The sequence below is a fragment of the Ichthyobacterium seriolicida genome (genome assembly GCF_002369955.1).
Taxonomy (GTDB): Bacteria; Bacteroidota; Bacteroidia; order Flavobacteriales; family Ichthyobacteriaceae; genus Ichthyobacterium; species Ichthyobacterium seriolicida.
In genome coordinates this window covers 576713-692055 of the sequence record NZ_AP014564.1, presented here as the reverse complement: position 1 = coordinate 692055, position 115343 = coordinate 576713, and the positions used below count along the sequence as shown (strand labels likewise).

Annotated in this window: 90 protein-coding genes, 2 tRNA genes and 5 pseudogenes (2 of these 97 running past the window's edge); 41 read left to right on the top strand and 56 right to left on the bottom strand. The window is 32.0% G+C overall.

What is annotated here, in order from left to right:
* Both dtd and JBKA6_RS02665 read right to left on the bottom strand, forming a co-directional pair.
* On the bottom strand, positions 1-162 hold the 5' end (the start) of the coding sequence (gene dtd / locus JBKA6_RS02670; protein ID WP_096685608.1) for a D-aminoacyl-tRNA deacylase. The gene continues 291 nt to the left of window position 1, outside the view; only the first 162 of its 453 coding nucleotides appear in the window; it begins with the start codon at positions 160-162; its stop codon lies off the left edge, out of view.
* A 25-nt stretch (positions 163-187) separates the two neighbouring features.
* Positions 188-3259 carry a glycosyltransferase family 117 protein gene (locus JBKA6_RS02665; RefSeq protein ID WP_172843097.1) on the bottom strand — a complete coding sequence of 1024 codons (3072 nt, stop codon included), beginning with the start codon at positions 3257-3259 and terminating at the stop codon, positions 188-190.
* A gap of 195 nt (positions 3260-3454) precedes the next feature.
* Between JBKA6_RS02665 and JBKA6_RS02660 the strand changes: the two genes are divergently transcribed.
* Positions 3455-4531 carry a 3-oxoacyl-ACP synthase III family protein gene (locus JBKA6_RS02660; RefSeq protein ID WP_096685605.1) on the top strand — a complete coding sequence of 359 codons (1077 nt, stop codon included), beginning with the start codon at positions 3455-3457 and terminating at the stop codon, positions 4529-4531.
* Positions 4532-4753: 222 nt separating this feature from the next.
* Here the strand turns inward: JBKA6_RS02660 and JBKA6_RS02655 are convergent, their stop codons facing one another.
* A complete protein-coding gene (locus JBKA6_RS02655) occupies positions 4754-5848 on the bottom strand; it encodes a hypothetical protein (RefSeq protein ID WP_096685603.1) in 1095 nt (364 codons plus the stop codon).
* A gap of 575 nt (positions 5849-6423) precedes the next feature.
* On the bottom strand, positions 6424-7500 hold the full coding sequence (locus JBKA6_RS02650) for a hypothetical protein (RefSeq protein ID WP_096685601.1): 1077 nt from the start codon (positions 7498-7500) through the stop codon (positions 6424-6426).
* Between the two features lie 225 nt (positions 7501-7725).
* Here JBKA6_RS02650 and JBKA6_RS08150 point away from each other — a divergent pair.
* Both JBKA6_RS08150 and JBKA6_RS02640 read left to right on the top strand, forming a co-directional pair.
* A pseudogene (locus JBKA6_RS08150) lies at positions 7726-7927 on the top strand (transposase); the annotation flags it as partial.
* A gap of 178 nt (positions 7928-8105) precedes the next feature.
* A complete protein-coding gene (locus JBKA6_RS02640; protein WP_096685596.1) occupies positions 8106-9068 on the top strand; it encodes an acetyl-CoA carboxylase carboxyltransferase subunit alpha in 963 nt (320 codons plus the stop codon).
* Between the two features lie 44 nt (positions 9069-9112).
* Here the strand turns inward: JBKA6_RS02640 and JBKA6_RS02635 are convergent, their stop codons facing one another.
* Both JBKA6_RS02635 and JBKA6_RS02630 read right to left on the bottom strand, forming a co-directional pair.
* Entirely contained in the window at positions 9113-10393 is a 1281-nt protein-coding gene (locus tag JBKA6_RS02635; RefSeq protein WP_096685594.1) for an adenylosuccinate synthase, read from the bottom strand.
* Between the two features lie 11 nt (positions 10394-10404).
* Entirely contained in the window at positions 10405-10845 is a 441-nt protein-coding gene (locus JBKA6_RS02630) for a Fur family transcriptional regulator (RefSeq protein ID WP_394340191.1), read from the bottom strand.
* A gap of 165 nt (positions 10846-11010) precedes the next feature.
* Here JBKA6_RS02630 and gatB point away from each other — a divergent pair, with 165 nt between their 5' ends.
* Positions 11011-12462, top strand: a complete 1452-nt coding sequence (gene gatB, locus JBKA6_RS02625) for an Asp-tRNA(Asn)/Glu-tRNA(Gln) amidotransferase subunit GatB (protein WP_096687347.1) — start codon at positions 11011-11013, stop codon at positions 12460-12462.
* 47 nt (positions 12463-12509) lie between these two features.
* Here the strand turns inward: gatB and pyk are convergent, their stop codons facing one another.
* The 7 genes from pyk to JBKA6_RS02590 all read right to left on the bottom strand — a co-directional run bounded on the left by pyk (position 12510) and on the right by JBKA6_RS02590 (position 21552).
* On the bottom strand, positions 12510-13961 hold the full coding sequence (gene pyk / locus JBKA6_RS02620; RefSeq protein WP_096685590.1) for a pyruvate kinase: 1452 nt from the start codon (positions 13959-13961) through the stop codon (positions 12510-12512).
* Positions 13962-14014: 53 nt separating this feature from the next.
* On the bottom strand, positions 14015-14902 hold the full coding sequence (gene dapA, locus JBKA6_RS02615; protein ID WP_096685588.1) for a 4-hydroxy-tetrahydrodipicolinate synthase: 888 nt from the start codon (positions 14900-14902) through the stop codon (positions 14015-14017).
* A complete protein-coding gene (locus tag JBKA6_RS02610; RefSeq protein ID WP_096685586.1) occupies positions 14899-15411 on the bottom strand; it encodes a DUF6913 domain-containing protein in 513 nt (170 codons plus the stop codon). Before JBKA6_RS02610 ends, dapA begins: the two co-directional genes overlap by 4 nt.
* Before the next feature lie 57 nt (positions 15412-15468).
* Entirely contained in the window at positions 15469-17043 is a 1575-nt protein-coding gene (gene bshC, locus JBKA6_RS02605; RefSeq protein WP_096685584.1) for a bacillithiol biosynthesis cysteine-adding enzyme BshC, read from the bottom strand.
* A 30-nt stretch (positions 17044-17073) separates the two neighbouring features.
* Positions 17074-19125: an ATP-dependent helicase gene (locus JBKA6_RS02600; protein WP_096685582.1), complete on the bottom strand. Its 2052-nt coding sequence runs from the start codon at positions 19123-19125 to the stop codon at positions 17074-17076.
* 366 nt (positions 19126-19491) lie between these two features.
* On the bottom strand, positions 19492-20859 hold the full coding sequence (locus tag JBKA6_RS02595) for a DUF5723 family protein (RefSeq protein ID WP_096685580.1): 1368 nt from the start codon (positions 20857-20859) through the stop codon (positions 19492-19494).
* A 45-nt stretch (positions 20860-20904) separates the two neighbouring features.
* Positions 20905-21552 (bottom strand): hypothetical protein, encoded by a 648-nt coding sequence (locus JBKA6_RS02590; RefSeq protein WP_096685578.1) that lies wholly within the window; start codon positions 21550-21552, stop codon positions 20905-20907.
* A gap of 227 nt (positions 21553-21779) precedes the next feature.
* Here JBKA6_RS02590 and rnhA point away from each other — a divergent pair, with 227 nt between their 5' ends.
* Genes rnhA through JBKA6_RS02570 form a run of 4 tightly spaced genes read left to right on the top strand, consistent with a single transcriptional unit; the run spans position 21780 to position 25494 of the window.
* A complete protein-coding gene (rnhA, locus tag JBKA6_RS02585) occupies positions 21780-22244 on the top strand; it encodes a ribonuclease HI (RefSeq protein WP_096685576.1) in 465 nt (154 codons plus the stop codon).
* A 24-nt stretch (positions 22245-22268) separates the two neighbouring features.
* Positions 22269-23537, top strand: a complete 1269-nt coding sequence (gene serS / locus JBKA6_RS02580) for a serine--tRNA ligase (protein ID WP_096685574.1) — start codon at positions 22269-22271, stop codon at positions 23535-23537.
* A 2-nt stretch (positions 23538-23539) separates the two neighbouring features.
* Positions 23540-24760, top strand: coding sequence for a GTPase HflX (gene hflX / locus JBKA6_RS02575; RefSeq protein WP_096685572.1), 1221 nt, complete (start codon positions 23540-23542; stop codon positions 24758-24760).
* A 59-nt stretch (positions 24761-24819) separates the two neighbouring features.
* The gene (locus JBKA6_RS02570; protein ID WP_096685570.1) at positions 24820-25494 is read left to right on the top strand and encodes a cell division ATP-binding protein FtsE; all 675 of its coding nucleotides are present in this window, start codon (positions 24820-24822) and stop codon (positions 25492-25494) included.
* 17 nt (positions 25495-25511) lie between these two features.
* On the opposite strand, the gene JBKA6_RS02565 is transcribed toward JBKA6_RS02570, so the two are convergent.
* A complete protein-coding gene (locus JBKA6_RS02565) occupies positions 25512-26594 on the bottom strand; it encodes an LptF/LptG family permease (protein WP_096685568.1) in 1083 nt (360 codons plus the stop codon).
* Positions 26595-26646: 52 nt separating this feature from the next.
* Positions 26647-27225, bottom strand: a complete 579-nt coding sequence (locus JBKA6_RS02560) for a MarC family protein (RefSeq protein WP_096685566.1) — start codon at positions 27223-27225, stop codon at positions 26647-26649.
* Between the two features lie 171 nt (positions 27226-27396).
* Here JBKA6_RS02560 and JBKA6_RS02555 point away from each other — a divergent pair, with 171 nt between their 5' ends.
* The 5 genes from JBKA6_RS02555 to JBKA6_RS07470 all read left to right on the top strand — a co-directional run bounded on the left by JBKA6_RS02555 (position 27397) and on the right by JBKA6_RS07470 (position 33680).
* Positions 27397-28422 carry a COX15/CtaA family protein gene (locus JBKA6_RS02555; protein ID WP_096685564.1) on the top strand — a complete coding sequence of 342 codons (1026 nt, stop codon included), beginning with the start codon at positions 27397-27399 and terminating at the stop codon, positions 28420-28422.
* Positions 28409-29170, top strand: a complete 762-nt coding sequence (gene dapF, locus JBKA6_RS02550) for a diaminopimelate epimerase (RefSeq protein ID WP_317044162.1) — start codon at positions 28409-28411, stop codon at positions 29168-29170. Before JBKA6_RS02555 ends, dapF begins: the two co-directional genes overlap by 14 nt.
* Before the next feature lies 1 nt (position 29171).
* On the top strand, positions 29172-29699 hold the full coding sequence (locus JBKA6_RS02545) for a GNAT family N-acetyltransferase (RefSeq protein ID WP_096685560.1): 528 nt from the start codon (positions 29172-29174) through the stop codon (positions 29697-29699).
* Positions 29696-30697, top strand: coding sequence for an endolytic transglycosylase MltG (gene mltG, locus JBKA6_RS02540; RefSeq protein ID WP_096685558.1), 1002 nt, complete (start codon positions 29696-29698; stop codon positions 30695-30697). Before JBKA6_RS02545 ends, mltG begins: the two co-directional genes overlap by 4 nt.
* A gap of 94 nt (positions 30698-30791) precedes the next feature.
* Entirely contained in the window at positions 30792-33680 is a 2889-nt protein-coding gene (locus tag JBKA6_RS07470; RefSeq protein ID WP_157776896.1) for a hypothetical protein, read from the top strand.
* 406 nt (positions 33681-34086) lie between these two features.
* Here the strand turns inward: JBKA6_RS07470 and JBKA6_RS07465 are convergent, their stop codons facing one another.
* The 5 genes and pseudogenes from JBKA6_RS07465 to JBKA6_RS02515 form a co-directional block, all read right to left on the bottom strand.
* Entirely contained in the window at positions 34087-34224 is a 138-nt protein-coding gene (locus JBKA6_RS07465; RefSeq protein ID WP_157776895.1) for a hypothetical protein, read from the bottom strand.
* Positions 34203-34973 (bottom strand): annotated as a pseudogene (locus tag JBKA6_RS02530) (IS1380 family transposase); the annotation flags it as partial. The pseudogene JBKA6_RS02530 and the gene JBKA6_RS07465, both read right to left, overlap by 22 nt.
* Before the next feature lie 71 nt (positions 34974-35044).
* Positions 35045-35392, bottom strand: coding sequence for a transposase (locus JBKA6_RS07905; RefSeq protein ID WP_096685554.1), 348 nt, complete (start codon positions 35390-35392; stop codon positions 35045-35047).
* Positions 35393-35483: 91 nt separating this feature from the next.
* Positions 35484-36011 (bottom strand): annotated as a pseudogene (locus JBKA6_RS07460) (IS1595 family transposase); the annotation flags it as partial.
* Between the two features lie 468 nt (positions 36012-36479).
* Positions 36480-37094: a hypothetical protein gene (locus tag JBKA6_RS02515; RefSeq protein WP_096685550.1), complete on the bottom strand. Its 615-nt coding sequence runs from the start codon at positions 37092-37094 to the stop codon at positions 36480-36482.
* Positions 37095-37376: 282 nt separating this feature from the next.
* On the opposite strand from JBKA6_RS02515, the gene JBKA6_RS02510 reads away from it, so the two are divergent.
* The 4 genes from JBKA6_RS02510 to ndk all read left to right on the top strand — a co-directional run bounded on the left by JBKA6_RS02510 (position 37377) and on the right by ndk (position 41595).
* Positions 37377-38666 (top strand): C10 family peptidase, encoded by a 1290-nt coding sequence (locus tag JBKA6_RS02510; protein ID WP_096685548.1) that lies wholly within the window; start codon positions 37377-37379, stop codon positions 38664-38666.
* A gap of 360 nt (positions 38667-39026) precedes the next feature.
* Positions 39027-40052 (top strand): 4-hydroxythreonine-4-phosphate dehydrogenase PdxA, encoded by a 1026-nt coding sequence (pdxA, locus tag JBKA6_RS02505; RefSeq protein WP_231952075.1) that lies wholly within the window; start codon positions 39027-39029, stop codon positions 40050-40052.
* Positions 40053-40186: 134 nt separating this feature from the next.
* A complete protein-coding gene (locus tag JBKA6_RS02500) occupies positions 40187-41122 on the top strand; it encodes a calcium/sodium antiporter (RefSeq protein ID WP_096685546.1) in 936 nt (311 codons plus the stop codon).
* Between the two features lie 44 nt (positions 41123-41166).
* Positions 41167-41595, top strand: coding sequence for a nucleoside-diphosphate kinase (gene ndk / locus JBKA6_RS02495; RefSeq protein ID WP_096685544.1), 429 nt, complete (start codon positions 41167-41169; stop codon positions 41593-41595).
* Between the two features lie 592 nt (positions 41596-42187).
* On the opposite strand, the gene JBKA6_RS02490 is transcribed toward ndk, so the two are convergent.
* From JBKA6_RS02490 to JBKA6_RS02440, 11 genes are all read right to left on the bottom strand, one after another.
* Positions 42188-43630, bottom strand: a complete 1443-nt coding sequence (locus JBKA6_RS02490; protein WP_231952072.1) for a RagB/SusD family nutrient uptake outer membrane protein — start codon at positions 43628-43630, stop codon at positions 42188-42190.
* A gap of 23 nt (positions 43631-43653) precedes the next feature.
* Positions 43654-44958 carry a SusC/RagA family TonB-linked outer membrane protein gene (locus JBKA6_RS02485; RefSeq protein WP_172843096.1) on the bottom strand — a complete coding sequence of 435 codons (1305 nt, stop codon included), beginning with the start codon at positions 44956-44958 and terminating at the stop codon, positions 43654-43656.
* Between the two features lie 14 nt (positions 44959-44972).
* On the bottom strand, positions 44973-46841 hold the full coding sequence (locus JBKA6_RS02480; protein WP_096685538.1) for a SusC/RagA family TonB-linked outer membrane protein: 1869 nt from the start codon (positions 46839-46841) through the stop codon (positions 44973-44975).
* Between the two features lie 455 nt (positions 46842-47296).
* Positions 47297-47872, bottom strand: a complete 576-nt coding sequence (purN, locus tag JBKA6_RS02475) for a phosphoribosylglycinamide formyltransferase (RefSeq protein WP_096685536.1) — start codon at positions 47870-47872, stop codon at positions 47297-47299.
* Positions 47872-48579, bottom strand: coding sequence for an outer membrane beta-barrel protein (locus tag JBKA6_RS02470; RefSeq protein WP_096685534.1), 708 nt, complete (start codon positions 48577-48579; stop codon positions 47872-47874). Before JBKA6_RS02470 ends, purN begins: the two co-directional genes overlap by 1 nt.
* 55 nt (positions 48580-48634) lie before the next feature.
* Entirely contained in the window at positions 48635-49756 is a 1122-nt protein-coding gene (gene hemW, locus JBKA6_RS02465; protein WP_096685532.1) for a radical SAM family heme chaperone HemW, read from the bottom strand.
* An 8-nt stretch (positions 49757-49764) separates the two neighbouring features.
* A complete protein-coding gene (gene ruvC / locus JBKA6_RS02460; protein ID WP_096685531.1) occupies positions 49765-50322 on the bottom strand; it encodes a crossover junction endodeoxyribonuclease RuvC in 558 nt (185 codons plus the stop codon).
* A gap of 440 nt (positions 50323-50762) precedes the next feature.
* A complete protein-coding gene (locus tag JBKA6_RS02455; protein WP_157776893.1) occupies positions 50763-50966 on the bottom strand; it encodes an AtpZ/AtpI family protein in 204 nt (67 codons plus the stop codon).
* Positions 50967-50978: 12 nt separating this feature from the next.
* Positions 50979-51998, bottom strand: coding sequence for a Holliday junction branch migration DNA helicase RuvB (ruvB, locus tag JBKA6_RS02450; RefSeq protein WP_096685524.1), 1020 nt, complete (start codon positions 51996-51998; stop codon positions 50979-50981).
* A gap of 42 nt (positions 51999-52040) precedes the next feature.
* A complete protein-coding gene (locus JBKA6_RS02445; protein ID WP_096685522.1) occupies positions 52041-52985 on the bottom strand; it encodes an MlaD family protein in 945 nt (314 codons plus the stop codon).
* Position 52986: 1 nt separating this feature from the next.
* Complete coding sequence (locus tag JBKA6_RS02440; protein ID WP_096685520.1) at positions 52987-54045, bottom strand: N-acetylmuramoyl-L-alanine amidase family protein; 1059 nt, start codon at positions 54043-54045, stop codon at positions 52987-52989.
* A gap of 641 nt (positions 54046-54686) precedes the next feature.
* Between JBKA6_RS02440 and asnA the strand changes: the two genes are divergently transcribed.
* The 4 genes from asnA to JBKA6_RS02420 all read left to right on the top strand — a co-directional run bounded on the left by asnA (position 54687) and on the right by JBKA6_RS02420 (position 58871).
* Positions 54687-55667: an aspartate--ammonia ligase gene (gene asnA / locus JBKA6_RS02435; protein ID WP_096685518.1), complete on the top strand. Its 981-nt coding sequence runs from the start codon at positions 54687-54689 to the stop codon at positions 55665-55667.
* A gap of 200 nt (positions 55668-55867) precedes the next feature.
* Positions 55868-57046: a dicarboxylate/amino acid:cation symporter gene (locus JBKA6_RS02430; protein WP_096685516.1), complete on the top strand. Its 1179-nt coding sequence runs from the start codon at positions 55868-55870 to the stop codon at positions 57044-57046.
* Positions 57047-57365: 319 nt separating this feature from the next.
* A complete protein-coding gene (locus tag JBKA6_RS02425; RefSeq protein WP_096685514.1) occupies positions 57366-57671 on the top strand; it encodes a dicarboxylate/amino acid:cation symporter in 306 nt (101 codons plus the stop codon).
* 12 nt (positions 57672-57683) lie between these two features.
* Entirely contained in the window at positions 57684-58871 is a 1188-nt protein-coding gene (locus JBKA6_RS02420) for a pyridoxal phosphate-dependent aminotransferase (RefSeq protein ID WP_096685512.1), read from the top strand.
* Positions 58872-58900: 29 nt separating this feature from the next.
* On the opposite strand, the gene JBKA6_RS02415 is transcribed toward JBKA6_RS02420, so the two are convergent.
* The 5 genes from JBKA6_RS02415 to JBKA6_RS02395 form a co-directional block, all read right to left on the bottom strand.
* Positions 58901-59824: a mevalonate kinase family protein gene (locus JBKA6_RS02415; RefSeq protein ID WP_096685510.1), complete on the bottom strand. Its 924-nt coding sequence runs from the start codon at positions 59822-59824 to the stop codon at positions 58901-58903.
* Positions 59825-59826: 2 nt separating this feature from the next.
* The gene (locus JBKA6_RS02410; RefSeq protein WP_096685508.1) at positions 59827-60921 is read right to left on the bottom strand and encodes a diphosphomevalonate/mevalonate 3,5-bisphosphate decarboxylase family protein; all 1095 of its coding nucleotides are present in this window, start codon (positions 60919-60921) and stop codon (positions 59827-59829) included.
* A gap of 539 nt (positions 60922-61460) precedes the next feature.
* Positions 61461-62336, bottom strand: coding sequence for a SagB family peptide dehydrogenase (locus tag JBKA6_RS02405; protein ID WP_096685506.1), 876 nt, complete (start codon positions 62334-62336; stop codon positions 61461-61463).
* A gap of 16 nt (positions 62337-62352) precedes the next feature.
* Positions 62353-63615, bottom strand: coding sequence for a YcaO-like family protein (locus tag JBKA6_RS02400; RefSeq protein WP_157776892.1), 1263 nt, complete (start codon positions 63613-63615; stop codon positions 62353-62355).
* 52 nt (positions 63616-63667) lie between these two features.
* The gene (locus JBKA6_RS02395) at positions 63668-64594 is read right to left on the bottom strand and encodes a hypothetical protein (protein ID WP_096685502.1); all 927 of its coding nucleotides are present in this window, start codon (positions 64592-64594) and stop codon (positions 63668-63670) included.
* A 118-nt stretch (positions 64595-64712) separates the two neighbouring features.
* Between JBKA6_RS02395 and JBKA6_RS02390 the strand changes: the two genes are divergently transcribed.
* The gene (locus JBKA6_RS02390; protein ID WP_157776891.1) at positions 64713-65234 is read left to right on the top strand and encodes a hypothetical protein; all 522 of its coding nucleotides are present in this window, start codon (positions 64713-64715) and stop codon (positions 65232-65234) included.
* A 215-nt stretch (positions 65235-65449) separates the two neighbouring features.
* The gene (locus tag JBKA6_RS02385) at positions 65450-67537 is read left to right on the top strand and encodes a TonB-dependent receptor (protein WP_157776890.1); all 2088 of its coding nucleotides are present in this window, start codon (positions 65450-65452) and stop codon (positions 67535-67537) included.
* Between the two features lie 9 nt (positions 67538-67546).
* Here JBKA6_RS02385 and JBKA6_RS02380 read toward each other — a convergent pair whose 3' ends face one another.
* The 3 genes from JBKA6_RS02380 to JBKA6_RS02370 all read right to left on the bottom strand — a co-directional run bounded on the left by JBKA6_RS02380 (position 67547) and on the right by JBKA6_RS02370 (position 69969).
* Entirely contained in the window at positions 67547-68266 is a 720-nt protein-coding gene (locus JBKA6_RS02380; RefSeq protein WP_096685496.1) for an ABC transporter permease, read from the bottom strand.
* Positions 68266-69114, bottom strand: coding sequence for an ATP-binding cassette domain-containing protein (locus tag JBKA6_RS02375; RefSeq protein WP_096685494.1), 849 nt, complete (start codon positions 69112-69114; stop codon positions 68266-68268). The genes JBKA6_RS02380 and JBKA6_RS02375 overlap by 1 nt, the downstream gene beginning before the upstream one ends.
* A gap of 294 nt (positions 69115-69408) precedes the next feature.
* Positions 69409-69969 carry a hypothetical protein gene (locus tag JBKA6_RS02370; RefSeq protein WP_096685492.1) on the bottom strand — a complete coding sequence of 187 codons (561 nt, stop codon included), beginning with the start codon at positions 69967-69969 and terminating at the stop codon, positions 69409-69411.
* Between the two features lie 635 nt (positions 69970-70604).
* Between JBKA6_RS02370 and JBKA6_RS02365 the strand changes: the two genes are divergently transcribed.
* Positions 70605-70904: a transposase gene (locus JBKA6_RS02365; RefSeq protein WP_096685490.1), complete on the top strand. Its 300-nt coding sequence runs from the start codon at positions 70605-70607 to the stop codon at positions 70902-70904.
* A 162-nt stretch (positions 70905-71066) separates the two neighbouring features.
* Positions 71067-71912: an IS1380 family transposase gene (locus tag JBKA6_RS02360; RefSeq protein ID WP_157776888.1), complete on the top strand. Its 846-nt coding sequence runs from the start codon at positions 71067-71069 to the stop codon at positions 71910-71912.
* A 1042-nt stretch (positions 71913-72954) separates the two neighbouring features.
* Here the strand turns inward: JBKA6_RS02360 and JBKA6_RS02355 are convergent.
* The gene (locus JBKA6_RS02355) at positions 72955-77235 is read right to left on the bottom strand and encodes a translocation/assembly module TamB domain-containing protein (protein WP_096685485.1); all 4281 of its coding nucleotides are present in this window, start codon (positions 77233-77235) and stop codon (positions 72955-72957) included.
* A 27-nt stretch (positions 77236-77262) separates the two neighbouring features.
* Between JBKA6_RS02355 and tsaD the strand changes: the two genes are divergently transcribed.
* Positions 77263-78282 carry a tRNA (adenosine(37)-N6)-threonylcarbamoyltransferase complex transferase subunit TsaD gene (gene tsaD, locus JBKA6_RS02350; RefSeq protein WP_096685483.1) on the top strand — a complete coding sequence of 340 codons (1020 nt, stop codon included), beginning with the start codon at positions 77263-77265 and terminating at the stop codon, positions 78280-78282.
* Between the two features lie 5 nt (positions 78283-78287).
* Here tsaD and JBKA6_RS02345 read toward each other — a convergent pair whose 3' ends face one another.
* The 4 genes from JBKA6_RS02345 to JBKA6_RS02330 form a co-directional block, all read right to left on the bottom strand.
* Positions 78288-79439 (bottom strand): 5-(carboxyamino)imidazole ribonucleotide synthase, encoded by a 1152-nt coding sequence (locus JBKA6_RS02345; RefSeq protein ID WP_096685481.1) that lies wholly within the window; start codon positions 79437-79439, stop codon positions 78288-78290.
* A 4-nt stretch (positions 79440-79443) separates the two neighbouring features.
* Positions 79444-80100 carry a ribulose-phosphate 3-epimerase gene (gene rpe, locus JBKA6_RS02340; RefSeq protein WP_096685479.1) on the bottom strand — a complete coding sequence of 219 codons (657 nt, stop codon included), beginning with the start codon at positions 80098-80100 and terminating at the stop codon, positions 79444-79446.
* 42 nt (positions 80101-80142) lie between these two features.
* Entirely contained in the window at positions 80143-81435 is a 1293-nt protein-coding gene (gene tyrS / locus JBKA6_RS02335) for a tyrosine--tRNA ligase (RefSeq protein ID WP_096685477.1), read from the bottom strand.
* Between the two features lie 160 nt (positions 81436-81595).
* Positions 81596-82177: a HupE/UreJ family protein gene (locus JBKA6_RS02330; protein WP_096685475.1), complete on the bottom strand. Its 582-nt coding sequence runs from the start codon at positions 82175-82177 to the stop codon at positions 81596-81598.
* 150 nt (positions 82178-82327) lie between these two features.
* On the opposite strand from JBKA6_RS02330, the gene JBKA6_RS02325 reads away from it, so the two are divergent.
* From JBKA6_RS02325 to JBKA6_RS02275, 11 genes are all read left to right on the top strand, one after another.
* On the top strand, positions 82328-83425 hold the full coding sequence (locus JBKA6_RS02325; RefSeq protein WP_096685473.1) for an HU domain-containing protein: 1098 nt from the start codon (positions 82328-82330) through the stop codon (positions 83423-83425).
* A 21-nt stretch (positions 83426-83446) separates the two neighbouring features.
* Entirely contained in the window at positions 83447-84457 is a 1011-nt protein-coding gene (locus JBKA6_RS02320) for a hypothetical protein (RefSeq protein WP_157776887.1), read from the top strand.
* 56 nt (positions 84458-84513) lie between these two features.
* Positions 84514-85647, top strand: a complete 1134-nt coding sequence (gene dnaN / locus JBKA6_RS02315) for a DNA polymerase III subunit beta (protein ID WP_096685469.1) — start codon at positions 84514-84516, stop codon at positions 85645-85647.
* Between the two features lie 41 nt (positions 85648-85688).
* The gene (locus tag JBKA6_RS02310; RefSeq protein WP_096685467.1) at positions 85689-87851 is read left to right on the top strand and encodes a carboxy terminal-processing peptidase; all 2163 of its coding nucleotides are present in this window, start codon (positions 85689-85691) and stop codon (positions 87849-87851) included.
* Positions 87841-88545: an SIMPL domain-containing protein gene (locus JBKA6_RS02305; protein ID WP_096685465.1), complete on the top strand. Its 705-nt coding sequence runs from the start codon at positions 87841-87843 to the stop codon at positions 88543-88545. The genes JBKA6_RS02310 and JBKA6_RS02305 overlap by 11 nt, the downstream gene beginning before the upstream one ends.
* Before the next feature lie 112 nt (positions 88546-88657).
* Positions 88658-89371, top strand: coding sequence for an SIMPL domain-containing protein (locus JBKA6_RS02300; RefSeq protein WP_096685463.1), 714 nt, complete (start codon positions 88658-88660; stop codon positions 89369-89371).
* A 43-nt stretch (positions 89372-89414) separates the two neighbouring features.
* Positions 89415-90131, top strand: a complete 717-nt coding sequence (locus JBKA6_RS02295) for an SIMPL domain-containing protein (protein ID WP_096685461.1) — start codon at positions 89415-89417, stop codon at positions 90129-90131.
* A 26-nt stretch (positions 90132-90157) separates the two neighbouring features.
* Complete coding sequence (locus tag JBKA6_RS02290; RefSeq protein WP_096685459.1) at positions 90158-91129, top strand: endonuclease/exonuclease/phosphatase family protein; 972 nt, start codon at positions 90158-90160, stop codon at positions 91127-91129.
* Positions 91130-91219: 90 nt separating this feature from the next.
* A complete protein-coding gene (locus JBKA6_RS02285) occupies positions 91220-94174 on the top strand; it encodes a M16 family metallopeptidase (RefSeq protein ID WP_096687343.1) in 2955 nt (984 codons plus the stop codon).
* Between the two features lie 248 nt (positions 94175-94422).
* A complete protein-coding gene (locus JBKA6_RS02280; protein WP_096685457.1) occupies positions 94423-95010 on the top strand; it encodes a transposase in 588 nt (195 codons plus the stop codon).
* Positions 94949-95743 carry a transposase gene (locus JBKA6_RS02275; RefSeq protein ID WP_157776886.1) on the top strand — a complete coding sequence of 265 codons (795 nt, stop codon included), beginning with the start codon at positions 94949-94951 and terminating at the stop codon, positions 95741-95743. The genes JBKA6_RS02280 and JBKA6_RS02275 overlap by 62 nt, the downstream gene beginning before the upstream one ends.
* Before the next feature lie 377 nt (positions 95744-96120).
* Here the strand turns inward: JBKA6_RS02275 and JBKA6_RS02270 are convergent.
* From JBKA6_RS02270 to JBKA6_RS02240, 7 genes and pseudogenes are all read right to left on the bottom strand, one after another.
* A pseudogene (locus JBKA6_RS02270) lies at positions 96121-97316 on the bottom strand (IS256 family transposase); the annotation flags it as partial.
* A 16-nt stretch (positions 97317-97332) separates the two neighbouring features.
* On the bottom strand, positions 97333-97593 hold the full coding sequence (locus JBKA6_RS02265; protein WP_157776885.1) for a transposase: 261 nt from the start codon (positions 97591-97593) through the stop codon (positions 97333-97335).
* Between the two features lie 219 nt (positions 97594-97812).
* A complete protein-coding gene (locus JBKA6_RS02260) occupies positions 97813-98997 on the bottom strand; it encodes a BspA family leucine-rich repeat surface protein (RefSeq protein ID WP_096685451.1) in 1185 nt (394 codons plus the stop codon).
* Positions 98998-99398: 401 nt separating this feature from the next.
* Positions 99399-101369: a ComEC/Rec2 family competence protein gene (locus tag JBKA6_RS02255; protein WP_262490696.1), complete on the bottom strand. Its 1971-nt coding sequence runs from the start codon at positions 101367-101369 to the stop codon at positions 99399-99401.
* Positions 101370-101965: 596 nt separating this feature from the next.
* On the bottom strand, positions 101966-103150 hold the full coding sequence (locus JBKA6_RS02250; protein ID WP_096685447.1) for a BspA family leucine-rich repeat surface protein: 1185 nt from the start codon (positions 103148-103150) through the stop codon (positions 101966-101968).
* A gap of 115 nt (positions 103151-103265) precedes the next feature.
* On the bottom strand, positions 103266-104111 hold the full coding sequence (locus tag JBKA6_RS02245) for a hypothetical protein (protein WP_096685445.1): 846 nt from the start codon (positions 104109-104111) through the stop codon (positions 103266-103268).
* 483 nt (positions 104112-104594) lie between these two features.
* Complete coding sequence (locus JBKA6_RS02240; RefSeq protein ID WP_157776884.1) at positions 104595-105812, bottom strand: hypothetical protein; 1218 nt, start codon at positions 105810-105812, stop codon at positions 104595-104597.
* Between the two features lie 629 nt (positions 105813-106441).
* Here JBKA6_RS02240 and JBKA6_RS08145 point away from each other — a divergent pair.
* Positions 106442-106860 (top strand): annotated as a pseudogene (locus JBKA6_RS08145) (transposase); the annotation flags it as partial.
* 148 nt (positions 106861-107008) lie between these two features.
* Here the strand turns inward: JBKA6_RS08145 and JBKA6_RS02225 are convergent.
* The 5 genes from JBKA6_RS02225 to recR form a co-directional block, all read right to left on the bottom strand.
* Positions 107009-108550, bottom strand: a complete 1542-nt coding sequence (locus tag JBKA6_RS02225; RefSeq protein ID WP_096685439.1) for a glycine--tRNA ligase — start codon at positions 108548-108550, stop codon at positions 107009-107011.
* 83 nt (positions 108551-108633) lie between these two features.
* Positions 108634-108707, bottom strand: a tRNA-Met gene (locus JBKA6_RS02220).
* Positions 108708-108763: 56 nt separating this feature from the next.
* The gene (locus JBKA6_RS02215; protein WP_096685437.1) at positions 108764-109750 is read right to left on the bottom strand and encodes an OmpA family protein; all 987 of its coding nucleotides are present in this window, start codon (positions 109748-109750) and stop codon (positions 108764-108766) included.
* Between the two features lie 278 nt (positions 109751-110028).
* The gene (locus JBKA6_RS02210; RefSeq protein ID WP_096685434.1) at positions 110029-112968 is read right to left on the bottom strand and encodes a hypothetical protein; all 2940 of its coding nucleotides are present in this window, start codon (positions 112966-112968) and stop codon (positions 110029-110031) included.
* Between the two features lie 222 nt (positions 112969-113190).
* Positions 113191-113796 (bottom strand): recombination mediator RecR, encoded by a 606-nt coding sequence (gene recR, locus JBKA6_RS02205; RefSeq protein WP_096685432.1) that lies wholly within the window; start codon positions 113794-113796, stop codon positions 113191-113193.
* Between the two features lie 476 nt (positions 113797-114272).
* Here recR and JBKA6_RS02200 point away from each other — a divergent pair.
* The 3 genes from JBKA6_RS02200 to JBKA6_RS02190 form a co-directional block, all read left to right on the top strand.
* Positions 114273-114343 (top strand) — tRNA-Cys (locus tag JBKA6_RS02200).
* A 182-nt stretch (positions 114344-114525) separates the two neighbouring features.
* Positions 114526-115167, top strand: coding sequence for a succinate dehydrogenase cytochrome b subunit (locus tag JBKA6_RS02195; RefSeq protein WP_096685430.1), 642 nt, complete (start codon positions 114526-114528; stop codon positions 115165-115167).
* A 21-nt stretch (positions 115168-115188) separates the two neighbouring features.
* Positions 115189-115343, top strand: the beginning of a protein-coding gene (locus JBKA6_RS02190) for a fumarate reductase/succinate dehydrogenase flavoprotein subunit (RefSeq protein WP_096685427.1). It continues 1852 nt past the right edge of the window; 155 of the gene's 2007 nt are visible here — the first part of the coding sequence; the start codon lies at positions 115189-115191; its stop codon lies beyond the right edge, outside the window.

Genomic DNA, 115343 nt, shown 5'->3' with positions numbered 1-115343 from the left:
TATTCTGAGGTTAGTAATCTTATTACAGAGCCAAACTATATCATCTTTGGTATCGGAGTCTTCCACACCCACTAAAACGACCAATCCTTTATTTATTTCAGATTTTGTGTTTCCGCCAATACTCACACTGGCTTTGGATACTCTCTGTATTAAAGTTCTCATTAATAATCAAAATAAAGTTTTTCAACTAGGCCTTAGATATTATCCTATCGTATATATCTTTAAAAACATTGTCGTACTCAGAATGCATCTCTGTATTGTAATCTTGTATACTCTCCAAAAAGGTTTTGAAATAGGTCAAATTCTTACGAACATCTTCAAAAATCATTCTAAACATATTACGATCAAAACTTATGTAATAATTTAGATTTTGAACTAGATTATCGGCATAGCTCCTCATTATTAAATCTCCAGTTTCTCTATCATCTATTTGATAGTACAACTCTGCCATACCCAATGTGAATATATTATTGCCATATATACTTATAGGAGCCTTATCCATACATCTGTCTAAAACTAGTTTAGCCTTTTCATTTTTGCCTTCTTCGACCAAAGCTGTAGCTAGTCTCAAGAAAACAGATCTAGTCGTCAATGATATTATCCTAGTGCTGACTTCGTCTAAATAGGTATTTGGATCCTCTCCATTTCCCCATCCAAAATTCATGAGGTTTTTATACAATATATCGGTATTAATTCTACCGAATGAACCAAAATTTATCTTCTCCCTATCTGTTTTTATGGGAACTAACTTATAGGTCAATCCCTCCAACTGAAGATAATCAGACAAATACGTAAAATCTTCATCTCTATATCCTGAAGTAATAGTGAAATATATAGGACGTGTCCATTTCAATTCATTTAAAATATCGAAAATTATCATGTCCTTTTTTTCTATGCCACTACTCTTTTTTGGAATATTTATGTCTATCTTATCTAATATGAGGTGGGCCTCCTCTTTTGATACAATTCCGTGTTTTAAAACATTTTCTTTTTCAACGGGTATTCTTATCTTTCTGACAGGGGAAAAGTACTCTTGGGTATTTCCAGATCTCAACTTAGTCTCCTTAGAATCACTCGTGATCCACTCCATAAAATTTGACAATGGCCACCTCAAAGAATCGATAATTCCGTATTTGTCGTAGAAGTATATTATGTTTCTCTTGTTTTTGACATACCTCTCCTTAGGTATTCTAGATGGAATACCCTTCCCTTCATAGGTATCTCTTTTTGCTTGATCTATATGCCAATCAGTATTTAACAAACTCAAATTAACACATTTTACATCCGTTCTATAACCCTCTACCTCTTGCATATACCAAAGGGGATAGGTGTCGTTATCTCCCAGTGAAAACAAAATGGCATTTTCTGCACAGGAATCCAAATAATTTTTAGCTACATCTCTGGTTATGTACCTATTAGACCTATCGTGATCATCCCAGTTTTCCTTAGCCAATATTCCAGGGACAGCTAATAGACAAATAACAATAGTTAGAATAGAAGTGATTTTTTTATTTAAATACTCTCTAGCCCTATCTATCAAGAAGAATACTCCAAAGCCTATCCAAATACAAAAGGTATAAAAAGAACCAACTAGAGCGTAATCTCTCTCCCGTGGTTCAAAAGCTTTATTATTGGTGTAAACCGTTATAGCTATTCCAGTGAATACAAATAATAACATAACACTGTAAGCTCTGTTTCTATCACTTTTAAAGTGATAAAATAAACCTAGTAATCCCAACATAAGAGGTAAGAAATAATAAGTATTTCTAGATTTATTGTTTTTCAAAGAATCAGGCAAATTATCTTGAGGACCTAAGCGCATCTCATCTATAAATGAAATACCACTAATCCAATCTCCATTTATAAGATCCATATTACCTTGAAGATCATTCTGTCTGCCTGCAAAATTCCACATGAAATAACGCAAGTACATATAACTAACTTGATACTTTAAGAAGTACTCTACATTCTGAAAAAAAGTAGGCTTATCCCCCTTGTTTTTCATCAAGCTAGGTACTATGGATTTGTAATTTTGTATACTGCCAGGAGAGCGATTTCCCATCCTAGGAAAGAATCCCATATGCTTTTTATCTATAACGGGTTTAGCATCTTTTCCATCTTCTACTATTACGTATTTATTTGTTTTATAATCTCGTTGATAATAGACAAAGCCATCTTGATAAGGGGTCTCCTTATCTAATTTTATACCTCCTTCATAAGCCGTATACATAGGGCCGTACAAAATATTCAATTCTCCGTACTGATCTCTGTTGTAATAAGACAAAAGCTCTACAGCGTTGTTAGGTGGAGACTCATTTATAGGAGGTTCTGCATTAGACCTTATAGGTAACATCAACCACGATGAAAATCCCAATATCATAAATGTAAGAGAGATAAAAAATGTATTTAATTTAAACTTCTCTTTTCTCTCAGAATAGACTACTCCAAAGGCTAATATTGAAATTATAACTACTGCGGCTATTATCGTTCCAGAATTGAAAGGCATCCCTAGGGAATTTGTGAAAAATATCTCTGCCCAATGAAAAAATTTTAAGATGGAAGGAAATATAACTCTAAAGACAGTAGCTAATGCAAAAACCACTAATAGATTAGCTAAAATAAACTTTTTGATACTGTCGGTTATACCTTTATCTCTCTTAGATAAGAATACGAATACCACGGCTGGTATAGAAAGCATTACAAGCATATGGACACCTACAGAAAGACCTATGATATAGGATATTAATACTATCCACTTGTCAGATCTTTGGCTGTCATCCAAATACCATTTGAGCGATAGCCAAAAAATCATAGATATGAACATCATCCCCATGGCGTACACTCCAGACTCCACAGCAGAAAACCAAAAAGTGTCGGTAAAAGTGAAAGCTAGAGAACCAACTAGTCCAGAACCTATTATTTTGATTATATCACTATCGGATAGATCTTCTTTCCCTATAGCTATTTTAGTTAAAGAGGTGATCGTCCAAAAAAGAAAAAGAATTGTAAATGCACTGGATATAGCAGATAGGGAGTTGACCATCAAGGCTATTTTTGTTGGGTCTCCAAATGAAAATATAGAAAAAAATGCAGCTATAATCTGATACAACGATGAGCCTGGAGGATGCCCTATCTCTAATTTTGAACCAGTGGCTATATATTCTCCACAATCCCAAAAACTAACGGAGGGCTCCATGGTCAACAAATAAACCGATAGTGATATAAAAAATACAACACAACCCGATATGTTATTAATCAATTTATAATGGCTCATAAACCTTTTCATTAACTTTTCTCTAAAGCAAGCAAAGGTATATTTTTAGAATTAAAAATATGACAAAAACTACCTGTAAACGATAGGTGAGGATTAGTTGTGTGAGACTTAATATTAAATCCTACTGATAAAAAATACTTTACTTTGCATCTCAATCAATTTTCTTAGACAAATTAACTAATGCCAAACATTAATGCCATTATAAGTGGAACAGGACACTATCTGCCAGAAGTAGTTATAAAAAATAATTATTTTATCAATTCTTCTTTTCATATGAGTGATGGAACTCCAATAGAGACACCTGTAGATAAAACAGTAAAAAAACTAGAAGATATTACTGGGATAAAAGAGCGCAGATATATAAAGGATGATCAAGTAAATTCAGATATAGCTGCCATAGCTGGAAATAGAGCTTTGGAAGATGCTGGCATAAACCCCGAAGATTTAGAATACATAATAGTGGCACATAATTTCGGAGATATACAAAAAGAAGTTGGCTATTCTGATCTGATGCCTTCTGTATCTAGTAGAGTTAAGAATAAAATGGGGATCAAAAATCCTCTTTGTATCCCTTATGATATGATTTTTGGATGTCCAGGTTGGGTGCAAGGTGTTATAATGGCTAACCAATTTATAAAGGCCAAACAAGCTAAAAACATCTTAGTCATAGGCTCTGATACAATGTCTAGATTATTAGATCCACATGATAGAGATTCTATGATTTTTTCCGATGGAGCTGGAGCAGTAGTAATATCTGCCCAAGAGAGTAATACAGAGAGAGGAATCATAACACATAATGTAATCTGTAACCAGAGAGAAGAGCTAAACTACCTGTATGAAGGGGCGTCTTTCAATAAGGATTTCTCAAAACAAAAATTGATGATTCATATGATGGGAAGGAAGATTTATGAATACGCTTTAACTAATATCCCAATAGCCGTAAAAAGCATGTTAGACAGTGTAGATATGCACATAGATGATATCTCTAAAATGCTTATTCATCAGGCCAACGCTAAAATGGATAGCTCTATACTAAAGATATTGATGAATCTGTACGGCAAAACGACTATCCCAGAATATTTTATGCCTATGATAATAGAAAAGACAGGGAATTCATCGGTGGCTACTGTGCCAACTATGTTGGATATGATTTTAAAAGGATCGATGCCTAATCATGAGATAAAGGAAGGAGACAATATAATATTCACTTCTGTAGGAGCGGGCATGTTTATCAATTCTATACTTTACAAGATGTAAATATCTTGAATATTTTCAGCATTTATAACAGTTTAAGTTATGTTCTTAAAAAGAAGAAGAAGCTGTCTCAAAACCGAGACAGCTCTTTTTATTTACACACTTTACGTGATAGTATCTTAAAAAGGAAACTAAAATAGCTCTCTAATATCAAAAATTAAAAAACCGCCTCATTTCATTAATGAGACGGCTTCAAACTGTTAACTTAATTAATCTTCCTAACTACTAAGAAGGTGCAGTTGCATTAATAGTTAACTTATAATGCTTTTTAGTCGTTCCATCTTGAGCTACCACTCGGAATGTATAACTCTGAGGGGTTGAGTTACTAGCACCCCCTTTAAGATCTGTAGTGTTAGCTGCAGTGGCAGCATTAGATTTCTTCTTTCCAGTAATTGGATTAACATCAGCAGCAGTATTAGCAGTAGAGCCAGGAGTGTCATCAACCTCAATATAAGCCCCATCAGGCAGTATTAACGCATCTGCTTTGAAGTACTTTGTAGAATCAACTCCAGCAGTATCAAGCTCCCCACCTGCAGGATATGCAGTACTAGCTTTCCCTTTCCTAAGCTCAAACTCTATCGCATTAGCAGCGCTATCACCGTTCTTACTACTATTACCAGCAGCATAATGCGCAAACACCTTAGTCCCAGCTGCAGGCGCAGTAGCAGTCTGATTAAATGAAGCTTTAGCATTAGCACCAGTATCAGCAACTATAAACCCAAACCCCCTTTGTTTTATCTCACATTCGTCAGATTTATCATTAGAGAATTTAACAACCACAGTATATTTTTTTACTGAGGAAGTATCTCCAGCTTTAGAGAATACGAGTTCTTTTTTGAAAAATCCAGCTTCTAATTTCTCTTTAGTAAGCTCTGCTGTAGGTATTTCAAAAGGGATTTCTGCACTAGTTCCTGTAATAGTAGTCCTCCCTAAAGTAACGCCTTCAACAGCAGATTTAAAAGTAATAGTAGCCTTAGCTGTAGCATTAGTTTTTAAAGCTTCAAAGTTCGCATTAAAAGGGAGTTCTACATTAATAACACTATCTCCTACTATATTTGCAGCTGCGATTGTAAACTCAGTCGGATATCCGTTAGTAGGTGCACCTGGAGCAACATTTTTTCCTTTAGCTCTAGCGGGAGTTGTTGTAACAAATAACTTTTCGTAAAATTCAGAAACATCATCTCCATTTAAATTCTTACTCTTCTCAAACTTCACAGAACTAATCTTTAGTTCTAGGGCTTTCTCGGATGCCTCATCCGATTTAGAACAAGAGAAAACTACCAGACCAAGGGTTAGTAGTGATAAAAGGTTTTTAAACATTTTTTTTAGATTTAAAATTTAACAATTAATAAACTTCTCATTTACTATATGAGTAGACAGCAAAATTAATGCTAATTTTTTAAAGCTTTCTTTGAAGGGAAAAAATATTTGATGGATGTGAAGAAAATATTTCATGACAGAACTCACTACGCGGCAATGGAAGAACTTAATTTGGAAAAACACTGACCAACGGCTGTCCAAAATAATTTCTTATATATCTGAGTTCGATTAATACTTTACTTACGTTAAAACAATCAAAAGCCTTGAATTAACTAGGATTAAAGAGAATCATATTTGTGATAAATAGAATGTTTTTGTGCAAAAAGTATCAAGTTTCAACTAAATCACCTCATAAGCATAAAAGGACTTCAATAACCACACCAATAATATCTTAAACTCCAATAAATTCAAAGGATTCAACCGTCTTTATTAATTGGACTCAGGTTGATAGTGTCTTAAAAAGGAAACTAAAATGTAGCGCTAAATACCAAAAATTAAAAAACCGCCTCATTTCATTAATGAGACGGCTTCTAAACTTTAAACAAAGCAATTAATCTTCCTGGTTCTCCTAACTACTAATTAGGCGCAGTTGCATTAATTGTTAGCTTGTAGTATTTTTTAGATCCATCTTGAGCTACCACTCTGAATGTATAACTCTGAGCTGTAGTTGCAGTACTAGAATTCACTTTAAGCTGCTGACCATCAGTATTTGAGCTACTATTTCCAGTAATTGGATTAACATCAGCAGCAGTATTAGAAGTAGAGCCAGGAGTGTTATCAACCTCAATATAAGCCCCATCAGGTAGTTTTAAAGCGTCTGCTTTAAAATACTGACCAGAAGTAGCCCCATTAGTCGCTGCAAGCTCCCCAGCAGCATCGCTACTTTTCCCTTTCCTAAGCTCAAACTCAAATGGTTTAGTTTGTGATCCGTCTTTATCACCATTACTAGGAGTAACATAATGAGCTGCTATTATTTTTCCAGCTGTAGGTGCAGTGCCATGTTGATTAAACGAAGCCTTAGCATTAGCACCAGTATCAGCAACTATAAACCCAAACTCACCTTGTTTTATATCACATTTGTCAGATTTATCATTAGAGAATTTAACAACTACAGTATATTTTTTTACTGAGGAAGTATCTCCAGCTTTAGAGAATACGAGTTCTTTTTTGAAAAATCCAGCTTCTAATTTCTCTTTAGTAAGCTCTGCTGTAGGTATTTCAAAAGGGATTTCTGCGCTAGTTCCCGTAATAGTAGTATTCCCTAAAGTAACGCCTTCAACAGCAGATTTAAAAGTAATAGTAGCCTTAGCTGTAGCATTAGTTTTTAAAGCTTCAAAGTTCGCATTAAAAGGGAGTTCTACATTAATAACACTATCCCCTACTATATTTGTAGCTGTGATTGTAAACTCAGTCGGATATCCGTTAGTAGCTGCACCTGGAGCAACATTTTTTCCTTTAGCTCTAGCGGGAGTTGTTGTAACAAATAACTTTTCGTAAAATTCAGAAACATTATCTGCATTTAAATTCTTACTCTTCTCAAACTTCACAGAACTAATCTTTAGTTCTAGGGCTTTCTCGGATACCTCATCCGATTTAGAACAAGAGAAAACTACCAGACCAAGGGTTAGTAGGGATAAAAGGTTTTTAAACATTTTTTTTTAGATTTAAAATTTAACAATTAATAAACTTCTCATTTACTATATGAGTAGACGGCAAAATTAATGCTAATTTTTTAAAGCTTTCTTTGAAGGAAAAAAATATTTGATGGATGTGAAGAAAATATTTCATGACAGAACTCACTACGCGGCAATGGAAGAACTTAATTTGGAAAAACACTGACCAACGGCTGTCCAAAACAATTTCCTATATACCTGAGTTTGATTAATAATTACTTCTGGCAATTAAATTTCTACATCACAAGGACTAATGAAGATGATAGAACACCATTAAAAAATGAAGGTTTTTTTAGCTAAAATATTCGGAAAACTTTTTGTAGATAAAATGATTGACAAATTATTACTCGGAAAGAGATCTATCATAAAAACTATCAATGATAAGCTTAAAAATATCTGTCAAATATAAAAACGTATGTAATCCCTATTTTAACTCAGTTTATTAATCGAATTCAGATTAAGAAGTTTATCAATCGATCTCAGGTTCTTAGACAAAGTTTAAATCACAAACTCTTTGAAAAGACAAAATCATTAAATTGAATATTTTTTACTTAAGTTTGCTGGTTCACAATTTTTTTTATTTTATGGAGTATCTAGATTTTGAAAAACCTATTAAGGATTTGGATGAACAATTGAATAAATGCAAACTCTTAGAGGAAGAAAGCAAAGTAGATATGCGCGACTCCATTATCAAACTAGAAAAAAAATTAGACAAAGCCCTAAAGGACTTATATGCTAATACCACTCCTTGGCAAAAAGTTATGATCTCTAGGCATCCTTGTAGACCCTATACTCTGGACTATATAACTGCTATAACCGACGATTCTTTTATGGAAATCCATGGAGATAGAAATTTTAAAGATGATAAATCTATAGTTGGGGGATTGGGAAAAATAGATAATATTCCATTTATGTTTATAGGTCATCAAAAAGGCGTAAATACTAAAATGAGACAGTATAGAAATTTTGGTATGCCCAACCCTGAAGGATATAGAAAGGCTCTTCGTTTAATGAAACTAGCTGAGAAATTTGATATTCCAGTCGTCTCCTTTATAGATACGCCAGGTGCATTTCCTGGTATAGAAGCTGAAGAAAGAGGTCAAGCAGAAGCCATAGCTAGGAATATAAGTCAGATGTCTGTTTTAGAAGTTCCTATAATTTGTGTTATAATAGGTGAAGGCGCTTCTGGAGGAGCATTGGGAATAGGAGTGGGAGATAGAGTTCTAATGTTAGAAAACACTTGGTATTCGGTGATATCTCCAGAGAGTTGTTCCTCTATTTTGTGGAGGAGCTGGGACTATAAAGAAACTGCTGCTGAATCTTTAAAATTGACCGCTTCGGATATGAAAAAAAATAATTTGATAGACAATGTAATAAAAGAACCTTTGGGAGGCGCTCATAGAAACCGTAAAGAGATTTTCAAAACGGTAAAAAAAGAGATACTAAAACACTTCAAAGCTATAAGTAATTTATCCTCAGAAAAACGTATAGATCTCAGGGTTAAAAAATTCTCTTCTATGGGAGTTTTTAACGAAGGAAAAAAATAAACAAGTAACTACAACTACTAGCTTATAATTAAGCTAAGTTAGATTTAAGCAAAAATAGTCTGGGTCCTATTAGGACCAACGGAAATTATTTTAATAGGAACTTCTACGGCTTGTTCTATATAGGAAATATATATTTTGAGATTTTCTGGTAAATCACCAACCTCATTAATATTGGTAATATCACTGCCCCATCCTTCAAATTCTCTATATACTGGTTGTATATCCTCCTCCATATCTGATAATGAATACGGCAAGTAATTTATTTTTTCTCTCTTGTAATTATAATGTGTACAAACTTTTATGGTTTCAAAGCAACTCAAAACATCTACTTTCATCATAAACAATTCGGTAACACCATTTAATGCTACAGCGTATTTTAAAGCTGGCAAATCTAACCAGCCACACCTCCTAGCTCTGCCAGTGGTCGCCCCCACTTCTTTGCCAATCTCAGCCATCTTTTTACCATAATGATCATCTATTAATTCAGTAGGGAAAGGCCCGCTACCCACCCTTGTGGTGTAAGCCTTAAAAACGCCTAAGATGTTTTTTATCTTATTAGGAGCAATGCCTAATCCTGTGCAGGCTCCAGCAGCCATAGTATTAGATGATGTAACAAAAGGATATGTCCCAAAATCTATATCTAATAAAAACCCCTGAGCTCCCTCTGCTAGAATTTTTTTCCCCTTTTTTAACTCTTCATGGATAAATATCTCACTATCTATTAAAGTGAGTTGTTTTAACAATTCGATGTTTTCTAACCACTCCCCTTTTAACTTATCTAAATCAAAATCTAGTTCTACATCGAAAAAATCTATCATCCTCTTATGTTTTTCCATAAGAGAATTGAGCTTTTCTTCAAAATTTTCAGATTCTATGTCTCCAACCCTCAATCCATTTCTCCCAGTCTTATCCATATAAGTAGGACCTATTCCCTTTAAAGTGGATCCTATCTTATTTCTCCCTTTAGAAATCTCAGAGGCAGTATCTATCAACTTATGTGTAGGTAGTATCAAATGTGCTTTTCTAGATACGTATAGCCTACTGTATATATCTATATCATATAGTTTTAACTTATCTAACTCTGCATTGAGAATTATAGGATCTATAACGACTCCGTTTCCTATTATATTAATAGAGTTTTTGTGAAAGATTCCAGAAGGTATAGTGTGTAAAACGTGTTTTACATTATCGAACTGTAAGGTGTGACCCGCATTAGGACCTCCTTGAAATCTAGCTATAATATCGTATTTGGAAGTTAGTATATCTACTATTTTACCCTTACCCTCATCCCCCCACTGAAGACCTAAAAGTAAATCTACACTCATTTAAATATTAATTATTTAGTTGCTTTTCTTTTGCCGTAAAAATAAAGAGAATGACTTTGGATTTCTATATCCATTAAATCCTCTATAGTGTCTTTTATGGTTTGTATCCTCGGATCACAAAATTCTATTATCTCTCCAGTATCAGTACATATTATGTGATCGTGATTTTTATTGAAAAAAGATTTTTCGTATGTAGTTTGGTGCTTTTCAAATTGATGTTTCCTAACTAGGCTACACTCCAATAAGAGCTCCATAGTATTGTAAAGAGTAGCTCTACTTACCCTGTAATTCTTGTCTTTCATTAAACTGTACAGAGCATCTATATCTAGGTGCTCTTGGGAAGAATACATCGCCTCTAAAACGGCATATCTCTCTGGTGTTTTCCTATGTCCTTTTTTCTCTAAGAATCTTGTGAACACGTTTTTTACTATTTCTAAGTTCTCTTGTGTCATCACAATAAAACAATCGGATCTTAAGCTATGGGTTTAAACCGCTAAATTATAGTTTTTAATTTTATCCAAAAATATTTTTTGCTCATAATATTTATTGAACTAGCATGATTATTAAATCAATAACTTTGAGCCCGATAAATTATTTATTTTAAGGAATCGTTAATGATGTCAACAGATAAGTATGAAGCGGTAATAGGTTTAGAGATTCACGTTCAATTAAACACCAATACTAAAGCTTATTCCTCAGATAGAAATATATTTGGATCATTGCCAAATACCAATGTAAATCCCATATCCTTAGGTCATCCAGGCACTCTCCCTATCCCTAATAAAAAGGCAATAGAGTTTGCTGTAAGTTTAGGTCTAGCTTGTGGATCTAAGATTAGTAGATATAACGAGTACGCTAGAAAAAATTATTTCTATCCAGATCTTCCTAAAGGATATCAAATCACTCAAGATAGATTTCCTATATGTACTGGGGGGACAGTGAAGATAAAAAATTCCAATGGAGAAGATAAAGAGGTTCAGCTCACTAGGATCCACATGGAAGAAGACACAGGAAAAAGCATTCACGATATAGATCCTTTCAGTTCTTTGGTCGACTTAAACAGAGCAGGTGTGCCCTTGTTGGAAATTGTGACCGAACCAGATTTTCGTTCCAGCAAAGAAGCCTATATTTTTGTAGGAGAACTGCGTAGACTAGTTAGATATTTAGACATATCTAATGGGAATATGGAAGAGGGCAGTCTGCGTTGTGACACCAATGTTTCAATCAGATTAAAAGGAGATCCCATTTTAGGAACTAGAGTAGAGGTCAAAAACATGAACTCTATCAGTAATATAGAAAGAGCCATAAATTTTGAAATTGAAAGGCAAATAGGAATAGTAGATGGTGGAGGTAAAATTTCACAAGAGACCAGAACTTGGGATGCTGTAAATGGCAAATCTGTAGTAATTAGAACCAAAGAAGATGCACACGACTACAGATATTTTTACGAGCCAGATATACAACCTATAGTTATTGAAGAGGATTTTATAATAGGCATAAAAGAAAGTCTTCCACCCTTACCAAGTGAATTGATAGAAAAATATACAAGTGAGTTAGGGTTATCTCTATACGATGCTCAATTGCTTACAGACACCAAAGAGATAGCTATGTATTTTGAAGAACTTATAAAACACACATCTAATGTTAAAGCTTCAGCTAATATCTTGATGGGAGTTATAAAATCTCACCTAAATGAAAGGGCTATAAGTATAGATGATTTCCCTATTTCTCCAAAAAGAATAGCCGATTTAATTCATTTGATAGACACTGGAAAAGTGAGTAATTCGGCAGCTACTATAAAAATATTTCCAAAAATGTTGGAGAATTTGGACAAGTCACCTATGGACTTAGCTAAAAATATGAATCTAATACAAGACAGCAATGCAGATAATATCTCTCTCCTTGTAAAGGAAGTTTTAGACAAATACCCTAAAAAAATCGAGGAATACAAAGGTGGGAAAACAGGCCTATTAGGCATGTTTATGGGAGAAATAATGAAATTATCTAAAGGGAAAGCCGATCCTAAATTAACCCAAGAAATACTAAAGTCACATCTAGATAAGATGTAACTTTAGTAGAGTTCATTATTAATTAGGTCTAGTTATTCTAATAGTATTTACTCTTTCCCTTTTGTGCAGTTGCATATAAGTCTAGTTATTCTAATAGTATTTACTCTTCCCTTTTTATGCAGTGGCATGGAAGACATATTTACTACTAAAGCATTCTTTCTTACTATTTTGTTTTTAAGACAAAACTGATTTACCTCTTCAACAGCTTGGTCGGTACTTACATCTTTATCGTAAAAAAAAGCTCTGACTCCCCATAGTAGATTTAGCCTAGTGAGTAGATTCCTATTGGAAGTGAAGGCTATTATATGAGCATTGGGTCTATACGATGAAACCTTATAAGGAGTGTAACCAGAATACGTAAAAGCTATTACAGCTTCTGCTTTAATCCCCTTGGCCATAGAAGAGGCATTATAACATATGTAGTCTGTAACATATCCCTCGCTAGACTTGTCCTTTGGTTCTTGTGTAAAATTTCTAATACTTTCATCTTCTTCCACAGATTGTAAAACTTTTTTCATCTGTTCCACAACTTCTACTGGATGCTTCCCTACTGAAGTTTCAGCACTTAACATAACAGCATCACAACCGTCTAACACAGAATTAGCAACGTCGTTTATCTCTGCCCTAGTGGGAATTAAATTGTCTATCATAGACTCTAACATCTGAGTGGCTACTATGACAGGTTTGGCTTTTTTCTTCGCCTTAAGAACTATCTTTTTCTGTATCAAAGGAACAGATTCAGCTGGAATTTCAATACCTAAATCTCCACGAGCTACCATAATGGCATCTGTGACCTCCAATATAGAATCTATTTTTTCTATAGCCTCTGGCTTTTCTATCTTAGAAATTATAGGAATAGAAGAATTGTGCTTTTTTATTAATTCACTTAATTCTAATACATCTTTTTCATCTCTCACAAAAGAAAGAGCCAACCAATCAACTCCTAACTTCACAGATAAAATGACATCTTCTATATCCTTAGGAGTTAGAGCTGGTAGAGATACCTTTGTATTGGGAAGATTTACCCCTTTATTAGATTTCAACTCTCCCCCTTGTAAAACCTCTGCCTTTACTTCGCCCAACCCATCTGTAGATACTACATTAAAAATGAGTTTTCCATCATCTAATAATATCCTTTCGCCTACTTTCACATCCTTAGCAAAATTTTTATAAGTCATAAATACTTTTTCGCTATCTCCTATGCACTCTTGGTTTGTAAACAACAGCACATCCTTTTTTTTTATAAAAGTCCCTTCTTTAACAGTACCTATTCTCAATTTAGGACCTTGTAAATCCGATAAAATAGATATGTTTAAATTATTTTCTCTATTTATCTTTCTTATCTTCTCGACAAAATTCTCCATCTGCTCGTGTGAAGAATGAGAACAATTGATTCTAAATACATTTACTCCAGCACGAATCATCTTTAACATAATTTTTTCATCGTCGGAAGCAGGCCCTAAAGTGGACACTATCTTTGTCTTTTTTTGAAACATCATCTTTATTATAGTTTTAAAATTGTATTGTAGTTTCTTTGATCAATTAATTTTTACTAAACTTTTAAGCTCTGTACAGCATGAGATAATTTACTTTTGAGGTTATCTGTAGCCCCCACCAAGGGAAGTCTCATCTTATCTGTCTTAAAAATCCCCAATAATTTTAGTAGATGTTTTATCCCTGTGGGATTTCCCTCTTCAAATATTAAGTTTGAGATATTCATGAGTTTATACCATATCTCATTGGCTTTTTCATAATTGTTATTTAAAGAATTTTCCACCATTTGAGTAGTCTCTTGAGGATATGCATTTGCTATAACAGAAATACATCCTCTGGCTCCTACCGATATCATAGGGATAGTAAGTCCATCATCTCCTGATATTATTTTCATGCCTCTTGGAAATTCATTTATCACATTCATACAGTTGTTAATATGTCCTGAAGCATCTTTTATAGCTATGATATTTTTAAACTCTTTACCAAGCCTAACTGTTGTATCTGGATGTATATTAGAACCCGTTCTACTTGGAACATCATATAATACAATATCTATAGGACAATTTTCAGCTATTGACTTATAGTGTCTGTATATACCCTCCTGTGAAGGCTTATTGTAATGAGGAGATGAAGACAAAATAGCAGAGAATTGACTTAAATCATAAGTCTTTATTTTCTTTACTAGCACCTCAGTATTATTGCCAGCCATTCCAAGGACCATAGGCAATCGATTGTCATTCACCTTTTTTATGAAAGCTATGAGATCCTCTATTTCTTTAGAAGTTAAAGAAGGATACTCAGAAGTAGTTCCGCACACAACTAAATAGTCTACATTGTTAACTGTGTGTTCTATTAATTTCTCCAGAGAATCATAATCTATTTTCAAGTCATCTGAAAAAGGAGTAGTTAAAGCTACTCCTACCCCCTCAATATTGAAATTCTTCATGATAAATTTATAATCTTTAAATATTTTTTCACTTCGTGGGCTATTCCCTCTTCACCCATATCAAACATCATATCGTAGAGGTGTTTTTTATCCATTTGTATATTGCCTATTCTCAGCCTAGCATGAGAGAATTCAACTGCCATATCTGTGTATTTATTACCCTCTGAAAGATCTATCAACAAGTCGAAATCCGTCTTTATGAAATTTGTCAATTCCACATCTGTGGGAATACCAAAAAAACAACTAAAACTCTTTTTGGAACAAAAAATATGAGATTTGGAACTTTCAATATTACTAGCATTCTCTTGCACAAAAGAAAAAAATGTAGCCTGGGAATTTTTAAAATTTAAGACACCTAAAAAAGATTGGGCTTTTTTAAAATCAGTATCTCCCTCTTCAGCTATAATAGCTACTTTTTTAACTTCATTATAGATAAAACGACTAAATATATTAGATGGCCTGATTCCAAATTTCTTTCTAAGCCAAAATCTCTTTATAGTGTTTATCATCTAAAATATGATTTGTCAAGGCAGTTTACTTCTTTCAAAAGTTTTTGATAAAAGTAATTATATATCGGATATTAATGCGAAATATTTGAAATCCATTGGATTTATATTTTTTTCTATATCAGATAAAAAGACACAACTATCTTCATACAATTCGAAAAAATTAGAACATCTCTCTTGTAAACCATTATTTGGAAATAATTCTTCTTTTAAATTTTCTATTCTCTCTACTAAAGAGTGATTCACTTTTCGTTCTGCTCTATATAATCGTCTCTCTAGTTTTTTTAACCCTTTGAGCTGTTTAGCCTCCTGAGCTAATACGGCTTGATAAAAAGTTATATTCGTTTTTTTAGATTCTTCTTTGAGTGTACAAAATATGTCTCTTAATTTTGAAACCTGATCGGATAACACTTTAGACACATGATGATTATCAATATCTAAACTGGCATTTATTATCTCTCTAGAAGTTAAAAAAATATCTCTGTCACAGATATTTAGCTTTTTCATTTTATGGTATTGTTTTTTGGTAAACACCAAAACAGAGTTTCGCACTTTCAATATTGGAAAGGGAATTTCGAAATAATTGAAATTATTTTTCAATTGTAACCAATACGATATTTCAGTAGCCCCTCCCATATAACATAAATTTGGCAATATGACTTCCTGATAAAGAGGTCTCATTAAAACATTAGGGCTGAATCTTTCAGGATTAGATTCTAATTCTTTGATTATTTCTCCTTCTGAAAATTCTATATCAGTGTTTAATACTTTATATGAATCCCCTTCATATACTATCCTCTCCCTGATGTCATCTTTGAGATAAAACAGATTTATATCCCTAGGATTTACCACAACTCTGTATTTCTTTGGCATATCATCTATGGTTTGATTGACATTTTTATATGTCACTTGACCTAATAACTCTCTCTTAAAATAAGAGATCATTTGTTTTTTGAGTTGTTTTTGATCAGGATCTAATATTAACAGTCCATATTCCCCAAACAAATTATTTATCAAATATCTAGTAGCCTGAGACAGATTCTTATGAGTGAAATAAGCCTCTTTGAAAACATCAAAAACCTTTGTCGGAAGTGCAGTATTTAAGATCTCTTCTAATTGTTCTTTTAATTCCCAAGTGTCAAATCTTCCTACAGCCCCAGTTTGAGTGGTATTCCATTTAAATGTGCTGCCCCTAAAATTAAAGTGATTTATCTCTTCGAAATCATGGTCTTCTGTAGCCATCCAATAGACTGGAACAAAATTGTATTTGGGATATATCTCTTTTAAATGTTTAGCCAATAAGACTGCATCCATAATTTTGTATATGAAAAATACAGGTCCTGTAAACAAATTTATTTGATGCCCAGTAGTAATGGTGAAGGTATTTTCATCTTTTATAGAGTTTATATTTGCTTTTGTCAAAGAAGAAATCTCAGTATTTTTATACTGATGCGTGAATACCTCAGCGAGTAAAGCCCTATTAACAGGGTGATTTTTCCTATACTCTATTTGTCTTTTAACGTTTTTTACAGAGGGGTAGTTTTCATAAAGTCCAGATATATTTTTGTCCTGATTTACATAATCTAATATCAAGGGACTAATTCCTGGTATATCACTTACTTCTACAGAAAACATATCAGATTAAGAAATTTTGCTTCACTAACTTTAATATCTTCTATAAGGCCTCTTGTATTTGGAGTTTGTGCCAAAACTTCTATAGCTACTACTACTATCACCACTAGATTCTCCTCCTATTCTATCTATATTTAACAATTCTAAATATTTTTTATCTATCTCTTTTAAAAATATACTCGGACTAGGATTTGTAACTGTTCCCCATTGAATTCTACTTTGAGTATAAGACATATATACCTTCCTCTTACTTCTGGTAATAGCTACGTAAAACAAACGTCTCTCTTCTTCTATTTCCTCAGGCAAACTAGTAGACAATCTAGATGGAAATAAATTGTTCTCCATACCTACTATAAACACAGTATCAAATTCCAATCCCTTAGACATATGGATAGTCATCAAAGAGACTTTATTTTCAGAATTATTATCATTGTCGTAATCAGTTGCTAAATAGACCTCTTCTAAAAATTGAGATATAGAAGCCTCTCTATCCATAGAAGCTCTACTCGCACAAAATATTTTTATACTTCCTATAAGCTCTTTTACATTTTCATATCTATTACGACCCTCAATAGTCAAATCACCATGCAATTCTTTAGCTAACCCTGTAGTGTTTAGGATATAGTCTGTAATTTCAAAAGCGTTTTTATCCTTGCTCTCATCTCTAAATTCACTAATCATATTGTAGAAACCTCTCAATTTGTTTCTAGTTCCTGAATTGATATTAATATCTAATTCATCTATATTTTCTATAACTTCAAATATAGGTTTACCGTATTCTAAAGACACTTTTGTCAATTTCTCAAGAGTTGTATCTCCTATTCCTCTAGCTGGATAGTTTATACTCCTCTTTAGAGCTTCATCATCTTTTAAATTTGTAATAAGTCGCAGATAGGCTACGATATCTTTTATCTCTTTCCTCTGATAAAAAGATGTGCCTCCATAAATCTTGTAAGGAATATTTTTTTTTCTAAGACCATCTTCAATAGCTCTAGATTGGGAATTCGTCCTGTATAAAACGGCAAAATTTTTAAAATTATTTCTATCTTGAATATTGTCTATTATAGATCTAGCCACGAAATCTCCTTCTTCATTACTATTGAAGGCCTTAAAAACACCTAATTTTTCTCCAGAATTATTATCGCTCCATATATTTTTATCTAGTTGTTCTGTATTGTTTTTGATAATGCTGTTAGCAGCTCCAACTATGTTTTTTGTAGATCGATAGTTCTGTTCTAAATTGAAAACAGAGACATCTTTATAATCAGTTTTGAAGTTCAAAATATTCTGAATATTAGCACCCCTAAAGGAATAAATACTCTGAGCATCATCTCCAACAACGCATATGTTTTTATATTTCTCAGATAGTGTTTTTACTATTAAATACTGACAGTGATTGGTATCTTGATACTCATCTACCATAATGTATTTAAACCTATTTTGATATTTAATTAGAGTCTCCGAATCGGTGTGAAACAATTCGTTTGCCTTTAACAGTATATCATCAAAATCCATGGCAGAAGCATTGAAACAAGTATTGATATATTTTTGATATACCTCTCCCATCTTTACTCGCTTGCTGTATATATCTTGCTTTTGCAATTCTCTGTTATGGTAATACTCTTCAACAGTTATGAGATTATTTTTGAGAAGAGATATTCTATTTTGTACGAATTTCACTTTATAGATATCTTTATCTAACTGCATTTCATTTATGATATCTGTTATAACTTTTGATGAATCTATCTGATCGTAAATAGTGAAATTACTAGAATAACCTAATTTGTCTGATTCTATTCTCAATATCTTGGCCAATACAGAGTGAAAGGTTCCCATCAATAACTTATCAGCTTTATCTCCGACTATATTCCTTATTCGATGTTTCATTTCATTGGCAGCCTTATTAGTAAAAGTAAGAGACAAGATGTTTGTTGGGTCAACACCTTTGTTTATTAGATTAGCTACTCTGCAAGTTAATACTTTAGTTTTTCCAGAACCTGCTCCCGCTATAATCATCACTGGTCCTTCTGTTTTTTCTACGGCTAAACGTTGAGCCTCGTTTAGCTCGGATAATTGATCATTCATAAAATCTATGTTATTTTTTTTAGTGCGAAATCTCTTTCACAGCAATCTGAAACTCTTCTAGAAGATAGAAGTCTCTAAAACATTTCAAAGGTATCCAATAATAGATAAGTTAGTTGAATAATTTTTCATAAGCTAATCAATTCGATTACTTTTAATTACGTTTGAGCTTGATAATCAGTTAAAACAACTTTTAGTTAAAAGAATCTTATATTGAGAAAAAGCTAACTTCTTTTCAGAAAAAGCGAAGACCCCTTGTTGGATAAACAAGGGGGAATAATTTTGAATCAAAACACATAAAAGAAAATCTCCTTACACAAAATTTACTTTTATAAGGAGACCTCTCAGGAGATTCTTAGAGATAAAGACTTATTCATTTTTGTCGCTGAACTTGTTTGGTTTTACGATTTTTTTTTCGCAGTTGCAACTTTTTTTTTTATCAGGATTGAACATAAAGTTTATTCCTAGGAATAAAGTTGCAGACCTTGCTTGATTGATTAAAATAAGGTCTACTAAATCATGAGTAGCCATATTAATCTGTACAGGCCCCCAGCCTACGACAAATCCTGCTCCAAGTTCAAAGTCATTTTTATAAAATGATGGAGCTGCTATTAAATCTAACCACTTATAAAGCCTAAAATCATAAGCACCTTGTATTCTGTAATCAAATATTCTATTTACTTCATATAGAGTAGTAGATAAAGAAAACGTATGTCTATTATTCAGTATATAAGATGCTGAAATATTATAATCTATATCCAACATCTTAGGCATGATATCCTTCTTTTCAACACTAGATAAAAAATCATTAGTTATTTTATTTGGATCTTTTTCAAGAGAGCTCAAAATCTCTGTAAGACTTTTATCGTTAAATAAATCTTTATCTAAAACGTGTACTGAAGAATATTTTGTCCAAAATATTAATCCTATATTGTTTAGGGATGTACTAATATTTAGATTTTTATCTATGTCATAGCTAAGTCCAATATCCGCAGCGAAACCTGGAGAAGTCTTAGTAGGATCATATAAATGTGGTAGATACTTATCAAAATACAAGCCCGTATCTCCTCCACTTGTATCATATCCAGAAGTAGAAAGAGTAGCTATATCATTTTCTGCATAAAATTTAACTTGATAAGTATCTTTATCAGTAAGTACACCTACCCTATTGGTGCTAAGTTCAGTGTAATTTAATGCTTCTAAATATTTTATATTGGCTCCTATACGTAGTTTTTCATTTAACTTAAGCCCTGCCCCAAATGATATCTCTATCCTACTATACTCTTGTATGTATACTTCGTCGATGGTCATATATTTACCTATGAATAACCTGTTTCCATCTATTATTTCACTAATGTTATTTAAATCTATTTTTGAGGTGTGCTTGACACTTATAGAAGCAAATACAGAAAAGTCATCCTTTGACATAAAAAATTTCAAGGGCGCCACTGAAGCTCTATTTCTAACATAGATATTCTTGTTATACAAGCTGTTATAGACGTCATATATATTTACTACTCCATCGACAGAGTTATTACTTATATCATCTAGAGATATTGGAAGCCCAACTAAATTTTCAAATACTGAAAACCCTATTCCCCATGTATGTTTAGGCTGTAAAGAAGGATTTAAAAAACCCCTATCCATTGACAAGGGCATTTGTCGCAACACTCCATCCTGAGCAATCAAACTGGCATAATTAAGCATAAGTACACCTATTAATATGCTTTTTTTCATTTTCACTAAAATCTTAAAAAAATTATTGTAACTAATCTAAATTCCCTAAATATCTCTTAAAAAGTTTATCCTAGTAGATACCTTAAAGTGTATATTAACAGTCTGGTTAACAGAAATGAAGACACTACCAGGAATAGACGGCGTTATAGTTAATTTACCGTAGGGGCTAGATCCACTTAAAACTTTTGTGAATTTTTTGGCATCCAATTTATACATAAAACTCTTTTTTGTAGATCCTGAAACCCTACCAGAGCTATCCAAGTGAGCTGATGGTATAACTAAAGGGTCATCTTGGGTTGTTATTTCTAAGATTCCTTTCCCCACGAGGGCTAAAGCCACTTTTAATTCAAGGGGAGTATTGTTTTCTACATACATGCCTAGGTATATTTCACGTATATCCAAATCTGCAACTTCGCCAACCATACCTAAGTCCATTTTTTCGACCTTGGTAATACTTGGAAAACTACTAAGTGGTTGCTCTCTCCCAGTGGTAAAATCTATACCTAATGCATTAGGGGCGCTGCCTCCATTCTTATGCATAATTCTTTTTAAAGATAATTCTATTTCATCAAATCCTAAAGCTACATCTGGAGCAAAGACATATTCTTGCTCTTCTAGAAATTCATAGTCTAAACAAGAAGATACAGTAGATAAAACGAGCGTAATACCCAAAAGGGTAACTATTCTATACATATTTTTTTCTTTTAAGTTTTATGAATAACACATAAAAAAACCATTTTCAAACATAAATTCCCGTTCAGGAATCTTATATTTATTTAAATATCCGAAAGCATCGCGCGAAGATAACTCATTTCTAAACTAAAGTATGAGAAAAATATTTATTACGTTTGCGCATCGTCACTTTTTCGTTACAAAAACATCCTAATAAAAACACTTAAGCTTAATGATATATAACCTAGATGTCTAAAGTAAATGTTTACACAGATGGCGCAGCAAAGGGCAATCCTGGAGTAGGAGGATTTGGAATTATAATGGAATTAGAAGGCAGTAATCATTCAAAAGAGTTGTATGAGGGATACAGCATGACCACCAATAATCGAATGGAACTTTTAGCTGTAATAGTAGCCCTAGAGGAATTGAAGAAAGAAGGAACAGAAGTTGTGGTTTATACCGACTCTAAATACGTAGTTGATTCTGTTGTTAAGAAATGGGTTTTCAACTGGGAAAAAATAGAATTTAAAGGGCGAAAAAACAGCGATCTATGGAAACGCTTTCTGTTGGCCTATAGAAAACAAAAAGTGCAATTTAAATGGATAAAAGGCCATAATAATCATCCAAAAAATGAGAGATGCGATGAATTAGCTTCTTTGGCCACCAAAAAAAATGAACTAAAAACAGATACTTTTTATGAAGAAAAAAAATGACATTTGTTTAATACTTTTGAAATCATGCTAAATATAAAACGAATAAGAGAAGAAAAACTATTTATAATAGAAAAATTAAATAGAAGAAATAAAGATTTCACACCTCTAGTAGAGAAAGTATTGCATTTGGATGAAAAAAAGAGATCTCTGCAAAAAGAGTTAGATCAAATATTATCCGAATCAAAAAATATTTCTGAAGAAATACACAAGTGCTTTCAATCTGGGGATTCTCAAAAAGCAGAAGCCCTAAAAACAAAAAGCAAGACCCTAAAAGAAACATTAAAAGCTTCAAATACACTTTTTGATAAAGTAGATGAAGAGCTAACTCAAGTGTTATACGAAATTCCTAACATCACAAACGATTTAGTCAAAACAGGAAAGGATGAATCGGATAATGAAATAGTCTTTGAATATAAAAGAGATTACCAAGATAAGGAATACTCAAAACCTCATTGGGAAATAGCTGAAAATAGAGGTATTATAAGTTTTAAACTTGGAGCTAAAATAACAGGAACTGGCTTCCCAGTGTATGTAGGTGATGGAGCTAAACTGCAAAGGGCGCTTATAAATTATTTTTTAGATAAAAATATAAAAGCCCAATACCAAGAAATACAAGTACCTCATTTGATTAATGAGAGTTCTGGATATGGAACAGGGCAACTTCCAGATAAAGAAAATCAGATGTATCACTTGGCTATAGACAATCTATTTTTAATACCTACATCGGAAGTTCCAGTGACTAATATCTATAGAGATGTTCTTCTCAAAGAAGAACATCTTCCAATAAAACACACTTCTTACACCCCATGTTTTAGAAGAGAATCTGGTTCTTATGGACGAGATGTAAAAGGCTTAAATAGGTTACACCAATTTGACAAAGTAGAGATTGTTAGAATAGAAAATCCTAAGGATTCTTATAGAGCTTTAGATGAGATGGTAGAACATGTAAAGAGCATTCTAAAAGAATTAAATTTACCTTTTAGGATTTTAAGATTATGCACTGGTGACACTGGCTTTACTTCTTCTATTACATATGATTTTGAAGTTTTTTCAGTAGTGCAAAAAAAATGGCTAGAAGTGAGTTCAGTTTCTAATTTCGAAACCTTCCAAGCCAACCGTTTGAAATTGCGTTTTAAAGATAAAAAAGGCGATATAAAGCTGTGCCATACTCTAAATGGCAGTTCTTTGGCTCTGCCTCGTATAGTTGCATCTCTCTTGGAATACTATCAAGCTCCAGATGGAATTAAAATTCCAGAGGTATTAATTCCATATATGGGAGTAGAAAAAATATAATTATGCATAATGTCACAAAAAATAAATACGAACGAAGTGTATTAGTAGGAGTCATAACACCCGAACAAAACGAAAGCAAAACTCAGGAATACATAGATGAACTGTCTTTTTTGACAAAGACCTCTGGAAGCGAAGTTGTAAAGGTTTTCATTCAGAAAGTGAATTTTATCAAACAGAAAACTTTTATAGGTTCGGGAAAAATTGCCGAAATAAAAGAATTTATAGTAGAAAATGATGTCAGCACAGTTATTTTTGATGACGAATTAACTCCTACACAACTCAGAAATATAGAACGTTTTTTAGAGTGTAAAGTCTTAGATAGAACCAATCTCATATTAGATATTTTCGCTCAAAGGGCAACTACTTCATACGCTTGTACTCAAGTAGAATTAGCACAATATCAATATCTATTACCCAGATTAACTAGGATGTGGACCCATCTAGAGAGACAAAAAGGTGGAATAGGCATGCGCGGTCCAGGAGAAACGCAAATAGAGACAGACAGACGTATCATAATACAGAAAATTTCTCTTTTGAAAGAAAAGCTCTCTGCCATAGATAAGCAGATGGCCACACAGCGAAAAAATAGAGGTAAACTAGTCAGAGTAGCTCTAGTGGGATACACCAATGTGGGTAAATCGACCATGATGAACACACTAGCAAAAACCCAAGTATTAGCAGAGAATAAGCTATTCTCCACCTTAGATACCACAGTGAGAAAAATAGTGGTTGACAATATCCCCTTTTTAATGACTGACACAGTAGGATTCATAAGAAAATTGCCTACTCAGCTAGTAGAGTCCTTTAAGTCTACTCTAGACGAAGTTAGAGAAGCAGATTTGTTGATACATATAGTAGATGTTTCTCATCCATCTTTTGAAGATCAAATTGTATCGGTAAATAAAATCCTGACAGAGATAGGAGCTCAGGATAAGGAACAATTATTAGTTTTTAACAAAATAGACAAAGTTTTAAACTTAGAAAACAAAGACGATAGAGATTTAGAACTGCAAGCCAATGCTGGATCTATAAAAGATCTACGAGAAAAATACGCCCCTAACAGAGATCAAGAATGTATATTTATCTCGGTAAGAGACAAGATAAATATAGATTCCTTCAAAAAAAAGATTTACGACAGAATAAAAGAAATACACGTAACTAGATTTCCTTATAACGACTTTTTGTATCTAAACTACGACGATCAAGGCAATATCACTGAATAACAAAATATTCAAAAAAAAAAAAACAATAAAAAAATATATTCTACCCATTTGTAATGCTCATGCAACAAGACGTAATTCTTTCACTTGAAAAAGCATCTATATTCCAAGGAGGGAATATGATTTTATCCGATTTGAATGTGGAGATAAAAAGGGGAGATTTTTTTTATCTAACTGGCAAAACTGGCAGCGGCAAGAGCAGTTTCATTAAAACTGTATACTGTGATTTACCATTAGTAGAAGGAAAAGGTCGTGTTATAGATTATGATTTAAGAAATATTAAACCCAAGGAAATACCTTTTTTAAGGAGAAAATTAGGAATAATATTCCAAGATTTTCAACTTCTAACAGATAGAACTGTAGATGAAAATATGTCTTTTGTACTCAGGGCAACAGGTTGGAAAAACAGTAAAATGATAAAGAGTAGAATCGAAGAAACTCTATGGAAAGTCGGAATGGAAACAAAGGGTTTTAAAATGCCTTTTGAATTATCGGGCGGAGAACAACAAAGAGTTTCTATTGCGAGAGCTCTGTTGAATGAACCTGAATTTATCCTAGCTGATGAACCTACTGGAAATTTAGACTCAGAAACCTCTGAAGGGATATTCTTTTTACTCAAAGAAATAAATATGGAAGGAAAAACAGTTTTAGTGTCAACTCACGATTTTTTGTTGATAGAAAAATTCCCTTCTAGTATTTTAGAATGTGTTGGAGGAAAGATCAAATTGATCAATTAAATAAAGACCTCTAATTATCAAGTCTGTCTCAACGCCTTTAAGTGCATTAGAAGAGTTATAACAACATATATTATATTGGGAAGCCATACTGCTAATAACACTGGGAAATCTGATTTTATTGCTAAAGTGGAAGATATCTGCATCAAGAAGATGTATAAAAAAGCGATAAACAACCCAATGGATAAATTAATCCCAGTGCCTCCTCTCTTCTTCCTATATGAAAAGGAAACTCCCATTAGAATTAATAGATACGTAGCAAAGGGAATACTATTTCTCTTGTAGTACTCTACTAAATATATTTCCATAGATTCTGAACCTCTACTTTGCTCATCATCTAAAAAATTTTTCAACTTTTTAGAATTCATAGTTTCGGCTATATAATCCTGAAACACTAATTTATTTAAATCAAATTGCAGTACAGTATCTAAAGTCTCTCCAGAATTTATAATGTCTTGTTCATGGGTTAAAATTCTCTCTTTATAATTACTCAATTCGTATTTTTCACTATCCTCATTCCAGGATATATAGTCTGACTCTAAACTATATTTCAGAACTTCATTATCGAATATATTATAAGAAAAACCATGTCCTATCGCATTTTTAGACTCATAAAAATTAACATAAACAAAATGACCTGGTTTTACTTGTCTATATATATCATAACTATTTTGAGAATATGTCTTGTATATGTACTGAGCTTCGAATTGTTTTCTTGTTTTGTTAGATTCTGGAATAACCCAATGCGATAAAAGTAAAGATATAGATGTTATTATTGTGGCCGATATAACATACGGTCTAAGGAATCTATTATAAGATATCCCGCTAGACATAATAGCTATAATCTCAGTGTTATTAGCCATTTTGGAGGTCACCAAAATAACGGAGATGAATATAAATACAGGACTAAATAAATTTCCATAAAATATGATAAAATGAAAAAAATATAGATCCCACAATTCTCCTATAGAAAAATTTAGATCTAAAAGTCTATCTAACTTTTCTGTTATATCTATTGTGACAAATATTGCCAACAACAAAAGGGTCATAAAAACAAAAGTCCCTAAAAACTTTTTTATTATGTACTTGTCTAGAATATTCATTAATAGAGATGTTTTGGCTATGGTTCATCCCTTTTTTTATTCGAGATATTTGCTAACCTAAGAGATTACCTATGTTCGAAGTAAATAATTTTACAGAGATAGCCAATAATATTATACCAAATACTTTTCTAATTACATTGATCCCTGCCGAGCCCAGCACTCTCTCTATTTTCTCTGAGGTCTTTAAAACTATATAAACAAAAATTATATTTATTATCAACCCCAATATTATATTCTCCACATAGTATTCGGATCTCAAAGACAACAAAGATGTCATAGATCCTGGTCCAGCAATAAGTGGAAATGCTATTGGCACTATAGAAACCGTATCAGGACTGTTCTCTTCTCTATAAATTTGTATTCCCAATATCATCTCTAACGCCATGAAAAATATAACCAAGGAACCAGCCACTGCAAAAGAACTCGTATTTATACCTATTAGACCTAATAGCGATTCTCCAAGGAATAGGAATACTACCATGATAACACCAGCTATTAAAGAAGCTCTACCAGAGTGTATTCTCCCAGCCTTCTTCCTCAAGTCTATAATAATGGGGACATTGCCTATAATATCTATTACAGCGAATAATACCATCATACAGGTAACGACTTGTTTGAGATCAAAATTCATACTACTGAGTACTTAAATAATTTGCGCAAAATTACTCAAATTATTTTTTATTCGATGTTCATTTAATTGAGTCTCAATCTAAAATCCAATTCATTTTTTAGGAAAAAGTTATAATGGCAACCTAAAAATGGCTTATTTTATTTTGATTAATTTCGCTCGATATTTCACGTAATGAAAAAGAAGTTCATCCACTCTGTAATCACAACTATAGTTTTAGTGTATATAATCATACTATCGGGATCTATAGTAAGGGTAACAGGCTCTGGTATGGGATGTCCCGACTGGCCTAAATGCTTTGGATACTACATACCCCCCACTAGCATTGAACAAATAACATGGAGAGAAAACACCTCCTTTAAGAAAGGCAATGTGATAATAAAAGATAAAAAACTATACGTCTCTAATAGAGATTTCATATCTAAAGAAAATTATTCCCATGAGAATTGGTCGGTCTACACAAAACACAATTATACTAAATTCAACGCAAAACACACCTGGATAGAATATATAAATCGATTATTTGGAATGTTAGCAGGCATCTCGACGCTCATCATGTTTGTGTTGTCTTTTTTTCAGAAAAAGAAAATTATGATATTTCTATGTCTTTTATCAGTGATATTATTGGGATTTCAAGCTTGGCTGGGAGCCGTCGTAGTATATTCTGTCTTGGCACCTATCAAAATTAGCATACATATGATTGCAGCTCTGGTAATCTTGTCGCTATACTTGTATATACTGCATCTATCAGTAGACAAAAAAACAATCATAAAATACGATAGAGGGTTTCACATGGGAATAATAGTAATTACAATACTGCTTATAATGCAAATCATCTTTGGAATACAATTGAGAGAATTCGTCGATAAGCAAATGAAACTATATGAGTATTCTAATCGGGAGATGTGGCTTTTAAATCCGAATATATGGTTTTATATACATCGTTCGTTTTCTTTGATATTTATTCCTATTCTAGTTTGGATATATATAAAAAACAGAACCTTACAAAACAAAAATATACAGATAGTTTCGGGCTTGATAATATTAGAAATTATAACTGGAATAATTACATATATGTTTGATTTTCCCATACTATCTCAACCTCTACATCTGTTGCTTGCAACTGTGATATTCGGTTATTTATTTTATGAACTTCTCAACTATAACAGGGTGAAAAATAATGAAAATGCAATTGTATAAATATCAAGCTACAGGAAATGATTTTATAATCATAGATGATAGAAATGATGAATTTATCAGAGATAAAGTAAATATCCTCTGTGATAGACGATTTGGAATAGGAGCAGATGGACTTATACTATTAAAAAAATCGTACAGTTATGATTTTAAAATGATCTATTACAACTCTGATGGTAAAGAATCTAGTATGTGCGGAAATGGAGGGAGTTGTATAGTTGCCTTTGCAAAAAAGATAGGACTGATAAATAACACTTCAACCTTTGAGGCTATAGATGGAGTTCATTCTTCGGAGATATTAGGAGAGCAAGTCAAATTAAAAATGTGTGATGTTTATGAGATAATATCCCATGAAGATCACTTTTTTTTAGATACTGGATCACCTCATTACATAAAGAGAGTGGATGATGTAAAAGTCATCGATGTAGTAAAAAAAGGGGCAGAGATACGCTACGGTAAACAGTACTCTAAACACGGAGTAAATGTGAATTTCTTAGAATTAAAAAACAGTGGAGAATTATTTATCAGAACTTATGAAAGAGGTGTGGAAAATGAGACATTAGGTTGTGGCACTGGGGCGGTAGCAGCTGCCATTGTGTCTAGAAAAATGAATTGGATAAAAGCTCAAGAAATACTAGTCAATACCTTAGGAGGAAGTCTGAGAGTTTCGTTTGAAAATGAAAGAGATACTTTTAAAAATATCTATTTAACGGCCAAGCCAACTTTTATATTTGAAACAAGTATAGATTAAAATGATACTAAAGGGTAAAAATGTAAATCTAAGGGCCTTAGAACCAAGTGATATCGATGTTCTATACCAATGGGAAAACGATACTGATATATGGGGAATAAGTCAAACTAGCACCCCTTTTTCGAGGAAGATACTAAAGGATTATTTAGACAATGTGCATTTAGATATTTTCACTACCAAACAAGTCCGGTTGATGATAGAAAACAACATTAGTGGCATTCCCTTGGGAACTATAGAAATGTTCGATTTTGATCCCCAAAATCAGAGGGCGGGTATTGGGATTTTAGTATATGAAAAAGAAAATAGAAATAGAGGAATAGGAAGAGAGTCTTTAAATCTATTCATAAAATACGCTTTTGATATACTTTATCTAAACCAGATATTTTGCAATATTTTAACTGAAAATAAAGAGAGTGTAGCTCTATTTGAAAATTTAGGATTCCAAAAAATAGGGATTAAAAAAAAATGGATCCGTCTAAAAGACGGTTTTAAAGATGAATATATGTTTCAACTTATAAATACAAAATGAAAAAACACACTTGTATATCTGCTGTAATTGTTTTTAATGTAATCGTATATTTTTGTTTCACATTTGCCTTTGGAGGAAATATAACAAAAGATGCTGTTGTTCTAATACCCAATAATTCAACATTTCCAGAAGTAGTAAATACAATAAGCCCGTATCTCAAAAATGAGATGTCATTTAAGTTAGCATCCTACGCTAAGGATTATCATAACAATGTCAAATCTGGAAGATTTTCTTTAAAAAAAGGATTATCAAACCTAGAAACTATTGAAATACTCTCAAAAGGGAAACAGACTCCTGTTAGAATAATTTTTAATAATGTGGAGACGATTAAAGACTTATCTATTGTTCTATCTAAAAGTGTAGAGGAAAGCGCAGAAAATATTTTTAAGGCCTTTTACGATGAGGAATTTTTAAAAAAATACAATTTAACTAAGGAGACTGTCATTAGCATACCTATCCCCAATACTTATGAAGTTTTTTGGAATGTCTCTGCCGATAGGTTAGTTAAAAGACTATATAGAGAAAATAAGATTTTTTGGAATGAAAGTAGATTGAAAAAAGCAAAAGATATTAACCTAACTCCATTACAAGTATCTACATTGGCTTCTATAGTTCAAAAGGAGACTTCCAATAATGATGAAAAACGTATTGTAGCAGGAGTTTTTCTAAACAGATTAAAAAAAGGTTTAAGATTAGAGTCTTGTCCTACAGTAATTTTTGCTGTGAAGCAAAAAGATGGAAAAGACATAAGAAGAGTCCTTTATAAACATTTGAAAATAGATTCTCCTTTTAATACTTACGAAAACAAAGGTCTTCCTCCATCTCCTATTTGCATTACAGAAATCAGTTCTATCGACGCTGTGCTAAATGCCGAAAAACACGACTATATATATATGTGTGTGGATCCCAATAGATTGGGATATCACGCATTTGCTAAAAGCCTCAGAGAACACAACAAGAATAAAAGTCGATTTATAAGGTGGCGAAAAGGGCAATAATATTTTTGGATATAAAAAAATGATTTTATAAGTATTTATAACTATTTTAGTAAACTTAAAGTTAGCCTATTTTAATAGTATTGAAATTATAAAGATGTTTGATCTAAAGAAAGTATTATTACTCACATTATCTATTCTTTTTACGTTATCATGTGATAAGAACAATGTTTTTCCTGAAAATGAAAATTCCGAAAGTACAATTCCTAAAGAAATAATAAGTCTAAAATTAGGGGCATCTCAAAATCTTGAAATAGGAGGTGTTGATATAAATGCCAAAGTTATTGAATCTAATGGACAAAAAATCTATGTTTTGTTATTGCCTCATGGTGTAGGTGCTGAAATTAAAGAGTTTAAACCTTCGATTGAGATATCCGAAGGCACTACTATAAATCCTGAGAGTGGTTCAGCTCAAGAGCTTGGAAAAATCATTGTTACTGAAAATGTTTTTGACTTATCCCAATCAGGTATAGAATATACTGTTACAGCCGATGGAGATAACTCGGTTAAAAAATACAGAGTTATAGCACTTAGAGCACCCAACGGTGTTGATTCTGCTAAAACTGTGATTAAAGCTGATGATAGTAAGCTCTTATCTAATTCTGATATTACTACTCCAAATGTTGATAATTTAAATCAAACAATAACATTTGGTTCTTTAGAGAGTCCAAATCTAAAAAATGATGTTAATAAAGATGGTATTGAATTAGATATAGATGTAAATTTTAGTAGTCGAGTAATTCCAGATGACGGCAAAGATAATTATAAAAGCAGCCCTATCCCAGCTGTTCCAACTACAGTTTCTTTCAAAAAGAAAGAAGATGATGAAAATACTTATGAAGCTATTATTCCAATAACTTATACAATAGAAGAAAGCGAGTTTGTAAAAAATTACAAAATTATTATATACAAAAAGTCTATTTCTAAAGTTAAAGAGGAACTTAATGATTCTATCTCTGCTGCTAAAACTATTGCTGATAATGCTTCTACTACTACCACTGCAGCCTCTGATATTGTTAAAACTTTAACTGATAAGTCTACTGCTGAAGCTGCTGTTAATCAGGCTACTCAAGCTGTTACTACTGCTACTGAGGCTATTGAGGCTGCCTCTACAGCTACCAGTGCCGCTACTACTCCTGAAGCTTTAGCTGAGGCTAAGACTAGAGCTGAAGAAGCTGCCGCTGCAGCTAATACTGCTAAGACTAACGCTGATACTGCTAAGAGTACTGCTGATGCTGCTGCTAGACAAGCTCAAGCTGATGCTTTAACTGCTGCTGTTCAAAAGGCTACTACTGAAGCTGAAAAAGCTAAAATTGCTGCTACAGCTGCCCAAACTGCCCAAACTGCTGCTGCTCAGGCTGCTAAAGATGCTGCCACTACTGCGTCTACTCAAGCTCAAGCTGCTGCTGATGCTGTTAATAGTTTAATTTCTAATTCAGAAACTCAGGCTGTTAAAACTGCTGCTACTCAAGCTCAGGCTGAGGCTACTAAAGCTGCTGATAAGGCCAAAACTGCTTCTGATAAAGCTGCAGAAGCCCAGACTGCTTACAACAAGGCTTTAGCTGCTCAGCAAGTTGCTGAACAAGCTCAGAATACAGCTGAGACTGCTACCACTGTTACTGCTGCCACTCAAGCTACTGTTACTGCTGCTGAAGAAGCTAAAAAAGCTGAAGAAGCTAAGAAAGAGGCTGAAACCGCTAAGGATACTGCTGAAACTGCTAGAGATGCTGCCATTACTGCTGCCAAACAAGCTCAAACTACTGCTATTCAGGCTCTTGCTGCTAAGGCCACCGCTGAAGCTCAAAAAGCTAATACTGCTTCAGATGCTGCTGAAACTGCTAAGAATACAGCTGCACAAGCTCAGACTGATTCTGAAAAAGCTAAGAATGATGCTGATACTGCTTTTAATTCCGTTAATAGTTTACTTTCTAAAACTGGAACTGTTAAGACTGCTGTTGAACAAGCCCAACAAGCTGCTCAAACTGCTGCTACTCAAGCTGGCATTGCTTCTACTCAGGCTCAAGCTGCTAAGACTGCTGCTGATAAGGCTAACCAAGCTAAAGATGCTGCTGAAACTACTAAGAATGCAGCTGAAGCTTCTAATACTAATGTTGCTGCCGCTAAAAATGCTGCTGAATCTGCTGATTCTGAAGCTCAAAAAGCTGAAAATGCTAAGAAAAAGGCTGAGACTGCTAAGGATACTGCTGAAACTGCTAGAGATGCTACCATTGCAGCTGCTAAAAAAGCTCAAATTGAGGCTGCTAAAGCTCTTGCTACCAAGGCTTCTGAAGAAGCTCAAAAAGCTAAAATTGCTGCTACAAATGCTCAAACTAAGGCTGGATTAGCCCAGCAAGCTGCTGCCGCAGCTTCTACTAAGGCTAATACTGCTAGGGACACTGTTGATGCTCTAATTACCGCTATAACCGATACTTCTTCAGATGCTACCGCTAAGGTTACTGCCACTCAAACTGCTGCTACTGATCTTGTTACTAAAGCTGAAGCCACTAAATCTGCTACTATTGAAGCTGCTACGAAGGCTGGAGAAGCTCGGCAAGCTGTTCAAACTACTGTTACTGAGGCTGAGAAACTTAAAACTGCCGCTGAGGCTTTGGTTGCTGCTTTAACTAGCCATGCTGCTAATGATGCTCTCCAAAAAGCTAATGAAGCTAAGACTGCTGCTAATTCTGCCTTGGAAAAGGCTAAAGCTGCTAAACAATCTGCTGAGAATGCTCTTCAAAAAGCTAATGAAACTAAGCAAACAGCCGAGGAGGCTAAAACTGCTGCTGATACTGCTGCTGCAAAAGTTGGAGCTTCTGATTCTGAAGCTGCTGAAAAAGCTAATTTAGCTAAGACTGCTGCTGAACAAGCTGCTACTAACTCCAGGACTGCTAAGAATGCTGCTACTGAGGCTTTAAATAAAGCTACTGAAGCTAAGAATGCTGTTTATGCTGCTAAGACAGCCATTGAAGCTATTACGATTCCATAACATGGATAGATTCAAAATATTTTAATTTTCAAAAAAGGGGTGTTTTTATGCCCCTTTTTTAATGCTATTAAATCAGGTTTGTCTGAAAAACTGAATTCAATTAATATTTTTTTCTCCACGCTTATCTAAATATAAACTATCTTAAATAATAATGTTGAATTATAAAAAAGATATTTAAAATTAGGTTCAAGACAACTTAACCCGCATTATTCATAGTCATACTAAAATAGATTAGACGTGATATTTTTTCCTTAACTTTTTTACTAATCGAAGAGAACTCATCTTCTTTGTCGTTTTTTTGCACCTTTTTTTAGGATGACAATGCTCTTTTTTAGTGTTTTTACATGGTTTTTTAACGACAAGGCGTAACTATCCCAAGGTTGTTCATTTCACAAATAAACAACCGTTACTGGGTAATAATTTCCCGAAATAAACCCTTGTAAACAAAAGATTTAGATAGCTGATAATAGATTCGCCTTTTGGTAATTTTAATCGTTGCTCCTACCTTGAGAAAGATAGGTTCTAATCGAAACTGATTAACCATTTTTTTGCTACTTCAAATCTTGTTTTCTTTATCTTCTGTTTCAGTAATAAAAACATTTCATAGGCAAGACTACTCATCATAAGTCGAAAAAAATTAGCAAGAAAACTATGATTTGACAAACGATCAGAAAAACACATATTTTTAACTTCTTTTATTCTATTTTCACTTGAATCACCTCTTTTCACATAAAAGTCAAAGTAAATTTCTCTAGCATCCTTTTGGGGAAGATTACTAGAAAAATGCCTTATGTTCATCCCTAATCCTGTACTCTCAACTTTAGAATAGCACTGTTGAGGCTTGTGCCAACTCTTGGCTTTGTACGTAAAACTCATAAAATGTTGGTGCTTCTCTCCCTGATCTAAATACATTTTTTTTACAGCATTTTTTGACCAAGATACCTTTCTTTTTAAAACTTCATTGCTCGCTATGCCTGTCACATATAGTAAATCAAAATCATCTACTAATTGGTAAAAAGGAGCGCAACTAAAGCCGCTATCACTTCTAATAATTATTTCCATCTCTGGGTGACTCTCACGTATTTTGATAATTATTCGCTTTAAAATACTCACATACCATTTATTAGAATGACTATTTCCTGGGCGGAGTACAGGAAGGATAATCTGTCCTGTTTTTCCATCATGAAAAAATAGTTCATTGTACATGAATTGACTATAATAACCGTTAAACATTGACAATTGTTGACTGCCATGAGTTGGATCATCAGTTGAATCTACGTCAATAACTATTCTCTTACGATCAGATAAACTTGAAACATATTTGTATAACCCACGCCATCACAAAAACTTAAAGACAGCCCTGTTTATCCCAAGCTATTCTCAAATCTTGATATAGTGGGTTGAGAGGCCAAATTACCTTGAAGAACATCTTTGAATAAAGGATCATTCTGTAAATGATTAACATCATTGGCGTCTTGATAGCCTAACATGATCATATAAACCCTTTGCTTTAACTGATACCTTCTGCTATAAGTAATAAATCTAGAGTCTCGAGTATCAAGTAAAAACTTACTGTAATAATGAATCAATCTATGATCTGGTTCTAGTTTTTCAAGCATGATTAAAGATCCATCAGAACTAATTTCTGATGATGAAAAAGTTAATTCAACAGAAGTCTTCCCTCTATAAAATAATGTGTTTTTATTCCTCATTTTTGGGCCTTATATAAAGTCGTTGTTTTTTAGTTAACCCTACTAAAATTAACACTTTATACCCAATATTGAAATATAACCATGAATAATCCAGGTTAAGGGGATTTTTTCTTAGCCATTTTACACAGATAAAAATACAAATTTTCATTGCGATAATTAAACCTCCATTCACACTCTTTTAGATGATAATAAAACTTGTGTTTATGAACACATGGATAATCAAACTTTACACAGTACCCAAAAATTCTCAATTCCATTAATGTGATTTACTCCCTTTGTAAATTCATTTTCACTATGTTTTACTCTATAATACCTCTTGTAACCATAATTTACCAAGCCCTCATAAGACTTAAATCCATCGGTATAAATTGTACTTTCTTTACTTGCTCTACTCTCTATAATAGGCATTATTACTAATGATAAACAGTTTTTTACAATTTATGTATAAACTTTCCCTTCTCTCTTTAACATACCAAATAATGGAACTTTTCATCCTGATCCTCATCCCCCTTTTCCTCTAACTCGTTTAGAACCAAAACAACTCTCATCTAATTCTATTTCTCCTTGACTAAAAGAGATTTTCTTCCTCGCGTTTTTCAGCAATTGACAAGCCTAACCTGGATTATTCATAGTCATATGACTTTTTAAGGTTAAATCTATCGTTTTTTATCCAGTATTTCCAAGTAATTATCAATCTAACTCAGGTTATAAACAATGTGTTTTTATTCCTCATTTTTGGGGAATATCTAAAGTGGTCTAGATTTGGTTAAAACCCTTTAAAATTAACACCTCATATCAAATATTGAAATATAACCATGAATAATCTGGGCTAATTTGTCAAAAGTTTTGTTGATAATATAACGACCTACATTAGTCAATTTACTAACTTTTTTCGCTTGCCATATCTAGGTGAAATAACCGTAAAATAGACATGACTTTACCCCAGAAATTCTCAAACGAATTATATACTCATTTTCATAGATAAGATAAGGGTTTACGCGCACATAAATTTACCTTAAGTTGTCTTGAACCTAAAATAATAGTGGCATACTTTTGAAAAATAATAGTTTAAATAAACCATAGAGCACTACAGCCTATGTATATACATAAAAGTTTTAAGTTCAACTTCATTTATGATAAATATCTTTCCTATATCTTCTTGATTTTTACTAAAGTGATCTTTTAAATTTTTTCCTGAATTATCCCATGTTTTTTCATGGATTGTAGCCTTTTTAGTAACCCCTTCCATTTCAAATATTTCTGTTTCTAAATACTCTATTCTCTTTTCTAGGTTTTTTTCTGTTTTTACTGTAAAGTTTTTATTGAAAATAATAATAGAATCGTTTTTAAATATTTTTAGATTAAAAGTTCTTTTAATCCCTCTTAAATTTCGGTTCTCCTTTCCTTTATATCCATCATAAAAATCCCAATTTGGATCACCATGTTTATTATAATTGTCATTGTTTTCATCGAAAAATACACCCCATAAAGAATGATCAATATCATCATTTACTTCAAGGAATTCACCTTCTATTGTACTGTCTGTATTATCTATAAAATTATTGCCATTATCTATAGATGAATAATTATTATGAGGTAAGAATATTATATGTAATCTATTTCTATAATATGTACCTGTGTTTTTACTGAGATAAAAGAAAGATCCAATTGTTTTTATTTCATCTACAGCTTTTATTTCCACTTTTAAACTATCCTCTTTATTAAAATCTAGGTTTATTAATATAAAATCTAAATCATAAAAAAAGCTGTGGTGGTCTTGTATCTCCTCCTATTGGTTGATCTTCTTGATTATTCACACAACCTTTAGTAAAAACGATAATTATAAAAATTGTGAATAATATACATGTAAATTTTGTAAAGTCTTTCATTTTTTTTGTGTATATTCACACAAGTCCTGAAAAATCAACTTGAATCGTTGTAATGATACATAAAATTATTACAATATTCTTAAAAAATCTTAGTCATGTATAAATATAATAATAGCTTGTTTCTTTTTTTCGTCCTTTTTTTTATATGCAGTTGTAATAAAGATCATTTCATTGATTCTAATTTATCGGATGTTCCCGATAAAAAAAAGATTGAAGATATTGATAAAGTATCTGATGCCTTAAAATATTTAAATACTACTTTCTTACAATATGATTCTGAGAATTCAAATACTGCAACCTATTCCCGTAATTCTAATGTGTTAAGTAATCCTCTTAGGATATCTGATATTGATACTATTTACGATTTTAGATTAACTCAACACGAACCATTATTAAAGCTAGTTTGCCTCAAAAAAAATGGTTATTTTCTAACTAGTTATTTAGATTTGAATATAAATAAAGTGCCCCCTGTTTTATTTTATTCTGAAAATAAATTTAACCCCAATAACGTAAATCCTGGTCTTATTGACTATATAAACTCATTTGTTGAAGGTAAAATAGCTCAGGATAAATATTTAGCATCTAATCCTTCAATGAAATTTAGTCTGTTTCCAATGATAATAGGTGGTGGTGGTATAGACCCGAGAGCTGACAGGGTGAATCCCCTACTTAAAACCTATTGGAGTCAGGATAAAGAAAAGGGGTTTTTCGTAATGATGAATGGTAAAAAAATGACTGTTGGGTGCGTACCTGTTGCAATAGGTCAAACTCTTTTTTATTATTACTACAATAACCCTAACAGACCTAAGAAGCTTGATAATTTTGATTTTCATTATCCTAATTTTAGTGCAATGAAACTTACTGAAGGAACCGAAGCTACTCGTAAATTTCTTTATATGATAGGCTATTATACAGATGCTGAATGGGGAGTAAATTATACTGGGGCTTATTCAGGAGAATCTGTAGGGCTATTTGAAGCAATGGAAATAGATGCTAATGTCTCTAATTATAACTCTAGTGATGTTGTGCATTCTCTAGCTGATGGACGTCCTGTTGTATTAAGGGGGTCTATGGAAAGGAAAGTTAAAGATGCTTATTTGTTTGGTATTACTTATTGGCCTATTAATAATAGTAGTATTCGTTATACCTATAGCGGAGGTCATGCTTGGGTTTGCGATGGTTACTTTTATTCAAAATATGGCTATCTTTTTTTACATATGAACTGGGGTTGGGGGGAATCTTATTCAAAAAGTGATTCCAATATACTTTATGGAGCAGGTTGGACTTATTACACAGATTGGGAAACTGGTAATTCGATAGTCGGTAAGGCAAGTTACAATTATTTAAAAAAAATGGTAATAACAAAACCTAGATTTCCTTTTTAAAGAAAGTGTATAAAAACACTTCTTTTAATATTGAACTCATTTTAGCTCTCTCTGAGTAAAGACTTTCTCCAAAAAGTAGAGAATAAAGATCAAGTGCTTATGCTAGAACCTACTGCGTTATGGCAGGATAGTACTACTCAAGTATTTCAATTTACCCAGTGAGTTTTGCAAAAAGAATCCAAGTTTCAGGCAAATAGCTCCTAAAACTATGAAAAATGATGAAATAACTGTAACTCTAACTTACCATTAACCCCTATAAAAATCAAGGATTTCAATTGCTCTTATTAAGCGATTTATCAGTCGAACTTAGGTCTATATTATTTGTAATTTTGCCGCCTTATTTATTTCGATAGAAATATAATGATTTCAAATAAAAAAAAAATTAGGGTAGGTATTTCTACTGGTGATATAAATGGAATAGGGTTAGAAGTATTTTTAAAGACATTTTCCAATGCTGATATGTTGTCTATATGTACACCTGTATTATTTAGCTCATCAGATGTCCTATGTAAATACATGAAAAAAATAAATATGGAAGAAATTCCGATAAATAAAATTTATAACCCTTCTCAGATTGGCGATAATAAATTAAATATCCTGGCTAAAAATCACGATGATAATATTTCAATACAGTTGGGTACACCTACCCAAATCTCTGGACAATGTGCATTAGAATCTTTAGAGTCAGCTACTGCATCTCTAAAAAATAAAGATATAGATGTTCTAGTAACTGCTCCTATAAGCAAGAAAAATATTTCAAGCAGCGGATTTGATTTTGTAGGCCATACAGAGTATTTAGAACATGAACTAGAAGGGGAATCTCTAATGTTCATGGTTAGTGATTACATAAGATTAGCAGTGGTGACAGGTCATATTCCTATATCGGAAGTGGATAAAAATATAACTGAAGAGATTCTAAGCAAAAAACTGAATATCATGATAAAATCTCTTAAGAGAGATTTTGGAATTTCAAATCCTAAAATAGCTGTTTTAGGGCTAAATCCACACTGTGGAGATCAAGGAATTATAGGAGAAAAAGACGACAGCGTGATCAAACCAGTTATAAAAAACTTCTACGAAAATAGAAAATTAGTTTTTGGTCCTTTCTCTGCTGATAGTTTTTTTATCAGGGGGAACCATATGAAATACGATGCTGTTTTATCTATGTATCACGATCAGGGCTTAATGCCTTTTAAAATGCTCTCTACCGATGAAGGAGTTAATTTCACTGCTGGCTTGGAAAGAACTAGGACTTCTCCAGATCATGGAACAGCTTTTGGCATAGCAGGACAGGGAATAGCAAATGAAAATTCCTTTAGGAAAGCAGTTTTTTTAGCTGTAGATATTTTTAAAAAAAATAACATCTACAAAGAGCTATACTCTTGATATAGCTATTTGAATTGATAAAAGTTCAATTACTTAAGGGGATTTTCTTTCTACTTGTTTGAGCAAGTGGATTTTCAGATTTTTATTGATACAGTTAATTTTCCATTTTGTTAATTTAGCCGCATTTTATGAGTATGAATTTATTGAGTATAATTCTAGGTTTTTCATTGCTATCCTTTGGAGGCTATGCCTTAGTAAAGTCTTCTGTTTCTATCTCATTAAGATTAAAAATATCTCGAGCTGTAATAGGGATGACTATAGTGTCATTTGCAACTTCTGCTCCTGAATTAATGGTCAGTATCAAAGCTGTATTAGATGGAGCTATGGATATTTCACTAGGAAATGTAGTTGGATCTAATATAGCCAATATAGGTCTTATATTAGCTATAGCTGTAATTCTAAGACCAGTAATGCTAACTAGAGATTTTTATCTAAAAGATGCTCCTATGATGGTATTTTCATCTCTATTGCTATATTTTTTATTTTTTAGGGATAAATATTTAGATAGATATGATGGAGGATTCATGCTCTTGTGTTTTTTAATATTTCTGTTTTTATCAATTAGGAAAGGTCTTAGAGAAAATAACAATGGTGAATTCGATGAAGACTTAGTAACTATAGGGATATACAAGACTATTTTATATTTCGTGATAGGCTCTGTATCCCTTTGGGCAGGGGGCGAAATGCTAATACAAGGAAGTATTTCTCTAGCTAAATCTCTAGGTGTCAGTGAGAGGATTATATCTATAAGTTTGATTTCTATAGGAACGAGTATTCCAGAGCTAGCTACTTCTATAGCTGGAATTATAAAAAAAGAAAATGCCTTATCTGTTGGTAATTTAATAGGTTCTAATATATTTAATATTCTGGTAGTATTGGGAATCACAGTTGTAGTAAAGCCTATAGAATTATTAAATATGAACATGTTAGACGATTATATATGGATGCTGATTATTTCGAGTATGGTTATACCTCTAACTATCATTCCTAAGAAAATGGTTTTAGGCAGAAAAAAGGGAATAATTCTACTCGTATTGTACTCGTATTTTATAATTAGTGTTTTGATGTAAAATTATAATTTTGATTTTCAGTTTAATATAAAAAGTATTTTGATATGAATAGAGGGAACACAACTTTAACAATGATAAAGCCAGATGCGGTAGAAGCGAAAAAGGCAGGTATTATCTTAGACAAGATAATAGAAGCTGGTTTTGATATAGTGGCTTTAAAGATGAAGAGATTCACCAAGAGTGAAGCTGAATTATTTTACCAAGAGCACAGCGAGCGTCCTTTTTTTCCTGAATTAGTAGACTTTATGATTTCAGGTCCTATATTGGCTGGAGTATTGAAAAAGGAAAATGCAGTTGAGGAATTTAGATCTTTTATAGGGGATACTAATCCTGAAAATGCTAGAGAGGGATCTATAAGGAAACTATATGGTAAATCTATCAGTTTTAATGCGATACACGGTTCCGACAGCGATCAAAGTGCCAAGAGAGAGATAGATCTACATTTCTCTGATGATGAAATTTTAAATATCTAATTTTCTTGTAGTCAGCTGACTACACAATCAAATAGAGATAAATTTTTAAACTTGAGTTAGGTTATATCCTCTCAGTAAAGTAATAACCCTTGAAATAATAGAAATTTAATGATAAATAGAGAAGACGTTTTTTGGTAAAAACCAATGGTTTTTTCTTAATTTTTCTATTGAAACAATTATCTTCAAGTAATTGTTTTCCAAACTATTTTCATAGGAAGGTCTTAAGTATAGGGTATTAAGAAGCTGTCTCAAAACCGAGGCAGCTTTTTTTGTTTTATCTGATTTGCTTACTGCGTTCAAATCACTTTATTACCTGACTTCGATTAATAAAGACGCTTGAATCCCTTGATTTTATTTAGATTTAAGTAAATACCCCTTTGGCTTTGGGCTCTTTTTATGCTTATGAGGCTGATTTAGTCGGAATTTAACAATTCTTACGCTAAAACATTCTTTTTATCACAAACACTAATCTCTTTAATAGCAGTTAATTCAAGGTTCTCAAGTGCTTTAATTAAATTATTAATCGAAGTCAGGTTAAAAGTATTTTTTAATGAAACATTAGAAATAGATCTCTTTGTTAATCTTGGGCTTGTTATCTATCGTTATTAATATCATCAGTAACATTATCGTTAGCATCTATTTCCTTTTCGGGTATCATAAGATAAAAACCTACATCATTTGCAGTGAGATCAAATCCCCGGCCTGCTAACATGTGATTTCCAGAGCGAACTATAGGTCTTCCTAATCTCTTAGCATCAAACCATTCTACTCCCATCTCTCCATATAATTCTTTTCTCCTCTCCAATAGAATTTCCTCCATAAGAGCATCGCCAGTATTAGCGCTTTTGGCAGCGCTAGGATCTCTGTTTTTTTGAAGTTTATACAACATATCGTGAGCAGCGTCCCCTTTATCCTGTCTAAATTTGGCTTCGGCTACAATTAGCATCATCTCAGAGGTTCGCATCAAAACCATATCTGATTTAAATTTAAATTTGAACTTATTGGTTGTATATAATTTAGGTTCACTTTCGTCAGAACCATTTTTTATGAATAATTTACGCACATCTGTATCGGTAAACTTAGAGACAAATTCTTTATTTATAAAAAGTGAGCTATATGCTCTACCAGTAGGTTCAAAAAAAGATGACATGACCGTAACCCCCATGTGCTGTTTATCAGTCTGATCCATACCCCATATCCATTCACTATTAGATATATCATCAAATCCCGTAGTATATGACTTAGAATTTAATACGTCATCGACCTTTCCTCCCAAAGCATTTAAAGCAGCTGTCTCACAAGCTGCCCAATCATCTTGAGTGACCTGTAAAACTCTAGCATAAATACCATTTGCTACAGCAGAGTTTATATAAGACTTATTTATCCTGGCAGCCTTAAGTTTAGGAATACTCTCTTTCAACTCTGCTTTTATAAAAGCGTACACGTCCTCTAGTGTAGAAAACTTTTTGCCGACAGAAGTTTTATTAGAAGGTTTTTTGTATATAGGCAGAGAAGGCTTGCCGCTACTGCTATTGTTAGAATAAGCAGACTGAAACTCCATAGATAATTGAAAGTAGCAATAGGCTCTTAAAACCCTACTTTCGGATAAAAATTTATCTTTTTCATCTACTTCAAGTATACTGGCATCTTCGACATTTTTAATAAAAACATTTAACTGATTTATCAGACTATAGAAAAAGCCCCATGTAAAATGTGATCTATCTGCTGTTTTATCTCTATCATTGTTTTCGGAATCATCACTAAAATGATCTCCAGCTTTTCCCATAATTATATCATCACCTTTTACAGTCCTAGCTAAATAAACAGAATGCAATGCCACATATCCATGCCCCTCATAGTACTGCTCCTTATACATACTAAGATTTCTAATGATACCAGACATAAATGCCTCTACTCCATCTTTTGTTTTAAAAGCATCTTCATATAAAATAGAATTTGACTTAGGAGAGTCTAATATATCTTTCACACAAGATGATGATGTAAGTAATAATAACAGTACTATATATTTTTTCATAGTTATATATTTTTTCATGACTTTTAAAATTCAATTTTAACTCCAAGACTAAATGTTCTTAATGAACGTGATCTACTATTAGTAACTCCATTAAAACTTTGTTCGGGATCTATTCCTTTATGACTCTGATATGTAAGTAGATTATCTCCCTGTAGATAAACTCTCAGCTTAGATAAATTTATTTTATGTATAACACTATTAGGTATATTATACCCTAGGGTAACAGCCTTCAACCTTATATAGTCATTTTTAAATAAATACCTAGAAGAAAGCGCTCCAGCACGATTTATAGAATTACTTAAAAGTAAAGGGAAGTCCGTTCTATCACCAGGTTTTGTCCACCTTTTTTTAATATCTACAGATTGTTGTTTTCCTAATTTTTTCATTCCATCTGTTAAGCTAGAATAGGAATTATCATATACCATGCCTCCAAAACTAAAGTTTAGCAAAATATCTAAATCAAAATCTCCATAAGATATATAGTTATTAAAACCTCCTATAATATCTGGAAGTGAAGACCCCTGATAATATTTATCAGCTTCACTGTATTTCTTTGTAAGCACTCGTTTGCCAGTTTTTTTGCCGTCTTTGTCTTTTTCATTCTTATACCACTGTGCCATACCATCTTTTGGATCAACACCTGCGTATTCTGGAATAAAGAAATCATAGATAGACTTACCTACCATCCACTTCTTGGTGCCTTCTATAACCTCTTTTTGATTAAGCTCGGTTATGGTGTTTCTATCGAGTGAAAAATTCATAGATGTATTCCATTTAAAATCATCCGTAGAAATATTTTTAGATCTTATAACTCCCTCAAACCCATAGTTTAATAACCCTCCTTCATTAACTAGAATACTTGTCCATCCAATTGAAGGTGGCAAAGGTTTATCCAAGAGTAAATCCTTAGTCACCTTCCTATAGTAATCTACATCCAGTTCTATCCTATCATTAAAGAAACCTAGATTTAAACCTACATTAAAAGACAACACTTTCTCCCATGTAACTTTATCCTCCACTAATCCACTCAATAGATAACCCATATTATCCCCATTAGATGCTTCATAAACAGTACTTATATATGGGAAATAATCTACATAGTCACCATCCATAGTTTTATTATTCCCTAATTCTCCATACGACACATTAACTTTAGTAAAACTTAGCACTTCTTTGAGAGGTTCCATAAAATCTTCATTAGATACAATCCAACCAGCACCTATGGAATAAAAATTACCCCATCTAATATCTTTGTGGAATCTAGATGAACCATCCATCCTAAAAGAAGATGTTAAGTAATACTTCTTATCGTAATCATATCCAGCCATAGCAACATAGCTCATCAAGCCTTCTCTGCCTTCACTGCCCCACCTATACCCGACGGAATAACAGCGCCATTCAATACCTTAACCTCAGGCAATAGTCTCTCCCCTTCAGCGGTAATTTTATTTAAAGTAAAATGCATAAACTCGTTAATAACTTTAGCGTCAAAGTTATGGAGACCAAAGTTTTTTTGATATTCCAAAGAGCTAATAGAATTCCACTTACTATGTATATGCCTTTCTTCAGTAATTCTGCCACCTACCCTAGAAGCATCTCCATATTTATAATGATCGTAATCATGTTCCATAAGCGTATAATTTGTAAAACTTACATTCTGCTTAAAATGAAGCCCTTCATATAATCTTAGATCCATAATACCATTTAAGGTGCTATGTCTCCTTTTATGAATAACATCATCGTTTTCAAATTGCCCTGCTGGATTCTTATTATTTGTAGTAAGAGATCTAGGTCTTTGGGCATTTGCCCCTTTTCCTCTTCTATTACTATAATCATACTGAGGATTACCATTGTCATCTTCTATAATTTCACCTTTATCATTTCTGGCATAAAGAGGATAAATAGAAGAAACACGATTTACCCATAGCATAGGGTTAGCAATTTTGCTTCCAGATTGACGTGGAACATTAGAGTGACTTCCCGAAAATGAAGATAAAACAGTAAAATTTAACCAATCATTAACTCTAGAAGATAAATTCAATCTAGTAGCAAACCTTTCAAAATTAGAAGTCTTAACAGGGCCATCTGTATCCAAGTAATTAGCAGATACGAAATACTTAGAATCATCACCACCGCCAGAAACACTAAGAGAAACATCCTTTCTCAAAGGCATTTTCCTGTAGAATGCTTTTTCCCAATCTGTCTCCCACAACGGCTTATTAAGAGTGGGTAATACTTTCCCATTTGGACCAACAGGATTATTCACACCGTAAGGATTATAGCCCAACTTAGATATCAAATTATCCGTAGCATTTTGGGCAGCTTGTCGGGGAGTTGTCTTAGGGTTTACTATTAGAGATCCAGTTTTATCTCTGGTATATAAATAACTATTTCTCAAACCCTCCCAAGATAATTCCATATAGTCCTTCACACTTAAGAATTCAAAACCTTTTACCGCTGGAATTGCTCCTCCTATTACAGTATTTATAGACACCTTAGGTGGAGAGTTATATGTTCCTTTTTTGGTAGTTATAAGTATGACCCCATTTGCGGCCCTACTACCATATACAGCAGAAGAAGCTGCATCTTTTAACACTGTCATACTTTCTATTTGATCGGAACTAATAGTGTTTATATTTCCAGTTAAAGGAACTCCATCGACCACATAAAGGGGACTTGCAGAGGCATTAATACTAGCTATACCTCTTATTCTGATAGTTGGGTTCGAACCTGGTTGCCCTCCGCTGGTAATCATAGTTAAGCCTGGGACACTACCCTGCAAAGCTCTGGCTACAGAGGTAACTTGCTGATTCTCTATCACTTTTTTCCCTACCGTACCAACTGCTCCTACTAATTCTCTCTTAGATTTTTCAGAGCCATAAGCCATTACTACTACCTCATCTAACAGATCTGAATCAGGTATCATATCAATAGTTATAACATCTGATTTTTCCACGTTAAATAGAACTGTTTTCATGCCCATAAAAGAAAACTCTAAAACATCTCCCTTTTCTGCATCTATAGAAAATTCACCGTTAAGATCTGAAGAAACCCCTTTATTGCCCCCCTTGATCACAATGGAGACCCCCGTTAAAGGAGAAATCGTATTGTCCTCCTTAGAATTAACAGTACCCGATATTCTTAACTGCGCAAAAGATATTTGAAGAGTTAAAATAGTTGTCAAAAACATTAATAAACTAGAATTTCTCATATATGTTATAATTTTTTAAAAGGCCGCATTCTCTTACAACTATTTTGTTCGTCAAAAAATAATTCAGAAGACAGAAAAATAATCATCTGCTCATGATCAAAAGTGACCTATTAGTTTGCAAAAACTACTAATCTCACTATGATTATTGCCTCACAAAAATAAAAAGTCTACGTAGGAGAACCGTTAGCCTAAAGTTGAATATAAAACTAGAATTTTGGGTAAAGACACTCCAAAATTCAAATAACAAAGGCCGAAAATATAAATAAGTATTTATATGAACAAATTTTTAATGAAAAGTGCATTAAATTTTCTTGATTCCAAATAAAAATAAAACTGAATTCACAACTCGATAAGGCTGTTGAAAAATATCACTTTTAATTAAGCTATAATAAATATGATTTAGGTTTTTAGTAATTTAAAAAGTAATCAAATAGTTAGTGTGATTAACACCTAATTTACAATCGACTTATTAAGCTCTTTATGATTAAAGGTAAGTACAAGTGTTCTAATTCGTGAATTTTTTCAGATAATGTGTATGCAGTATCTGATTCTTCTATTTCCGTCTCCCCTTGAAATAGAATATCTCCTTGATCAAAATATTCATTTATATAATGAATAGTAATCCCACTTTTTTTCTCTCTAGCGTGGATTACTGATTCGTGCACTTTCATCCCATACATTCCACCGCCTCCATACTTTGGAAGTAATGAAGGATGGATGTTTATTATCTCGTTAGGAAAGGCCTCGATAAGACCTTTGGGTATTTTCAATAAAAAACCAGCTAATACTATTAAATCCGTCTTTACTTTTTTTAATTTATCTATGAGAAGATTTGTTTTGTTTAAAAGAGTATCTCTATCAAAAATGTGACACTCTACCCCTAATCTTTCAGCCCTATCTATAACTCCTGCACTTTTGTTATTGGTCAATATTAAAGAGACTTCTACATTTTTATCTTCTCTGAAGAAAGAAATTATATTCTCCGCATTCGATCCAGAACCCGAAGCAAATATTACTATACGCTTAGGCATTATAATATATAGAAAGTTAATCCTACATTCAGAGTTTTCAAATCTAAATTTTCACCATTAAATATGTCGCTACTAATATCTTTCCTAAAGATAGAGTTTATGGAATAGTATACGTTCAAATTCCAAATTCCATAACCCATACTAAGAGTGGGGCCAAATAATACATTAGTGAAAATAAGATAATGATTGTTATATTCGTGACTAATTTTACCATTTACAGTCATCGAATCATTGTGGAGTAATAAACTAGCTTTAATGCCTGGATAAAACCTGAAATAATCCGCTTTACCTAAAGCGGAAGTTCTAAATCTCAATTCCAAAGGAAGGTCCACATAAAATAAAGAGAAACTATTATATTCATCGCTGTCTATTATTCTAATCTGTGTATTCTCTTTATCATCCATAGATAATTTAAAATTGCTGCTATAGTTGTTATAGGTGATAGAGATCCCTATCCCTATGCCTATATTTCTCTTCTCACTAATAAAGGTGAAAGGAATATCTCTAATATAACCCGTAGAATAACCCAACGAAGTCCATTTTTGATGGATGCTTTGAGGATTCCCTAATAAAGTATTGTATCTAAAAGAAAAAAAAAGCAAATCTTCTAAGTAATATCCTTGACCTTGATCCTGATCTTGAGCCTTAGCCTCTCCAAGAGAAATAAAGAGTACGGCAAAAAGTATAAGTGTGTTTTTTACAGACATTTTTTTTAGTTTAGATTAATTAAAATGACAAAAAAACAAATGTACTTACTTTGTCTTACAGAAACAAGCTAGAGGCTATACCATCTGCTAAAAACCTTCCTTTATCTGTCAATAATAGAGTGTCTTTGTCTATTATCAATAAATCTTCTTTTATGAAAGAATTGGCTGTTTTTTCTAAATGTAGTCTGTATTCTTCTCCAAAGAAAGAAGAAATATATTTAATATCCACACCCCAGATAGTCCGAATTCCAAGCATTACCATTTCGTTAAATTGTTCTTTTTTGCTCAGTTTTTCACCTCTATAAATTCCTCCCTTTTCTATCTCTTCTATATATCTAGTGTTATTAGATACATTCCAGTTTCTGTTTTCTCCATCAAATGAATGAGCAGAAGGTCCCAATCCCAAATAATCATTTCTCATCCAATAATTGCAATTGTGCTTTGAAAAATAGTTCTCTTTGGAGAAATTAGAAATTTCGTAGTGTACAAAATCATTTTTTTTTGCTTCTTCTACTAATATCTCAAATTGATCGGCTTGATGTTGCTCATCTACATTTTTATAAGTGCCTTTTTTTATAAAATAATACAAGTCTGTTTTTTTTTCTATAGTAAGAGCATAAGCAGAGATATGTGAAATGCCTAGTGAAAAAGCTATGTTTAGATTATCTCTCCACCTACTGTCTGAACTAATAGGGATTCCGTAAATCATATCTATATTGATGTTTTTAAACCCTATGTCACTAGAATCTCTAACTGAAGCTATAGCTTCTTTGGCCGAGTGAATGCGATTCATGTATTTCAGATCCAAATCAGAAAACGACTGTATTCCTATGCTCATCCTATTGATGCCCATAGATTGGAATTCCCTTAACTTACTTTTTTTTAAATCATCTGGATTTGCCTCTAATGTGATTTCAATATCCTCTCTAAAAGAAAAGTATTTTTTAATATGATTTATTATTTTGCCTATGTGTTTAGGATCTAATAGAGAAGGAGTACCTCCACCGAAGTACAAGGTGGATAATTCTTTGTTTTTTAAAAAGTGTTTTTTGATATCTAATTCCTTGCATATAGAATTTACGATGTCAACACTTTTCTTTAAAGAAGTAGAGAAATAGAAATTACAATAACTGCATCTCTGATTGCAAAAAGGAATATGAACGTAAATGCTAGACATTATAGATTTTAAGCCAACCTATCTGTATTATTCTTTACAAAGGCTTCCCAACTTGAATAACCTCTTTCTTGTGAAACATAGTTTTTTTTAGATTGAAAACAATGGCATACTGCCACGGCTAAACCATCTGTAGAATCTAATTTTTTTGGTAATTCTTTTATGCCTAACATATGCTGAAGAGTTTTAGCTACCTGTTCTTTAGAGGCGCCACCTCTACCTGTTATTGCAGCTTTAATCTTTCTAGGAGAGTATTCTATTATAGGTATTCCACTATACAAACCCGCTGCTATGGCCACTCCCTGAGCTCTTCCTAATTTTAATATAGACTGAGGATTTATTCCAAAAAACGGAGCTTCAATAGCTAATTCTGTGGGTTTATAATGTTGTATAAGAGATAGTGTCTTTTCGAAGATGCGTTTTAATTTCAGTTGGTGACTAGGTAATTTTTGCAAGTGCAACTCTTCTAGAGATATTAATTCAATATTATCTCCATTTACTCTTATCAGACCAAAACCCATTACAGTCGTTCCAGGATCTATACCCAATATTATATTTTCAACAGCCATTGAACATCCAAATTGTTAAAAATTTACACAATTTCCCTTTTGCATAAATTAATTAAAAACCTATTAAATCTATCGGTTCTTACTCAGATACCCCGCCATTAAGTGTATGCTGTATAATTGATAAAGAAGATAAACCACCCCAAAATTAAGTAAATAATAATTGTTCAAACTCTTATTTGAGAATTCTATATTTAGATAGATGAAAATCATTGGAATTTTTACCAAATACATAAATATGAAAAAATACCCTAATCTATAGCGATGATATATCAAAACCCTAAGAAAGGCTAGAAGTATAAAAAGTGTTAGTGAAAAGAAAAACAATATACATGTCAATACTTTATTCACTGGAACAAAACCGTATATATTAGCTATAAACACATTTATAATTAATATAACTACAGTAAATATTGAAAGCTTCCTAGTATAGGATAAAACCATTATCTTTTACTTTTAATACTGTAAATTACTCTGTATATAGATATGAATACCCCTATAAAAGATAAAAGAGCTGTTAGCAAGGGTTTTTCCATTTCTAAATAATAATCAGCACATTTGCCCAAAAACATAAAAGCCATGATAGTGATGCACATTTCAAAAGCTATGCTATAAAATTTCGCACTATTAGGATCTAACCCTTTCATCATGAAAAGCCTTTAAAACAACCTCTGCTGCCCCTCTCGTATTCTCCCTAAATGTTTATAGGCCATATCTGTAACTTCTCTCCCCCTTGGGGTACGGATTAAATAACCCTCTTGTATTAAAAATGGCTCATACACCTCCTCTATAGTGCCTGCTTCTTCCGACACTGCTGTCGCTATAGTAGACATGCCCACAGGTCCTCCTTTAAATTTATCTATTATCGTGGTCAAAATTTTGTTGTCCATCTCGTCTAATCCAGCAGAATCTACATTTAGAGAGTCTAAAGCTATTTTAGTTATACTCACATCTATGGTTCCATCTCCTTTTATCTGAGCAAAATCTCTTACACGTCTCAAAAGAGAATTGGCAATACGAGGAGTTCCTCTACTTCTGCCCGCTATCTCAAATGTGGATTCTTCGCAAATAGAAATGTTCAATATCGATGCGCTTCTCTCTATAATATGCCCTAACAACTCTTTGTCGTAATACTGCAGTCTACATTTGATTCCAAATCTATCTCTCATGGGAGCTGTGAGTAATCCAGAACGAGTAGTAGCACCTATAAGGGTAAAAGGATTTAAATTTATCTGCACACTACGAGAATTTGGACCTGATTCTATCATGATATCTATCCTGTAGTCTTCCATAGCAGAGTACAAATACTCTTCTACTACTGGCGATAATCTGTGTATCTCGTCTATAAATAGAACATCCCTCTCTTTTAGATTTGTCAATAGTCCAGCTAAATCTCCAGGTTTATCTATAACAGGACCAGAAGACATTTTTAAAGATGAATTTAATTCATTGACTAAAATATTAGCTAAAGTAGTCTTACCCAAACCAGGAGGGCCATGTAATAAGACGTGATCTAAAGCATCACCTCTCATATTGGCGGCTTTTACAAATATCTCTAAATTGTCTATCTCTTGTCTTTGACCTACAAAATCTCTAAACCTCTGTGGACGCAGCTTATTTTCTGAATCTATATCTCTAGAGGTCAAAATCTCCTTATTTGGAGTTATATTACGATTCATACTCATGTACTTATTATGTTCGCCCTTCAAGGATTAAGCGTATTATTCTTCAGGTTTTTCGACTTTATCTTTTTCAGGTTTTTTATACTCAGTTTTATCCCCTCCAAAAACAGAAAAATGAACATATCTGCTTGGATTCAACTTTAAATCTTCTAAGACACTGTGTAACTCAGTAACTGTAGTGTTAAAGTTTAAATACAAATCGTCGTATTTAATCAATTTGCCAATACTTCCCTTGCCATTATCTATATCCGCTAATATATTATTCAGCTTATTGATAGTGTCGTAGAATTTAGATTTCAAAATAGTATCTGAAATAGCCGTGGCATTTACAGATATAGAATCTAAATGGTCTATAATATTTGAAATTTTCTCTTTTTTTTCAGATAGGATATCTTTAATATCCAAAGATATTTTATCTACATTCGATAGACTAGAATTAGTGTTGTTAAAAACGGTTTTTATAGCCAATTCATTTTTGACAAAAAACTCAGAGATATTTTCCAAAGCTTTGTCCATAGATGCAAGTGTCTTTTCTACTTTTATCATCAATGGATCTATATTACTCTGTATAACATCTGTGATCTCTCTATCTAATTCACCTTTTATGGTATCTCTGGGAAGAAGCTCTTGTCCATCTCTCATGAGTATCTCTATAGACTTGTTACCTATTATGGTTGTGCTCTTTATAAGAGCTACACTGTTTTTAGAAAAGGGCAATACACTCTCTACATATAACTCTACTAATACATCTCCACTTTTGTTTGGATGAAAACTTATGTCAGAGACTATTCCTACCTTCAGTCCGTTTAAAAGTACTAGATTGCCTTTTTTCAAGCCATTAGATTTTTTATAAACCGAATAGTAATAATTTCCAGGCACGAATAAGTTTATTCCCCTGGCGTAATTGAAAGCCCATACAAAAGCAGCTATAACACATATAGCTATTAATCCCACTTTAAATTCTGTTGACAGTTTTAGCCTCATTTTATCTTATTCTCTTAGAATTTTTAAACCTAACAATAAAGGCTCCTTTGTATTTTTTCTTAATCAAATCTAAATATTTACTGACTTTTTCATAATCTGTACCATCTCCACATGTGTATTTGTAAATGTTGTTTTCAGAATAAAAACCGACTTTTTTCATTCCTGAAAACATCTTGTCTTTCAACCCTATTTTTTTTCTAGATGTGAGGAATTGTATTTTGTATACCACCTCATTATTCTCTTTGCTTTCTAACTTAGCTTTATCTATATTGCTGACTACTCTGCCTCTCTTTTTTTCTATTATTTCCTTATAATTCTTAAACGCCTTGAATATAGCTCTTGCCATTATTTCCTGACCTTTTTTGGAATTTAAAAAAGGTCTCTCTTTGTCATTACTCAAAAAGCCTAATTCTACCAAAACACTAGGCATAGTATTCCTAGATATCACCCAAAACCCAGCTTGCTTTACACCTCTGTCAAGTCTATTTGCTCTATTTTTAAATTCACTCTGAATAAATGAAGATAACATAATGCTATTGTCTATGTGATTACTTTGTAAAAGATTAATCCCTACTATAGATTCTGGAGAATTGGGGTCGAATCCTTGGTATTTCTTTTCATAGTTTTCCTCTAAGAGTATAACAGAGTTCTCTCTTTTAGATACTTCCAAACTATTTTCATTTTGATGAACTCCCATGACAAATGTTTCACTGCCATAAATCTTTTTGCTAGGGGAAGAGTTACAGTGTATTGAAATGAACAGATCAGCCTTATTTTTTATGGCTATTTCAGACCTATCTTTAAGATCTACAAAGCGATCATCCTTTCTGGTATAGATAACTTTTACGTTTTCTTTAAATTCTTTTTCTATGATATCTCCCAATGCAAGTGTAATTTTCAACACCACATCTTTTTCCATGACTGCAGGCTTATTCCCATTGATAGTACCTGGATCCTTTCCCCCATGTCCTGCATCTAGAACTACAGTAAATATAGCACTATCTTGTGCAAAAGCACGGGATGAAAAAAACAATATTAACCATAATAATCTCAACCTCATAGAATGCCGTTAAAAGAGATTACAAAATTGCGTTTTTTTTATTGAACGGTAATATCTTCAAATCAATTTTTATCTATAAACCGAAGCTCAATCTATAATCTATGTTTAATAGTTTAGTAAGAGATACTTAAAAGAGCTGAAGTCGCTATATCTAAAGATGATCATAGCAACATTTTTTTGCACACTTTTCGCGACAGTGTCTGAAATATATAAACAATAAAATTCCCACTTTTTAATTTTTAACCTAAACATTTTTAAAACCACTAGTGATAGTAGGAACTTCTAAAATTATTTAAATCACTCTTAACCTGAGTTTGATTGATAAATTGTGTTAAGATGTATTACCCATAGTCTAATGGAGGGTAAAAAAACTCTTAAAAGGTTTTAATTATTTATTAAATTTGGAGTCTTATTAAGACTACTTAAATAGTTTTAGTTATTCAACATAGAGGATTTAGGATACTGTCAAAGGATTGTTATCTTTTGCACCTTTTTTATGCTGACAAAAAATCTCTCGACACTGTAAATATGATTATAGAAAAATAAGACTAAACAAGGATACATTATGAGATAATTGAGATTTCTTAAAAGGAAATCTCGAATCTTGGAATGAGCGCAAAATTAATTAAAACGGAATAGTTATGTATACATCAAAATTAGACTTTATAGATACTCAAATTGCAATAAGAAAAATTAAGACAATTTTTGAATCAAAACTCACTAATAATCTAGGTCTTTTAAGGGTGTCTGCTCCTTTATTTTTAGAGTCAAGTACTGGATTAAATGATGATTTGAATGGAACAGAGTTTCCAGTCTCATTTACTGCTATAACTGATAAAAAATTAGAAATAGTACAATCATTGGCTAAATGGAAAAGAATGACCCTACATAAATATTCATTTTCCCAAGATTCTGGGATTTATGCCGATATGAATGCTATACGTCCAAATGAGGAAGTTAGTCCTATACATTCTCTTTATGTTGATCAGTGGGATTGGGAAAAAGTTCTTTCTCCACAAGAAAGAAATATTAATAAATTAAAAAGTATTGTCGAGGATATTTATCAATCTATTTATCAAACGGAAGGAGAACTAAACGAGTTATATCCGCAATTGACATCTAAATTACCTGAGAAAATAACTTTTATAACCTCTCAGGAATTAGAGGATATGTTCCCATCTCTTACTGTTAAAGAGAAAGAGTTGAAAATTGCAAAAATGCATAAGGCTGTTTTTATAATTGGTATAGGTGGAGTATTATCGTCTGGTAAAGTTCATGATAAAAGGGCTCCAGATTATGATGATTGGAGTTTGAACGGAGATATTTTATTTTATCATAATCCTTTGGATGTAGGCTTAGAAATATCTTCTATGGGAATAAGAGTAGATTCAGAAACAATGAAAAAGCAATTAAAGTTATCTGATAAGGAAGATCGATTGAGTCTCAATTTTCATAAGATGGTTTTAGATAATATTTTCCCTTTATCTGTAGGGGGAGGAATAGGGCAGTCTCGATTAAGTATGTTCTTATTAGAAAAAGCACATATAGGTGAGGTTCAATCTTCGATTTGGAGTGAGCAAGTTATCAAAAATTGTGAATCAAATAAAATATTTTTGTTATAAAGCAAGCCTATAAATTAAATTACTGCCTAAGGATCCAAAGTGAAAAGTATAAAATCAGATATTAGTTGTGCGATAAAAAACACATGAATATCTTGAAATATTTATATTTGCCGGAATTCTGTGTCTTTGTGTTTTAGATGCAGTCTAAAAATATCTATTTGTAAGTTAACAAAACCTTATCACGGATATAACACAAGCCTATGAATAAAATACCTTTACATATAAAAATAATACTGAGTCTTTTTTTGGGGATAATATGGTCTTTTGTATCCTCTTATCTAGGATGGAATGATTTTACTCAGAATTGGATAGCTCCTTTTGGCACTATTTTCATTAGAATATTAAAATTTATCGCTGTTCCCTTAGTCTTATTTTCTATTATAACTGGAATATCCAATATTTCAAACATTCTACAATTGGGAAAAATAGGGGCAAAAACTTTTTCTCTTTATTTGCTTACTACCATATGTAGCATATCTATAGGGTTGTTTTTAGCGACTATTATAAATCCAGGTTCTTATCTAGACAAAGAAAAAAGAATCAGCAATAGAATTCAGTATGAACTGTGGGCAAACGCAAATTCTATTCCTATAGCAGATGGTAAAAATGTTTTGTCTGAACAAGATAAAATACTCTTAGAAGAGCAACTATCAAAAGATGACAAAGATGATAAAATTCAAAATTTAGATGATGAGATTAAATTATCACAAGATATTTCAAATAGAAGTCCACTAGCTTTTTTAGTAGATATAATACCTCCAAATTTAATACAATCATTTGGGGACAACAATAAGATGTTGCAAGTGATATTCTTTTCTATATTTTTTGGAGTAATAGCGGCTAGCATAAACAAAGAGAAAAGGGCTCCTGTAGTAAAATTATTTAATTCTCTTAATGAAGTATTCATAAAAATGGTAATCGTATTGATGAAGGCATCTCCATTTTTTGTCTTTTGCCTTTTAGCGGGGGTAGTATCTAAAATGGCTTCTTCCCCCGAAGAAGTAATAGATATATTCAGAGGGTTAGGGATGTATTCCATTACTGTCTTGATTGGATTATTTTTAATGATATTTGTGTTTTACCCTCTTATAGTCGTTTTATTTGTGAAGCGATTTTCTTACAAAGAGTTTTTTGAAAATGCCAGTCCAGCACAATTTTTAGCTTTTTCGACTAGTTCTAGTGTAGCTACCCTTCCAGTTACCATGAAATGTATAGAAGAGAATTTTAAAGTCAGTAATAAAATATCTAGTTTTGTCTTACCCATAGGAGCGACGGTTAATATGGATGGAACTAGCCTTTACCAAGCAGTTGCTATATTGTTTGGTTCAAGACAACTTAAGGTAAATTTATATGCGTGTAAACCCTTATGTTATCTATGAAAGATAAGTGTATAATTCGTTCAAGAATTTAGAAGGTAAAATTTAGGTGTATTTTACGACTATTTTGCTTGGATATTGAGGAGACAAATTGTAAAAAAAAACAGCTTGAGTAAGTTAGAAATACCTACTCAAGCAACTGCCGATATAACTATCTTTTAACCCAGTTGTTTCAAGCCTTTTAGCTGTTTTTATTACGCAATTTATTAATCTAATTTAGTTTAAAAGAATGTGAATGGAGATTTAACTATCATATGAAAATTTGTATATTTGATTTGATAAAATGATGTAAAAAAAACACCTCTTAAGTTGTCTTGAACCTTTGTTTTTAGCTCAGATAAATAATATCGATTTAGATCTTGCCGATCAATTAACTATTGTGCTCACCACTACTATGGCATCTATAGGATCCGCAGCCATACCTGGGGCGGGATTAGTATTATTAGTGACAGTCTTGCAATCAGTAGGATTAAACCCAGCTTGGATATCTATAATATTTCCAATAGACAGATTATTAGATATGTGTCGTACTGTAGTTAATATATCGGGCGATATAGCTATATCGACAATAGTTGCTAAATCAGAAAATGAAATAGGCGTTGGTCAAGTAACTGAATTAGAAAATTAAAATAAATAAAAAATGTCTGAACATCTTTCAAATAGAGTGATTCAAATGTCTGCTTCTCAGACTATCGCTATGAGTATAAAAGCCAGGGAACTCAAAGAACAAGGCAAGGACGTTATAAACTTAAGTTTGGGAGAACCTGATTTTGATATTCCCACTTTCGTAAAAGATGAAGCAAAAAAGGCTATAGATGACAATTTTAGCAAATACACTCCTGTGCCTGGATATATGGATCTCAGAAAAGCTATAGCAGAAAAGCTAAAAAGAGATAATAATCTAGATTATTCTCCAAGCCAAATAGTAGTTTCTACTGGAGCTAAGCAGTCTATAATAAATGCTTTGATGGCTCTGATAAATCCTGGAGATGAAGTCATAATACCAGCTCCATATTGGGTGAGTTATATAGAGATGGTAAAATTAGTTGATGGCATTCCCCTTGTCATACCCACTTCTACCGATAGTGATTTTAAGATTACTGCTCAACAACTAGAAAGTGTAATAACACAAAAGACAAAGGCATTTATATTCAGTAGTCCTTGTAACCCTTCTGGATCGGTATATTCTAGAGAAGAACTAAAGTCACTGGCTGAGGTTTTCGCTAGACATAAAAACGTATTTATAATCTCAGATGAGATATATGAATACATAAATTTTTCGGCTAAACACGAAAGCATAGCTCAATTTGAAGAGCTATACAATAGGGTGATAACTATAAACGGACTGTCCAAATCTTTTGCTATGACGGGTTGGAGAATAGGTTATTTAGCAGCGTCGGAATCTATAGCTAAAGCATGTGATAAAATACAGAGTCAGACTACATCTGGAACTTGCTCTATAGCTCAAAGAGCTGCTATTTTAGCTGTAAAAGCTACTCCTTCTTCCATAGGTTATATGCGTGATGCTTTCTTATCGAGACGAGATTTAGTCATAAGAGAATTGAGTAAAATAGATGGATTTAAATTGAATAATCCACAAGGGGCATTTTATATTTTTCCAGATATATCTCATTTCTTTGGAAGAGAATTAAAGGGGCGCACAATAAGTAACGCTGACGATTTTTCTATGTTCCTCTTAGAACAAGCCAACGTAGCGACAGTTTCTGGAAATGCCTTTGGATCTCCAAATTGCATCAGGATATCCTATGCTACCTCGGAAGAACAACTCATAAAGGCTATTGAAAAAATACGACAAGCATTATCATAGATAGTGCTTGTGAGGGAGAATTATAAGAATTATATGTTACAGACTATTTCGAGTTCGTAGTCTTTTAACATTTTTCTAGTAGATTCTATTTCTTGAGTAAACCCTAAAATAAAACCACCTCCTCCAGAACCACATAATTTTAGGTAATAGGTATCTGTTTCTATACCTTCTCTCCATATTTTATGGACGTTTGAAGGGATCATCAAATTAAGATGTTTAAAAACCCATAGAGATAACTCCTTTATATTCTTAAACAGCCCTCTAGTATCCCCATCTAAAAAAGAACTTATACAGGCATCGTTATAGGATATAAATTTAGTTAAGGCTTTTTTAAAACTATTCTTTTTATATTTTTCTAAAAAGATATTAACCATAGGTTGAGTGTCTCCTGGAATGCCAGAATTAACCAAAAAAACAGTTCCCTTTTTACTATTGTCCTCTGGTATGCCCACAGTAGAAATATTACCCTTAGGCTTTATGAGCAGAGGAATTTTCAAATAACATATAAGAGGATCGGTGCCAGAACTCTTGCCGTGAAAAAACGATTCCATCTTGCCAAAGATGGACCTTAACCTTACTACATCTCCCCTTACAATATTATCTGGATATATCTTATTTATAGCGTATTTTTCGTATATGGCAGCCACGAGTGCTCCAGAACTGCCTACTCCATAGCCCTGTGGAATGGATGATTGAAAAGACATTCCTCTATCTAAATCATCCGATAGTAAATCTAAATTAAACCTAGCTGGAAAATCAGCTTTTTTATTTATCTCTGCTAAGTATTTGAAGAAAAGACTAAGATTCTCATTTGACCTTTTAGACTCTATCGAATCATCGAATACAAAACTGCCTTGATAAGATTTATAAGGTATGCTCAAGCCCATGGAATCTTTGATAATACCGTATTCTCCAAAAAGTAAAATCTTAGCGTAAAAAAGTGACCCCTGCATATTTAAAATATTTGTTTTGCTCCATTTCCAACACAATCGGAAATATACCTTTGCTCACATAGCGCTGATAATTCATCTTTAATAAAGATTTCAATCTCTTGGGATTGAAATTTAGGATATAATAAATGAACATTAGCCCCAGCATCTAAAGTAAAATATAGATGATTTTTACTCTCTAATCTATATTTCCAAACCTTTTCTATCACATAGATAGTATTTGGTTTTATCAAGAGAAAATACGGTTGTGAACACATCATCATAGCGTGTAAATTCAAAGCTTCTCGTTCTAATAAAAGTCCAAAGGACTCTATATCTCCGCTAGAGAATATATCTTTCAAACTAGAAATATTATCATTTGCAATTTTAAATCTAGTATTGGCAAAAGGATGATTTTCCATAAGCTTATGCCCTATAGAACTAGAAATCTTCTTTTCGCTTTCATCTATGAGTAAAATAGTATCGCAAAAAGTGTAAAATACAGAATGTACCTCATGGGGATAAGTTATTGCATAAATGTCACTACTGCCATCTATATCTTTGTGATTACCCCAAATCATTAGATTGCCGTTTACAGATCTACTAGCGCTGCCTGAACCTAATCTAGATAAGAAAGAGGCCTTTCTATAAAAATAGACATCATCCATATGGGGAAATAAATCTCTTTCCAAAGACATTATACAAAGAGCTATGGCGCTCATTCCAGACGCGGAAGATGCTATTCCACTAGAATGAGGAAAAGAATTTTCAGTATCTATGGTAATATCATAGTACTTCAAATAAGGAGAATATGGAATAATCCTTTCTAAAAAGGACGACACTTTTTTTTCAAAATCAATTTTTGGTTTATTGTCAAATGAAAATTTTAAATATATTTTATCATCAGATTTTTTATTCCTTCTGGCATAAGAAAACTTAGTTTTGGTATAACTATTAGAAAGGGTGAAACTAATAGATGGATTAGAAGGTATCTGATTAGGCTTTTTCCCCCAATACTTAACTATAGCTATATTGGAAGGGCTTTGCCAGACTTTGGCTCCAGAATCTATACTCAGATCACCATAACTGGTGGGAGTAGATATAAATTGCTTCTCTTTCAAGATTATATTTAAAAACTTTTGACAGCACGAAAATAGCAATTTTAGATATAATGTGATTATACGATTATTGGGTGGTCCTTTATTTAATTGATAAGGGCTAAATAATTTTTATGAAATAGATTTTTAATCTGAGAGCTATTAATAAAAACTCTTGAAAGCATTGAGTTATTTAGAGGTTAACCTGGATTATTCATAGTCATATGAATTTTTTAAGTTAAAAATATTATTTTACTCAGTATTTCTGAGTAATTATCAATCTAATTCAGATTATAAATAATGTACTTTGATTCCTCACTTTTGGGCTTTATGTAAACCAGTCGTTTTTAGTTAAAGCCCTTTAAAATTAAGACTTATACCCAATATTGAAATATAATCTTGAATAATCTGGGCTAATCGAACTCAGGTTAGTAGGACTTCTCCAATAAAATCAAACTACAAATGTGGAAAAAATGAAAGATAACTTTACGCATTTTACGGGATAATGTCTAATTTCTTATTTGCATCCTTTCAGGATAGTGTATTGATTCATACGGTAGAGTTTAATTTTCAGATTCTTCATTATCTATATGGCCGATAACCATCACTCCTTGAACACTTTCTAAATCCCCATCTAATCCAATAAAATCATTGATTTTATTCTCATAAAAACCTCCTAGTATACAGCTCCCTATTCCAATATAACTTGAAACTAAAGAAAGTGATTGTAAAAGAATACCAACTTCTAATAACATGAACCTGTATGCCCTTACATTATATTTTATGTAAAGCCTTTGAATATTGGAGGATATAATGATACATCCTCCTATTTTATTTTCAGAATCTATATAAGGTGATAAACCTAAATTATCTTTTATAAAAGACGAAAAATCTCCTTCTTTAATCAATTCTAAAGAGTTATCCTTGGGCTGATAATGATACAGTCCTTTTTTAAAGTGGCTATTAACAAGTATTAGATATATATCCGATGAATATATTCCTCCAGGAGAAGGAGAGTATCTAAATTGCCATTTATGCCCCATTACATTCTCTTCCCTAGAAATGCCATATGAGTAATTTAGAATAGAGAAAATCTCATAAGAGCTTAAATCTTTTTTTAAATATTTTCTATGACTTTTTCGTTTACGTAAAACTTCTATAAAATCTTTTTGTTTGTTTTTTAAGCGTTTTAAATCATTTAACTTTATTTTTTTTCCAAAATATGTTTTATAAGGGTTAGAGGCCCTTTCAAGTACGTAGTCTGTATAAAATGTATTGGACCCTTTTGATATATCTCTTTTAATACTAATATCAGATATCTTTGAACTTTGTATGTAATCTAAACTATTATCTAGATCAAACATTTTTGTGGAATAAATAGACTTATCATACTTTTCTGATTCTTTCATTAAATCGTTTAGTGAATACTTTTTTTTCATTAGAGCGTAAAATAACTTATGGAAATGGGTGTGGAAATGTATTTAATTCTTCAATTTTTTTTGTATCGTATCCCATTTTTTTAGGACTTTCATATAATCTATCACCTCCTAGATAATATTGTCCATACGTTCCGTTTAAATGAGTCATATTAGGTATAATAACCCTAACAACTACAAAGCCATAGTTTTTAATATCATTAGTTGTTATTTCTTTGACGATATAGGGGTATTTTTTTTGTTTAAAAATACTCACGAGATGAGATAATTTTATTTTATCTGAAAAATCATCATCCTTTTTGAGTAGATTGACAGTCTTATTTGGTGTTTTCTCTAAAAAGGGTTTGATTATATATCTTAAATCCTTTCTTTTATTATAAAATACACTATGAGCTTCAAATGATTTAACAGAATTAAAATCATTGAAATCATAATTATTATACCGATCGATTAAAAATCTAGTATATGGTACTGATTGACAACATTCTATAATGGTTTTTTTTATAGCATCATAAAATGTATATCTAGTTGCAGCTGAAAAGGCTATAAAATTTTCTTTATCATTTATCCCTTCTAATATACCAAACACACTAGGAATTTTCACATCTGTTGTCATATCAAATAAATGAATTGTTAAATGGTCTGGTATTATTTCTTCTATTAATTTTCTAACCTCACCTTCTATTTTTATTTTTGGAAGGTCTAATAGGTTCATCCACCAAATAGAAAAAGAATCTCTTTCTACTATTTCATATGATGCAGATAAAATAGCTTTATGATAATCTGTATGTGAAGCAAATCCAGTAGATATGTTTTCAGATATTCTAACGCTATCTTCAAGAAAAGGCATATACAAAAATGTTGCGGGACATAAAATTACATTTTCAGTAGTTAAATCATATGCTCTATCAAAAAACACTTCAGTTGTTTCTGTAAAAGGGATAAAGGGAAATTTTGGAGTATTATATTGTTTTTGATGGAAAAGAGAAAAATTACTTGGGTGAATTGCATTATCATTTATATCTAAATATGTTGATTTTATCATACTTTTTTTATCATAAAAACAGCTACAATATCGTTCAACAGTTTCCCCTATACAAGCTAAAAAAGCATCTTCCCATTTAATTCCTGCCCCCCCTGAATTTCCACAGAAAAAAGAGTTATTATCAGTTAGTTTTTCAACATCACAGTTTGTAGAAGAATACGAAATAACTTTCGGATCCCCGAAAATATTAGCAGACCTGTATATGTTCTTAATTATACCTATTTCTTCACTAATCAAAGAAAAACTTCTTTTGATAGTATCCTCTAATGTCACTAATCTCATATCATTATCATTCTAACCATGGAGCTAACCTGATTGTATTATTTTCTGAGCATATGTTACAAAAAGGAACTTTATGTAACCTTGATATAGTTTTTGAATAATCATTTATATCAAATGAAACAAGGTTCCCGTAAGTTTCTAATAATGGATTATTCAATAAAAATTTAACAGTTTCCGCCATTAATACAGAAAGTAAAAAATTTTCAATATAATCTGGGTATATTCCCTTTTTTGATACATTGTCATTTATCCAATCATAATAATTTTTTTTTTCAGAGAAAAAAGTGTCAACGCTTTTTATTCGTTTTTCAAAACAAGAAAAGCATCCAGTATCTTTTCCAAAAAAAAGAGGTCCAACTCGACCTTTTTCAGAAACTACTCCTTGGTATAATATCCAAGGGATACGTAATTTAAAAAGCAATTCGCTTACTAATAAACAAGCATTCATAATAATTCTGGTTCCATCAATTAGTATAATATCTTTTTTCTCTACAAATTTTTTTAAACTTGTTTCCCTTGTTTCATTATTAACTTTGAGAGTTGAAATATTTCCTTTTATATAAGTTTTATAATAATTAGTAACTACAGAATCATTAGAAAAACAAATAATTCCAATTTTTTTGTCTTTTATTAATTTTTGCGTACTTGTGTCATTTATTTCATATGCTTGCCCTTTGAGTAGCTCCTCATTCGAATTATACAGTATAACACTAAAATCTTTTAGTTTAGAGAAAAACAGTAAAACTTTTTCTTTTGGAAAAATAATAAACATTTTATTTATTTTTCTTTTAGTTAATGGTTCACTTATATAAAATTTAAAAATATCTAATAAAATGTCATCATCAAACTCAATTTTTATCGAGCTTGAATTATTGCTCAATAAAAACTTTTTATCACCTATTGGAGTAAGGTCAAAATTTTTTATACTATTCATTTTCTTAACTACTATTTGTTTATCTCAGGATAATTCAGAAAAGTTCTTGCCCCTAAATATAGAAGAAATAATAGAACAGTGTTATACCAGTCAAAATATAAACAACGAATATACTTGTATGAAGGAAATAACAGGGATATTAGAACAAGCAGAAAAAGAATTCATAAATACATCTAAATCATTGTATTATGTATATTATTGGAAAGCTTATTTATCATATAAGCACTCTTTTTTAATATTAAAGAATAACGATTTAAATGAACAAGAAAAAAAAGTCAAAATAAAAAACATAATAGAAAAAGGACTAGAAGGATTAAACAATATTGAAAATAAAAACAGCGAAACATATAGCTTATTAGCTCTTCTTATTTCTATGAAATACATATACACTCCTAGACAAAACATACTGCAATTGATGAATGAAAATAAAAAAGCATTAGAATTTTCCATGATAGATGGAGAAAACAACACTAGGGCCTATTACGTTAACGCTTCGTATGATTTTTATACCCCAAAACAGTATGGAGGAGGAAAAAAAGCAGAATCCTTATTACTTAAAGCCATATCAATAAAGGAAAAAATTAGATTGCCTATAGAACCAAAATGGGGAAAAAAAAGAATCCTTAAAACTTTTAATTAAACTTTATGAAAAAAACGAAAATAAAGCATTGTGCGATAAGTACATAGATATTCTAAATAAAGAATATCCTTCCGAATAACCTAGTCATGACACTATCCTGAAAAGTGTCTAAAGTGGTTATTTTTGGTTGAAACCCTTTAAAAATAACACCTTATATTCAAATTGAAATACAAACCATGAATAATCCAGGTTATAATAAGTATAATGCCTTCTTTATGAAAATTACAATTCATATAATTTCATTATGTTTACTCATATCAGGCAATATTTGTTTATCACAAAATAATTACACTATAGATGGAAAAGTTATAAATGATGATAATAAGAGTATATCTGATGTTGGAATATTTATAAAAAGTGATAATTCAATTTATACATTGTCTGATATTCATGGCAATTTTTCTATTAAAGTACCTCGTGATAAATATAACGATACATTGGTGTTTTATCATATAGCGTATAATTCTGTCTCTCTTGATGTAAAAAAAATAATAGAAGATGGAAAATTAATTGTAACTCTATCAAAAAATAAGAATCGTCTTTCTGAGATTGTTTTATCAAGTGATAATAATTCTATAGACAGTGAGTTTTCTACAGAAAAATTAACAAAATTCGAAATTTATGCGAGTCCTAGTTATAATGGAGATATCATAGGAGGAATTAATTTTTCAAGAATGTCTACAAACACTGAAGAAACACCTACCCTAAATCTAAGAGGCAGCCCTGAAAAAAGATCCATGGTTTTTATAAATAATGTCCCATTGTATAGAAGTAATCTCAAAGAAAACTTTCTAAACTCAATAAATAATGTAGACTTCCTATCTGTAAGTACTTCTTCCATAGGGAATATAGAGATTTACCCATCCAACCCCCCCGTATACTTCTCTAATACGTCTGGGGGATTGATTAACATGAATACACCGTATACAATGGAAGATAGGACAGCCATTTTTTTATCTCCAATAGTTTTATCTCTAGGGCTAGAGAAAGACTTAAAGCAAACAATGATGTTACAAGCCAATTTATACTATGTAGACTTAGGTCTTTTTAGAAAATTTAATTTTCAAATAAAAGACTACATAGATTACTATAGGCGGATGAATGGTGAAATAACTATGAATGTAAATTTAGATAGAACGAAAATAAAAATTTACTCTGCTTTGACAAAAGATAAAATTAGTTTTTCTGATTTTTTTTCCAAAGACAGAAATACAATAAAATCTGATGTATTTAAAAGCTACAATGTGGCAAATATTCATTTCTTTTTGGAGAATGTGAAAATAAAGTTTAATTCAGGAATATCAAAAATATTAGATAGTACTAGAGTAAAAAATTACTCTAGTATAGACCAAAATTTAACTTACTATTATTCATCTTTGAGTGCTAATTATTTTTTAGAAAAATCTCGTTTCTATGGAGGTTTAACTTTTGAAAGAGCTATAAATAGAGAAAAAGAGCAAATGTATGTAGAGCCATTTATAGGATCAACTTATACTATTTCTAGTAATATTACCATTGGAGCAGGAGTTAGGAAAACTGTATATAACTATCAAAAACTGAATCCCTACTCTTACAATTTTTTAATGAAGTTTTCAGATGAAAAAAATCATAATAGATTTATTCTCAGTGCTGGACACTATGAATCATTAGATTTTATAGATTTTAATTCAGGGATTTTAAAAAGCAATCAGATTACTGTTGAGTATAACTATGAAAAAGATAATCACAAAGCAGGAATTTCTCTTTATAAAAAGAGGGATAAAGATTTTTACTTGAAAGATAGATCTTTTATTTACGGAGACAGAGATACTTATGGATTAGAGTTATCATACAAAATGGATAAAGAAATATTCTCAACTGAATTATCATATTTGTTTATAAGATCTCTATTCTCATATGGGAAATATAATTTTAGAGAATTAGATTTTCCTTATTTTTTTAAAGGATTAATTTCTGTATACGCAACTAACTCTATAAGGATGTCTTTATCTTTTATATCACGTCCAGGAAGTTTATATACTCCTATAAAGTCTAATGATTATGATATTTCTACAAAAAAATATTTTCCAATATTATCGGAGGATATAAATGGTAATAGATATAATAGTTATCATAGGTTAGATTTTTCCATAGATAAGTCATTTTCTTTAAAGGAAATGACTATTATGCTGATTGGTAAAATATCTAATCTCTTAGATAGAAAAAATGAAAGAATAGAGCTATTCGACTACGCAAGCGGTGATGTAAAAAAAGATTTATATCAAGAAAGAGAATTTTTTATTGCTTTAGTTTTAATGCTGTGATTTATACAATTATTGTATTCTTTTTAATTTTGTATTTGTAATAACTAAATAGAAAGAAATAGATACTAATATAAGCCAGAGTATAGACCATAATAAATGTATATCATTTCCTCTCATGAAGTTGAGAACAACTTTCAAAGGGAAGATATAACTTATAAATAAAAATACTGTGTTTACAGATGATATGTTAAAATAAGCATCTGATAAAAACATACTTCCAAAGAAAACGAAAGAAGAAATTAAAGTGCTTTTATCACTATCGATCCCGTATAATGAAATTAATAATCCTAAAAATGAATAAATAATAAATAATAAAGCTCCCCCTATTATATAATTAGTTAAATTCATTTGATTTATAGAAAGCTCAAAAAATAAGTAAGAGAGTAATATTAAGATTAAACAAGAAAACAGTACCACCATCATTCTGACCAAAATAAAACTTATAAAAAGCCATATAATATTTAAAGGATATGATTTAAAGTATTTTACAATACCTAAAGAGTAATATAACTTTATAACAGGCCCTATAGCATTCAAGCCATCCCCTATTATTGTTACTCCAATCATTCCTGATAAGAAAAAATTAATATATCCTTGACCAACCCCAAAACTAAAACCAAAAATTATAAAAAGAGTAGGAGGGAATATCACAGAGTAGAAAATAGATTCTGGTGAACGTATGGAACTCAATAGTTGTATCAAAAAAAGTTTTCTTATCGCTTTATTCATTATCTCGTTTTTAGTAAAAAAATGTCTGAAATGTCTATTGGTAAAATAGAAAAACTTACTACGCCTCTATCTGATAATCTATCTAAAATAGATTCTTTTTCATTTTTTTCACGGAAATACACATATATTCTATCTTCTTCTTCTAAACAAATAAGATGTTTTTTTTCTAAAAGAAATTCTTGTTCTGTGAATCCTTTTGTATCAAAAACAAATTTCCCTTCATATGGTATACTTTTTATTAATTCCTGAGGGTTTTCTGGTTTATTCAAAAGACTTCCTTTGTCTATTAAAATTACTTTGTCAGCTATATCTAAGGCTTCTTCCCATATATGAGTTGTCATTAATACAGTTTTGCCACTATTTTTTATTTCATTCCAAAGAAACTTTCTAAAGATGGGATCTAATCCATCGGTAGGCTCATCCATTATTAATAAATCACTATTTGATATTAAAATGCTATAAATTCCTATTTTTTTCCTTTCTCCTTTAGATAATAATTTGAAATACTTATTCATTATAGTATGAATACCCATCCTATTTATTAAATCATCATTTCTAGCATGGTTATACATAGATTCAAAAAAACTTAAAATTTCTCGTACCCTTAGAAACGAAAAAGAAACAAAAGAATCATATAAAACACTTACTTTTTCTGTACTCAAAGTTATTTCTCCTTCATATGTTATATTATTCATGATGCAATCTATGAGAAGGGATTTTCCAGAACCATTTTTCCCAAAAATGATTGTAATGTCCCCTTGAATTATTTCAAAAGAGATATCTTTTATAAGAATATATTTATTTTCTATGACTGATAAGTTCTTGATAGAGGCTTTACTTGTAATCATATTTTTTTATTATGATAATCCAATCATTATTATTTCTAAGAGCCTTTGTCGAATCAACAACCGTTTAATGAGTATGCCTGTGAAACCCTTGTAATCAATAGGGTTAATAGATTTATGATTATAATTGTGATTAATAGGCGTATTTCGGAGCATTTGCATGTGAACTAAAAGCGTTTTTCTATAAAATTTTAATTTTCTAGAAATATCATAAGACACTCTAAATATTTAATTAAGAATTATTCTAAAATATTTTGGTTTAGACAAAATTATAATACTTACTAATGTTAATAGTTTTTAAAAAATATGCTTAAATCCAACATTAATAAGAAATCCATTATGATAGACACTTTTATAAGCATCATTTTGTCTAGCTCCCGTGCCCATGCAGCCCATTTCAATAAAAAAAGAAGAGTATCTATCTGTAAAGAACTCAAAACCAAATAATCCATATCCACCAAAACGAAAATTCTCTTCTGAGAATATATAAGCCGGTATTATAAGTACAGAACCTGATTCGCCATATACATTAATACTTTTACTCACAGGCTGAATATAAACCCACCCTAGTGTACTTGAAAAATAAGGCACCAATATTTCTCTTTTTTTAGGAGAATAGAAATAGTAATTAAAAGACATATTTGCGGTAGCTTTCAGTTCAAACATATCTATGATACGTACTCCTGTATTAGCCCCTACATGAAAATTATCTTGAACCTTTCCTAATTGGAATCCTATAAAAAAATTACAAATTTTATTATCCTCTGTTTTTTGGAATCCTATAGAAAAATTATCATCTTTATTATCCTCTGTTTTATTGTTAGTTTCTTGAGCTATAGTGTATACATATGGTAACATGAGGATTAAAACGCAGGTTAATTTTTGTTTCATAACAATTAAGGTATTAAAGAGTTATACATCTGAATTTAACCGATGATTAATAGTTATTGACTATCAGATTCGGAGTCAAGATTAGATCGGAACACTTCAACTATGATTATTATTAATAATATTCAATTCAAGTTGGTAGATTCGTAAAAAAATCAAAATTCCCAAACCAAGTTAATGAGCATATTTCCTTATTACAGCTTCATTCAAATTCATTTACAAAATAATGTTTTATGCTTCTATAAACGTACTTTATACAAAGTACTTATTAATTTGAGTTCGATTAATAAAAACGCTTGAACCCTTTGAGCCTATGAACACAAACATAAAAACCCCTTCAACCCTAAAAAAAATCAAGACTTTTAAGTGTTATGCTTAAAGTAAATCATTAATCGAACTCAAGCTTTTAGTTAAATACAACTTGAGGAAGAAGAGGTGCATTTACAGCTAGTAGATGTAGTAGTGCAAACAGTACAACCTTCTTGTACTAATACCATTTGATCTGTTAACCCAGATTATTCATAGTTACCCTTTAAATATTGCGCATAAAGTGTTAATTTTAAGGCATTAAAGTCCAAAGAAACATACTTTAATATAGCCCAAAAATGAGGAATAAAAACACATTATTTTATAGAGGGAAAACTTCTGTTGAGTTAACTTTTTCATCATCAGAAATTAGCTCTGATGGATCTTTAATCATGCTTGAAAAACTAGAAAGAGATCATAGATTGATTCATTATTACAGTAAACTTTTGCCTGATACTCGAGACTCTAGATTTATTACTTATACCAGAAAGCAACAGTTAAAACAAAGGGTTTATATGATCATGTTAGGCTATGAAGACGCCAATGATGTTAATCATTTACATAACGATCCTTTAATTCAAAGATGTTCTTCAAGGTGATTTGGCTTCTCAACCTACTATATCAAGATTTGAGAATAGCTTTGACAAACAAGCTNGTTTTTAAGTTTTCGTGATGCGTNGGTTATACAAATATCGTTTCAAGTTTATCTCGATCGTAAGAGAATAGTTATTCGACGTAGATTCAACTCGATGATCCAACTCATGGCAGTCAACAATTCGTCAATGTTTAACGGTTATTATAGTCAATTCATGTACAATGAACTATTTTTTCATGATGGAAAAACAGGACAGATTATCCTTCCTGTACTCCGCCCAGGAAATAGTCATTCTAATAAATGGTATGTGAGTATTTTAAAGCGAATAATTATCAAAATACGTGAGAGTCACCCAGAGATGGAAATAATTATTAGAAGTGATAGCGGCTTTAGTTGCGCTCCTTTTTACCAATTAGTAGATGATTTTGATTTACTATATGTGACAGGCATAGCGAGCAATGAAGTTTTAAAAAGAAAGGTATCTTGGTCAAAAAATGCTGTAAAAAAAATGTATTTAGATCAGGGAGAGAAGCACCAACATTTTATGAGTTTTACGTACAAAGCCAAGAGTTGGCACAAGCCTCAACAGTGCTATTCTAAAGTTGAGAGTACAGGATTAGGGATGAACATAAGGCATTTTTCTAGTAATCTTCCCCAAAAGGATGCTAGAGAAATTTACTTTGACTTTTATGTGAAAAGAGGTGATTCAAGTGAAAATAGAATAAAAGAAGTTAAAAATATGTGTTTTTCTGATCGTTTGTCAAATCATAGTTTTCTTGCTAATTTTTTTCGACTTATGATGAGTAGTCTTGCCTATGAAATGTTTTTATTACTGAAACAGAAGATAAAGAAAACAAGATTTGAAGTAGCAAAAAAATGGTTAATCAGTTCGATTAGAACCTATCTTCTCAAGGTAGGAGCAACGATTAAAATTACCAAAAGGCGAATCTATTATCAGCTATCTAAATCTTTTGTTTACAAGGGTTTATTTCGGGAAATTATTACCCAGTAACGGTTGTTTATTTGTGAAATGAACAACCTTGGGATAGTTACGCCTTGTCGTTAAAAAACCATGTAAAAACACTAAAAAAGAGCATTGTCATCCTAAAAAAAGGTGCAAAAAAACGACAAAGAAGATGAGTTCTCTTCGATTAGTAAAAAAGTTAAGGAAAAAATATCACGTCTAATCTATTTTAGTATGACTATGAATAATGCGGGTTAATTTACTCATTTCCATAATTAAAAATATTAAAAGTTAAAAAAATACGCTGTCGCAATATATAAAAATAATTTGAATATAAAAAGAGGTAGAATTGGAAGTATAAACCTGAGCTCGATTAATAATTTGCTTAATTAAAAACCTGAGTTCGATTAATAATTTGTTTGGTAAAAATGCTTGAAAGGCTTGAATTAACTAGAATTAAAGAGACTCATATTTATGATAAATAGAATGTTTTAGCGTAAGAATTCTTAAATTCCGACTAAATCAGCCTCATAAGCATAAAAAGAGCCCAAAACCAAAAGGGCATTTACTTAAAATCCAAATAAAATCAAAGGATTCAAGCGGTTTTATTAATCGAACTCAGGTTACTAGTTTCTCTAGCATTGCTATTGGTTTAGCTAATCAAGCTGCTGCTAAAGTTTCTAATACTTCAAACCCTTTTATTGCTTTACAACAAGTTGCTCAAGAAGCTGTAGATGTTCAAAACAGATAAGGCGAGCTATTGAAGGTGCTGAAAAAGCTCAGGAAGCTATTTCTGATCTTAACAAAAGTCATTGTTGCTGTTGAGAAAGCTGCTCAAAAAGTTACTGAGACTGTTAAGGAAACAGCTCAAGCTACTACTACTTAGACCAGTAGGTTAAAGAGGATTTAATTCTAAGAAAAAACTTTACTATTTATACCTGTTTTTGCCGTTTTTATAAACGAACGGTTTTTTTCAAAAAATTTCAAAATACTCTAAATTTTAATCTAAAAGCCTGATTCTAAGCTCCTTAGTAAACTAAGGGGCTATTAACTAAATAACATCACAGGGGTTTAAATAAATTATCTAGAATCAAAAATCTTTTCTTATGCTTATGCCAACTCCATTTGTAAAGCCGTTTGGGAGAGTACTGTTTATAGATTTATTATGCCTGCTAAAAGTCTTTAATTTTATTTTACCATCATTACTAATAGATACTTCAGCATCTAATTCAGGTAAAATTTTATTGCTTTTATCTGCACCCACTGGCATTCTAAACTGAGAATTTATCTTCACCCTATTTTTAAAAAACTGTCTTGTGGATATGCCTACTTCTAGCAATTTAGAACTATTCTCGTCTGTTTTATAATTATCTATGTAATCTAGTTTGAAATCAAATTCATCGCTTAGTGTAGACAAAAAACTAGAAAACTGATCGGCCAATACCCTGTAAGGAGTATTTGATGGCTCTCTAAACTCTTCATTTATATTATCGCTGACAGGAATGAAAGTTTTCATAGTAAGTAGTGATAAAAATTGATTTTTCTTATTATTTGGATTATCCTCCATAAGATTATTAAACCTATTTTTTAATTCATCTCCTGCATCTAACAAATCTATATCCAACTTGAACTCTGGATTATTTAATTTTTTATTTAGGCCAAGTTTTAGTTGAACGTTCACACTTTTAGATTGTTCTGTATAATTTTCTAACGTGATTGGTGAAGTATTAGCACTTAGCTTATATGTTCCTGTTATATCTAAATCTGCATCCTCGATTAATCCGTTCCAAGATATAGAACTATCTTCTTGCAACTTAAAATCTACATTTAAAATATTTCCAAGGGTAAATTTATACAGCCCTTCCCTTATTATATAACTACCATAAATATTGAATTTACCCATAGAATTTACATCTAAAGTCATATCGCCTTCCCCGCGAGCACTTATAACATCTCCCACAGATGGGCTAAAAATAATTTTAGCCAGAGCATCTTGAGTCACTTTCAAATCTAACTTAAAGTCTAAACCCTTTCCAGTAGTTTCCGTTTTTTGGATTGATATTTCTTCCTTTTCATCTTTCTTGAAGTTGATAAAATTATACTCTTTAATTTCTCTATTAGATCTCAAAGGTATATTTATCACAGTATGATTATTTGTAGAAGCAACTACATCTATGGAAGGCTCTGTAATTTTACCTGTAATATTTACTCTGCCAGAAGCAAATAAAATGCCATTGTAATCTTTATTGTCTTTATATGTGGTGTTTAGAAGTAATCCATTGTTGAATAATATTTTTAGTGACAATTCCCAGTCTCTGTAAGAATTGTGGGATAAATCACCTAATAATTGATATTTAGTCTTATACTTGGTATCCTCTAAGTTGATTTTATCAATATGTATTTTATCATCCTTCAAATAAATTTTTGAATCCTCTTCAAAGCTAAAATCTACACCTATAAATGGTTGTTTAAGTCCAGCATTCTTTAACTTTAAAGTTCCATAAAACTTAGGGGCGCCAATAGAACCACCTATATTGACATGACCGTATGCTTTTCCTCGAATATTATCTAATGCCAACTTTGTGTAGTAATTCATAGGAGATAAGTCAATATCTGATAGCATTAGAGTCATATTTATATTTTTATTATTCCTTAAATAATAGAAATGCCCCCTACCTACTAAAATGCGTTTGTTTTTATCTGTAATATCAATCTTTGTATAATTGGATTTAGTATTGTGATTAAACTTTGTGTTTAAAGACATTCTATCGTACTTCATATCGTTCCAGACGATTTGGTCTATACCTATATTTATAAGAGGTTTATATATTTCCCCATCCGTGTGAATTCGAATATCTCCATTTATAATTCCACTTATCTCAGTACCTAAGAAAAATTTACTTATACTCTTTAACGACAGATTTTTAGCAGATAAATGCACATACTTATCGCTTTTACTTTTAATAGCACCTTTTATATTTACACTTTTATCATCGCTCCTAAAAGATGTATTGCTCAATACACCTTTATAGGTGTCTACATCCATCACAAAATTTGAATTGTTTTTTTTGTCAAAAATCCATGTTTCATCACCCATATATAGATGCGTCTCATTTAATCCCAAAACAAAGCGACCTTCTTTATCGAAAGTTTGATATGCTATAATTTTAGAAATGCCTTTGTTATACTTATCTAAATTAACAGTTGTGAGTATGGATATACTATCATTTTGATGAGAAGACAATAACTCTAATTTGGTTGCCCTGTATTTGTAAATATTCATCCCATCAGCTGACAGATAAGTGTTTACATGTTTGCTTTTTGTGTCGAAATTAAAAACGATATTGTCAAAACTTATATTATCCAAACTCACTTTGTCAGAATATAGAGATATTTTCATATCGTTTTTATCTCCATCTATATTTCCAGCGAATTCCATTTCGCTGCCTATTATAAAGTTTGGAAGCAGGGATTTTAAGTGTAATTTATTCAGTTTGAATTTAAATGATATCTGTTGATTCTCATCTACTTCAACTGGCCTATAGTTTTTGTACATCTTCCCTATGGAATTTTTAACTAAATCTAAAATCTGAACATAGTTAAACTTTCCCTCAATCCTTCCCTGTAAATCATTACCAGATTTTACACTTAAAAAGCGTCTCCCATTGTTTATACTAGAAATAAATGACAGATCATTAAAATTATCGTATACCCCTTCTTTTCCGTAATAAGTGTTTCTCAAGACCACACTTCCAGTCATATTTTTAATTTCATTTCCCTCTAATCTGGCCCTTATACGAGAACTGATACTTACTCCCTCTTCTTTAGATAAATTCACAGGAAATAACAGAAACTTATTAAAATTTATTTCTAAATCGTATTTGTTTAAAAGACCTCTCATATCTAAAATACCTGTCAATCTGATCCTAGCTTTAGGGTCATTTACAGAAGTCCAAATAGAATACAATCCCTTTTTTGCATCCATCTCCATTTGCATGTTTCTATAACTATAACCGTTATAATCAGCCGATAGAATATTAGATTTTAGATATATCAAAGCCTTCTCTTTTTCAAAGTCACTGCCGTATAGGTTTATTTCTCCAGTTACATTTTGTAAATCAATATCCTTTACAACAGAGCTTAGATTGAAGTTTTTTATGTTGATTTTCCCATTGTAGTTGCGATTATCAATTAGTTGTAATTCTCTTATGGAAAAATCTCCTATGGTGCTAGTCCCCTCCCCTCTTATAGAGATAGAATCCTTACTTAAATACATATATCCGGCTATATTAAACCGCTCTGTACCTGTTAAATTGGGCATTAAACTATCGAGCTGAGGAACTAATTTGATACATCTATCATAATTCACATTCAAATCTAAAAGGTCTATTTTTAAACCGTACCCTTTCCCTTGTTTTTTCAAATGCATTTTTAAAGTAGAGCTGTCAGTATTATCTATTGAAGATATCTTTATTTCCCCTGTCTTAAAATCTGAAATAGGGCCTTTAAATATTCCAGATACATGAAGACTTTCATGAGATTTTACACTAGGTATATAACGACCTATTTCTGCCATAGATATCTTTGACTTATTCAAAACAATATCCATTTTCAGGCTATCTACAGGTTTATCGCCCCAATTAAAATCTATATGAGCAAGATTTAAATCACTCTTAGAAGTAGATAACTTAGTATTAGTAAAAGATATTTTTTCAGAATTCGCTACGAGACTTGTCTGTAGATTAGTGCAATTCACACCTCTAACCTCTTCTAAAGAATTTATTTTAATATCTACATGTAAGCTGTCTCTCAAAAATACATTTGTAAATGTGCTATTTATATTATCAGCTATAATTACAGGAGCAGAAAGACTTTCGTCTATATAACTGTATTTAGAATTTATTAATCGTATTTTATCTACCTCAAATAGATTCTTATCGATAGAGGGAATACTATCTCTGTTACTGTCTGATAATGAATACAAAAATTCTCTGAGGTTATCCTTATCCTCACCTTTGTAATACTTCATCTTAAGGTATATCTCTCTTAGTACAGCCTCTTTGATAGATATAGTCTTATCTACTAGTCCATAACTTCTAAAATCTATTTTAGCATAGGGAATATATACTAGGGTATCGTTGTGATGATCTGGTATGAATATCTCCTTAAAAATGCAATCCCCAAAAAATGAAATATCTACTTCTCCTATTTCTACTCTATTATTGGAATTTTTTAAAATACCCTCAACTATGCTCTTTACAAGAGATGTCTGTACCGCTTTTAGATTGAGTACGGATATAAATAATGCCATAAGAAATAGAAATATACTTATGATTATTATACCTTTTCTCCTCTTTTTTTTTTTAGTCATCTATATATTACTTTTGCTTAGAATAATATGAAAACAGAAATCACTATTCTAGGCATAGAATCTTCCTGCGACGACACAGGTGTCGCTGTAATTCGAGATAGAGCAATACTCTCCAACATAGTTGCTAGTCAATCTGTACACGAAGAATTCGGGGGTGTAGTCCCCGAGCTAGCCTCGAGGTCACATCTACAAAACATCGTTCCCACCTTACAACGAGCGTTAGATCTCGCGAAAGTAGAAAAAAAAGATCTAAACGCTATAGCCTTTACAGAAGGTCCAGGGCTGCTAGGATCCTTATTAGTAGGCTCTTCATTTGCAAAGAGTATGAGTATGGCTTTAGGGATTCCATTGATAGGAATAAACCATATGCAAGGCCATATTTTAGCTCATTTCATAGAAAGAGAGAATCACTCTAAGCCTGAGTTCCCTTTCTTGTGTCTGACAATATCTGGAGGACATACACAGATAGTAGAAGTTCGTGATTATTTTGATATGCAAGTCATAGGAGAAACTATAGACGACGCCGTGGGAGAACTATTTGATAAAAGCGCTAGAATGTTAGGTCTATCTTATCCAGGTGGCATGTTAATAGATAAATATGCTAAAACAGGTAACCCTTTATCCTTTAAATTCACACAACCTAAGGTAGAGGGTCTGAATTTTAGCTTTAGCGGACTCAAAACTAATATACTGTACTTCTTGAAGAAAAACACTAAGGATAACGACAAATTTATAATAGACAATATAGAAGATATATGTGCTTCTATACAATACACTATAGTAGAGACGCTTTTAAGCAAGCTACTAAAAGCCAGTTTAGAAAGAGGAATAAAAAATATAGCCTTAGCTGGAGGAGTATCTTCTAACTCTCGAATAAGAGAAGAATTGACAAAATACAGAGACAAATTCGGATGGAAAACGCATATTCTCCCTTTTGAATACTGCACCGATAACGCAGCTATGATAGCAATCACAGCTTATTTCAAATACCTAAAAAATGATTTCTCTAATATGTCTATCTCCTCAAAATCTAGGATGAAATTCTAAACTATTTAAATACTTATAACCTCTAATAAGTCTTTTATCTTTTCTGCCTTCGCCTTGGCTCTATCAATATCTGTATCTACAACTGTCACGTGTCCCATCTTTCTAAATGGTAGAGTCTGTTTCTTTCCGTATATATGAGGTGTTATTCCCTCTATTTTCAATATATCTGTCATGCCCTTATAATAGACTGGTCCTTCATGACCTTCTTTACCTACAATATTTACCATGACGGCAGGCGTTTTACTCTCTGTACTTCCAAGAGGTAAATCTAAAATAGCTCTCAAATGTTGCTCAAATTGAGAAGTATAAGATCCCTCTATACTATAATGACCACTGTTATGAGGGCGAGGAGCTACTTCGTTTACCAATATTTCATCGTCTTGAGTCTGAAACATCTCTATGGCCAAAAGCCCTACTATATTCATCTTTTGAGATACTCTAATAGCTATATCTCTTGCTTTATCACACAATGCCCTATCTAAACGAGCAGGACAAAGGATGTATTCCACCTGATTAGACTCTTTATCAAATTCCATCTCTACTAGAGGATAGGCCTTGAAATCTCCAGAAGGATTTTTAGCAACTATCATTGATAACTCCTTTTTTACAGAAACTAAATCCTCTGCTATACATTCTCCATCTGTTAAAGCCTCTAAATCACTTTCTTTTTGGACTATGCAAACCCCTTTTCCATCGTATCCAAACATAGTAGACTTCCATACAAAAGGAAAATCTATTTCCGAATTTTTTACCGCCTCTATCAAACTTCTCTTATTGGCAAAAAGACTAAATGGAGATGTGGGAATATCGTTTTCTAGATAGAACTTCTTTTGTACAGCCTTATTCTGTATTAATTCTAACTCCTCTGGAGGAGGATACACTCCTATTCCCTCACTTTTCAATTTTTTGAGGGCTTGTACATTTACCTTCTCTATCTCAAAAGTAAGTACATCTACACTTTTGCCAAATTCATATACCGTTTTGAAGTCTGTAATATCACCTTTTACAAATTCATTACTGCCAATTTTACAAGGGGAACTATCTGATGGATCTAAAACTTTAGTGAAAATATCTAATTTCCTAGTTTCGTTTAGCAACATCTTACCGAGCTGACCTCCTCCCAATATGCCTAATTTAAAATCTGAAGAAAAACACATTTTGTTATAAACAATTCTTTAATTTACTTATAGTTAGCTCTGGATTTTCAGAACTAAAAATAGAGTTTCCAGCTACCAAAACATCTGCCCCAGAATTGAATAACTTCTCAAAATTACTCAGACTGACCCCTCCATCTACCTCTATAAGAGCATTACTCTTTTTTCTCTCGATAAGCTCTTTTAAAGCTCTGATTTTATCATAAGTCCCCTCTATGAATTTTTGTCCACCAAAGCCAGGGTTTACAGACATTATCAGAACTAAATCTACATCACATATTATATCTTCCAAAAGATTTACAGAGCTATGAGGATTTATAGCTACTCCCGAAAGCATGCCCTTCTCCTTTATAGAATGAATAGTTCTGTGTAAATGATTACAAGCTTCATAATGAACTGTTAAAACATCAGCTCCCGCCTCTCTGAAATAAGATATATATCTATCGGGATTTGTTATCATCAAATGTACGTCCAAAGTTTTTGTAGCATGGTTTTTTATAGCCTTTATTACAGGCATCCCAAAGGATATATTAGGCACAAACAAACCATCCATAACATCTATATGGAACCAATCTGCCTGACTAGAATTTACCATTTCTATATCCTTTTGTAAATTGGCAAAATCAGCAGATAATATAGAGGGAGCGATAATTTTTGTCTTCATAAAATTGTGATATTTTAAATAACTTTCTCGAAGAAATAGAAATTATTTAATCCTTAAAACGAAATAGTTCTTTTTACCTCTCTGTAACAAAATATACTTGTTCTGCAAAAAGTCTTCCGAGGTAACAGTAAAAGATTCATCTATCTTTTTTTTATTAACAGATATGGAGTTCTCTTTTATAGCTCTTCTAGCCTCTGAATTAGAATTCACAAAACCCCTAGTATGAGATATAAGCGATAAAATATCTATGCCGTCATTTATTATTTCTTTAGATATATCCCCTTGAGGAACCCCTTGGAAAACTTCTAATAATCTCTCCTCAGATATGTTTTGTAAACTCTCATAAGTAGATTTCCCAAATAAAATCTCTGAAGCTTCTATAGCCATATGGCAATCTTCACGCGAGTGAACCATTGTAGTCAACTCTACAGCTAATACTTTTTGAGCCTTACTAAGATTAGGAGACTCTCGATGTTCTTTTATCAAATCTAATACTTCTTCTTCTTTTAAAGAAGTGAATATTTTCAGATATTTTTCAGCGTCTTGATCAGATATGTTCAACCAAAATTGATAGAATTTATAAGGTGAAGTCTTTTTTCTATCCAACCATATATTTCCCTCTTCTGTCTTGCCGAATTTCATGCCGTTAGAATTAGTTATCAAAGGACAGGTGATGGCAAATGCTTCTCCTCCTGTCTTTCTCCTTATCAATTCTGTGCCCGTTGTTATGTTCCCCCATTGATCTGAACCCCCTATCTGCAGTTTACAATTATTGTTTTTATAAAGATGTAAAAAGTCTAATCCCTGAACCAGTTGATATGTGAATTCAGTAAAAGACATACCTTCACTAGAATCTGAAGATATTCGTTTTCTTACAGATTCCTTTGACATCATATAGTTTACAGTAATGTGTTTGCCTATATCTCTTATAAAGTCTAAAAAAGAAATATCTTTCACCCAATCGTAATTATTTACCAACTGTGCCGCATTAGGCCTCTGATCTGAAAAATCTAAAAAACGGGTTAATTGCTCTTTTATGCAATTTTGATTATATCTCAAAACCTCCTCGTCTAAGAGGTTTCGCTCTTTAGATTTTCCAGAGGGATCTCCTATCATTCCAGTGGCCCCACCTAAGAGAGCTATGGGAATATGTCCAGCTTTTTGAAAGTGCTTTAACATTATAACTCCCACCAAATGACCTATGTGAAGAGAATCTGAAGTAGGATCTATACCCAGATAGGCCGATGTTATCTCTTTTTTGAGCTGCTCTTCTACCCCTGGAGTCTTGTCTTGTATCATCCCCCTCCAGCTCAACTCTTCTATAAAATCACGCATATAGAAAACTTTTTTTCGATGAAAAAATTAAGGCGCAAATGTAATGAGACACTCACAAAATATTATATTTTAATTTCAATGATGGAGGAATACCCTACATAGAAATACAATCTAGGCATCATAAACACTTTATAATCAGTTAGATAGTATATATAATTCGCTAACAGAGAGATAACAACATGGGAATAGTCATTCCTAGAGTTATAGAAGAGGTAACCAATATATAATCCTTTTTTTTGACATTCATTATGTATACAAATACTATGTTGAATATAAGTAACAATATCACCACGATTATCTGTCCTATTTCCAAACCTACATTAAATCCGAATAGAGGTAATAATAATTCATCCTTTACTCCTCCCAATATAGCTTTTAAGTAATTAGAAAATCCCATTCCATGTATAAATCCAAATAAAACCGTTGCTATATAAGCAAAACTATTATTTCTTTTGGAAGTAGGAACCAAAATATTGTGACATGCTGTCGCACATATGGTCACAAGAATCAAAAATTCTACCAAATCCGCATCTAAGGAGAATATATCTAAAACTGATAAAGCTAATGTTATGGAATGCCCTATTGTAAATGCTGTCACTAAGTATAGTATCTTTTTTAGATCTTTAAAACTGTAGATACTGCACAGTGCTATTATAAATAAAATATGGTCATATCCATCAAAGTCTAATATGTGATTAAGCCCTATTTTGCTGTATAGAATAAAATTATCTAGACTATCCATATTGTCTTTATTTTGATATTTCCTATGAAAGGAATTTAATTAGAACGCAATAATACTAAATAATACATTAACATGAGATCAATTAATATTGAGTTAAAATATCAGTATTTTATAGTTTGATTCAAAAATCTTACATAAATTTGTAGGGTTATGAATTTAGGTAAATATATATCGGAGTTATTGTACTCCTACGAGTGTGTAATAGTTCCAAATTTTGGAGGATTCTTAACTAAAGAACACCAAGCCGTTTTAGATGAATTATCTGGAACCATAACTCCACCAACTAAAAAAATATCCTTTAACATAAATATTAAACAGAGCGACGGCCTGTTGATCAATTATATCTCTAGACAGAGAGGCATCTCCTATTCAGACGCTTCTGCTGGTGTAAACTTAGAAGTTGAAAATTGGAGAAACAATCTAGATAAGATTAAATCTCTTTCTATTGAAAACATTGGAACTTTTAAACTGAGTACAGGGGGAAATTTAGTCTTTACTCCAGATGATAGCTTTAATTATCTAATTAACTCATTCGGTCTAGGACCAATACACGCTCCTAGAATAAATAGGAATCTAGAAAAAGCAATAACTCTCAAAACTAATAATCTCAACAGGAGATTGTCCTATTCTCTGAAAAAACCTATGAGGTATGTAGCTGGGCTTATCCTTGGGGGCTCCCTGCTAATAGGCCCTTTTATCTATCAACAAAATGATATCATTACCTATTTTGCCAGTGTAATAAATATTGGTAATCATAAAAAAAATCAATCTAGTTCTGTAGTAAGCGGTATTGAACAAGAGAGTGAAGAAATATCAGAAGAAAAAAATTACAACCACAATACTTATTCATCTGATAAAAAAAATCAATCTAGTTCTGCAGCAAGTGATGTTGAACAAGAGAATGCAGAAATATCAGAAGAAAAAAAATACAACCACAATACTTATTCATCTGATAAAGTAGAAAAGATTATAATCCCTGAAAAAAGAGAAATCTCTAAAAAAGAGAACACTTTCTTTATAATTTCTGGATCGTTTAAAAAAATTGCTAACGCTCAAAAGTGCATAAGAGAGATAAACAAAAAAGGGTTTGATTCCAAATTATTACGACTAGAAGGTTCTAATATTAGAGTTTACTATTCTTCTTTCAACGATATAGATACAGCTAAATTAAAGCTATCTAAAATAAGGGAAATAAATCCTGAAGCGTGGATTTTGAAGGTTAAAAATAGAGATATAGACACGTACTAATTGTTAGATATACTATTGAAATTGGGACAGTTTTTGTCTCAATTCTCTCCTGGAGAAATAAAACAACACAAGCGACCACAAGACAAAAAATATTTTGATCTCTTTCTAAAAGAGATAGATAACTCTCATATATATACCTCCTGGTTTACAAGGGATAATGTGCTTTTAGACATTTGTAAATGGGCTGATATACTAAGAGGCCCATATGTAAAAAACTGGATAAACAAATACTGTTTTACAGATGTAAAACCTAAAAATTTAGCTCTTGTTATGCCGAGCAATACTCCTCTAGATGGAATGTATTATCTCTTATCTGCTATAATATCTAATCACAATATCACAATTAGATTATCGCCCAATAATGAAAATTTATTTAAGGTTATACTGTCTTTTATCTGTGATCTAGATTTGAGCATTGCCAAAAGAATAAGTGTAAAAAAGACTATTGCAAACTTTGATGCTATAATAACAGAGGAGGTTAACAAATCCTTACATGATTATTTGCGCAATAAACCTTCTATAATTGAAACACAAAAAAAAGCTGTAGCTGTATTAACAGGATCTGAATCTGTAGAAGATCTAAAATTACTATCAGACCATGTGTTTGACTATTTCGGTTTGAGCAATAGAAATATCTCTAAAATATTTGTGCCAGAAGGATATGATTTCGATAAATTTTTCAGAGGAGTATATTGTAAAAAACATGTTATAAATCACGCAAAATACTATGATAATTATCAGTATAACAGATTTGTATATCTCATGAACAAAGCCGATATAATAGAAAATGGCTTCTTAATTCTAAAGGAAGATATAGATATCCATAGTCCCATTTCTACTTTGTTTTACCAATATTACAAAGACTTAGATGATATGGATAAGCTCATCAAGGCAAAAAAAGATTCTATAGAATACGTTTTAAGCAATATTAAAAATCGCTTTAATAGCATGAGCTTTAAACAATCTCACAATCCCACAATCTCAGATTATGTAAAAACCGTTGATGTATTAGAATTCTTAACACATGTATAAATTGTTAGGTATAAAAAACTACTTTTGTACCTTAGGTCAAAAACAAAACTATAGTAATGAAATTTACGGTTTCTAGCGCATTTTTATTAAAACAATTGCGCATATTGAACAATGTAGTACCTTCGAATAATGTCACTCCTATTTTGAGTGGATTTTTATTTGAATTTAACAACGATAATACTATTATTTACGCATCGGATTCTAGCACTACAATAACTTCGGTATTAGATGTTGTTTTAGAGGAAAAACTCAAGATAGTAGTTCCTTCAAAAATGTTATTAGACACTTTGAAATCGTTCCCAGAACAACCCTTAGAATTTACCGTAACTAAAGATAAAAACACTTTGGACATATCTTCGAATCAGGGAGTTTTTTCTATCGGTTACGAGAGTGCTGATGGCTTTGAAAAACCACCTTCTTTAGAGAATACCTCTTCTTTATGTATAGGAGGTGGCTTGTTATCTAAGGCCATATCCAAAACTATTTTTGCAACTTTAAAAGACAACGATTTAAGACATGCATTAAAAGGTGTATTGCTAAAATCTAATAGTAAAGGAACGACTTTCTATGCCAGTGATACCTTCAAATTTGTAAAATACCACAGATCAGACATCACATCCCAACAAGAATTAGGTTTTATAGTTCCTAAAAAAACTCTTAACACCCTTAGAAATATTATCGATATAAATTCTGATACGGAGGTCAGGATAGAATACAACGATATAAATGCTAAATTTTGCTTCGAGAATATCACCATCACTTGTAAATTGATAGACGCTACCCCTCCAGATTACGACAACTTTATTCCTGTTAATAGTCCTAATATATTGACATTAGATAGAAATATGTTTCTTAATTCCATAAGTAGATTGTCGCTGTTTGCAGATATGTCTATGCGTAAAATAAAGTTTTGTATTTCCAATGGAAATCTAGAATTATCAGCCGAAGATGTAGATTTTTACAATAAGGGAACCGAAACGATGGCTTGTGATTACACAGGTGGTGATATCAAAATAGTATTAGGATCTAGACATCTGTTAGAAATATTGAATAATGTAGAATCAGAAAACATATCCATGGCAATGTCCTTGCCGTATAATCCTGTTCTGATAACTCCTGTAGAAGATTCAAAAGACGACGATGATACCGAGAGTCTATTGATGCTGATTATGCCTATAAGAGTAGATTAATTCACTTTGAGTGATAGAAAAATAACAAAATAAAAAAGTAAATGAACAATACTAGAAAAACATCTTTTTTTAGGTCAGCATTTATAGTTACTCTATTCTTGGGGCTATTTGTTTTCTGCTCCAATAATATTGGAAAATCGTCTTATGGAAATGACGATGTGGCTTTAATAAAGCTGATTAGACAAGCCTTGGATTACAATCACTATATCGATCTAAAAATAGATGATACTTTCTCTGAAAAAGTATTTGATAAATATCTAAAATATATAGATGATTATAAAAGGTATCTGTATAAGAGCGATTACGATATATTAAATGAATATAGATATCTGATCGATGATCAATACGATAAAGGATCTTTGGATTTTTTTAATCTATCTTATAATATGTTGACAGAGAGAATAAAAGAATCTATATCTATCTCTGAAGAAGTCTTATCAAAGCCTTTTGATTTTTCTAAAGATGAATTTATAAATATGGTTTTTGTAAAGGACTCTATAAATGATAGTTCTTCATCATTGGTTGATTATGTCGATAGTAAAGAAGAGATGTATGAGAGATGGAGAAAATTGATAAAGGCTAGTGTATTGCAAGTGTTATCAAATAAATTAGAGGTCTCTTCCGATGAAGCGACGGATAAGAAAAACGATAAAGACTCCAAAAAATCTTTCGAGACTCTAGAAGAAGAATCTAGGCAAGAGTTTAAGAAATCCTTAGAAAATCAGTACAAAAAACTTCTGTCTGTAGAAAAAAAAGATTATTTATCTAGTTATATAAATTCTATACTATCTGTTTATGATCCTCATACTGAGTATTTTAGGCCGGTTGCAAAAGATAAATTCGACATGAGCATGTCAGGGCAATTCGAAGGGATTGGGGCTGAATTATCAAAACAGAATGGTTATGTGGTTATTACCAGAATAATTCTAGGAGGACCTGCTTGGAAACAAAAAAAATTAGAAGTAGGAGATAAGCTGCTTAAAATTACAAAACCTAATGGAGAACAATTAGATTTTTCTATAGTGAGTTTAAGTGAATCTATAAAATTCATAAAAGGGAAGAAGGGAACCATAGCAGAGTTGACCGTTCAAAGAGTAAATGGGAAGATAGAGACAGTCAACATAGTCAGAGGGGTAGTCAAATTAGAAGAGACTTTTGCTAAATCTTCAATTATAAAATTCAAAGGGAAAACATTCGGGATTATTGATTTACCAAAGTTTTATATAGACTTCAAAAATGATAATTCTCCTGATTGTGCCAAAGATGTACTCAGAGAAATAGACAAGTTAAAAGAAGAAAATGTAGAAGGTATAATCTTAGACTTAAGAGGTAATGGTGGAGGGTCTTTACACAAGACAGTCGAAATAGGAGGCTTTTTCATAAAAAATGGCCCTATTGTGGAGATACAACAAAAGGGAGGACGCACTAAAGTGTTGAGCGACGACAGCAATACTGTGCAATACAATGGTGAATTGATAATTTTAGTAGATCAGACCTCTGCTTCTGCATCTGAAATCTTAGCTGCTGCAATGCAGGATTATGGAAGGGCATTAATAATAGGTCCAAAACAGACATATGGTAAAGGCACAGTACAAACTATATACGATTTTGATCAAATGATTGGCAATACAGATTCTCCAATATACGGAGCTATAAAGCTGACAATACAAAAGTTTTACAGAGTCAATGGAGGATCAACACAACTGAGAGGAGTAAATCCGGATATACTCATTCCAAACAAGTATAGCTATATGGAAAATATAGGCGAAAGATCACAGAAAAATGCTATGCCTTGGGACAGTATACAAGCTACAAAATACAGTCCTAAAGTATATGACAATCTAGAGGATATAAAACAAAATAGCATTAGTAGGTTAAAAAAAAATAAATACTTAGAACTTTTAGAAGAAAAATATTTTTGGATAAAAAAAATAAATAATGACAAGAAAATAATGCTAAATTTAGAGAGTTTTCAGAGAGAAAATAAGGAACTAGAAAAGCAAAGAGAAAAATACTATTTTCTAGATAAATACGATAATAATCTAGAGTTTCACTTGGCTAAAAGTGATCAGAAGCGTATCAAAAATGATGAATCCTTTGCAGACAAAATAAAAGACTGGAACAAACGTCTAAAAAATGATGTTTATGTAGAAGAGGCTATAAATGTGTTATTTGATAAAATTAAATTAAAAAATGAGCAATAAAAAAATTATACTTTTTTCACTTATCATTTCCGTAGGAATAGTAGTCTCTGGAATGATGATAGGTAAAATCCTAGTAAATGCTAAGGAATTTGATCGCTCTGTGGTAGTGAAAGGTTTAGCAGAGAGAGAAGTAAAAGCAGATTTGGGGGTTTGGACCTTAAAAATCCTTCATTCGGCCAAAAACTTATCTGAAGTAGAAAAGAAGTTAGAGTTTAAGATAAATACTATATATGAGTATTTAAAATCAGGGGGTATTGAAGAATCTGAGATAAAACGAAATATAGTTTCTGTGCACGACTCTTGGAATGATCAATTTTCCACCCCAAAAAAGCATGTGAATAGATATTTTGGAAGTGTAGAATTTCTTATAAGAACCAGCAATGTAGATCTTCTACAGACAGTTATTACCAATGTATCTGGTTTAATTTCTAAGGATATCACAATAGCCAAGAATAATCACTATGTTAATTACCTATTTACTGGTCTAAATGATATAAAGCCAGAAATGGTGGAAGAAGCTACTAAAAATGCTAGAAAAGTTGCTGAAAAATTTGCAAAAGATTCTGACTCTAGGGTAGGTAAAATAAAAAACGCTAGTCAGGGCATCTTTTCAATTACTAATCTCAGTGATGATATACCACAAATCAAAAAAATCCGTATAGTATCTACACTTGAATTTTATTTGAGAGATTAAAGATTGTTTTGTGTTTTTTTTCTAGGTCAAAATTTCGTTTTGACATTTTAAGTTATAATAAGAGATAAAAAGCGCTCTGTACATTTTGTTTTAATCGTTATCTGTATAAAAAATGAACAATAAAAAAATCACGCTTTCTTTACTTATAATTTCCATAAGTTTAGTTATCTCTGCTGTAATTATTAGTGATGTAGTAGTAAATTCTAGAAAATTTAATCGTTCTATAGTAATAAAGGGATCCGTACAAAGAGAAGTAAAGGCTGATTTAGGTATTTGGTATCTGTATATGAAAGATGTTTCAGATACTTTGTCAGATACACAAAAAAAGGCAGCCTTAAAATTAAAGCTGATGTACGAATATCTAGAGTCAAAAGGGATTAAAAAGTCAGAGATAATGCATAATATGACTTATGTATATGACCCTATGAAAAATGAATTTTACTCCCCAAACACACTTGAAAAACAAAAATTTTTCAGTACTTTAAAGCTTGTAATAAGCACTAGGAATGTAGATGGTCTACAACGGGCTATTTTAGATACATCTAGCTTGATTTCAAAAGGTCTAGCCGTTACGACTGAACCCTGGCATGTTAAATATTTATTTACAAAACTAAATGATATAAAGCTAGAAATGATAGAAGAAGCTACTAAAAACGCGAGAGAATCTGCTGAGAAATTTGCGCTAAATTCTAACTCTAAAGTAGGAAGAATAAAAAGAGCTAATCAAGGTAATTTTTCATTTGAAAACACTTATACATACGACGATAGATTAATGATCAAAAAAATAAAAGTGGTCTCCACAATTGAATTTTATCTTATAGATTGATTATTTATAATTGTCAAGAAATGTTTTTTTTAGTGTTTTGAAGATGAAAAACAGACAAACTATACTTCTCTCACTGATACTATCTGTAGGTATAATCCTCTCTAGCATTGCAATAGCTAATACCTTGGTCAAAGGTGAAAAGGTCGATCGTTTTGTAACAGTAATTGGATCAGCCCAAAGGGATATAGAAGTTGATTTGGGTGTTTTACATCTGAACATTGGTCACTGTGAAAAAGACCAAGACCTATCTGAAGTGAAAAATGCATTAGATAGCAAGATTCAATTTATATATGATTATTTAGAATCAAAGGGGATTGAAAAGAGAGAAATAGAACAAAGTCATTTTTATGTTTCTCTGGTTAATTTCCCTGTCGATGATTATTCTGACAGTCAATATGAGTCTGATAGATATTACGCTCGTGTAGAATTAGTTGTAAAAACTCATAATGTAGATGCTTTACGAGAATCTATTTCTGATATGTATACTTTGATTTCAAAAGATATAACTCTAAGTTACACCTCTCACGTTGGTTATATGGTTAGAAATCTAGCTGGTATAGAAACAGAGCTTAAAGAGGAGGCTACTAAAAATGCCAGAGAACTCGCTGAAAAATTTGGAGTATATTCTAACTCTACAATAGGTGGAATAAAAAAAGTTCATCAAGGGGATCTTTCAGTTGAACGGTATGATTTTAACTCAACCCTTAATTTTCAAAAGGCTAGCGTGAGCTCTACTGTAGAATTCTATTTGATAGATTAATAATCTACTAATTTTTTCCCTTTAAAATGAAAGGCTATAATATAACTCTGTTACTCTTTTGCTTTTTATTTTCATTTGAAACCTGTTTTACACAGATAGTTTTTTACAACGTAGAGAACTTATTTGACACTATAAACAATCCTAATACTCTAGATGATGAATTTACTCCCAGTGGTTTTAAAAACTGGAATAAAAAGAAGTATGAAAAAAAAATTAAGAATCTAGCCAAAGTATTAAAGATAATTGGAGGATTTGAATCTCCTGAAATTATAGGGTTATGTGAAGTAGAAAATATAGATGTCATAAAAAAACTCATATCTAATCCTGCACTAAAGAAATTTAACTACGATATCGTGCATAGAGATTCTCCCGATAAAAGAGGTATAGATGTGGCTCTTATATATAGAAAAGATATTTTCAAAATACAGTTTAGTCAATGGCATAAAATAGATTTGCCTTATAAGCGCAAATACACTCGTGATATTTTATACTGCAGAGGTGTATTAAAAGGTGTAGATACTATACATTTTTTTGTCAACCATTGGCCCTCTAGGTGGGGAGGCAAGATAAAGTCTGAACCAAAAAGGATGTTCGTATCTAATATTATCAAGCATAAAATAGATAGCATACTGAATATTAATTCCCAAGCCAATATAATTGCCATGGGAGATTTTAATGATGAACCTAAGGATTTGAGTCTTCAAAACCTAGTAAGAGAAAATAAACTCTTTAACATTCATAAAGACGATGATAAAGGCACTTATAAGTTTAGAGCTAAATGGAGTAAACTAGATCATTTTTTTGTATCTAAATCTGTTTTAAAGCACTTACATCAGCCTAACACTGTTATTTTTGATGAATCTTTTTTATTAGAAAAAGACCAAAAGTATAAGGGCAAAAAAGTCAAAAGAAGTTTTATAGGAATGAAATTTAATTATTCTGGTTTTAGCGATCATCTTCCTATTTACATAAAATGGAATTCCAATAGTGACATTTAAATGCCTTTTCCACAAAAAAAAGGTCTTCGCAAAAAACGTTACCTTAGCCCGCAGAAGTTTTTTTTACAAAATCCAAAATATTTAAATGATATGAGAAAAATAAATTTACTCTTAACACTGTTAATCGCCTTGCTTATTTGTGCGTGCAAACAAGATCAAGGCAATCTAAAAACAGAAAACCACGTAGATGCCAATGGGTATAATTATCAAACAGTTACTAATGACCCTACTGGCTTGCGCTTGTATACTTTGGATAATGGCCTGAAAGTGTATTTGAGCAGGAATGTAGATGAACCTAAAATACAAACCTTTATAGCTGTAAAAGCGGGTTCTAGCTATGATCCTAAGGATAACACTGGATTAGCTCATTATTTAGAACACATGCTCTTTAAAGGAACTTCCAAAACAGGAACCCTAGACTGGGAAAAAGAGAAATTGTTATTGGAGAAGATTTCCAATCTCTACGAAGAGCATAAGAGGGAAAGTGATCCCAAAAAGAAACTAGAGATATATAGAGAAATAGATAAGATATCTCTAGAAGCATCAAATTATTGCGTAGCAAATGAATATGACAAAATGGCGAGTTCTATAGGTTCTAAGCATGTAAATGCACATACTTGGGTAGATGAAACCGTATATCGTAGTAAAATTCCTTCCAATGAATTAGAAAAATGGCTATCATTAGAAAGCGAACGTTTCAGTCAATTAGTACTGAGGTTATTTCACACAGAGTTAGAAGCTGTCTATGAGGAGTTCAACAGAGCCCAAGACAGTGAAGGACGTAGAGCTCGTAATATTTTACTCGAAGGTTTATTCCCGACTCATCCTTATGGTCAACAGACCACTCTAGGAAAGGCAGAACACTTGAAGAATCCTTCCATGGTAGCTATACATGAGTATTTCAATAAGTATTACGTTCCCAACAATATGGCTGTAGTATTAGTTGGAGATTTAGATTTTGATAAAACCATAGCTAAAGTAGATGCTACTTTTGGAAAGTTCAAGTCTAGGGAGACTTCACGTCCAGAATTACCAAAGGAAAAACCTATCACTGCCCCTATCATGAGAGAAGTTTTTGGACCTGGTTTTGAAAACGTCACTTTAGCTTTTCGTTCCAAAGGAGCAAACTCTAAACAAGAAAAACTGATCACCCTAACTAATATGATCTTAGCTAATTCCCAAGCTGGGTTGATCGATTTGAATTTAAATCAGAAAAAACTTGTTCAAAACGCGAGTTGCTATTCTCTTTTTCTTAAAGATTATGGCTATCAATCGTTTTTTGGCATGCCCAAAGAAGGACAGACATTAGAGCAAGTCAGAGATTTATTACTAGGACAAATTGAGAAATTAAAAAAAGGAGAATTTGAAGATTGGATGATAAAAGCTGTGGTCAATGACCTTAAATTATATCAAACAAGGGGATACGAAAACAGCACTTCTTTAGCTTCGACTTATTACAGAGCATTTATAAATGATACTGATTGGAAGGATAGAGTCAGCTTTTTAGATGAGTTAAGTAAAATTACTAAACGAGAATTAGTAGATTTCGCCAATGAGTTTTATGGGGATAATTACGTATGTGTTTTCAAAAGAAAAGGTCAAGATAAGTCCATAGTAAAGGTTAACAACCCTAATATTACCCCAATAAATTTAAATAGGGATAAGAGTTCTGATTTTCTCAAAGAGTTTAACAAAAAGGAATCTCCAGACATACAGCCAAAATTTGTAGACTTTTCTTCTGCTATACAAAAAACTAAGACTAATAGCGGAATAGAAGTATCGTATATCAAAAATGAGATTAATGATTTGTTTGAATTATATATCATTTTCGATATGGGAGGAGATAATGACAAAAAATTAGGGCTAGCTCTTGATTATATAGACTATTTAGGTACTGATAAATATTCTGCTGAAGAGATTAAAAAAGAGTTTTATAAACTGGGAGTTACCTACGGAATTAGCTCTTCAGAAGATAGATCTTATTTAAAGCTAAGTGGCCTGAGAGAGAATATCCATAGAGGATTAGATTTATTAGAACATCTATGGGCTAATGCAGTATCTGATAGGGAATCCTATGATAAATATGTTATGTCCATAGATAAGGATAGGAAGGATATGTTAACTAGCAAACGTGCTATTAACACAGGATTACGTACATATGGAAAATACGGAGAGAATTCTAGATTGAGGGATATTTTCAGTATAGGAGAATTAAAGAAAATCAACCCTAATGAATTGGTGGATTTATTCAAAGGTTTGAGAAATTACAAGCAGAGAGTATTTTATTATGGAAAAGATTTAGATAATGCAATATCGGCATTAGACAAATATCACAATATAGGAGATGTAAATAATTTGAAAGAGTACCCTGAAGCTAAAAAATATCCAGAATTAGAAACAGGTAAAAATGTATATTTTGCTCAATATGATATGGTACAAGCAATGATAACATTTACAGCTAAGGGAGATAAATTCAAGGCAGAAAATAAAGCTTTCTCTAAAATGTTCAACAATTATTTTGGATCTGGATTATCTTCCATTGTATTTCAAGAGATGAGAGAATCTAGATCCTTGGCTTATTCAGCATGGGCTGAATATGATACCCCTTCACACAAAGACAGAGCCAATCATATAATTTCTCATATAGGCACTCAGGCGAACAAGATGCCTCAAGCTATAGATGCTATGATGTCTTTAATGAATAATATGCCTGAATCTGAAAAACAATTTAATTCCGCAAAGGAATCGGTGCTAAAGGACATAGCTTCAGAACGTATAACTAAATCAAATATATTTTGGACATACGAGAGATTAAAAAAATTGGGCATTGATACAGATTATAGACAACAAGTTTATAATAAGATAAAAAATATGACCATAGAAGATCTGAGAGATTTTTTCAATAGTGATATTAAAGGAAGTAATTACAATATTATGGTAATGGGAAACAAAAAAGATCTCAATATGAAATATTTAAATAAACTAGGTAAAATAAAGGAGATGGATCCACATTATTTGTTTAATTATGAGAAATCTGTAGAGTAAAAATCTATCTACTTTAGTATTCTTTTAGAGAAAAAGAAGCTGTCTCAAAACCGAGGCAGCTTCTTTTTTTGTTTAAAAGTGTAGTTTTTTACCTGTTAACCTGAGTTCGATTAATAAATCACTCAAACCCTTTGATTTTATTAGGATTTAACCCAGATTATTCATAGATATATTGTTAATATTAGGCATAAAGTGTTAATTTTAGAAGGTTTTAACCAAAAATTCACCACTTTAGATATAGCCCAAAAATGAGGAATAAAAACACATTATTTTATAGAGGGAGAAAATCTGTTGAGTTAACTTTTTCATCATCAGAAATTAGCTCTGATGGATCCTTAATCATGCTTGAAAAACTAGAACGAGATCATAAATTGATTGATTATTACAGTAAACTTTTGCCTGATGCCCGAGACTCTAGATTTGTTACTTATACCAGAAAGCAACAGTTAAAACAAAGGGTTTATATGATCATGTTAGGCTATGAAGACGCCAATGATGTTAATCATTTACAGAATGATCCTTTATTAAAAGATGTTCTTCAAGGTGATTTGGCCTCTCAACCTACTATATCAAGATTTGAGAATAGCTTTGACAAACAGGCTGTTTTTAAGTTTTGTTATGCGTGGTTATACAAATATGTTTCAAGTTTATCTGATCGCAAGAAAATAGTTATTGACGTAGATTCAACCGATGATCCAACTCATGGCAGTCAACAATTGTCAATGTTTAATGGTTATTATGGTCAATTCATGTACAATGAACTATTTTTTCATGATGGAGACACCACGACAGATTATTCTTCCTGTACTCCGCCCAGGAAACAGTCATTCCAATAAATGGTATGTGAGTATTTTAAAGCGAATAATTATCAAAATACGTGAGAGTTACCCAGAGATGGAAATAATTATTAGAAGTGATAGCGGCTTTAGCTGCGCCGCTTTTTACCAATTAGTAGATGATTTTGATTTACTATATGTTACAGGCATAGCGAGCAATAAAGTTTTAAAAAGAAAGGTATCTCGGTCAAAAAATGCTGTAAAAAAAATGTATTTAGATCAGGGAGAGAAGCACCAACATTTTATGAGTTTTACGTACAAAGCCAAGAGTTGGCACAAGCCTCAACAGTGCTATTCTAAAGTTGAGAGTACTGGATTAGGTATGAACATAAGGCATTTTTCTAGTAATATTCCCCAAAAGGATGCTAGAAAAATTTACTTTGACTTTTATGTTAAAAGAGGTGATTCAAGTGAAAATAGAATAAAAGAAGTTAAAAATATGTGTTTTTCTGATCGTTTGTCAAATCATAGTTTTCTTGCTAATTTTTTTCGACTTATGATAAGTAGTCTTGCCTATGAAATGTTTTTATTACTGAAACAGAAGATAAAGAAAACAAGATTTGAAGTAGCAAAAAAATGGTTAATCAGTTCAATTAGAACTTATCTTTTGAAGGTAAGAGCAACGATTAAAATTACCAAAAGGCGAATCTATTACCAGTTATCTAAATCTTTTGTTTACAAGGTTTATTTCGGGAAATTATTACCCAGTAGCGGTTGTTTATTTGTGAAATGAATAACCTTGGGATAGTTACGTTCTGTCGTTAAAAAACCACGTAAAAACACTAAAAAAGATCATTGTCGTGTTAAAAAATGGTGCAAAAAAACTACAAAGAAGACGAGTTTTTTTTGATTAGTAAAAAAGTTAATGAAAAAAATATCAGGTTTAATCTATTTTAATATGACTGTGAATAATCCAGGTTAATTATTGGAACTTTTAAGTTTAAAAGAAAACATAAAAAGTTAGGTTCAAGACAACTTAAAGTAAATTTGCATACGTGTAAACCCTTATATTATCTATGAAAAATGAATGTATAATTCGTTTGAGAATTTCTGAGGGACACTATCGCGTAAAGTGTGTAACTAAAAAATGACATATTTTTTTGTTTTTATTCATAGTCGAACTCTTTGGTCAAAAATAGTTAAAAATTGATTCAAAATTATTCCCCAATTTGGTATGGGTTTAGACCATTTTTTTGTAGCCTCCCTCAGAGCTAAAAAAGTAGATTTCATAACAGCATCATCAGTTGGGAATGACAATTTGTTTTTGGTATACTTTCTGATTTTTCCATTGAGGTTTTCAATCAAATTGGTCGTGTAAATAATTTTCCTGATTTCTACGGGAAACTCATAAAAAGCAGACAGTTCCTCCCAGTTATCTCGCCAGCTTTTAACAGCATAGGAATACTTAGATTCCCATGTTTTTGCAAAGTCATTTAGGGCAGCCTCAGCTGATTGTTTAGTAGGGGAATTGTATATTTGATTTCATGTCATTAAAAAACGTCTTTTTATCCTTACATACTACATATCTGCTTGAATTCCTGATTTGATGTACTACACATATTTGGTTTGTAGATTCAGGAAATACATTTTTTATAGTTTGGGTAAAGCCATTTAAATTATCCGTAGCTGTGATAAGTATATCCTCAACTCCTCGAGCCTTTAGATCTGTTAATACGCTCATCCAAAATGCAGAGGATTCATTCTTCCCTAACCATAAGCCTAATACTTCTTTTTTTCCATCTCTACCAAGGCCAATAGCGATGTACATACTCTTGTTGATCACTTTGGAATTCTCCCTAACCTTGAATACTATAGCGTCCATCCAAACTATCAAATATACAGGCTCTAGAGGTCTATTTTGCCAGGCTATGATATCATTTGTCACTCTATCTGTGATACGGGATATGGTAGATGTAGAAATATCAAAATTGTATAACTCTTGTATTTGATCCTCTATGTCTGAATTATTCATCCCCTTGGCATAAAAACTGATGATTATATTTTCTAATCCTTCTGCCATATTTTTGCGTTTAGGGATTAACATAGGATTAAAAGAGGAATCTCTATCTCTTGGAACTTTAATCTTGCTCTCTCCTAATGATGTCCTAACATTTTTTGTAGAATAGCCATTGCGGAAATTTGTATTCTTTGATTGCTCATATTTAGAATAATCCAAATGTGAATCTAATTCCCCTTCTAGAATCTTTTCAATACCTCGTCTCTGAATATCTTTTAGAAATGACATCGAGATCTTCTCCTGTTTTGAATTGTTTTAAGAATTCATCTTTTAATAAATCCTTCTTTTTTCATTTGTATAAAGTTTTAATTAGTTTTTTTTAAAAAATATCTAGGATTTTTTTTCCTAAATATAAACTTTACACACTTTACAGGATAGTGTCGTTTAGGGGTTAACATAGGATTAAAAGAAGAATCTCTATCTCTTGGAACTTTAATCTTGCTCTCTTCTAATGATGTCCTAACATTATTTGTAGAATATCCATTGCGAAAATTTGTATTCTTTGATTGCTCATATTTAGAATAATCCAAATGTGAATCTAATTCCCCCTTCTGGAATCTTTTCAATACCTCGTCTTTAAATATCTTTTAGAAATGACATTAGATCTTCTCTTATTTTGAATTGTCTTAAGAGTTCATCTTTTAACAAATCTTCTTTTTTCATTTGTATAAAGTTTTAATTAGTTTTTTTTAAAAAATATCTAGGATTTTTATCCTAAATAGAAACTTTACACACTTTACGCGATAGTGTCAACTAGTTACCTAAAACTAAGTATGTTAGATTAACTAGTTTCCTGATTTAGGTTTATAGTCTTCGGTCATTGATGTAGCTCCATGAAACATATCAGTCATTGCATTACTGTTATGTATTTGCCATCCACTAATATTCTGATTGAACCTTGTAGCACCTCTAAACATCGAATTCATATCCGTAACATTAGAAACATTCCAACTGCCTATATTCTGATTGAAAGATTTAGCGTTTAAAAACATAAAGCTCATATCTGTAACATTAGAAACATTCCAACTGCCTATATTTTGATCGAAATAGTTAGCACCATAAAACATACCTCTCATATCAGTTACATTAGATACAGTCCAACCGCCTATATTTTGATTGAAAGCTGTAGCGTCATAAAACATACTTTTCATATCAGTTACATTAGATACAGTCCAATCGCCTATATTTTGATTGAAAGATTTAGCGTCATAAAACATCGATTCCATATTGGTAACCTTAGAAACATTCCAATTACTTATATCACCGTTGAAAGATGTAGCACTTTTAAACATAAATCTCATATCCGTAACATTAGATACAATCCACTTGCTTATATCACTATTGAAATCTGTAGCAGAGCAAAACATCCAATTCATACCAGTAACCTTAGATACGTCCCAATTACTTAAGTCTTGATTAAAAGTTATTGCTCCAAAAAACATACTGGCTATACTAGTAATCCCTTCTAAATTAGGTGCTTCTACAGGTAAAGTCACTAACTTGGTACATCCTTGAAAACATCCTAAATTTAGGGTAATATCTTCATTATTATGTCTTATAGTATACGGAACACTATTCCCTAATTTCAGATCACCCCAATCTGATATACCTAATATTTTATCCTTGCTATGTGGAACCTTTCCGAAGTTAAAACCTTCTATTTTTCCTGTAATAGTTATAGTTTTTTCACCCCCTGTTGTATATGTGTGATTTGCATTAGAGTCATTATAAGAAGTAACTTTTTGCTTTCCTGTATTATCTCCCCAATCTACAGTGAAGTCGTATTTCCCTCTCTGATATATAGGTAATACTATTTTGGTATCTCCATTAACATTCCATTTTGAAATAAACTTTTTTCCAGAGGTATCACTTATTTTATTTTTATCAGTCTCTTTTTCACTATCAGTTTCTTTTCCACAAGAGAAAACAATAACACCTGATGTTAGCATTACTAACAAATTTCTAAACATTTTTTTCACTTTTTTAGATTTAAAATGCAACAATAAGTAGGATACTCTTTTACTACATGAGTTGAGTAGATAGCTAAATTAATGTTATTTTTTTAATAACCTCCTAACCTGAGTTCCATTAATAAAATCGCTTGAATCTTTTTAATTTTATTGTAATTTAAAAAGTTGCTAACATAGTTATTGGAGTTCTTTTATACTTATGAGGTGATTTAATGGAATTTTGACACTTTTTGCACTAAAACATTCTATTTATCACAAATACTAATATCTTTAATACCAGTTAATTCAAAGTTTTAAAGCATTTTCACCAAACGAATTATTAATCTAACTCAGGTTATAAAAAATCTTAGTAACCTTAAGATTTTATTACTGACATTTAGTAAACATATATATCATAAGCTCTATTTTTGTCCTGTACTAAAAAAGCCCTCTGAGTCTATATCTCTGTAAACGATGTTTAAGTCATCGCATTGTTTTTTAAATTGATTTTTGTAATAGCCTCCATCGAAAAACACCAACTTAGGTTTAGTTTTTTCTAATAGAATATCAAAATTTATATTGGGCTTAGCTCTAAGCCATAAGTAATCCACTTGGGTTAACTCCTTTATCTTTTTTGGGAAATCTAAACCTATAGACAATATAATTTCACTATTTACAGATATAAAATACTTGGTTTTTTTTATCGCTTTAGTAGAAAACACAGATTGTAATGATCGAACTTCCGTATGTCTTAGGCCAAGGCCTAAGACATACGGATCTATAGTGTGCTTATAAATTTCAGAAGATATACTATCTGATATTAATAATAACTTCCTCCCATCTTTTATACCCATAATACTTGCATCTCTTACACTAAAAATCATCCATTCTAAAAGATTATTATCAAACCTAGAATTAAAGATTTCTCTGATCTGTAAAACCAATACGCTACCCAAGGCGATATAAATGTATTTCACTCTTCTATACTTTAGAAAGAATACAAGAAAAACTATTAACATATATAATAAGACCAAACCAAACTCATCTATTTTAACATTATCCCAAACAGAATATTCAAATGAAGCAACCCACTTTACAAAATAATTCATAGCAGATATTATCCATCCATAGCCTTGTACCAAAAAATCAGGCAAATAGAAAAAACTCAAAATAGTTACAGCAATACCAGAGAAAATAATAATCCATATAAATGGTATCAAAACCACATTGCTAATCAAAAACAAAAGAGGAATTTTGTGAAAATAATAAATCGAAAAAGGAAGAACACCCAACTGAGCAGCTATAGAAACAGAAGACAAAGTCCATAGATACTTCAAAATTTTATTTCTAGGTTTAAATAATCTAGATAAAGTTGGTTGTATCCAAACTATAAAAAATACCGCTGTATAACTCAATTGAAATCCTACAGAAAAAAGCTGATAAGGATCGCATATTAGTAGAGATAAAGCTGAAATAGCAAGTGAATTATAAATATTAACACTCCTATTGACAATCTTCCCTAGGCTCACAAAAAGACACATTATCACAGCCCTCAACACAGATGAAGATAAGCCTGAAATAAAAGCAAAAGAAAACAAGAAAAAAAATGTGAATACAAATATTAGTAATTCCCCATTTTTTGCCATAGATAATGGAGATAAAAGAAAACTTAAAATCCAAAATACAATACCTACGTGCAATCCTGATATAGCCAAAATATGTATCACTCCAGCATCGGAATAATTAGACATTATATCTTTAGAAAGATCTTTCTTCTGCCCTAACAAAATAGCTTTTATCATAGATATCTGATCTTGAGAAAAATTGTATCGCTCTAAATGCATTTCTATACTATTTCTGATATCTTCCATAGTCCTAAATATATTTTTAGAACTAGATACAAATCTGACTTTATCTACCTCTGTGAATAATTGATGATATATCTTCTTATTTGATAAGTAATTTTTATAGTTAAACTGATGTGGGTTTTTAGGAGGTTTGATACTTCTAGGTTTGCCGCTTACAAGTAATCTATCTCCAATAAAAAATCTATTTTGAGAACTATCACCCTTTATGTACAATAACATTCTCCCTTTAGTATAAGAGCCTTCTGAAGTTTTATTTACCCTTACAATATAAGAGGTATGAACTTCACTGGACTTTAGCACCTCCAATATTTCTACTTCGAATATATGAGAGTCTGCATTTGAAAAATGATAATCACTATTGTATTCTCTGTGTATGTTGTAGAGGGTAAATCCTAAAAAAATGATTACCAAATAAGTAATCGTTTTAAAAGTTCTACCTAAAAAAGCATGTTTAAATAGTTTATAGAAAACTATAAATAAAAGTGTAACTGAAGATAAAGATACTGCTACCCAATTAGTTTCTATTTCTAGGAAACTGCCTAGAAATATCCCTATGGAAAAAAATATGGATATATATGCTATATAATAAATCCTTTAAGTATTTTATTTATAAAGTTTAAAGCTTTAAAAATGTAAAAATTCAGAAACATAAAAAAACAAAAAAGAGTAGTTGATAAAAAACCAAATAAGTCATTTTTTTGGTAAAATGAGCGAAATGAGATTGAAAATATAAATAAACTTATAGATTATTAAAGATATTTCATTCGAAAATTCACCCATAAATGTTTTTTTCTAAATAGTCTCTATAGGGAGAATGTGGATGAGATATACTAAAAAGCATATTTAAAGAATTATTTTATAACCTGAATTAGATTAATAAAAACCGTTTGAATCCTCTGAATTTATTGGAGTTAAGAAGTTATTATTATAATTACTTGAACACTTTTGTACTTATGAGGCAGTTTATTAATCTCTCTATCTCCTAGTTAATACAAGGCTTTCAAATACTCTAATTAACTAATCTATTAATCAAACTCAGGTTAATAAATAGTTTATACAGCAGTAAAACAAAAAAGCCGCTTGAGGATTTTACCTCAAGCGGCTATCAAATACTAATTATACTATTCGGATTTTTCTGTAGGATGCTTACTCTTATCAGAAAGAGAATCACTATAAGGCATTCCTGAATCTTGAAACATCAGTTCTATGCTAGTACCACTTGGCACTTTCCAAGAGCTTAAATCTTGACAAAAGGCGCTAGCTTCATGAAACATCATCAAAAACGTATCCGTAACATTAGAAATATTCCAACTGCCTATATTTTGATTGAAAGATGTAGCGCCTGTAAACATAGTTGCCATACCAGTTACATTAGATACATTCCACTTACTTATATCACCGTTGAAAGATGTAGTAGTTGCAAACATCGATGCCATATTAGTAACATTAGATACATTCCACTTACTTATATCACCGTTGAAAGATGTAGCTCCTGCAAACATCGATACCATATTAGTAACATTAGATACATTCCACTTACTTATATCACCGTTGAAAGATGTAGCACCTCCAAACATACCTGTCATATCAGTAACATTAGATACATTCCACTTACTTATATCACCGTTGAAAGATGTAGCTCCTGCAAACATCAATGTCATATTAGTAACATTAGATACATTCCACTTACTTATATCACCGTTGAAAGATGTAGCCCCTGCAAACATCGATACCATATTAGTAACTTTCTCTAAGTTAGGGGATTCTGAAGGTAAAGTTACTAACTTAGTACATTCTTGAAAACATCCTAAATTCACAGTAATATCGTTATTATTACCATCTTTTCCAGTATATTCAACACTATTCCCTAACTTCAACTCACCCCAATCTGATATCTCTAATATTTTATCCTTGCTATCTGAAACCTTTCCGAAGTTAAATCCTTCTATTTTTCCTGTAATAGTTACAGTTTTTTCACCTGCTACTGCATATGTATGCGAAGCATCCAAGTCATCATGAGAAGTAACTTCTTGTTTTATTCCATCTCCCCAATCTACATCAAATTTATAAGTTCCACCAGAATATATAGGTAGTTTGATAGTCTTATTTCCATCTGTAATCTCCCATTTTGTGATAAACTTTTTTAATCCAGTATTATCAGAAGTATCAGTTAATCCAGTATTATCAGAAGTATCACTTATAGTTTGTTCCTTTTTACAAGAGGTAAATAAAAAAAAGAGGCTTGCAAAGAGTAATAGAGCGCTATTTGGTATTATACTGAATATTTTGTGTTTTGTACCTTGCATTTTATTTTATTATTAAGTTATTTTCCATTATTTATTTTTTATGTTATTCCATTTACTACAAATAAATAACTGCCTACTTAGATAACTTAAGGTTTTACACATATGTAAATTTATCTTAAGTTGTCTTGAACCTAGCTTTTTTTTTAGCAAAAGCATTTTGGATATACCTCATGTTAATTTGAGCGTTTTTAATGGTGCTTTTAGTAGCTTCGGAGGTAAGAAGAGTGGCTTTGTTAGCGACAATAATACCCTTGGCTGTATTGATGTAAGATTTTATATAATCATTTGTAGTAGTCTTAACGCTAGGGTCAGCTTTAGAGGAGTTTATATCAACTTTAGCAGAAGTAAAAGCAGTTTCAACATCAGCACAAGCAATTTTAGAGGTAATAACGGCATTATTGACGGCAATAATAGCGCTATCAACTGCAACAGCAGCTTTGTCAATGCTAATTTTAGCTATAGCAATTTTAGACTCTATTTCCTTAGTATTAGATTCAACCTTATACGTATCATGAGCGGTATATGCAGCAATTTTAGCAGCGGCAATAGCAATTTTAGAAGTATTAATTTTATCCTCAGCAATTTCAGTAGCTTTTCTAGCCTCAGATACTTTAGCGATAGTGGCCTTAGTAGAATTAGTAATCTCTCTAGTAGAATAACTATCACAGAAATATATAAAAATAGAAAACGCTGGAGCATCAGAAATATTAGGCTTAGCTGAAGCAGTTGCAACAGTTGCATTAGTCCTAGCTTTAGTAGCCCTAATATCTGCCTCAATAGTGGCGTCAACAAAAGCTCGAAGTTTCTCGAGAATATAATCAGATTTAGATTGGGGAGAAGATGTATCCTTTAAACTCTTATTAGAGGTTGGTTTATCGGTAATATATTTTTTCTTTATGCAAGAAAATGTAATACTTGCAAGAAGCACTCCTAAAATAAATTTACTAAAGTTTGAATACATGGTCATTTATTTGTAAAATTTAATTTTAATCTCGTTACCTTCCCCTGAATTAAGAAGGAAAATGAAAGCAAAAAATGAGACGCTAATGTATTTATTTTTATTTAAACTCAATAAGAATAACTAAAAAATGGTTCTTTAAGAAAATTAGATATTAATCATACCTAGATCCATTGATTTTACTAGGGGTTAAAGAGAATTGAAGTTGTAATCATATTGAATATTTCTGTGCAAAAAATGTCAAATCCCCAATAAATAGCCTGATAATTAATTTTAAGAAGCCGTCTCATTAATTAAACGAGGCGGTTTTTTAATTTTTGTTATGTAGCGCTACATTTTTGTTTCCTTTTAAAAGGAAATTACTTTTTATGATACCTTTTTTCGAAGATTGTGTGCCAAAGAATGTGATCCAACAAAAAAAAGCTGCCTCGGTTTTGAGACAGCTTCGATAAGGGTTTAAATAAGATTAAAAGGTTAAATTACTTGTTACCAAGTAGTACTAGAAGTAAACTTATTCTTGAATATTAATTTGTAGAACTTTTGGCTTGTTCCATTCTGAGCTACTACTTTAAAGATTATACCTTTATTTTTACCAGGTATTGTATTATCTATCTTAAATCCTCTGTTAGGATGTAGAGGAGTGGTTTTTTCTGTAGTAGTATCAGTTCCCGTAAGCCCTTCAATACTAAAAAACGCCCCATCAGGAAGCACAGCTCCATCAGCTATAAACGCAAAATTCGGCAGTGTAAACTTTTTATGTTGGATTTTTTCTGAGACTTTTTGAGATGCTTCACCGCTACTAAAATCAGCATGTACAACCCCAATATCAAACGATTTATCTGGGTTACTGATAGTAGTAGTAGCACCATCGCTAGATTTAGCATAAGATTTATCACTAGTCAAGGTCCCTCCCTCAAAATGCATTTCTATAGCATTTTGTGCTGAACTTCCATTTTTACTATTTAATGCAGTAGTAAGCACAGGTGTAACAGCTTTAGAAGTTTTACTTAAACTAGCACACTTTCCATAACCCTCACTGGCATTTTCACACACATAACTATTATTAACAATAGCATACTCTCCCGTCATACTTTTATATCGATAATTTCTAGTAAAAGAAAGGGTGGTAATTGGATCGTTTGCATTTTTACCAGTAAAAAGATCACAATTAGCTGATGCTGATGTAGCTGCATCTTTATCGTACTTAAAAGTAATAGAATACTCCTTTTCAATATCCTTATCTCCTATTTTCTTAGGAAGTTTTTTTACTACACCACCTTCAGTCATTTTTTGATGAGTAAACTCATTTGCTGCTATACTAATAGGTATATCCAAAGTAGTAGGACTAGTGCCTGGAGCACTTTTAGAAATAATTGTAGCAGTAAGAGTACCAGCTGTTGTTAAGTTTAACAATGTATTATATGGCATTTTTACATAGACATTACCTCCTTGATCGATAGTAATTTTTGAGTTAAGCGTTGTTTGCTCTTTAGTATATGCTGATATTTCTCTCTGAGGAGTCTTTATAATGAATAAGCTTTTAAACAAGTCATTAACGTCTTGTTTGCCTTCAACAGTAACCTTGTTTTTCTCTGCTAAGAAAGATACACTTTTAATCTCTGCTATTTTATTTTCATTAATCTCTTTTCCACAAGAGAAACCAATAACACCTGATGTTAGGATTGCTAACAAATTTCTAAACATTTTTTTCATTTTTTTAAATTTAATTAGATTTAACAACTAACAAAGTACTCATTCGCTACATGAGTAGGGAACTAAATTAATGTTATTTTTTTTAAAAAAAAGTTTTTTTTGAAGGGAAAAAATATTTGATGGATGTAAATAAAATATTTCACAATAGAACCACAGAAATGGAAGAACTTAATAACCTGAGTTTGATTAATAATTTGCTTACTTAAAGTAATCAAAAGCCTTGAATTAACTGAGATTTAAGAGGCTCATATTTGTGATAAATAGGATGTTTTTATGCAAAAAGTATCAAGTTTACACCAAATCACCTCATAAGCATACGAAAGGACCCCAATGACCACACCAGCAATATCTTAAACTACAATAAATTCAAAAGGTCCAAGCGTTTTTATTACTCGACTTCAGGTTAACCCAGATTATTCATGGTTTATATTTCAATTTGAATATAAAGTGGTTATTTTTAAAGGGTTTCAACCAAAAATAACCACTTTAGATATAGCCCAAAAATGAGGAATAAAAATATACCATTTATAACTCTGAGTTCATCAATGACTACTTATAAATACTGGATAAAGCGATAGATTCTATCTAAAAAATTCATACGACTATGAATAATCCAGGTTAAACTTCATATCATCACAAACGACCGAGGAGAAATAATAAATTTCTGCATCACAAGGACTAATGAAGATGATAGAACGCCATTAAAAAACGAGCGTTTTTTGACTAAAATATTTGGAAAACTCTTTGGTGACAAAGGATATAAGCAAAGATTTAAGAAATAATCTCTTTGAAAGAGGCGTAGAATTGATTACCTCAGTTAAAAATAACATGAAAAATGCCCTCATGCCAATGTTTGATAAACTATTTCTCAGAAAGAGATCAATCATAGACCATCAATGATCAGATTAAAAATATTTGTCAGATAGAGTATTCTAGACATATATGTTTTGCTAATTTTCTAACCGATATTATTTCTGGACTTATCGCTTACAGCTTTTCGCCTAAAAAAAACCTCTATCAAATACCCAATCGTCGGTAATGCCTCTCTTATTTCGGTTTATTAATCGAACTCAGGTTTTTAGAATATCAATTGTAGTGTAATTATTTTAACACCTTCATGCTTGTAAAACAGTTTTTTTACAAAACAAACACGCTTTTTATAAAAGTCATGAACTAATTCTACAATATCATATTTTCTTTAAAATATTTGTCATATCGACCTCTTCATATATCAACTTATGTAGATTATCAGTACTTACTCTTTGTTGTTTCATGCTATCTCTGAATCTTAGAGTTACAGAGTCATCTTCTAAAGAATCGTGGTCTACAGTTATGCATAAAGGTGTCCCTTGAGCATCTTGCCTTCTGTATCTCTTACCTATAGAGTCTTTTTCGTCGTATGTGACATTAAAATGTAATTTCAGATCTTTTGCAATCTTAGTTGCCATCTCACGTAATTCACTAGACTTTACTAAAGGCAATATGGCTACTTTTATAGGCGCTATGACCTTAGGCAAGGATAATACCGTTCTAGTCGAATTGTCCTCCAAGTGTTCTGTTTTAAGTGAATTTGAAAATACCGCTAAGAACATCCTGTCTAATCCTATGGAAGTCTCTATGACAAATGGGGTATAGCTCTCTTCAGTTTTAGAGTCGAAGTATTTTATTTTTTTTCCAGAATATCTCTCATGGGCCATAAGATCAAAATTAGTCCTAGAGTGTATTCCTTCCAATTCTTTTGTTCCAAAAGGGAATTTAAACTCTATATCTACGGCCATATTAGAGTAATGAGCCAACTTTTTATGCTCGTGAAACCTGTAATTATTTGGATCTATTCCCAAGGCAGTATGCCATTTTAATCTCTTTTCTTTCCAATATTCAAACCATTTCTCACATTGGTCTGGATGAATAAAAAATTGCATTTCCATCTGTTCAAATTCACGCATTCTGAATATGAATTGTCTAGCTACAATCTCATTTCTAAAGGCTTTACCAACCTGAGCGATCCCAAAAGGGATTTTCATTCTTCCAGTTTTTTGCACATTGAGAAAATTTACAAATATCCCTTGAGCAGTTTCTGGTCTGAGATATAAATCTGTAGCTCCTTCTGTGATAGAACCCAATGCCGTTTTAAACATTAGATTAAATTGCCTTACGTCTGTCCAATTTTTAGTTCCAGATATAGGACAAGATATTCCCAACTCTTCTATAAGTAGTTTTATATCATTTAAGTCTTCTTTCTCTAAAGATTTGGACATTCTGTTTAAAATGTCTTCTTTGTCTTTCTCATATCTGAGAACATTGGGATTATTATTGATAAAATGGGATCTATCGAAATCTTCACCTAGTTTTTTACTAGCTTTTGATATTTCTTTTTCTATTTTGGAATTTATTTTTTCTACATAATCCTCTATCAACACATCGGCTCTATATCTCTTTTTAGAATCTCTGTTGTCTATTAAGGGATCGTTAAAAGCTTCTGTGTGACCCGAAGCTTCCCAAGTAGTTGGATTCATAAATATGGCAGAATCTATTCCGACTATATTTTCGTGCATTTGCACCATAGACTTCCACCAATACTCTACTATATTTTTTTTTAACTCTACTCCGTTTTGTCCATAATCATAAACGGCATTTAGCCCATCATATATTTCACTAGAAGGAAAAATGTATCCGTACTCCTTAGCATGAGATATTATCGCTTTTAGATCATTATCAGCGTTTTTCATATTTTTTTAATTCAAAAAGGTGTAGTTGTAATACGGTATACAGAAAAGTATACTCTGTTTAGTTCTACTCTAAACTTATAGAGTAGCGTGGGAGGGGCTTGAACCCTCGACCTCCGGATTATGAATCCGACGCTCTAACCGGCTGAGCTACCACGCCTTAGTTTCAGGTGCGAAATTATTAAAATAAAAGAGTAATACACTCAATTATATCAATTAAAAATTATCTAAAATATCCTCCAGTTTAGACATATCTGGAGTTAAGATAATCTCTATACGTCTGTTCTTAGCTCTGTTTTCCAAAGACTTGTTCTCCACTAGAGGCAAGTACTTTCCTCTACCAGCTGCTGAAACTTTACTTGGAGATATTTTTGAGTTTTTCAAAAGAGATCTAATAAAAGAAGTAGCCCTCATTACTGAGAGATCCCAATTATCTTTTATCAAATCACTTTCACTCTGTCTGTAGGGAACATCATCAGTGTGCCCTTCTACTACTATTTCTATATTTGGATTTTCTGATAAAACTTCAGCTAAATTAGATATAGCTACCTCTCCAGCACTGTCTATATCTGAACTTCCAGATTTAAACAATAATTTGTTTTCCATAGAAATATAGACCCTTCCGTTTCTCTCCTCTACACTGAGTCCCTTATTTTCAAAAAAAGATAGAGCTCCAGAAACAGCTTTTTTTAGTTTGGTAACAGCAGCTTCTTTTTCCTTTATTTTTCTTTCCAACTCATCTACCTTACTGTCACGATCTTTGAGTTTAAATCTCAATTGCTTGATATCTTCCTTTTCTTTAGATAGAGAAGCTTCCTTGTCGTTAAGGCTGAGTTGTAACTTTTCTAGCTCCGACAGGAGTCTCTTAGTCTTTTTGGTGTCTTGATCCAAAAGAGACTTATTATTATCAAAAAGCAGATTATAAGATTGCTGTAATTTATTTTTACTATTCTTTAGTAGAGATAATTCGTTTTTTAGTCTTTCCCCTTCTATTTTTTCGTTTTCATACTTTTTTTTGAGATCTCCTAATTTATGAGTCAGTTCCATCTTATGATCTAAGAGGTTGTTGTTTTCCTCTAAAAGCATTCTGTTTTCTTTTTCGGAAGACTTGTGTTTGCTCTTAAGACTTTCGTATATTCCAGAAGACACACATCCCTCCAATGTAATAATGCATATTAACACAATTACCCCTCTCTTTGCCATATCTAATATTTAAGTTGTAAGATTATTTTATCTAAGTAGTTGTCCTTTTTCCCTAGATAAGGAGGCCAAAGGTATTTATTATTTATTTTTTAACAGGATGTTTTTTTTGTCTGATGAAACCATTCTGTATAAATCTGAATTCTATCAATATTATAGTCAAAAATTAAACAGTTAGATCATAACAATTACAACCTTTAGCTTAAATAAAAACCCGTTACAGTTTTTTACTGTAATGGGTTTTTAAAGTTTTTTCTAGTTTAGAAGTCTATTTTGTTTAACTATGCAGCAGCTTTAGTGACAGCATCAGCAGCTTTTTTGGCTGCTTCAAAGGCAGCCTCAGAAGCAGTCTGAGCTTCATTAGCCTTTTTAAGAGCCTCATCAGCAGCAGTGTAAGCTTTATCAGCAGCTGACTTAGCGGCATCAGCAGCACTTTTAGCATTATTAGCAGCTTGAACAGCTGCGTCAGCTTTTTCAGTAGCACTTTTAGTAGCATCAGCAGAAGCAGGGTTAATGGCCTCAATAGCACCCTTAGCCTCATCAATGGCAGTTTTAGCAGCTTCAGCAGCTTGCTTAGCTTCATTAGCTTTATCAACAGCAGTTTGAGCAGCAGTCTGAGCTAATCCAGCTTTCTGAGCAGCTTCCTGAGCTTTCTCAGCAGCTTCCTTAGCGGCATCAACAGCAGCCTGAGCCTCAGTAGCCGTATTTACGGCTGCTTCAGCCTTTTGAAGAGCAGTCTGAGCAGCAATGTGAGCAGTATCAGCTAAATTCTTAGCAGTCTGAGCGGCAGACTGAGCTGCATCAGCTAGATTCTTAGCATTTTCAGCAGCAGTCTGAGCAGTAGTAGCTTTACCCAAAGCATCAGTGGCCTTGGTCTTAGCAGCTTCAGTATCTCCACTTATAGCAGAAGCTAAAGATTCAACAGCACCCTTAACTGCTTCAGCAGCAGCTTGAACTTTTTTCGACTCTTCAGCAGAAGATTGAGCAGCAGATTGAACTTTTTTGGACTCTTCAACAGAAGCTTCAGCAGCTTCCTTAGAAGCCTGAGCCGTAGCCTGAGCAACAGCTAAAAGAACCTTTTTAAGAGCAGCCTCAGCAGCAGCTTTAGCGGTTTCAGCTTTAGTTTTAGCAGCTTCAGCTTCTTCTTTAGCAGCCTCAGCTTCTTTTTGAGCAGCAACAGCCTTAGCAGCTTCATCAACGGCGGTCTTAGCATATCCAATAGCTTCAGCAGTATTAGCTTCTCCAGCCTTAGCAAGAGCAGCCTCAGCAGCAGTTTTAGCCGCATTAGCATTATCAGCAGCGGTTTTAGCTTCTCCAGCCTTAGTAGCTGCATTATCAGCAGCAGTCTTAGCTTTTGCAGCTTCAGAAGTAGCGGTAGCAACAGCAGTCTTAAGAGTAGTGTCAGTTATAGAGGCAGCTAAGGCTTTAGCCTTAGTAGCGGCCCCTTCAGCTGTTTTCTGGGCTTCTCCAGCCTCAGTAGAAGCGGTTTGAGCAGCAGTGTTAGCTTTTCCAGCTTCAGCAAAAGCGGTTTGAGCTTCTTGAGCTTTAGCGGCAGCAATCTCAGCAGCTTTCTGAGAAATAACTTTAACAGCCTCATCAGCTACTCTGCTAGCCTCATCAGCAGTAGACTCAGCGGCAGTAGCAATTTGAACAGCTTCGTTAGCCTTAGAAACTGCCTCATTTGCGGTCTGAGCAGCAGTATTAGTTTCTCCAGATTTAGCAGTAATAGCCTCAACAGCGCTCTTAGCAGCTTCAGCTTCTCTTTTAGCAGTCTCAGCAGCAGTCTTAGCAGCTTGAGCTTCTCCTTTAGCAGTCTCAGCATCTTGCTTAGCTTTTTCAGCAGCTTCAAGAATAGCAGATAGAGGATTAACATCTACATTGATAGCAACGCTATTTTTAGCTTCTGTAGCTTTCTGAGAAGCAGCATCAGCATCAGATTTAGCTTTATTAGCTTTTTGCTTAGCAGTATTAGCAGCAGCTAAGGCATCAGTAGCAGCTTTTTGAGCAGCAGTAACTTTCGAACTCTCAGCACCTTGCTTAGCTTTTTCAGCTAGATCCTTAGCGGCATCAGCATCTTGCTTGGCTTTTTCAGCTTTAGTAGTAGCTTCAGTAGTCTTTTCTTTAAGATCACTAATGCTGGCTGTTTCAGCACTGTTAGCAGTAGTTTCAGCCTTTCTAACTACTTCATCAGCATTAGAAATAGCAGTGTCAGCAGAAGTCTCAGCATTTTCAGCAATTGCTTTAGCAGTCTGATCACTGGCCGCAATAGCAGTAGCTTTAGCTGCAGCAGCAGTAGCTTTAGCTTCAGTAGCGGTTTCCTTAGCTTCCTCAGCTTTAGTTTTAGCTTCAGTGATAGAAGATTTAAGTTCTTCTCTAACTTTTGCATCAGACTTTTTATAAATGATTGCTTTATAATTTTTTACAAAAGTTTCTCCCTCTATCTCATATGTAATTGGAATAATAGATTCATAAGTATTTAGATCATCTCCATTTTCTCCCTTCTTCTTAAAAGAAACCCTAGTTGGAATAGTTGGAGAAGGGATTTTATTATAAATATCTTCACCCTCTTCCGTAGTTATTCGAGTTAAACTCACTTTTATACCCAATGTAATACCATCTTCAACAATGTCATTTTTTAGATTTGGACCTTCTAAAGAACCAAATGTTATTGTTTGATTTAAATTATCAACAGTTGGAATAGCATCAGTTAAAAGTTTATCATTATTACTTTCAACAGTAATTGAAGTTTCAGCAGAATCAACACCATCGGGAGCCCTAACCGCTATAACTCTGTATTTTTTAATCGACTGATCTTCATCAGACTTAACCGTGTACTCTATTCCTGATTGAGATAAATCAAAAACGCCTTCAACCATACTAATATTACCTAACTGCTGAGGAGAACCACTCTCAGGACTTATAGTAGTATTTTCAGATGTTGTAATCGTAGGAGTAAATTCTTTAGTTTCAGATTTTACACCATTAGGCAATAGTAAAATATATACTTTTTGTCCATTGGATTCAACGACTTGAGCCTCTATATCATCAGCTCCTATTTTTTCTTCGTTATTAGATGGTTCTAGTTTAAAACTCTTTATCTCTTTAGGAATTGCACTTTCAAGATTCTCATCTTCAGGAATTACTTTATTCTTCTCACACGAAACAATAAGAAGAAAGGACGATAGAAATAACAATACCTCTTTTAGATTATTTTTTTTCATAATTCAATAATTAATACGTTAAACTTCAACAATTGAAATCTCAATGACTTCAACACAGCAAAGGGATCATATGTAATATCCATAAAATCCCCTTTAGCCTACTAATGTAGTTTTAATATCCTACTAATGATTGAATTATTTTTCTGAAAAATCAATAATCCATATTCTAAGGTGAGTTCACAAACTGTCCTACGAAATAATTTAAAATAACCGAAATTAGATCTATAGACAATACGGCACTCTCTCCTGAATAGATCGAGCTAAGGTGTGTTCATCTGTGTATTCTAGTTCATCGCCAACGGAGATTCCCCTGGCTATTACAGTAATATTTACAGAGGCCTCTTTTATCTTTTTGTATATGTAAAAAGATGTAGTATCTCCCTCTACAGTACTGCTGATAGCAAATATTACTTCCTTTATAGTTCCAGATTTAACTTTTTTTTCTAAACTATCTATTTTTAGATCTTCTGCATTTATCCCATCCATAGGTGAAATCTTCCCTCCTAAAACGTGATATACCCCCAAGAACTGTTCTGTCGATTCTATGGCTATCACATCTCTTATATCTTCAACTACACAGACTACAGATTTATCCCTGTCAGGATTTTTGCATATTAGACATATCTCTGTGTCTGAAATATTATGACAGTATTTGCAATAATTTATATTCTCTACTAATTTTTCTATGGATGATGATATTCCTAATCCTAACTCTTTAGGATTACGAAGTAGATGTAATACTAATCTAGTGGCCGTTTTACTTCCTATTCCAGGCAATAAACTTATTTTATTCACAGCGTCTTCCAATAACTTAGATGAAAGGTTCATATTAAATAAAACGTATTGATAAAAGATGTAAACGCACAAATTTAGCTTCTCTTTTTAATAATCTGAGATCAATTAATATTTGTGTAATAAAAAACACTTTAACCCCTGCCCCCCTTTAAATAATCAAATCTAAAGAGAATCCTATCTGTAATTATTTGTCAACGTATAGATATCCACAGAGATACTTATTAAACTTTTGATATTTTTTTTAACGAATTCATTGAGTAATTTTGAATATTCTAGCAATATTTTGCAATCAGAACGTACTAAATTTTAGTATGAAAAATCTGATTGACAGGGATACAACTTACTCTAAACCCTATTTATTTTTAATAATATATTAACCAGACTCTATTTTAGACATAGTTAAACAAAATCAAATAGTGATTTGATAGTAATCAAAAATTATATTTCAATCGTAGTTAAAGAGTTCTATTTTATTTGTAATTTTGCAAGCACATTTTGTGCAAATCATTGGTTCCGTGGTCGAGTGGTTAGGCAGTGGTCTGCAAAACCATGTACAGCGGTTCGAATCCGCTCGGAACCTCTTTTTTATTTCCTTTTTAAAAATATCTAAACTCATCCCGTTATTTATAAGGAGTATAAATTACACCTTGTGCGCTTGAAGGATATTCTTTTTGATTACATTCGCGCCTCTGATTCTCTTTTGTTTGTAAAGCGAAATGAGTTGTTATTCCCAAGTTTTGAATTAGGGTTCTAGATAGAATTATGATATATAAATTTTTGAATTCTTCGATTGGAAGAAAGATTCTGATGTCTTTGACAGGTTTTTTTCTAATAGTATTTCTCCTTACACATTTACTAGTAAATCTCAGTTTGTTCCTAGGAGAAGAAGCCTTTAATGCAGCCTGTCATTTTATGTCTACAAACCCTGTCATTCAGCTTATGCAATATGTGTTGGCATCTGGATTTATCATTCATATTATTTTGGGAATTGTCTTAACTATAAGAAATAATTGGTCTAAGCCTATAAGATATGGATATAATCCATATTTTAAGAATTACTCTTGGAGTTCTAGAAATATGTTGTTTACGGGTTTGACCGTTATGTTATTTATTATGATACATATGAAGGATTATTTCTATCCCATGAAATTTGGGAAGATGAATGGCATGACAGATTATGAGTTAGTAGTTTCTCTATTTAAGAATCCAGTATATGTGCTCATATATGTTACTGCATTTGTAATGTTAGGTCTGCATTTGAATCATGGCTTCCAATCTGCATTTCAATCTGTGGGATTAAACCATAAAAAATATACTCCTGTTCTAAAATTTTTAGGTAAAGTGTACAGTATTTTTATAACACTGGGTTTTTCTTCTATTTCAATTTATTTTTTTTTCAATTAAATTTAACTGTAAATAGTTATTATGAATAAAATAGACTCCAAAATACCTGAAGGCCCTATAGACAGCAAATGGACTAGATACAAAGACAAAATAAATCTGGTAAACCCCGCAAACAAGAGGTCTATGGATGTCATTGTTGTGGGCACTGGTTTGGCAGGTGGTTCAGCAGCCGCTTC

Excerpts from the sequence above, each read along its gene's own strand:
- JBKA6_RS02660 (WP_096685605.1), top strand. The coding sequence starts at position 3,455 with ATGCCAAACATTAATGCCATTATAAGTGGAACAGGACACTATCTGCCA.
- JBKA6_RS02655 (WP_096685603.1), bottom strand. The coding sequence starts at position 5,848 with ATGTTTAAAAACCTTTTATCACTACTAACCCTTGGTCTGGTAGTTTTC.
- JBKA6_RS02650 (WP_096685601.1), bottom strand. The coding sequence starts at position 7,500 with ATGTTTAAAAACCTTTTATCCCTACTAACCCTTGGTCTGGTAGTTTTC.
- JBKA6_RS02640 (WP_096685596.1), top strand. The coding sequence starts at position 8,106 with ATGGAGTATCTAGATTTTGAAAAACCTATTAAGGATTTGGATGAACAA.
- JBKA6_RS02635 (WP_096685594.1), bottom strand. The coding sequence starts at position 10,393 with ATGAGTGTAGATTTACTTTTAGGTCTTCAGTGGGGGGATGAGGGTAAG.
- JBKA6_RS02630 (WP_394340191.1), bottom strand. The coding sequence starts at position 10,845 with ATGACACAAGAGAACTTAGAAATAGTAAAAAACGTGTTCACAAGATTC.
- gatB (WP_096687347.1), top strand. The coding sequence starts at position 11,011 with ATGTCAACAGATAAGTATGAAGCGGTAATAGGTTTAGAGATTCACGTT.
- pyk (WP_096685590.1), bottom strand. The coding sequence starts at position 13,961 with ATGATGTTTCAAAAAAAGACAAAGATAGTGTCCACTTTAGGGCCTGCT.
- dapA (WP_096685588.1), bottom strand. The coding sequence starts at position 14,902 with ATGAAGAATTTCAATATTGAGGGGGTAGGAGTAGCTTTAACTACTCCT.
- JBKA6_RS02610 (WP_096685586.1), bottom strand. The coding sequence starts at position 15,411 with ATGATAAACACTATAAAGAGATTTTGGCTTAGAAAGAAATTTGGAATC.
- bshC (WP_096685584.1), bottom strand. The coding sequence starts at position 17,043 with ATGTTTTCTGTAGAAGTAAGTGATATACCAGGAATTAGTCCCTTGATA.
- JBKA6_RS02600 (WP_096685582.1), bottom strand. The coding sequence starts at position 19,125 with ATGAATGATCAATTATCCGAGCTAAACGAGGCTCAACGTTTAGCCGTA.
- JBKA6_RS02595 (WP_096685580.1), bottom strand. The coding sequence starts at position 20,859 with ATGAAAAAAAGCATATTAATAGGTGTACTTATGCTTAATTATGCCAGT.
- JBKA6_RS02590 (WP_096685578.1), bottom strand. The coding sequence starts at position 21,552 with ATGTATAGAATAGTTACCCTTTTGGGTATTACGCTCGTTTTATCTACT.
- rnhA (WP_096685576.1), top strand. The coding sequence starts at position 21,780 with ATGTCTAAAGTAAATGTTTACACAGATGGCGCAGCAAAGGGCAATCCT.
- serS (WP_096685574.1), top strand. The coding sequence starts at position 22,269 with ATGCTAAATATAAAACGAATAAGAGAAGAAAAACTATTTATAATAGAA.
- hflX (WP_096685572.1), top strand. The coding sequence starts at position 23,540 with ATGCATAATGTCACAAAAAATAAATACGAACGAAGTGTATTAGTAGGA.
- JBKA6_RS02570 (WP_096685570.1), top strand. The coding sequence starts at position 24,820 with ATGCAACAAGACGTAATTCTTTCACTTGAAAAAGCATCTATATTCCAA.
- JBKA6_RS02565 (WP_096685568.1), bottom strand. The coding sequence starts at position 26,594 with ATGAATATTCTAGACAAGTACATAATAAAAAAGTTTTTAGGGACTTTT.
- JBKA6_RS02560 (WP_096685566.1), bottom strand. The coding sequence starts at position 27,225 with ATGAATTTTGATCTCAAACAAGTCGTTACCTGTATGATGGTATTATTC.
- JBKA6_RS02555 (WP_096685564.1), top strand. The coding sequence starts at position 27,397 with ATGAAAAAGAAGTTCATCCACTCTGTAATCACAACTATAGTTTTAGTG.
- dapF (WP_317044162.1), top strand. The coding sequence starts at position 28,409 with ATGCAATTGTATAAATATCAAGCTACAGGAAATGATTTTATAATCATA.
- JBKA6_RS02545 (WP_096685560.1), top strand. The coding sequence starts at position 29,172 with ATGATACTAAAGGGTAAAAATGTAAATCTAAGGGCCTTAGAACCAAGT.
- mltG (WP_096685558.1), top strand. The coding sequence starts at position 29,696 with ATGAAAAAACACACTTGTATATCTGCTGTAATTGTTTTTAATGTAATC.
- JBKA6_RS07470 (WP_157776896.1), top strand. The coding sequence starts at position 30,792 with ATGTTTGATCTAAAGAAAGTATTATTACTCACATTATCTATTCTTTTT.
- JBKA6_RS07465 (WP_157776895.1), bottom strand. The coding sequence starts at position 34,224 with ATGGTTAATCAGTTTCGATTAGAACCTATCTTTCTCAAGGTAGGAGCA.
- JBKA6_RS07905 (WP_096685554.1), bottom strand. The coding sequence starts at position 35,392 with ATGAGGAATAAAAACACATTATTTTATAGAGGGAAGACTTCTGTTGAA.
- JBKA6_RS02510 (WP_096685548.1), top strand. The coding sequence starts at position 37,377 with ATGTATAAATATAATAATAGCTTGTTTCTTTTTTTCGTCCTTTTTTTT.
- pdxA (WP_231952075.1), top strand. The coding sequence starts at position 39,027 with ATGATTTCAAATAAAAAAAAAATTAGGGTAGGTATTTCTACTGGTGAT.
- JBKA6_RS02500 (WP_096685546.1), top strand. The coding sequence starts at position 40,187 with ATGAATTTATTGAGTATAATTCTAGGTTTTTCATTGCTATCCTTTGGA.
- ndk (WP_096685544.1), top strand. The coding sequence starts at position 41,167 with ATGAATAGAGGGAACACAACTTTAACAATGATAAAGCCAGATGCGGTA.
- JBKA6_RS02490 (WP_231952072.1), bottom strand. The coding sequence starts at position 43,630 with ATGAAAAAATATATAGTACTGTTATTATTACTTACATCATCATCTTGT.
- JBKA6_RS02485 (WP_172843096.1), bottom strand. The coding sequence starts at position 44,958 with ATGGCTGGATATGATTACGATAAGAAGTATTACTTAACATCTTCTTTT.
- JBKA6_RS02480 (WP_096685538.1), bottom strand. The coding sequence starts at position 46,841 with ATGAGAAATTCTAGTTTATTAATGTTTTTGACAACTATTTTAACTCTT.
- purN (WP_096685536.1), bottom strand. The coding sequence starts at position 47,872 with ATGCCTAAGCGTATAGTAATATTTGCTTCGGGTTCTGGATCGAATGCG.
- JBKA6_RS02470 (WP_096685534.1), bottom strand. The coding sequence starts at position 48,579 with ATGTCTGTAAAAAACACACTTATACTTTTTGCCGTACTCTTTATTTCT.
- hemW (WP_096685532.1), bottom strand. The coding sequence starts at position 49,756 with ATGTCTAGCATTTACGTTCATATTCCTTTTTGCAATCAGAGATGCAGT.
- ruvC (WP_096685531.1), bottom strand. The coding sequence starts at position 50,322 with ATGGCTGTTGAAAATATAATATTGGGTATAGATCCTGGAACGACTGTA.
- JBKA6_RS02455 (WP_157776893.1), bottom strand. The coding sequence starts at position 50,966 with ATGAAAGGGTTAGATCCTAATAGTGCGAAATTTTATAGCATAGCTTTT.
- ruvB (WP_096685524.1), bottom strand. The coding sequence starts at position 51,998 with ATGAATCGTAATATAACTCCAAATAAGGAGATTTTGACCTCTAGAGAT.
- JBKA6_RS02445 (WP_096685522.1), bottom strand. The coding sequence starts at position 52,985 with ATGAGGCTAAAACTGTCAACAGAATTTAAAGTGGGATTAATAGCTATA.
- JBKA6_RS02440 (WP_096685520.1), bottom strand. The coding sequence starts at position 54,045 with ATGAGGTTGAGATTATTATGGTTAATATTGTTTTTTTCATCCCGTGCT.
- asnA (WP_096685518.1), top strand. The coding sequence starts at position 54,687 with ATGTATACATCAAAATTAGACTTTATAGATACTCAAATTGCAATAAGA.
- JBKA6_RS02430 (WP_096685516.1), top strand. The coding sequence starts at position 55,868 with ATGAATAAAATACCTTTACATATAAAAATAATACTGAGTCTTTTTTTG.
- JBKA6_RS02420 (WP_096685512.1), top strand. The coding sequence starts at position 57,684 with ATGTCTGAACATCTTTCAAATAGAGTGATTCAAATGTCTGCTTCTCAG.
- JBKA6_RS02415 (WP_096685510.1), bottom strand. The coding sequence starts at position 59,824 with ATGCAGGGGTCACTTTTTTACGCTAAGATTTTACTTTTTGGAGAATAC.
- JBKA6_RS02405 (WP_096685506.1), bottom strand. The coding sequence starts at position 62,336 with ATGAAAAAAAAGTATTCACTAAACGATTTAATGAAAGAATCAGAAAAG.
- JBKA6_RS02395 (WP_096685502.1), bottom strand. The coding sequence starts at position 64,594 with ATGAATAGTATAAAAAATTTTGACCTTACTCCAATAGGTGATAAAAAG.
- JBKA6_RS02390 (WP_157776891.1), top strand. The coding sequence starts at position 64,713 with ATGAAGGAAATAACAGGGATATTAGAACAAGCAGAAAAAGAATTCATA.
- JBKA6_RS02385 (WP_157776890.1), top strand. The coding sequence starts at position 65,450 with ATGAAAATTACAATTCATATAATTTCATTATGTTTACTCATATCAGGC.
- JBKA6_RS02380 (WP_096685496.1), bottom strand. The coding sequence starts at position 68,266 with ATGAATAAAGCGATAAGAAAACTTTTTTTGATACAACTATTGAGTTCC.
- JBKA6_RS02375 (WP_096685494.1), bottom strand. The coding sequence starts at position 69,114 with ATGATTACAAGTAAAGCCTCTATCAAGAACTTATCAGTCATAGAAAAT.
- JBKA6_RS02370 (WP_096685492.1), bottom strand. The coding sequence starts at position 69,969 with ATGTTACCATATGTATACACTATAGCTCAAGAAACTAACAATAAAACA.
- JBKA6_RS02365 (WP_096685490.1), top strand. The coding sequence starts at position 70,605 with ATGAGGAATAAAAACACATTATTTTATAGAGGGAAAACTTCTGTTGAG.
- JBKA6_RS02360 (WP_157776888.1), top strand. The coding sequence starts at position 71,067 with ATGGCAGTCAACAATTCGTCAATGTTTAACGGTTATTATAGTCAATTC.
- JBKA6_RS02355 (WP_096685485.1), bottom strand. The coding sequence starts at position 77,235 with ATGACTAAAAAAAAAAAGAGGAGAAAAGGTATAATAATCATAAGTATA.
- tsaD (WP_096685483.1), top strand. The coding sequence starts at position 77,263 with ATGAAAACAGAAATCACTATTCTAGGCATAGAATCTTCCTGCGACGAC.
- JBKA6_RS02345 (WP_096685481.1), bottom strand. The coding sequence starts at position 79,439 with ATGTGTTTTTCTTCAGATTTTAAATTAGGCATATTGGGAGGAGGTCAG.
- rpe (WP_096685479.1), bottom strand. The coding sequence starts at position 80,100 with ATGAAGACAAAAATTATCGCTCCCTCTATATTATCTGCTGATTTTGCC.
- tyrS (WP_096685477.1), bottom strand. The coding sequence starts at position 81,435 with ATGCGTGATTTTATAGAAGAGTTGAGCTGGAGGGGGATGATACAAGAC.
- JBKA6_RS02330 (WP_096685475.1), bottom strand. The coding sequence starts at position 82,177 with ATGGATAGTCTAGATAATTTTATTCTATACAGCAAAATAGGGCTTAAT.
- JBKA6_RS02325 (WP_096685473.1), top strand. The coding sequence starts at position 82,328 with ATGAATTTAGGTAAATATATATCGGAGTTATTGTACTCCTACGAGTGT.
- dnaN (WP_096685469.1), top strand. The coding sequence starts at position 84,514 with ATGAAATTTACGGTTTCTAGCGCATTTTTATTAAAACAATTGCGCATA.
- JBKA6_RS02310 (WP_096685467.1), top strand. The coding sequence starts at position 85,689 with ATGAACAATACTAGAAAAACATCTTTTTTTAGGTCAGCATTTATAGTT.
- JBKA6_RS02305 (WP_096685465.1), top strand. The coding sequence starts at position 87,841 with ATGAGCAATAAAAAAATTATACTTTTTTCACTTATCATTTCCGTAGGA.
- JBKA6_RS02300 (WP_096685463.1), top strand. The coding sequence starts at position 88,658 with ATGAACAATAAAAAAATCACGCTTTCTTTACTTATAATTTCCATAAGT.
- JBKA6_RS02295 (WP_096685461.1), top strand. The coding sequence starts at position 89,415 with ATGAAAAACAGACAAACTATACTTCTCTCACTGATACTATCTGTAGGT.
- JBKA6_RS02290 (WP_096685459.1), top strand. The coding sequence starts at position 90,158 with ATGAAAGGCTATAATATAACTCTGTTACTCTTTTGCTTTTTATTTTCA.
- JBKA6_RS02285 (WP_096687343.1), top strand. The coding sequence starts at position 91,220 with ATGAGAAAAATAAATTTACTCTTAACACTGTTAATCGCCTTGCTTATT.
- JBKA6_RS02280 (WP_096685457.1), top strand. The coding sequence starts at position 94,423 with ATGAGGAATAAAAACACATTATTTTATAGAGGGAGAAAATCTGTTGAG.
- JBKA6_RS02275 (WP_157776886.1), top strand. The coding sequence starts at position 94,949 with ATGGAGACACCACGACAGATTATTCTTCCTGTACTCCGCCCAGGAAAC.
- JBKA6_RS02260 (WP_096685451.1), bottom strand. The coding sequence starts at position 98,997 with ATGTTTAGAAATTTGTTAGTAATGCTAACATCAGGTGTTATTGTTTTC.
- JBKA6_RS02250 (WP_096685447.1), bottom strand. The coding sequence starts at position 103,150 with ATGCAAGGTACAAAACACAAAATATTCAGTATAATACCAAATAGCGCT.
- JBKA6_RS02245 (WP_096685445.1), bottom strand. The coding sequence starts at position 104,111 with ATGTATTCAAACTTTAGTAAATTTATTTTAGGAGTGCTTCTTGCAAGT.
- JBKA6_RS02240 (WP_157776884.1), bottom strand. The coding sequence starts at position 105,812 with ATGTTTAGAAATTTGTTAGCAATCCTAACATCAGGTGTTATTGGTTTC.
- JBKA6_RS02225 (WP_096685439.1), bottom strand. The coding sequence starts at position 108,550 with ATGAAAAACGCTGATAATGATCTAAAAGCGATAATATCTCATGCTAAG.
- JBKA6_RS02215 (WP_096685437.1), bottom strand. The coding sequence starts at position 109,750 with ATGGCAAAGAGAGGGGTAATTGTGTTAATATGCATTATTACATTGGAG.
- JBKA6_RS02210 (WP_096685434.1), bottom strand. The coding sequence starts at position 112,968 with ATGAAAAAAAATAATCTAAAAGAGGTATTGTTATTTCTATCGTCCTTT.
- recR (WP_096685432.1), bottom strand. The coding sequence starts at position 113,796 with ATGAACCTTTCATCTAAGTTATTGGAAGACGCTGTGAATAAAATAAGT.
- JBKA6_RS02195 (WP_096685430.1), top strand. The coding sequence starts at position 114,526 with ATGATATATAAATTTTTGAATTCTTCGATTGGAAGAAAGATTCTGATG.